Genomic DNA, 113641 nt, shown 5'->3' on the forward strand with positions numbered 1-113641 from the left:
CTCCCGAGGCCGACCCTCGCCGCCCGCGCCGGACGGCCTCGGTGCGGGGCGGTTGCGGGTGGGCGGGGCGGGACCGTGGCGGTCGGGGGGCGGCGGCTCATGCCGGGGTCCTCCAGGCGAGCACGCGGCGGCGGCGCCGCGTGCGTCCGGTCGCGGGGCGGGGTGGGATGTCCTCGTCGGCGAGGATCGCCGCGGGGACGGAGCGGCCGAGCCACTCGGCGAGCGCCTCGTCGCCGACCGCGGCCAGGCCGCGGGACATGGTCGCGGAGCGGTCCAGCGGGCGGTGGGCGTCGCCGGCGACGAGGTGGGCGAGGCCCTCCTGCAACAGCACGCGTGCGGTGCGTTGGGCGGTCGCTCCGCGGCGGCCGGTCAGCGAGCCGGCCGTCAGCTGCGCGAGCGCGCCCGCCTCGACGAGCTCGCGCAGGCGGGACGGGTCGGCCTGCACGTCCGGGTTGCGCTCCGGGTGGGCGATGATCGGCACGAAGCCCGCGAGGCGCAGCAGGAACAGGGTCGTGCCGGCGTTCAGCGGCAGACCGGTGTAGGGCGGCTCGACGAGCAGGTAGCGCGAGCCGGCGATCGCGAACGGCGCGAGGTCGTCGGGCGGCAGCGCAGCGGCGACTTCGAGGCTCACCTCGCCGCCCCGGACCACGTCGATCGGCAGCGGCGGCAGCGCGCGCAGCCCGGCGTCCAGCTGCGAAGCCGTCGTCGGGTAGTCCGAGCGCACGTGCGGGGTGGCCGCGAGCACGCGGACGCCGTCGGCGCACGCCGCCCGCGCGATCGCGACGGCCTCCTCCGCGGACGCGGCGCCGTCGTCGAGCCCCGGCAGCACGTGCGAGTGCAGGTCAAGCACGGCGCACCAGCCCGCGGTAGGCAGCGAACACGAGCGCGCTGCTCAGCGCCCAATAGGTCACGGAATGGAACGCGTCGCCGCGGATCAGCGTGATCACGTACGGCAGCGTCACGGCCCACCAGAGCACGGGCCAGACGCTCGTCGCCGCCACGACGCGGCGGTACACGGCGGCCAGCACGAACCCCAGCGCGAAGCAGGCGGCCACGACGCCGCCGGGCCCGAAGTTCGCGTACGACTCCCCCAGCATCGACAGCGACGCCTCCGTTCCTGCACCCGCGGATTGGTAGTAGTACGCCGGATACAGCTCGCGGGTGAACCACGTGTTCCCGCCGCCGACCGGCTTGTCGGCCCACACGAAGCGCGGCACCGGGAACGTGAAGATCGGCAGGTAGGTGCGCCCGTACTGCCACTCCAGCCCGGTCGAACGCGCGCGCACGACCATCGCCAGCGCGTCGTAGGGCGTGGCGTCGCGCCCGCCGAGCGTCGTCTCCGGCAGCGTGCGCAGCTGGGCGGTCGTCAGCTCGACCACAGAACCGCCGGCGCCCTCGTAGGTCGAGTCGCGGGTGGCCACGCGCGCGCCCACGAAGAAGATCAACGCCGCGCCCACCACCCACACGAGCGTCCGCACCCGCAACGGCGCGCGCAGGTAGTGGAACAGCAGCACCATCGGCAGGAACGTGCCGATCAGCAACGCCGCCCGCCCGCCGGTCAGGAAGTCGCCGAACATCACGAGCACGAACGCGCCGCCGAGGATCATGCGCCACGCGCCCGCGCGCGGCGGCCGCCGCACCAGGAAGGCCGCCAGCAGGACAAGCGCGACGGCCTTCACCGGCAGCCCGATCTGCGCGAGATAGCCGCGGCCGAAGAACACCGACGCGCGCTCGGACAATGACGACACGTACGCGCCGAGCCCGCCCGTCTCGGCGATCAGCGTCCCGTAGCCCCACAGCTCCAGTGCGGCGCACACGGCCAGCGCGAGCAGCGCCGACCCACCGACCACGACGCGCCGGTCCAACGCGCTGATCCGCGCCGTCGTGGCCCGGAACGCCCCTCGGCCCACCGGATCGACGAAGTGGTAGGACGCGTGCCCGAGCGCCAGGCACGCGAGCCCCAGCAGCACCAGCCCGCACGCGCCCTGCATCGCCGCGTACAGCGGCCCGCTCACGAGCTCGTCGTCGATCCGCCGCGTCGGCCCGATCCGCCCCGAGGCCAGGATGTACGCCGGCCGCAACACGTACAGCACGCACAGGATCGCGCTGAGCACCACCAGCGGCGAGAGCGGATCGCGCGTGGTCGCGAACCCGTAGGCCGCGAGCGCCACGCAGGCGCCCGCGGTCGCGACGACGAGGAACGCGACGCCCGGATCGGGCACCGCGACCTGCGCCGTCAGCCACCCGGCCGCCACGGCCAGCGCCGCGCACGCGGCCAGGACCAGCGGCGCGCTGCTGACGCGGGCGGTCAACCGCGCAGACCCGCGAGCCGCCGCTCCGGCCGTACCGGCTCGCCGTAGCCGTATCCGTAGCCGTACCCGTCACCCGCGACCGACTCGTCGCCGGTGAGCACGAACCCGAGCTTGTCGGCCGGCATCGCGTCCGTCAGGCGCGCGAGCTCCTGCATCATCGGCCGCCGGATCAGGTTCATGCGCGCGGCGACGAGCACCGCGTCGGCCTGCGTGGAGAGCGTCATGCCGTCGCTGACCTTGAGCACCGGCGGCGTGTCCAGCAGCACGAGATCGGCGCGCTCCCGCAGCTCGCGCAGGATGCTCGCCAGCCGGCGCCCGCCGACGAACTCGCCGACGTCCGGCGGCAGCGCGCCCGCGGTCAGCACGCCCAGCGAGCCGACCGGCTCGTCCGCGCCGTACTCGACCCCCAGCGGCACCGGGACGATCGCGTCGTCGAGCCCGTGCTCACCCAGCGCGACCTCGGTCACGCCGGGCCGGCCGGCGGCGTCGAAGAAGCGCGCCAACGTGGAACGGCGGAAGTCGAGGTCCACCAGGACCACGCGCTTTCCCGACCGCGCCAACGCCACCGCCAGGTTCGCGATGATCGTCGACTTGCCCTCGCCCTGGACGGCGGACGTGACCATGATGGTCCGCGCGCCGCGGTCCAGGTTGAGGAACTCGACGTTGGACCGCAGCAACCGCAGCGGCTCGGCGGCGGCGCCGTTCGGGTACTCCATCATCACGAGCTTGTGCGACTCGCGCAGCCGCCGCGGGGGTTCGGGCAGGCGCGCCACCAACGGCAGCCCGAGGACCTCCGTGAGCTCCTCGGCCGAGCGCACGCGCGTGTCCAGCGCCTCGCGCAGGAACGCAAAGGCAAGCCCGAGCGCGAGGCCCAGCGCGATCCCGAGCGGCAGGTTGCGCAGCGGCCGCGGCGCGACCAGCGCCGCCTCGTCCGCCCGGCGCGCGACGCTCACGTTGGAGCCCTGCAGCGCCTGGATCGTCGACAGCTGCTCGTCCTTGGCCACGAGCTCGTCGTACAGCTCGCCGCGCGGCTCGTCGAGCTGCTCCACCCGCCCGCGGATGCCGCGCCGGGCGATCTCGAGCGCGCCGTTGTCGAGCGTCCGCCGGTAGGCGACGAACGACTCGGCCCACGCGGTCGCGAGCGCGACCGTCGCCGGCTCGTCGACGTCGGTCACGCGGAACTCGAGCAGGTCGGCGTTCGGCAGCACCGTGATCTGCGTGCGGTCCAGCAGCTCGCGCGGGGTCATCCCGGTCTCGCGGGACCGCTGCAGCACCAGCGCGGCGACCTCGGGCGAGCGCGCGAGCTCGGCCTGCGTCTGCGCGATCCGCTGGAAGTCGTTGCCGATCTGCTGATCGCCCAGGCCGGACAGCAGGTTGGCCAGGTTCTGGCGGCCGAGCAGCACCTGCGACGCCGCCTGGTAGGTCTTCTCCTGCAGCAGCGAGTAGCCGAGCGCGGCGGCCGTGACGAGCACCACGGTCGCCACGATCACCCACTTGCGGCGGACCACGACGTGCAGGTAGTCCCGAAGGCTCTTGTGGTCCATCGGTTACCTCCGAGCGACGACGAAGTAGTGCGTGGCCAGGTTGTCGAGGCCGCGGTCGGCCGCGAAGCTCTCGTAGGCGAGGTACGCCCGCTGCACCAGCGCCGAGAAGTGGAAGTAGACGGCGCCGCGGTAGTGCGGCTCGATCGACACCTCGCTCCAGCCCGCGAACAGCGGCCGCAGCGCACTCGCGTGGCAGCGGTCGTAGTAGGCGGGGAAGACGGGATGCAGGCCGTCGGACGGGCGCCGCATGACCTTGGAGACCACCGCGTGGCCGACCCGGTCCGGCAGCACCCGGTTGACGATGCCGAACGCCGAGTAGCCGCCGCTGAAGAGCGCGAGGAACTCGCCGCCGGGCTTCAGGTAGGAGTAGACGTTGTCGAGCGCGCGGCCGAGCGGTTTGACGTGCTCGAGCACCTGCCAGGAGACGGCCAGGTCGACCGTTCCGGCCAGCGACGGCACGCGCCGGCTGAGGTCCGCGACGACGTGCTCCTGGTAGGCGCCGTCCGGGGCGCGGAGCAGCTCGTCCTCGGAGATGTCGAGCCCCACCCAGCGCGTGTCGGCGCGCTCGCCGGCCGGGAGGCTGGGGTGGCGGCCGGCGCCGATGTCGAGCACGGTCGCGCCGGGGCGCAGCCGCTCGCGGATCGCGTCCTGGAACATGGGTCGCCAGGCGGTGGCGTAGCGGGGCGGGAGCGGGACGCGGGCCTCGCGCTCGCTGACGGGCAGCACAGTGGAGCTCACGGGGGCACGGTTGCCCAAACCCGGCCCGGGTGGGCGCGTTGATCCCTGATCGGCACGGTCGCTGGCGGAACGGGGATGGCGGGCGCGGACCCGGCGGAGCGCGGGCAGGGTGGGGCGCCATGGGGACAGTGATCGTGACCGGGTCGGGCGGGCTGATCGGCTCCGAGGCCGTACGCCACTTCATCGAGACGGGCTTCGACGTGATCGGGCTCGAGAACGACATGCGCGCGCAGTTCTTCGGGGACGAGGCGTCGACGTCGAGCACCACGCAGCGCCTCGTCGACCGCTACGACGAGTTCCGCCACGTCGCGCTGGACATCCGCGACCGTGACGGCATCGACCGCGTCGTGCGCGAGGCGCCGGATCTGGCCGCGATCGTCCACACCGCGGCGCAGCCCTCACACGACTGGGCGGCGAGCGACCCGCACACCGACTTCGGCGTCAACGCGCTCGGCACGCTGAACCTGCTGCAGGCCGCGCGCGACCACGCGCCCGACACGCCGTTCATCTTCATGTCGACGAACAAGGTCTACGGCGACCGCCCGAACTTCCTGCCGCTGATCGAGACCGACACGCGGCTCGAGCTGCCGGAGGATCACGAGTGGCACCGTGGCATCGACACGACGATGTCGATCGACACGTGCCTGCACTCGCTGTTCGGTGTGAGCAAGGCCGCGGCGGACCTGATGGTGCAGGAGTACGGGCGCTACTTCGGCATGCCGACCGTGTGCTTCCGCGGCGGCTGCCTGACCGGCCCGTCGCACCGCGGCGCACGCCTGCACGGCTTCCTGTCCTACCTGATGCGCTGCACGATGACCGGCGAGCCGTACACGGTCTACGGCTACGGCGGCAAGCAGGTGCGCGACAACCTGCACTCGCGTGACGTGGTCGCGGCGTTCGAGCGCTTCCGTGCGGCGCCGCGCTCGGCCGCCGTCTACAACCTCGGCGGCGGGCGGGCCTCGAACGTCTCCATGCTCGAAGCGATCGCGCTGTGCGAACAGATCGCGGGGCGCCCGCTCAACTACGCGCTCTCCGACGACGCCCGTGCCGGCGACCACCGCTGGTGGATCAGCGACGTCAGCGCGTTCGAGCGCGACTACCCCGGCTGGAAGGTCACGGTCGGCGTGCGCGACATCCTCGAGGAGATCCACGCGGTCAACGCCGCCGAGTGGGCGGTGCCCGCCTAGCGGCGCGGGCGGGCGGTGTACGTTCGTCCGGCGCGCACGATCACGTTGCGGCCGCGGACCTTGTCGCGCACGAGCACGCTGCCCTGCGTCACGCGCGTGAGCGTCCCGCGGCAGGAGTCCTGGACGAGCCAGCGGGTGCCGCGGACGGTCGCCGCGCTGTACTTGCCGCTGGTGCGGAACGCGCCCTTGCCGTCGCCCCACAGCTTGCGTGACTTGGCCTTCTTCTGCGCGGCGCTGCCGCGCCGCCCGCAGGAAGCGAGCGGCTCGTTGAGCGTGAAGTTCACGACGTTGCCGCTCTGGCTGATGCGGAACATCCCGTCGAAGAGGCGGACGGTCTCCACCGGGCCGCCCCGGCGGGGGACGGCGCGCAGGACCACGGAGCCGCGCCTGGCGTCGATGGTCGCGCCGAACGGGACGTCGTCGAGTGCCGTGAGGGCGACGAAGCGCGAGCTGCCGGGCAACCGGACCCGCACCGTGCCGGTCGGGCTGACGACCACGCTGCGGTTGAACTGCGGCTGCGGATCGGGCGGCGGCTGGGTGGGTGGCGGCGGCAGTGGGGGCGGCGGCGGCGCTTGAGCGACCGGGATGGCCGAGACGTGGATCTGGGGGCCGTTCTCCCACACGGCGACCCCGACATGATCCGCGGCGGCGGCCACGCGCATGCTGCCCGGCTGCACGCTGAAGCCCGTGTCCGCGAGGACGGTCGCCGCGCCGGGCACGCCGTTGTCGGACACGACGTGGACGGCGTGATAGCCCGCGGCGTCCAGCGTCGGGTAGACGGCGTGCAGGCGGCCGGCGGGGTCGCCGGCCAGGTGGGACTCGCTCGAGTCGCCCGGCCCGAGGTTGACCGGCGCGCCGAACCCGGCGCCGGTGAAGCGCCGGAGGACCATGGTGCCGGCCGCGTCGCCGGCCAGCATGGTCAGCCCGAACGGGCCGCCCGCGAGCCGGGGGTAGGTGGCGTAGCCGATCTCCACGGGCTCGGACCAGTTGGCGGCCACGTTGATGTCGCCCGTGCCGAGGTAGCGGCGGAAGCGGACCTGGTCGCCGAGCGCGGTGCCGAACACCGTCACCGGGTTGGCGCCGTCCAGCCCGACCGCGCCGTAGTAGGGCCGCTCGGCGTCGAGCGTCGCGATCGGCGTTGCGCTGCCGCCGCTCAGCGGCACGTTCTGGAACAGCCCGCCGCGGCCGTCCGCGTCAGTCACGACCGACACCGTGTCGCCCGGCCCGTCGGCGGACTCGTGGATCGGGACGTTGCCGCCGACGACGCGCGCGGTGAAGCTCGCGCCGCCGTCCGTGGACACGTACTGCGTGATGCCGACCGCCTGGCCGGTCCGCCACACCAGGACCGACACGCGCCCGCCGAGCAGCGACACGTGCGGGCGGCTGGTGGAGATCGTCCCCGGCGTGATCGGGAGCGTCAGCGCGACGTCGCAGGCGGTCGCCCCGCGCGGCAGCCGGCAGAACTGCGGCGTGTCCTGCGCGTCCGCGCCGTTCCAGGCGATGTACGCGGTGCCGGCGCTGTCCACGGCGACGGCGGGCGTGTCTCCGGTGCCGACCGCGAACGGCGCGGCGCTCGCGCCGCCCGCCAGCGCGAAGAAGGCGAGGACGGCGACGACGGCGATGCGCACAGGGCGACCCTCGCAGACGAGGGCCGCCCGGTGCAACCCCTCCTACCCCAGGACGTGGCTCAGCTCGCCCGAACGGATCAGCTCCACCACGGCCGCGATGTCGCGGTCCATGCGGCGGTCCCGGTCCAGCGGGGCGACCCGCGCGCGGATCAGCGCGTGCGCCTCGCGGACCTTCGGGCTGGCCTGCTCGATCCCGCGCAGGTCCAGGGCCTGCGCGAGCGCGATCAAGTGGATCGCTGCGATGTGCTGGGCGATCTCCACGATCGAGCGCGCGTCACGCGCGCTGATCGTCCCCATGGAGACCTTGTCCTGGTTGTGGGCCTCGGTCGAGCGGCTGTGGATGCTCGCCGGGTTGCACAGCTTCATCGCCTCGGCGGTCAGCGCCGAGCACGAGAGCTGCATGCCTTTGAAGCCGTGATGGAGCCCGGCCTCGAAGTCGTCGGGGGCGAAGTAGGGGATCAGGTTCGGCGTCAGGCCGGCGTTGAACTTCTCGTCCACCACCAACTCGAGCTGGCGGTCCATCAGGTCGCACAGGTTGGCCAGCGCGATCTTGAGCGCGTCCATGCCCTGGGCCATGTGGCTGCCGTAGAAGTTGCCGCCGCTCTGGACGCGGCCGGCGCCGACGTCGAACAGCGGGTTGTCGTCGGACGAGTTGATCTCGATCTCGATCCAGCGGTCCACCCACTCGAGCGTGTCGCGCAGCGCGCCCGTGATGTGCGGCGCGCAGCGGATCGAGTACTTGTCCTGGACGGAACGTGTGAGCTCGCGGAAGCCGGCGCCGTCGAGCGGGACGATCTCCTCGGCGTCGTGCGTGAGCTCGGAACCGCCGAGCAGGGAGCGGATGTTCGTCGCGCTCTCGATGATCCCGGGGTGCGGCTTGGCCTCGAACAGGAAGGCGTTGAAGTGGCCGTGGTTGCCCAGCAGCGCCTGGCTGGCCATCGCCGTGCACAGGTCCACCGTGAAGGCGAGCTCGCGCGCGTCGGCGGCGGCCAGCACAGCGAAGCCGGACATGAACGACGTGCCGTTGGTGAGCGCGAGCCCTTCCTTGGCTTCGAGCTCGAGCGGCTCGAGGCCGAGCTCGGCGAGCACGTCGGACGCCTCGCGGGTGGCGCCCTCGTACGCCACCTCGGTCTCGCCCACGAGCGCGCGGCCGACATAGGACAGCGGCACGAGGTCACCGGACGCGCCGCACGACCCCCGCTCGGGGATCAGCGGCAGGATGTCGTGGTTGAGCAGCGTCAGCAGCTGCTCGATCAGCTCGCGGCGGACGCCCGAGTTGCCCTTGGCCAGGCAGTTGGCGCGGAACAGCATCGTGAGCCGCGTCACTTCGGGCGAGGCGACCGGCCCCGTCCCGGCGCCGAGGAAGCGCAGCATGTTCTGCTGCAGCTGGGCGGCCTTCTCCGGCGCGATCTGACGATGCGCGCTGTCGCCGAACCCCGTGGTCACGCCGTAGATCGGGATCTCGCGGGCGATCAGGTCCCCTTTGAGCGCGCGCGCTGCTTCGACGCGGCGCGTGGCCGCGGTCGACAGCGTCGCGCGGCCGCCATGACGGGCGAACCGCACGGCGTCGGCGATCGTGAGCGAGCCGCCATCGAGGTCGATGTGCACGCCCGTGTCCTGATGCAGCAGGTCCGTCATTTGTGGCAACGGTAACGCGCTGTGCGGACCTTGCAACAAAGTTGGGCGTTCTGCCTGAAACTGCGCAGACGCAACCGTTTGGCACTACGCAACATGACCAGATCTGCGGCTCGACCCCGGGCGTGTGTGGCGGTCGAACCTCGGTGAACCGGGTCCGGCGCGGGTAGCCTCGATCTCATGTTCGTTGGTCTGGTCAAAGATCCCGGTGCAGGGTGGGGGCTGCCCGACGAACCCGCTGAAGAGCCGCGTCGGCGCAAGCCGGCGCTGTCGCTCATCCCGTGGCGTCCGCTGGTCTGGATCGCCGCGTTCGTGTTGGCCTTCGCTGTCAGCCGCACGGTCGGCGGCCCGGCGGGATACGCGTTGATGCTGGTCGCGCTCGCGGCCGGCAGCCTGCTGCTCGACCGTCAGCTGGGCCCGGTGCCGCGCGGACTGCGCGAATACCAGTCCTGATCCGGTGTAGGCGCTCCGATCAGGAGGAGCGGCACTACACCATTCGTCGGCGTCTGGACGAACGTCGAGTTGCGTCCGGACCTTGTGGTCCCATTATCTGGCTATGACGCAGCACCGAATCCTCGTCGTCGATGACCGGCCGGACCTCGCGGTCACCCTCCGAATGCTCCTGGAGCGCGCGGGGCACGAGGTGCTCACGGCCGAGAACGGCCGCCAGGGGCTGCGGACGTTCTTCGAGGCGCGGCCCGACCTCGTCGTGCTCGACGTGATGATGCCCGAGCTCGACGGCTGGCAGACGCTGGAGCGCCTGCGTGATCTCAGCGACGTGCCCGTGCTCATGTTCAGTGGGACCAAGCCGGCGCCCGAGCAGCTCGAGCGGCTGCGCCCGGGGCGCGACGCGTTCCGCTCCAAGCCGTTCTTCGGCCAGGACCTCGTCGGCGTGGTCGGCGAGTTGCTCGAAGCCGCCTAAGCGGCGGCGACGAGCGTCTCGAAACGGCCGACGGCCTCGCGGATCACGTCCGCCAGCGGCCGCTCTTCGCCGGCGTCCAGCCATCGCTCCCACGCGACCCGGAACACCGCGATCCCGGTCTCGGCGGCGAGGCTCGCCTCGGGCTCGGGGACGCCGCGGCGCCGGAGTGCGGCGCCGAGCGCCGCGCTCAGCGTCGCCAGCTTGATCAGCTCGCGCTCCTGCAGCTCGGGGGTCGCCGTGATCAGCGCCTGGCGCCGCCGCGAGTGGGGCTGATCCTGGCCAAGCGGCTCGGCCGTGGCCTCGAGCGCGGCGATCACGGCCCGCATCGGCGGCGCGTCCGCGGGGACCGCCTCCGCGGCCGCGACCATCAGCTCCTCGAGCTGCAGCGAGCCGCCGAACAGCACCTCGCGCTTGTCGGCGAAGTGGCGGAAGAACGTGCGCGCGGTCAGCCCGGCGCGCTCGGCGATGTCCGCGACCGTCGTCTGCTCGTAGCCGCGCTCGGCGTACAGGTCCATCGCGGCGTCCCGGAGCCGTCCGCGGGCGTTCGGCTCCCAGCGGGCCATGCATGGGAGTGTAGTGATGACACAGCGTGACATCGCCGTGCTACGGTGATGACACGCTGTGACATCGAAGGAGGAAGACATGCGGTTCTTCGTCACCGGAGCGTCGGGCTGGATCGGCTCGGCCGTCGTCCCGGAGCTGCTGCAAGCCGGGCACGAGGTGGTGGGGCTGGCGCGCTCGGACGCGTCGGCGGAGCGGATCGCGGCGCTCGGCGCGGCCGTGCGCCGGGGTGGGCTGGACGACCTCGACGGCCTGGCCGCGGGCGCGGCCGAGTCCGACGGCGTCGTGCACCTCGGCTACAACCACGACTTCTCGCGCATGGCCGAGGCGGCGCAGACCGACCTCGCGGCGGTCACCGCGATGGGCGCGGCGCTGGAGGGCAGCGACCGGCCGCTGCTGATCGCGTCGGGCACGCTCGGGCTCGCCCCGGGCCGGGTCGCGACCGAGGCCGACGACGCCGACCCGGCCTCACACCCGCGGATCGCGACCGCGCAGGCGGCGCTGGCGATGGCCGAGCGCGGTGTGCGCTCGATCGTGGTGCGCTTCGCGCCGACCGTCCACGGCTCCGGCGACCCGGGCTTCGTCTCCGTCCTGGTCAAGACCGCGCTGGAGAGCGGGGTCTCCGGCTACGTCGGCGACGGCTCCAACCGCTGGCCCGCCGTGCACCGGCTCGACGCGGCGCGGCTCGTGCGGCTGGCGATGGAGGGCGCGCCGGCCGGCTCGGTCCTGCACGCGACGGCGGAGGACGGCGTGCCGGCGATCCAGATCGCCGAGGCGATCGGGCGCGCGCTCGGCCTCGAGACGGCGTCGGTGGCGCCGGAGCACTTCGACTGGCTGGGGCAGTTCTTCGCCGCCGACATCCCCGCGTCCAGTGCGCTGACGCGCGAGCGGCTGGCGTGGGAGCCGGCCGGACCGGGCCTGATCGAGGAGCTCGAAGCGGGTGTCTACAGCCCGCCGGAGACGCGCAGGATCGCGCCGGTCGTGTAGCTCGCGTCGGGGCTGAGCAGCCACGCGACCGCGCCGGCGATCTCCTCTGGCTCGCCGGCGCGGCCCAGCGGCGCCTTCGCCGCGATCCTGTTCGGCCGGTCAGGGTCGGCGTGGATCTCGGTCCAGATCGTGCCGGGCGCGACGCAGTTGACGCGGATGCCGTCCGGCCCGAGCTCCTTCGCCAGCCCGATCGTGATCGTGTCCACGGCGGCCTTGGAGGCGGCGTAGTGGACGTACTCGCCCGGGCTGCCGAGGGTGGCCGCGCCGGAGGAGAGGTTCACGATCGCGCCGCCGCGGCCCTGCATGTCGCGGATCGCGCGGCGCGCGCACAGCAGGACGCCGACGACGTTGACGGCGAAGACGCGCTCGACCGCCGCGACGTCCTCGAGGTCCGCCAGCCGGCCGACCGGCCCGACGATGCCCGCGTTGTTGACCAGCCCGGTGATCGGGCCGAGCTCGGCCGCGGCGTCGAACAGGCGCTCCACGTCGTCCGGGTCGGCGGTGTCCATCTCGACGGTGAGCGCGCGGGCGCCGGCCGCTTCGACGGCTTCCCTGACCTGCTGCGCACGTGCGGCGTTGGAGCGGTACCCGATGACGACGTCATGGCCCTCGCTCGCAAGCCGCGTGCAGATGGCGGCGCCGATGCCGCGTCCGCCGCCGGTGACGACCGTGATGTTGCGCGTAACCCCCATAGCGGCCATCATCACGCACGCCCGCCGCCGCGACCTGATTCGAACGGGTACAAGGCGCGGATGACCCGCGCCCTCGCCGTGCTCACCGCGCTCGTGTTGGGCCTCGCCGCGCTGGCCGTGGCGTTCGTCGGCGTGTTCGTCGCCGCGGACGCCGCCGACCCGGCGAGCGAGCCGCAGCCCGCGGCCGTCGGGTTCGGCTTCGCGCTCGTCGAGGGCGTGCTGCTCGGGGCGGTGCTGGCGCTCGTGGTCTACGCCGTCGCCGGGCGATTCGCGGCCTGGGGATGGCTGGTCGCCGCGCCCGTGGCGGTCGCGCTGGGGCTCGCCGGGCTGCTCACGCTCGCGTGAAACCTGCCCGGAACCTGCACAGCGTCTGCGCAGCGGGTCGCGGGAACGCTGCTGGCCGTCGCGCTCGCCTCGACGGCCTACGCGGCGATCGGGCGCTGGCTGCGTTGGCGGTGGCTGGCCGTGATCCCGGTCGCCGGCGTCCTCGTCATGGGCGGGCTGCTGGGCGCCGCGCTGCTGGACGCGACGCCCCCGCGCGACGGATTCAGCTGGAGCAGCCCACCGCCGTCACCTTCGACCAGTCCCCCGCGCTGAGCGCGGCGGGCGGGATCCGGAACTGGATCGAGCCGCCGTCGCCGTACATGAAGTTGAGCTCGTCGTCATCGTCGAGGTGCAGGAGCAGGACGGTGCCCGCCGGCTCGGGCGGGTCGCTCTGGATGCCCGTGTAGAGCCCGCCGAACCAGTGCCAGCCCTCCGGCCACTGGTCGATCATGCGGTCGCACAGCTCCGAGTACGCCTCGTCCTGGGCGTCGTCGAGGCCGAGCTCCTCACGGGCCGTGTACCAGCTCGGCAGCTGCAGCAGCGGCCGGAACGCGAGCGCGCGCGACCCGATGCACGGACCGTCGGCCACGACCGGCTCCGCGCACGCGAACACGCGGATCGTCGTGCCCGGGCGATTGTGGTCCATCCACTCGAACCGGTCGAGGTCGGCGAAGAACAGCAGCCAGCCCGTCCCGCGGCCGGCCTCGGTGAGGTCGATCGCGGCCAGGAACGTGTGCCCGTCCGGCCACGCCTCACCGGGCGGGAGCAGCGCGGGCGCGCCGAAGTGCGAACGCCCGTCGCCCGGCACGAGCGCGAGCCCTTCCTCGGCCACGTCGTACGCCAGCTGCGCGTCCAGCCCGCTCGCGTCGAGCAGCGCGGCCAGCGCGTCCCGGTCCGTCATCGCCGCCTGCACCGGCTCGACCGAAACCGGGCCGCCGAGCGCGCGCCGGAACGCGTCGACGTCGGCGCCGCCCGTGTGACCGCTGAGGGCGTCGGCACCGTGGCTCGCGTCGACCACGGCGAGCCGGCCCGCGCCCGGCTCCAGCCGCTTCGCGAGCCGCAGCTGCACCTCGGCCAGCATGTCCCACGCCTCCGGGTGCTGGACCGACAGCAGCGCGCACGCGCGCAGCGCGTCGGTGTCGAGCCGGTCCTTGACGGACAGCTCCGCGACCAGCCCGCGCTCGACGCCCTGCCACAGGTTGCGTGCGGCGGTGTCGCCACGCTGCGCACGCCACGCCGCACCCGCGAGGTACGCGGTCGGCGGCAGCGCCGGACCGCGGACAGGCGTTACGACGTGCAGCAGGAACGGGTCCTCGATCGCGCTCTCGGCGGCGGCGTCGCGGAACGCCCGGTCGAGCGCCTCCGTGAGCGGCTCGACGAGCGCGCGCGCCGCGTCAAGCCCCGGCCACACGAGCGGCCCCGTCGCCGTCCAGTGGACCTCGACCGGGAACAGGCGGGCCGCCGCCGTCAGCCCGGCCTCGAAATCCCCCTCGGCGTTCGCGTGGACCCGGCGCACCTGCTGCACCGTGCCGTCGCGTCCGGTGAACGCCCGCCGCGCGACGTCGGTCCCGCCACCCTCCCAGCGCACCGCCTCGTCCGCGCGCACCGCCACGTCGCCGTCCCAGGTGATGCGCTGCACGCTCTCGCGGCGCCCGGACAGGTCGACGCTCACGATCGCGTCACGGCGGATCAGCTGCACCCGCGGGCCGAGCGGGAGCTGCGCGCGCTCGAGTACGGACCCGTCGGCTCGCCACTCCCAGGCGAACGAGGAGCTGCCCGAGGTCGCCGCCACGGGCCGGCCTTGCGCGTCGAACCCGATCTCGCCCGGGTCGGCGGGGACCATGTCGTGCGCGACGATCGGCAACGGCAGCAGCGCGGGATCGAACGGCCGCGTCGTGGCCACGGGTAACGGCGCGCCCGGCTCAGCGGCGTACTGCCGTCGGACCTCCTCCAGGTCCTGGTCCCAGCTCATCGTCGTAGTCCTCCCTGACCGCCTCGAAGTAGGAGGCGCAAGTTCTACACCGCCACTGGGCCGTGATGATCTGCCCGCCCCACTGGGCGACGCGTTCGACGTCGGCCGAGTCGCAGAACGGGCAGGTCACGCTTGCCACCGGCGGCGGTCGGCGTCCCAGCCTTCCCAGGTCAGCTCGGGCAGCTCGATGGCCACGCCCTCGGCGGCCAGCAGGTCGACCAGCCACGCACGCACCAGCTCGCGCTGCGCGGGGCCGTCGCGCGTGACCTCGCCGGTCTGCAGCGCGGCCGTGAGCTCGGCGTCGTCGTCCGGGCCGAGCCAGCGCCCGGCGTGCTCCCACGTCTCCCGCAGCCGTGCGACGAACGCGTCCCGGTCCTCGCCGCGGCACAGGCGTCGTGCCCACGCCTCGCCGTGCGCGCGGTGTGAGCCCTCCTCCTGCAGGATCTTGCGGGCGCGCGCGGCCATCGGCTCCAGCGAGGAGTCCACGCACGAGGCGACGAACGTCGTCAGCACGCCGTCCACGAGCAGGTTCGCGGCGATGAACGCGTTCCAGTCGGGCAGCTCGTCGTCGAGCAGCGCGAGCCGCTTGTCGCCCCCGAAGCCGTCCTCGTTGGCGTCCACGCCCAACCCCTTCAGCACGGGGTACGTCGAGCGCGAGTGGCCGAGCTCGTCCTGCGCCATCGCGGCCGCCGCGACCGCGCTCTCGAGCGTCGGGGCGCTCACCGCCCACTCCGCGTAGCGCCGGCCCAGCGCCGCCTTGTTGTCGGCCAGCGAGGCCACCAGCGTCTTCATGGCTTGATCGCCTCCCGGATCGCCTCGCGCGGCACGATGATCATGTGGATCCACGGCTGCTCGTCGTAGATCGAGCGCGCCGACACGAGCGCGAGGTCCTCGTCGGACTCGGTCACGGTCCCCACGTGGTGCAGCGGGTCCTCGTAGGCCTTGCGGGCGAAGACCTCCCAGATCACGCGACGATCCCCAGCTCGCGCATGCGCCCGCGGGCCTCCTCGCGGATCATCTTGCGCGTCCACACCGGGTTCCAGACGACCTCGATGTCGACTCGCTCCACGTCCGGCTCCCGCAGCAGGCGCTCGCGGATGTCGTCCTGGATGAAGTCCATCGCGGGGCAGCCCATCGCGGTGAACGTGAGCTTGAGGTCCACGACGCCGGCGTCATAGGAGATCGCCACGATCAGGCCCATGTGCACGACCGAGATCGGGATCTCCGGATCCTCGACCTCCGTCAGTGCCTCCCACAGCCGGGCCTCGACCGTCATCCCCGGTAGCCCTTCTGCAGCCTGGCGACGTACGTCTCGTTCATCGGCCCGCGCGCCTTCCAGCGCACGAGCACGTCGTCCCAGGAGATCTCCGTGCCGCCCCAGGCCTTCTTCTCGGAGTCGAACTGCTGCGGGAACGGGCAGTCGATGACGTAGCGCTGCGTCTGTTCGTCGAAGTGGGCCGGGACGTGCAGCCCGACCTCCTCCACGAACGGCACGACGTGCCCCATCCAGTCCTGACGCAGCTCGTCGTTGGACTTGCCCTTGAAGCCGTACTCGAGCTGGATGCCGTGCTTCTTGCGCTCGTCCGGCAGCCCGAACCACTCGAGCGTGAGGATGAACATCCAGTCCAGCGACGCCTGCAGCTTGACCTTGTGGTCCGGGTCGGCGGCGAACTTCTTCACCCACGTCCGCCCGTGGCGCAGGTGGAACGTCTCCTCCTTGTCCACCTTGGCCAGCGCGCGCTTCCACGGCCCGAACGTGGAGGACTGGTGCACGTCGCTCAACAACACGAACCCGGCCTGGTCGTACAGCGCGTTGGCCAGCACGAGCTCGTACCAGGAGTCCAGCGGGACGTCGAACGCGTACGGGTACTTGAAGGCGTTCGGCTCGCGCTCGTAGATCAGCGCCGGCATGTCCACGCCGAGGTCGCCGAGCAGGCGGTAGCCGATGTGCGCGTGCGCGAGCTCGTCCTGGATGATCGAGACCGCCGAGCCGAAGTTGTTCAGCGCGGGCGCGTGCGCGGCCGCGCGCAGGTAGGCCGGGGCGGACACGAGCTCGGTGTCGGCCGACACGGTGAGGATCCGGCGGATGCCCTTCAGGTACTCGGGCGACATGTGCTGCAGCCCTTCGACCAGCTTGCCGGCGGCGAGATGCGCGCGCACCTCGTCCTCGGTTCGTGGCGCCAGCTCCTCCACGGCTCCTCCAACGTGAGACATCATGTTGACGGGCGAGAGCGTATCGTCTAACTTGAGCCGGGTCAATGACCAGTCTCGAAATCGTCAACCCCGGAACGGGTGAGCCGGTCGCGTCCGTCCCGGCCGCCACCCCCGAGGACGTCGACCGCGCGGTGCGGGCCGCGCACACGGCGCAGCGCGAGTGGGGTCGGCTGGCGTACGGCGAACGCGGGAAGCACCTGCACGCGCTGGCGCAGACGTTCGAGGCGCACGTCGACGAACTCGTCCCGATCCTCGTCGCCGAGCAGGGCAAGACGATCCGTGAGGCCAAGATCGAGCTGCACAAGGCCGCGGACACGCTCGAGCACTACGCGGGCCTCTCCCGTCAGGTGCGCGCGGTCTCGATCCACAACGTGGACTCCGGTGTCGACGCGCGCGTCCTGCGCCGTCCACTCGGCGTCGTGGCCGCGATCGTCCCGTGGAACTTCCCGACGACGCTGCTGTGCAACAAGCTCGGCCCCGCGCTGCTGTGCGGCAACACGGTCGTGGCCAAGCCCGCCGACAGCACCCCGCTGACGACGCTGCGTCTACAGGAGCTGTTCGCCGAGGCGGGCCTGCCCGAGGGTGTCTTCCAGGTGCTGCCGGGGACGGGAGCCGTGACCGGCGAGGCGCTCGTCACGCACCCGCTCGTGCGCAAGGTCGCCTTCACCGGCTCGACGCCCGTGGGGGAGCGGGTGAGCGCGCTGGCGGCGGTCGGCTCCAAGCGCGTCACGCTCGAGCTGGGCGGAAGCGACCCGATGATCATCTGCGACGACGCCGACCTCAAGGCCGCCGCGTCCGCCGCCGCCATGGGCCGCTTCTACAACTGCGGGCAGGCGTGCCTGGCGATCAAGCGCCTGTACGTGTTCGAGGCCGTGGCGGACGAGATCATCGAGGCGGTCGCGGCCAAGGCCAAGCGGCTGCGGCTCGGCGTGGGGGACGACCCGAACGCGCAGATGGGGCCGCTCCACAGCTTCAAGCAGCGCGACCAGCTCGAGCGCCAGATCGCCGAAAGCGGGGGAGAGATCGTCGCGGGCGGCGGGCGGCCGGACGGCCTGGACTCGGGGTGGTTCCACGAGCCCACCGTGGTGGTGGAGCCGGGCAAGGACTCGCCGATGGCCGTCGAGGAGGTGTTCGGCCCCGCGCTCCCGATCTGGCGGGTGCGCGACATGGACGAGGCGATCGAGCTGGCCAACGCGTCGCCCTTCGGACTCGGGTCCAGCGTGTGGACGAGCGACCTCAACCGCGCCGAGCGAGCCGCGGCGGAGCTCGACTGTGGCTACACGTGGATCAACTCGCGCACGAAGGTCTACGACGAGCTGCCGTTCGGCGGGCTCAAGGCCTCGGGCTACGGGAAGGAGCACGGCTCGGAGGCGCTCGACTACTACACCGACCAGAAATCGGTAGTGGTTCGACGGGCCTGAGGGCACGCGGGCTGTATGTTCGGCCCTGAGGTAGGAAACAGGAGGGAGAGAGATGACGATCGTCCAGCCGGCGCTCGCCCCGCCGCGGATCAAGACCCGCACCGAACCCGACGGCAGCCTCGTCCTGCGGTCGGAGATCGAGCTCGAGCCGTCCGAGGCCAGCCTGGGACTGCTGCTGCGGCACTGGGCGCGTGAGGCCCCTGACCGCGTATTCCTCGCTGAACGCGGGCCGGACGGCGAGTGGATCGAGCTGACGTGGGGCGAGGCCGGCCGCAAGGCCAACGGTGTGGCCCAGGCGCTGCTCGACCGCGACCTCGGTCCTACGCGGCCGCTCATGATCCTGTCCGGCAACGGGATCGACCACGCGCTGCTGACCTTGGGCGCGTTCCTGGCCGGCGTGCCGGTCGTGCCCGTCTCGCCGGCGTACTCGTTGATGAGCCAGGACTTCGGCAAGGTCAAGCACATCGCGGCGCTGGTGAAGCCGGGGCTCGTGTACGCGGCCGCCGCCGGGCCGTTCGAGGGCGTGTTGAGCGCGGTCGACTTCGGCGGGGCCGAGCTCGTGCTCGCGGGCGGGAACGGTGCGACGCATTTCTCCGACCTCGTCGAGACGGCGCCGACGATGGCCGTCGAGGACGCGCTGCGCGCGGTCGGGCCCGACAGCGTGGCCAAGATCCTGTTCACGTCGGGCTCGACGGCGATGCCCAAGGGCGTGATCAACACGCACGGGATGTTGTGCGCCAACCAGCAGTCGCTGGCGCAGATCTGGCCCTTCACGCGCGACACGCCGCCCGTGCTCGTGGACTGGCTGCCGTGGAACCACACGTTCGGCGGCAACCACAACTTCAACCTCATCCTCAAGCGCGGCGGGACGCTCTACATCGACGCCGGCCGCCCGGCGCCGCCGCTGATCCCGATCACGGTCAAGAACCTCACGGAGATCGCGCCGACGATCTACTTCAACGTGCCCGCGGGCTACGGCGCGCTGCTGCCGTTCCTGGAGCGCGACGAGGCGTTGCGCGCGAAGTTCTTCGAGCGCCTGGACCTGATCTTCTACGCCGCCGCTGCGCTGCCGCAGGACCTGTGGACGCGGCTCGAGAATGTCGCGCGCGAGGCCCGCGGCGAGCCGGTGATGATGACCTCGTCGTGGGGGCTGACCGAGACGTCGCCGCTGGCGACCGCGGCGCACTTCCCGATCGACCGCGCGGGCGTGATCGGCGTGCCGGTGCCGGGCGTCGAGATCAAGCTCACGCCGGTCGAGGACAAGCTCGAGATGCGCGTGAAGGGCCCGAACGTCACGCCGGGCTACCTTGGGCAGCCGGACCTGACCGCGAAGGCGTTCGACGCGGACGGCTGGTACCGCACCGGCGACGCGGGCAAGCTCGAGGACCCTGAGGACGCGAACAAGGGGCTCGTGTTCGACGGGCGCGTGGTCGAGGACTTCAAGCTGATGACGGGCACGTTCGTGTCGGTCGGCAACCTGCGCGTGAAGGCGCTGGCGGCCGCTTCGCCGCTGCTGATGGACGCGGTCGTGTGCGGCGAGGGACGCGACTACGTCGGGCTGCTGGCGTGGCTGAACCTGGGTGCCGCGCGCGAGATCGCGGGGCAGCCCGACGGCGAGCTCGAGGCGCTGGTCGAGTCCGAGCGCGTCCACGCGTTCGTGCGCGAGCGGATGCAGGCCTACAACGCCGAGCACCCGGGGTCCTCGACTCGGGTGCAGCGCGTCGTGCTGCTGGCCGAGCCGCCGTCGCTGGACGCCAACGAGATCACCGACAAGGGCTACGTCAACCAGCGCGCCGCGCTGCAGCGCCGCCACGCGTTCGTGGACGGGCTGTTCGCCGAGAAGCCGACGGCCGAGGTGATCGTCTGCCCGTAGGCATGCCGCCCGTCGGCGGTGAACAGGTCGCCGAGGAGGACTGCCTCGACGGCGTCCTCGGCTTCCAGGTGGTGTCGATCGGCGACGGGGAGGCGGTGGCCCGCTTCCCGGTCGCCGACCGCGTGCGCCAGCGCTTCGGGCTCGTCCACGGCGGCGCCTACGCGGCGCTGGCGGAGATGATCGCGACCGAGGCGACGGTCGCGATCGTCCACCCGGACGGGTTCGCCGCGATGGGGTCGTCCAACGACACGAGCTTCCTCAAGCCCGCGCGCGGTGAGTGGATCACCGCGCGCGCCCGCGCCCGCCACCGGGGGCGCACGACGTGGGTGTGGGAGGTCGACCACACCGACGGCGAGGACCGGCTCGTGGCGGTGAGCCGCGTGACCATCGCGGTGCGGCCCCGCTAGCGCGGCTTGGTCAGCAGGCCGCTCACGCGCGCCGTCACGGCATCCGGAAGGAACCGGCTCACGAGGTGGGTCGCCTTGGTCAGCGTCGAAGCCGCGACGACCGTCTCGCGCCCCGCCATCAGCGCCTCGAACGCCTGCTGGGCCACCTCGGACGGCTCGTCCTTGGGCATGTCGCCCCCGAGGATCGTCGTCTCCTGGCCGGCCTTGGCGAAGATCGGCGTGTCGGTGGCGCCCGGCTCGAGCACGGTCACGGACACCCCGTGGTCGCGCAGCTCGTGGCGGAGGCTGATCCCGAACGAGCGCGCGAACGCCTTGCTCGCGTTGTAGGCCGCCTGGTGTGGACCGGGGAAGGCTTCGACGATCGAGGCCGTGATCAGCACGCGTCCGCGCCCCGCGGCCGCCATCTCGGCGGTCAGCAGGCGGGCGAGGTGCACGAGCGAGCGGCAGTTGAGATCGACGAGCTCGAGCTCGCGGTCGAGATCGTCGCTGCGGGCCGTGATGCCGGCGTTGAGTGCGAGCGCCGTGACGTGCCGGTGGCGCACGCGCGCGTGCAGTTCCTCGACGCCCGCAGGCGTAGCGAGATCGACCTGCACGCCCTCGGCACCGAGCGCGTCGGCGACGGCGCGCAGGCCGTCGTCCTCGGCCGCCACCACGAGCTCGAACCCGTGGCGCGAGAACTCCCTTGCCAGCTCCAACCCGATACCGCTCGAGGCGCCGGTCACGACCGCCAGCGGGCGGTGTGGTTCCGTCATATGAACCGCGTTACCCATTTGCTGCACGTATGTGACTCGACCGTCGTCGGGTAGGGCCTCAACCAATGTCGCGTGTGATCGAGTCGGGAGCGGGGCACTGATGTACGGCGACTGCCGGACCGAGGAGATCGACGCGCCGCCGCAGGCGTGCTTCGACGCGCTCACGGATTTCGAGGCGCTGCCGACGTGGCAGGGCGCTGTGAAGTCGGTGCGCGTGCTCGAGCGGGACGCGACCGGGAGGGCCCGCGTGGTCGAGTTCGAGGTCGACGCGAAGGTCAAGCGCGTCAAGTACCGGCTGCGCCAGGTCTACGACGAGCCGCACCGGATCGGCTCGGAGTACGCAGGCGGCGACTTCCGCGACATGACCGGTGAGTGGCGCTTCGTCGACCTCGGCGACGGCCGCACCCGCGCCGAGCTCGACCTCAACATCGACCCGGGCCGCTTCGTGCCCGGCCCGATCCGATCCGCGATCGCCGACGCGGTCATGCGCCGGTCGCTCGCGGACCTCAAGCGCCACCTCAGTCGCTGAGCGGCTTGGTCTCCAGGCGGTGGACGGCCGGACCCTGCAGGACGGTGCCGTCGACCGCGTAGCGCGAGCCGTGGCACGGGCAGTCCCACGACGTCTCGGCGGTGTTGAAGTTGACCTGGCAGCCGAGGTGGGTGCACACGGGGGAGACGGCGTAGAGCTTGCCTTCGGGGTCGCGGTAGCCGGCGACGCGCTCGCCGTTGTGGCGCACGATGTCGCCCTCGCCCGGAGCCAGCGACTCGAGCGGGCGCCGGCCCCGGTGCCGGACGCGGTCGGCGACGAAGCGCGCGCCGGTCACCGCGTTGTCCTTGATCAGCCTTGGGCCGCCGACGCGCACGTTGAAGCGGTTCGGGTCGAAGAGCGCGGCGTAGGGGTTCTCGCGCCCGAGCACGAGATCGGCGAGCAGCTGCGCGGCCGCGGTCCCGCCCGTCATGCCCCACTTGGCGAAGCCGGTGGCCATCAGCACGCGCTCCTCGAACGGGGTCATGTGGCCGACGAACGGCAGGCCGTCGATGGTCACGTTGTCCTGCGAGGACCAGCGGTGGTCGACGGACCGCACGCGCCAGTGCTCGCGCGCGAACGCCTCCAGCGCGGCGTAGCGCTCTTCGGTGTCCCCACCCGTGCCGGTGCGGTGGCCCTCGCCGCCGACCAGCAGCTTGTCGTCGACGACGCGCACGGAGCGGGTCGGCGAGTCACCCGAGATGAATATGCCGTCGGGCAGCTCGCCCTCGATGTCGCACACGATCGCGTACGAGCGCATCGGGTGCGCGCGCGCGAACGCGAGCGAGCGATCCGGGAACGGGAAGTGGGTCGCGACGATCGTGTGCTCGGCGCTGATGTTGCCGCCGGGCGTGCGCACGAACTCGCCGACCTGGATCGCGTGCGTGTGCTCGTAGACCTCGGGCAGGTCGCGCACGAGCCCGTACAGGTACTTGAGCGGGTGGAACTCGGCCTGGTCGTCGAAGCGCACCGCGGCGGCGACCGGGAGCGGCAGCGGGACCTCGCTCACGAGGGTCGCGGGCAGGCCCGCACCGGCTGCGGCCCGCGTCTCGTCGATCACCTTCTGGCGCTCGGAGTCGGAGGTCACGTACGCGTAGGACGCGCGGCGCCGGAAGTCGGAGTGCTCGCCGGCGTGCGCGGCGACCCACTCCAGCGCGGCCTCGTTCGCGCCCCCGTACGCGGCCGCCGCCTGCGGCCCGTGCTGGTCGCGCAGCTGCGCGTAGATCAACCCGTGCTGGGAGGAGACCTTGGCCGTGGTGTGCCCGGTCACGCCGTGCCCGACCCGGTTGGCGTCGATCAGCACGACCCGCGCGCCCGCCTCCTGCAGCAGCCACGCGGCCGTGACGCCGACGATGCCGCCGCCGATGACCGCGACGTCCGCGCTGACGTCGCCATCCAGGCGCCCGAACGACGGCGCCGGCTCCTCGAGCCAGATCGAGCCCTTCATTCGGCCTCCCGCAGCGCGAGGTCCTCGAGCCGCATCAGCGTCTCCGCGTTGCGCACGCGCGTCGCGAGCTGCACCAGCGGGATGTACTTGAGGGGGGTGTAGATCTGATCCGGGTCCTCGATGATCCGCACGCGCGTGCCGCCGTCCACCGGCTCCAGCTCCAGCTCGATCGACGCGGTGCCGAGCGGCCGCCCCTTCGCCCGCAGCTTCAGCCGCCGCCCCGGCTCAGCCTCCAGGACCTCGGTGTGGTCGCTGAGCGTCAGCGGACCGAAACCGATCGTGTGGTGCAGCTTGGTCCCGACCGCCGGGAAGTCGGCGTCGGCGTCACGGATGTACTTCGAGCCCACGACCCAATAGCCGTAGGACCCGGCCCGGGCCAGCACCGCCCAGACGGCCGCGGGCGGAACCGGCATGAAGCGCTCGTTCTTGGCCACGAGACCTCACTCCCCCCTCACGCGCGACACGAACCTCGCCGTCACCGACGTGACGCCGCGTCCGCGCCAGCTCGCGCGCCCGGGCAGCACCCAGGCATGGCCGACGATCACCCGACACGCATGCGCGCGCTCGCGCGAACGAGCGGCCGCGGCGAGTAGGTTTGCAGCGTGGAACGGATCACGTCCTGGCGCGAGTTCGACGACGCGGTGGCGGCGGCGGCGTCGGCCGGGTCCGACGAGCGGGTGCACTCCTCGCTGGTGTTCCGGGGGTTGGCGCGCTCGCGCTATTCGAACCTCCCGAGCCTCGCCCGCCTGGGTGAGAACTCCGCCCGCCTCGAGCGGCACCTGATCCGCAACTTCCGCAAGTACGCGCACCGCGAGCGGCCCGGTCCGACGCTGTGGGACTGGTTGTCGCTCGCCCAGCACCACGGGCTGCCGACGCGGCTGCTGGACTGGACGTTCTCACCGTTCGTGGCCGCGCACTTCGCCACCGCCTCGCACCCCGAGGAGGACGGCGTCGTGTGGGCCGTGGACTGCGCGGCGGCCCACGAACGGCTGCCGGTGCCGCTGCAGTCCGCGCTGCACCAAGAAGGCGCGACGGTCTTCACCACCGAGCTGCTGGCCGCGCACGCCCCGACGCTCGACGCGCTCGACCACTTCAACGAGACCGAGCCGTTCGTGCTCTTCTTCGAGCCGCCTTCGCTGGACGACCGGATCGTCAACCAGTCCGCGGTGCTGTCGACGATGTCTGACCCGTGCAGCGGCATGGACGAGTGGCTGGACGCCAACGAGGACCTCCACCACGCGTGGCGGCTGACGCCCGAGGCGAAGGCCGACATCCGTGAGCGCCTGGATCAGGCCAACATCACCGAGCGCGTGCTGATGCCCGGCCTCGACGGCCTGGCCGCGTGGCTGCGCCGCTACTACGGCCCGTCCCTGCGCACGTCGTCCGACGGCCAGGAAGAGGGCGCCGCGATGGCCGGGTGAGAACTAGTCGCGCGCCTGCAGCAGGGCCTGCTGCAGGGAGGTGAACAGCCGCCGCGTCGAGGCGATCTCGTTGCGGTTCGCGCCGGCCTGGACCAGCGTGCGCACCGACACCTGGCCGAAGCGCTCCAGGAACGCGTGCCGCTCGAGCAGGCTGGCCGCGTGCGACTGGGCGCGCCGCATCAGCGCGTCCGACGCTTGCAGCACGGGCGTGTAACGGCCGGTTTCGCAGCTCGCCTCGAGCGTGTCCAGCCACTCCTCCAGGTCGCTCTTGGCGCCCTCGGACGAGAACCAGCCGGGCGGGCCCTCGCGATACACGGCCGCGGCCGCGGCGGCGGCCATCTTGCTCCCGTGCGCGCTCACCTGCTGGCGCAGCACCGGCAGCGGCTCTTGGGGCGGATCGACCGGGCGCACGTTCGGGCGCACGCCCCGCTCGGCCGCGAGCTTGCGGACGGCCTCGATCGGGAAGCGCCGGTGCCCGCCTGCCGTGCGCACGACGGTGATGCGCCCCTCGTCGGCCCAGCGCCGAAGCCGCGAAGGAGAGATGGCGAGCGTCGCCGCGGCCGCCTGCAGCGTCATCGGCGCGCCGTCGACGAGCGGCGCGGGCTCGGGGCGTCCGGTGGCCGGGCTCGGGAACTCCTCGAGGATCGCGACGACCTCGTCCAGCCGCTCGAGCAACGCGTCCACGACGGCCGGGTCGAGCTGGTGACCGCGCTCGTCGCGCAGGATCTCCGCCGCCGCGTCGACCGTACCCGCCGGGCGGTACGGACGGTCGGTGGTGAGCGCGTCGAAGGTGTCGGCGACCGCGACGACCCGTGCTGCGAGCGGGATCTCCTCGCCCGCCAGGCTGCGTGGGTAGCCCTTGCCGTCCCAGCGCTCGTGGTGCGCCAGGGCGATCTCGGCCGCGGTCTCCAGCGGCTCCACGCCGGCGCCGGCGAGCAGCGCGCAGCCCAGCTCCGCGTGCTCCTCCATCTCCCGCCGCTCGTCGGCGGTGAGCGAGCCCGGCTTGTTGACGATCGCGTCCGGCACGCCGGCCATCCCGACGTCGTGCAGGCGGCTGGCGACCCGCAGCACATCCACGTCCAGGTCAAGCGCTTCGGCCAGAAGCGCGCTGTACGCGCTCACGCGCTGCAAGTGCGAGCTGCTCGCCATGCTGCGAGCCGTCAACGTACTCCTCGTGTCGGTGGGCTGTCGGGGGGTGTAGAGGTCAGGCATTTCAGCGCGGTCATCGCTTCGGTACCGGGAGGATAGAACGCTGCACCGGGTCGCAAAGTTGCAGTAGCTCGCAAACTTGCGTCGAATTGCGCTCACCGGGTAATATCCGGACTGTGTCGTCCCCCGGGCTACGTGAGCGAAAGAAGGACCGGACACGCGCCACCATCACCCGCGTGGCGCTCGAGCTCTTCGCGCGTGACGGCTTCCACGCCACGACGATTCCCGACATCGCGGAGGCGGCGGACGTTGCGCCGCGCACGGTTTCGACGTATTTCCCGAGCAAAGAGGGGATCGTGTTCGAGGAGTACGAGACAGCAATCGAACGGTTCAGGAGGCGTTTGAGTCAGCGCGCGGACACCGAGCGGGTGCTCGACGTGCTCCGCTCCTGGCTGCACGACGAAGAACAGACCCAGCACGGCCCGACGCGCGGCCTCGTGCTGCGTCCCGATCAGGACGGCGACGACTTTGCGCGCCTGCGGGAGACGGCGATCGCCGCCGATCCCGACCTGTGGGCGCTGCAGCGGCGGTACCTGCTGCCGATGGTCCGGCTCGTGGCCGAGGGCGTCGCCGCCGACCTCGGCGTCGACCCCCAGTCCTTGCAGGCGCAGGTGGCGGGGGAGAGCGCCGTCGCGGTGCTGCTCGCCGTCAACGCCCGCGCGGCGCGCAACGGCTCCGCGGCCACGGCGGAGTTCGAGGTCGCGTCCGAGTTCCTGCGCGCCGGCCTCGACACGGTCAGACCTAGAGACGCCCACCGGCGGCGCGGGGAAGGGGCGATGTCCGCCGCACATCGCCCCCCAATGGAGGCTTAACGGCGTTCGAACGCCGCGTCGAACGCGACGTCTGACGGCGCGAAGTCCGTCCGGCGCACGAACGCGAGCGCGTCCGGCGCGCCCCAGTCGCGGTCCATGCCCGAGTCCTCCCACTCGATCGAGAGCGGGCCCTGGTAGCCGATCCGGTTCAGGGTGCGGAACAGCGCCTCGAAGTCGACGTCGCCGTGGCCGGGGGAGACGAAGTCCCAGCCGCGCGCCTCCTCGCCGAAGTTCAGGTGGCCGCCGAGGATCGAGCGGCGCCCGTCCAGGCGCTTGATCGAGTCCTTGACGTGCACGTGGTAGATCCGGTCGGCGAACTCGGTGACGAACGCCGAGCTGTCGAGGAATTGGTGCGCGAAGTGGCTCGGATCGAAGTTGATCCCGAAGCCGGGGCGGTTGTCGAGCGCGTCCAGCGTCTTGCGGGTGGTGACGAAGTCGTACGCGATCTCGGTCGGATGGACCTCGAGCGCGAAGCGGACGCCCTCGGCGTCGAAGACGTCGATGATCGGCGCCCACTGCTCGGCGAACTGCTCGTAGCCGCGCTCGATCTCGGCGAAGTCGTTGGGCGGGAACGAGTAGAGCATGTGCCAGATCGGCGAGCCGGTGAAGCCCGTGACGACGTCCACGCCCAGCTTGGCCGCGGCCCGCGCGGTGTCCTTCATCTTCTCGGCGGCGCGCTGCTGCACGCCCTTGGGGTCGCCGTCGCCCCAGACGTCCGGCGGCACGACGGCCTGGTGGCGGCTGTCGATCGGGTCGCTGACCGCCTGCCCGAGGAGGTGATTGGCGATCGCCCACACGTTGAGGCCGTTGCGCTCGAGGATCTCGCGCCGGCCCTTGACGTAGCTGTCGTCGGCGAGCGCCTGGTCGACGTCGAAGTGGTCGCCCCAGCAGGCGATCTCGATGCCGTCGAAGCCCCAGTTGCCCAGCTTCTTTGCGAGCGTCTCGAACGGCAGATCGGCCCACTGGCCGCTGATCAGAGTGACGGGTCTAGCCATGTGGGGCGCAAGGATATGGCCCGCGCTCGCGCGCGGGCCGATCTCAGGCCGTGGCTAAGGCGTGTAGTTGACGACGAGCTGGATCGCGCCGCTCGCGGTGGTGGTCCCATACGCATACGCGCTGGGCTTGAACAGCTCGAACCCGTAGTTCGCCAGCGCCCCGCTGTGCCAGTCCTGGACCAGGTCGGTCAGGTCGAACAGCGCCGTGGTGGAGTCGCACCCGGACTCGAGGAAGACCGTCGAGGGCAGCCACGTCGAGATGCCGCCGTTCCACGACGTCGTGCCGCCGTCGGGAGAGGCCCAGGTCGGCGTGGTGCTCAGCCAGTCCGCGCCCTGCCCGATCCCCCACAGGTTGAGGCCGCAGGCGGTCCCGCCCGGGAGCCCGAGCTTCGGCAGCCGCAGCGTCGCGGACGTGACCGTCGCCGTCGCCGGCACGTTGCCCGCAACGTCGAACCGGTAGAGCCCACGGAACTCCTGATAGTGCGAGACGCCCGACAACGCCAGCCCGCAGCCGCTCGCGCCGTCGACGTTCTCGATCCAACACGCATGCAGGTCGGTTGGGCCGGAGAGCGTCACGGTGGCCGCGCTCGCCGAAGCGGCAGCGGTGGCGCCGACGACCACGCTCGCGGCGAGCGCCAGCAGCGCGCGTCGCGTGCTCATTCGTAGCTCACGAACAGTTGCGGGATCGCGCCCCAGTTGTTGCTGACGGCGAACTGCGTGCCGTCGCCGTTGACCAGTGACCAGCCGAGGTTGTACTCGGGGTTGGCCGCCAGATCGCCCACCGGCCCGGTCAGGTCGAAGATGACGCCGCTCTCGTCGCAGGTGCTGGCGTAGTGCGAGATGTGGCTCCACGTGGAAGAGCCGCCGTCCCACAGGGTCGTGCCGTCGGGCGTGGTCCAGGTCGGCGTCTGGGTCAGCCAGTCCGCGGACTGCGCGCGCAGATGGAGCCCGCTGCCGCAGACGTCCTCCTCGTCGTAGCCACCGAGCGGCAGCTTCAGGTAGGCGTCGGTCACGAGCGCGGTGTCCGGCACGTACGCGGCGATGTCGAACCACAGCAGGCCGCGGAACTCGTACGCACCCGACTGGCCGATGTAGGCCGAGTTGCAGTCCTCGAACTCCGTGACGCCGTTCGACGCGACCCAGCAGTTACGTGAGTCACTGCCCGAGATCTCGACGGTCTGCGCGGCTGCGGGTGCGGCCGCGCCCAGGGTCACCAGCACCGTCGCAGCGAACGTCCGCAGCGCGCGTCGCGCCGCTCCATGGTCCGGCATAGGCCTCCTCCTGTCGCGTCGCCGCCCGGGTCGGACGGCGCTCGGCCGGGAAGCTAAAGGAAACCGGCAGAGCGATGTGCCGAATTCAACGCGGTTGTAGTAGCCAGAACAATCCGGATTCAGCGAGAACGGCGCCGGCCCACCGCGCGGCGCCCGGCGCGCCGCACGGGAGTAGGGTCCGGACATGCGGATCGCCATCGCGGGTGGAGGACCCGGCGGGCTGTATCTCTCGATCCTGCTCAAGCGGCTGGATCCGTCGCACGAGGTCGTCGTGCACGAGCGCAACGCGCCCGACGACACGTTCGGCTTCGGCGTCGTGTTCAGCGACGAGACGCTGGCCGCGTTCGAGGCCGCCGACCCGGAGTCCTACGCGGAGATCGCGGCGGCGTTCGTGCGCTGGAGCGAGATCGACGTCCACTACCGCGGCGAGGTCGTGACCAGCGGCGGGCACGGGTTCAGCGCGATGGGCCGCAAGGACCTGCTCGGCATCCTGCAGCGGCGGGCGGCGGGGCTCGGCGTCGAGCTGCACTTCCGGTCCGAGGTCGCGGAGCTCGAAGGCGACCTCGTCGTGGCGGCGGACGGCGTGAACAGCACGCTGCGCGCCGCGTACGGCTTCGAGCCCCGGCTCGACCGCCGCCGCGCGACCTACGCCTGGTTCGGCACCGACCACGTCTTTGACGCCTTCACGTTCATCATCGCCGAGACGCCGCGCGGCGTCGTGCAGGTGCACGCGTACCCGTACTCCGACACGCGTTCCACGTTCATCGTCGAGAGCACCGGCGTCCAGCTCGACCGGGCGCAGTGCGAGGACCTCTTCGGCTACCGGCTGATCGAGAACCGCACGCGCTGGATCAACTTCGTCACCGTGCGCAACCCGTTCTGGCGGCGCGAGCACGTCGTCCTGCTCGGGGACGCCGCGCACACCGCGCACTTCTCGATCGGGTCGGGCACCAAGCTCGCGATGGAGGACGCGATCTCGCTCGCGTGGGCCGTGCGCGAGGGTGACATCGACGCCTACGAGGCCGAGCGCCGGCCGATCGTGGAGTCCACGCAGCGCGCGGCGCAGGGGTCGCTGGAGTGGTTCGAGGGGATCGGGCGCTACGTGCACCAGGAGCCGCGCCTGTTCGCGTTCAACCTCCTCACGCGCTCGCGCCGGATCACCTACGGCGAGCTCCGTAAGCGCGACCCGGACTTCGTGGCCTCGGTCGCGGCGGACCCGCCGATGTTCACGCCGTTCACGCTGCGCGGGTTGACGTTGCGCAACCGCGTGGTCGTCTCGCCGATGGACATGTACAGCTCCGTGGACGGCACCCCGGGCGACTTCCACCTCGTGCACCTGGGGGCGCGGGCGCTCGGCGGCGCCGGGCTCGTGATGACGGAGATGATCTGCACGTCGGCCGCGGGGCGGATCACGCCGGGGTGCGGCGGCCTGTACGCCGAGGAGCACACCGCGGCGTGGAAGCGCATCGTCGACTTCGTGCACACGCACTCGCGCTCGGCGATCGGCTGCCAGCTCGGGCATTCGGGCCGCAAGGGCTCGACGAAGCTGATGTGGGAGGGCGACAACGAGCCGCTCGACGAAGGCAACTGGCCGCTGATCGCGCCGTCGCCGATCCCGTGGGACGACGCGCACCAGACGCCGCGCGAGATGACGCGCGCGGACATGGACGACGTGCGCGACCAGTTCGTCGCGGCGACGCGGCGGGCCGCGGCCGCCGGCTTCGACCTGCTCGAGCTGCACATGGCGCACGGCTACCTGCTCTCCAGCTTCCTCTCGCCGAGGACCAACGTGCGCGAGGACGAGTACGGGACCGACCGCGCGAAGTTCCCGCTCGAGGTGCTCGCCGCGTGCCGCGCCGTGTGGGATGGGCCGCTTTCGGTACGCATCAGCGCGACGGACTGGGTGGACGGCGGCTTCGACGGCGACGCCGCGGTCGCGTTCGCGCGCCGGCTGCAGGCCGCGGGCTGCGACATCGTCGACGTCTCGACCGGCCAGGTCGTGCCCGACCAGCAGCCCGCCTACGGGCGCTCGTACCAGACGCCCTACGCCGACCGCATCCGCAACGAGGTGGGCATGCCGGTCATCGCCGTGGGCGCGATCTCCAGCTACGACGACGTGAACACGATCATCCTCGCCGGCCGCGCCGACCTGTGCGCGCTCGCGCGCCCGCATCTGTGGGACCCGCACTGGACATTGCACGCGGCCGCCGAGCAAGGAGTGGAGATGGAGTGGATCCCGCAGTACCGGTCCGGCGCGCGCGAGCCGCAGACGGGCAAGGACGTGCGGCGGATGCCGCTGCGGCGCTTCGACGAGGTGCACGCGTGAGGCGGGTGGTGGTCACCGGCGGCAAGCGCGGGATCGGCGCCGCGATCTCGGCCGCGTTCGCCGGCGACGAGGTGCTCGCGCTCGGCAGCGCGGACATGGACGTGACCGACGAGGCGGCGGTCGCTTCGGTGCTCGGCGAGCTCGAGGTCGACGTGCTGGTCAACAACGCCGGCGTGTCCTCCAGCGCACCCGTGCACCGGACGACGCTCGAGGAGTGGGAGCGTCAGCTGCGCGTGAACGCGACCGGCGCGTTCCTGTGTTCGCGCGCCGTCCTGCCGGGGATGCGCGAGCGCGACCGCGGGCGGATCGTGACCGTGGCGAGCGTCGCTTCGGTGCACGGCTCGCGCTACACGAGCGGCTACACGGCGTCCAAGCACGCGGTGCTGGGGTTCACGCGCGCGCTCGCGAGCGAGGTGGCGGGCACGGGCGTGACCGCGAACTGCGTCTGCCCCGCCTACGTGCGATCTGGCATGACGGACACCACGATCGCGAACATCGAGGCGCGCACGGGCAAGGACGGGGAGGCGGCGCTGACCGCGATGACGCCGCTGGGGCGGCTGATCGAGCCGGAGGAGGTCGCGTTCGCGGTGCGGTTCTTCGCAGCCGACGAGGCGGGCGCGATCAACGGCCAGAGCCTGCTGATCGACGGAGGCGGCGTGCATGGCTGAGTTCGGCTGGGAGGTCCGCGACGGCGTCGGGTTCGTCACGCTCGTCGGCGCCGAGCGCAAGAACCCGCTGACGTTCGCGTCCTACGCGGCGCTGCGCGACCACTTCCGCGCGCTCGCGTACGACCAGGAGGTGCGCGCCGTCGTGATCGCGGGGGAGGCGGGCAACTTCTGCAGCGGCGGCGACGTGCGCGACATCATCGGCCCGCTGACCGAGATGGACATGCCCGGGCTGCTGCGCTTCACGCGCATGACAGGGGACCTGGTGAAGGCGATCAAGGGCTGCGGCCGGCCGGTGATCGCGGCGGTCGACGGCGTGTGCGTGGGCGCCGGCGCGATGATCGCGACGGCGAGCGACCTGCGGTTCGGGTCGCCGCGCGCGAAGGTCGCGTTCCTGTTCACGCGCGTGGGGCTCGCGGGCTGCGACATGGGCGCGTGCGCGATGCTGCCGCGGATCGTCGGCCAGGGGAGGGCCGCCGAGCTGCTCTACACCGGCCGCTCGATGGGCGCCGAGGAGGCCGAGCGCTGGGGCTTCTTCAATCGCGTCACCGAGGACGTCGAGGCCGCGGCCGCCGAGCTCGCGGCGTCGTTGGCCGCGGGCCCGGGCTTCGCACACGCCATGACCAAGACGATGCTCGACCACGAGTGGGACCTGTCGCTGCCGGCCGCGATCGAGGCCGAGGCGCAGGCCCAGGCCATCTGCATGCAGACGCAGGACTTCGAGCGGGCGTACCGCGCCTTCCTGGCCAAGGAGCGGCCGGTGTTCGAGGGCAACTGACGTGCTCGACTGGCCGTTCTTCGAGGACCGCCACCGCGCGTTCGCCCGCTGGGCCCGCGAGCAGGTGCCGCACGTCCCGGAGACCGACGCTGTCGACGCCCGCTGCCGCGCGCTCGTGCACGAGCTCGAGCCGTGGCTACCGCACACGGTCGCGGCGCCCCTCGACGTGCGCACGCTGTGTCTCGCGCGCGAGACGCTCGCCTACCACGACGCGCTCGCGGACTTCGCGTTCGCCATGCAGGGGCTCGGGGCCGGCCCGATCACGCTGTTCGGCGACGACGCGCTGCGCGAGCGCTACCTGCCGGGCGTCGCCGCGGGGAAGCGGATCGCCGCGTTCGCGCTCTCGGAGCCCGAGGCCGGCTCGGACGTCGCGGCGATGACGACCCGCGCGGAGGGGAACCGCGTCACCGGCACCAAGACGTGGATCTCCAACGGCGGGATCGCGGACTTCTACACGGTCTTCGCGCGCGCGAGCGAGGGCATCAGCGCGTACGTCGTCGACGCCGAGCACGTCGAGGTCGTCGAGCGCATCGACGTGATCGCGCCGCACCCGCTCGCGACGCTGCGCTTCGACGGCGCGCCCGCGACGCCGATCGGGGCACCCGGGAAAGGGATGCGGATCGCGCTCGGCACGCTCGACGTGTTCCGCTCGACGGTTGGTGCCGCGGCGCTCGGCTTCGCCCGCCGCGCGCTCGACGAGGCGCTCGCGCGCGTCAAGGAGCGCCGGCTGTTCGGCGCGCCGATGGCCGAGCTCCCGCTCGTGCAGGCCAAGCTCGCCGACATGGCGCTCGGCGTCGACGCCAGCGCCCTGCTCGTCTATCGCGCAGCCTGGACCAAGGACACCGGCGCCGAGCGCGTCACCCGCGAGGCCGCGATGGCCAAGCTCCACGCCACCGAGACCGCCCAGCGGGTCATCGACGCCGCCGTGCAGGTCTTCGGCGCCTTCGGGGTCACGTCCGGTCAGGTCGTGGAGCGCCTGTACCGCGAGATCCGCGCGCTGCGGATCTATGAGGGCGCGTCCGAGGTCCAGCAACTCATCATCGCCCGGGAGGTGTTACGTGGACACGTTCGCCCGTGAAGGGCTGCCGCCGCGCGAGCGGTGGCCCGACCTGCTGCTGCTCGACTACCCACCACGCCTGAACGCGGCCGAGGAGCTGCTCAAGCACGAGGGCACCGCGATCGCCAATGGCTGGTCCTATGCGGAGCTGGCCGAGCGCGCGGACGCGATCGCGGGCGCGCTCCACATCGAGCCGGGCGCGCGTGTGCTGCTGCATTCGCCCAACACACCGGAGGCGATCGCGGCGTGGCTCGGCATCCTGCTCGCGGGCGGGATCGTCGTCGCCACGATGCCGCTGCTGCGCGCGCGGGAGATCGACAAGGTCGTCGCCAAGGCGCGGGTCGACAAGGCGGTCGTCGCCCGCGAGCTGGCCGCGGAGGTCAACGTCAAGGAGAGGTTGATCCTCGAGGACCTGCCGACCCAGGGCTGGTTCGACGCGTGCGACACGGCCGCCGACGATGTCGCGATCATCGCCTTCACGAGCGGGACCACGGGCGAGCCGAAAGGCTGCGTGCACTTTCACCGCGACCTGCTCGCGTGCTGCGACACGTTCGCCGCCCGCGTGCTGGACCCGCAACCGTCGGACGTGTTCAGCGGCTCGCCGCCGATCGCGTTCACGTTCGGGCTCGGCGCGTCACTGCTGTTCCCGCTGCGCTTCGGCGCGGCCACCGCACCCACCTCTCCGCCGCAGCTGCTCGAGACGCTGCACACGCAGCGGGTGACGACGCTGTTCACCGCGCCGACGGCCTACCGCGCGCTGCTGCGCGAGCCGCTGCCGGACTCGCTGCACACGTGCGTGTCCGCGGGCGAGCCGCTCCCCGCCGGCGTGTCCGACGCGTGGCTGGAGAAGACCGGCATCCGGATCGTCGACGGGATCGGCTCCACCGAGATGCTGCACATCTTCATCGCCTCGCCGGCGAGCGAGGCGAAGGCCGGCTCATGCGGGCGGCCCGTGCCCGGCTATGAGGCGCGGATCGTCGACGACGCGATGCGCACGCTGCCGCCGGGCGAGGTGGGCCGGCTCGCCGTGCGCGGCCCGACCGGTTGCCGGTACCTCGACGATCCGCGTCAGACCGCGTACGTGCGTGACGGCTGGAACCTCACCGGCGACGCGTTCTCGATGGACGCCGACGGCTACTTCTGGTTCCAGGCGCGCACGGACGACATGATCATCAGCGCCGGGTACAACATCTCCGGCTTCGAGGTCGAGGCGGCGCTGCTCGAGCATCCGTCCGTGAAGGAGTGCGCGGTCGTCGGCGTGCCCGACGAGCAGCGCGGGCACGTCGTCAAGGCGTGGGTCGTCCCGGCCGCGCCGGTCGAGGTCGGCGCGCTGCAGGACTTCGTCAAGGCGCGGATCGCGCCCTACAAGTACCCGCGCCGCGTCGAGTTCCTGGACGCGCTCCCGCGCACGCCCACGGGCAAGGTGCAGCGCAACGTCCTGCGGGAGCGCGGATGAGGCGCCTGCAACCGCCGGGGTGGCCCCAGCCGCGCGGCTACGCCAACGGCATCGAGGCGTCCGGCCGGCTCGTATTCGTCGCGGGACAGATCGGTTGGGACGAGACGGGAACGCTCGTGTCCGACGCCCTTCCCGCACAGGTCGGGCAGGCGCTGCGCAACGTCCTCGCTGTGCTCGCGGAAGCGGGCGCCGGACCCGAGCACGTGGTCCGCTTGACGTGGTTCGTCACCTCTCGCAACGAATATGTAGCCTCGTTGAAGGCGATCGGCGTCGAGTACCGCGACGTGATGGGACGTCATTTTCCGGTCATGGCCGTCGTCGAGGTCAGCGGTCTCGTAGAGTCCGACGCGAAGGTCGAGATCGAGGCCACGGCGGTCGTCTGAGCCGCGTCCGCCGGAATCGTTGGACGAACATCTGAAATCAATCGACGAAAGTGCGGGTCACCGGTCGATCGAAGTGGGTTGACTTCCGACCGCCGTCCGTCATAGGGTGTGAGCCTCCGGTCCAGGGTTTCGAGGGGGAGAGACGGTCGAGGGATGAGGAAGTCGGTCCTGCCATGGCTGGCGTGCGTAATCGTGGCGTTGATCGCCATTCCAGCGTTCGCGTCAGGCGCCGCGGTGCGCAACGCGCCCGTGCCTACGAGTGCACCTCAACCGCCGGCCGCCGCGCCGACGGTCACCTTCAAGACCTCCGCGGCTGAGACGGGCTTCACGGCGGCCGCCGCACCCGAGGCCGACCAGGCCTTCCTCGTCCGCGACAACTTCTTCCAGGACGCGTCCGGTGACGACCCCCAGGACAACCGGGTCACGATCAACGCTGGTGAGAAGGTCAGCTTCGCGCAGCTGCAGGCGGGCATGCCGCACAACGTCGCGTTCAGCAACGCGCAGCCCACGTCGTGCACCCAGCTGACGGGCAACCCGATCGACACCAACACCTCGCCCCCGATGCCCGACCTGGCGACCAACGAGGACTGGACCGGCGAGTGCCGGTTCAACACCGGCGGCACCTACAACTTCTTCTGCACCCAGCACGAGGGCATGGAGGGCACGATCGAGGTCGAAGGGGGCACGGCGACGCCGACCCCGACGGTCACGGTCACGCCGACCCAGACGCCGAGCGGGCGTCCGCACATCGTCGCCAAGGACGCGCCGTTCAGGTTCGAGCAGGCCGCCGGCGGGGCCCCCAGCGTCACGATCAAGGTCGGTCAGACGGTCGACTTCAGCTATCCGGCGAGCCCGACGCCCAACGTCCACAACGTCGACTTCCGGCGCGACCTGACCAAGCCGACGAACGGTCCGCAGCCGACCTGCGTGCAGACCGCCGGCATCGGTCCGTATCCCGCGCCGCCGCTGCCGCAGTTCTCGCTGCCACCCGGATGGGCGGGCAACTGCACGTTCAACGAGGCGGGCCGGTTCACGTTCGTCTGCGCCGCGCACCCGGTGGAGATGCAGGGCGTGGTCGTGGTCGAGACCGACCAACCGACCGAGCCACCGGACACGACGATCACCGGCGGCCCCACCGGGTCGACGACGCAGACGTCGCACAACTTCACCTTCACGTCGGACAAGCCGGCCGCGACGTTCGAGTGCAAGCTCGACCGCCCGGGCACGCCCGGCACCTACGCCGCGTGCACCACGCCGGCCGCGTTCACCACGACCACCGACGGCGCGTACACGTTCACGGTCCGCGCGGTGCTCAACGGAACCCCCGACCCCTCGCCCGCGACACGAAGTTTCACGGTGGACAGACAACCACCGGACACCTCGATAAACAGCGGGCCGAGCGGGACCGTCACCACGACGTCCAACGCGTTCCAGTTCGCCGGCAACGAAACGGGCGTGACGTTCGAGTGCCGCCTGGACACGCCGGCCGGCAACGGCTCCTTCGCCGCGTGCACGTCGCCGCAGAGCTATACGACGACGGCCAACGGCGCCTACACGTTCCACGTCCGCGCGCGTGACGCCGCGGGCAACGTCGACCCCGAGCCCGCCACCCGCACGTTCACCGTGGACACCGCGGCGCCGGACACGACGATCACGAGCGGCCCTACGGGCACGACCAACAACGCGTCACCGTCCTTCGGCTTCACCGCCGAGACCGGCGCGACGTTCGAGTGCCGCCTCGACGGTCCGGGCTCGACGGTCGGGACGTGGGTGGCCTGCACGTCGCCGCGCGCGGTCGGTCCGCTGACCGACGGCACCTACACGTTCAACGTGCGCGCCCGCGACCTCGCGGGCAACACGGACGCCTCGCCCGCGACGCGCACGTTCACGGTCGAGACGGCGGCGCCCGACACGAACATCACGGGCGGGCCGACCGGCACGACCAACAGCACGTCGGCGTCGTTCACGTTCACCTCGACCAAGCCCAACTCGACCTTCGAGTGCCGCCTGGACACGCCGGCGGGCAACGGCACCTTCGCCGCGTGCACGTCGCCGCAGACGTACACGACGACCGCCAACGGCGCCTACACGTTCCACGTGCGCGCCATCGACGGCGCGGGCAACCCGGACGCCTCCCCGGCGACCCGGACGTTCACGGTCGACACGAGCGCCCCGGACACGACGATCGACTCCGGCCCGACCGGCACGATCACCAACAACTCGCCGCAGTTCACCTTCTCCAGCTCGGAGACCGGCTCGACGTTCGAGTGCCGCCTCGACGGGCCGGGCGCGACGCCCGGCACGTGGCAGACCTGCACGTCGCCGCGCATCCTCGGCTCGCTGGCCGACGGCGCGTACACGTTCAACGTGCGCGCGACCGACGGCGCCGGCAACGTCGACGCGACGCCCGCGACGCGGACGTTCACGGTCGACGCGGCGGCCCCGGACACGACGATCGACTCCGGCCCGACCGGCACGATCACGAACGCCTCGCCGCAGTTCGCGTTCTCGAGCTCGGAGACCGGCTCGACGTTCGAGTGCCGCCTGGACGGCCCCGGCTCGGCGACGGGCACCTACCAGTCCTGCACCTCGCCGCGCACGCTCGGCCCGCTGGCCGACGGCACCTACACGTTCCTGGTGCGGGCGGTCGACGCCGCCGGCAACGCCGACGGCACGCCCGCCTCGCGGACGTTCACGGTCGACGCGACGGTGCCGAACACGACGATCGACTCCGGTCCGACCGGCACGATCACCAACGCGTCGCCGCAGTTCACGTTCTCCTCGAGCGAGCCGGGCTCGAGCTTCGAGTGCCGCCTGGACGGCCCGGGCTCGACGACGGGCACCTACCAGTCCTGCACCTCGCCGCGCACGCTCGGCCCGCTGGCCGACGGCACCTACACGTTCTCCGTCCGCGCCCTCGACGCGGCCGGGAACACGGACGCGACGCCCGCCACGCGGACGTTCACGGTCGAGACCTCGCTGCCGGACACGTCGATCACCGGCGGTCCCGTGGGCACCACGAGCAACGCGTCGCCGTCCTTCACGTTCACGTCCACCAAGCCGGGCTCGACCTTCGAGTGCCGCCTGGACGGCCCGGGCTCGGCGACCGGCACGTTCGCCGCCTGCACGTCGCCGCACGCGGTCGGCCCGCTGGCCGACGGCAGCTACACGCTGCAGGTCCGCGCGCGTGACGGCGCCGGCAACCTGGACCCGACGCCGGCCACGCGCCAGTTCACGGTCGACACCGCCGCGCCGAACACGACGATCGACTCCGGCCCGACCGGCACGATCAACACGACCTCGGCGAGCTTCACGTTCTCGGGGTCCGAGCCGGGCTCCACGTTCGAGTGCAAGCTCGACACGGGCGAGTTCACCGCCTGCACGTCGCCGCAGGCCTACACGGACCTGGCGGTCGGCGAGCACACGTTCTCGGTCCGCGCCAAGGACGCGGCCGGCAACGTCGACGCGACGCCCGCCACGCGCACGTTCACGGTGGACGCGGCGGCGCCGGACACGACGATCGACTCCGGCCCGACCGGCACGATCAACGGGACCTCGGCCACGTTCACGTTCTCGGGCTCCGAGCCGGGCTCCACGTTCGAGTGCAAGCTCGACCGCCCCGGCACGCCGGGCACCTACGCGGCCTGCACCTCGCCGCAGGCCTACACGGGCCTGGCGGCCGGCGAGCACACGTTCTCGGTCCGCGCCAAGGATGCGGCCGGCAACGTCGACGCGACGCCCGCCACGCGGACGTTCACGGTGGACACGGCCGCGCCGGACACGACCATCACGGGCGGCCCGACGGGCGCGACGAACAACGGCTCGCCGCAGTTCACCTTCGAGTCCTCCAAGCCGGGCTCGACGTTCGAGTGCCGCCTGGACGGCCCGGGCTCGGCCACCGGCACCTGGGTGGCCTGCACGTCGCCGCGGGCGGTCGGTCCGCTGGCGGACGGCGCGTATACGTTCAACGTCCGTGCCAAGGACGCGGCGGGCAACGTCGACGACTCGCCGGCGACCCGCCAGTTCACGGTCGACACGGCCGCGCCGGACACGACGATCGACTCCGGCCCGACCCACACGGAGACGACGTCCGCGTCGTTCACGTTCTCCAGCACGGAGGCCGGCGCGACGTTCGAGTGCAAGCTCGACCGCCCGGGCACGCCGGGCACGTTCGCCGCCTGCACCTCGCCGCAGAACTACACGGGCCTCGCGAACGGCGAGTACACGTTCTCGGTCCGCGCGAAGGATGCCGCGGGCAACGTGGACCCGACGCCCGCGACCCGGACGTTCACGGCCGACATCAGCGGGCCGGACACGACCATCACCGGCGGTCCGACCGGCACGATCACCAACGCCTCGCCGCAGTTCACGTTCGAGGCCTCGCGACCGAACTCGTCGTTCGAGTGCCGCCTGGACGGCCCCGGCACGGCGACCGGCACGTACGCGGCCTGCACCTCGCCGCGCACGCTCGGCCCGCTCGCCGACGGCGAGTACACGTTCCGCGTCCGCGCCAAGAACGCCAGCGGGACCGTGGACGAGACGCCGGCGACGCGGACGTTCACGGTGGACACGACGGCGCCGAACACGACGATCGAGTCCGGGCCGACCGGCACGGTCAGCTCGACCACGGCGACGTTCACGTTCTCCGGCTCCGAGACCGGCTCGACGTTCGAGTGCAAGCTCGACGGGGGTGAGTTCACCGCCTGCACGTCGCCGCAGACCTACACCGGGCTGGCGGCCGGCGAGCACACGTTCTCGGTTCGCGCCAGGGACGCGGCCGGCCACGTCGACGCGACGCCCGCGACGCGGACGTTCACCGTCGACACGACCGCGCCGGACACGACGGTCGAAGGCCCGACGGGCACGATCACGACCCCGTCGGCGTCCTTCACGTTCACCTCGACGAAGCCCAACTCGACGTTCGAGTGCAAGCTCGACCGTCCCTCGGGCGCCGGCACCTACGCCGCATGCACGTCGCCGCAGGCCTACACCGGCCTCGCGAACGGCGCGTACACGTTCTCCGTCCGCGCCAAGGACGCGGCCGGCAACGTCGACGCCACGCCCGCCACGCGCACCTTCACGGTGCAGGTGGCGGCGCCGGACACGACCATCACGGGCGGCCCGACCGGCACGATCAGCGAGACCACGCAGACGTTCACCTTCAGCGGTGACGCCGGCGTGACGTTCGAGTGCCGCCTGGACACGCCGGCCGGCCAGGGCGAGTTCTCGGCCTGCACGTCGCCGAAGACCTACACCGCGTCCACCTCCGGCAACTACACGTTCTGGGTGCGGGCGAAGGACGCGAACGGCACGGTCGACCCGACGCCCGCGAGCCGGACCTTCACCCTGCAGGCCGGGACCCCGACGGAGACGTCGGTGGACGCCGAGGTGTCCGGCATCGTGCCCACCGTCCTGGGCCTGACGCTCAACGGCCCGGCGGCCTTCCCGCCGTTCATCCCGGGCGTCGGCACGACCTACGAGGCGACGCTCGGCGCGACGATCACGAGTTCCGCCGACAAGGCCGAGCTCGCGGTGGTCGACCGAACCGGCGTGCAGCCCGGGCGGCTGGTCAACGGCACTTACGTGCTGACCGATCCGCTGCAGGTGCGGGCGCTGCGAGCCGGCCAGGACAACCCGCTGTGGAACCCGGTCAGCGCCACCCCGGTGCGCCTGCTCGCGTACCCCGCCTACATCGCCTCCGACCAGGTCACGATCGCGTTCCGCCAGACCGTGAGAAACAACGAGGCGCTGCTCGCCGGCGAGTACACCAAGACCCTGACGTTCACGCTCTCCTCGACTCAGCCATGATCACCGCCTTGCACAAGACAGCTGGACGGCGCGCGATGCTCCGCGTCGCCCTGGCCACCGTGGCGACGTGCCTTCTCGGCGCGGCGCCCGCGGCGGCCGACGCGGGCAAGGTGCTCGTGTTCACCGGCACCGCCGGTACGACCAACGGCGCCACCGCACCCGCGGCGGCGGCGATCCAGTCGCTGGCGACCGCCAACGGCTTCAGCGTCGACGTGACCAACGCCGCCACGGCGTTCACGCCGGAGGGCCTCGCGCAGTACCGCGCGGTCACGTTCGTGCACTCCGCCGGCGACGTCCTCAACGTCGATCAGCAGGAGGCGCTGCGGACGTACGTCGAAGGCGGCGGCGGCTTCGTCGGCATCGGCGAGACGGCCAAGCTCGAGGAGGGTGAGGCGTTCTTCGACACGCTCATCGGCCTGACCGGGGCCGAGCGCACCGCGGGCGTCGACACGACCTCGCAGGACGTGGAGTTCCTGGACCGCGTGCACCCCGCCACGCGCGGCAACGCGCTGGTGTGGGAGGACCACACGGACGCGTACTACAAGTGGACGGCGAACCCCACCGGCAAGGTGCACACCGTCGCGCGCGTGCGCTTCGGCGCGCTGCCGGACGGGACCTCGGTCACCAACGACGCCGTCACCCGCTTCGCGGGCGGCGAGAACCGCATCCAGCCCCAGCAAGAGCGCGCGGTCTCCTGGTGCCGCGACGTCGGCCAGGGCCGCTCGTTCTACACGGCCCTCGGCGGCACCGCCGCGGCCTATCAGCAGAACGCGGTCACCCGCCAGCTGCTCGGCGCCATCCAGTGGGCGGCGGGCATGTCGCGCGGCAACTGCAAGGCGACGATCGACGCCAACTACACCGCGACGCGCGTGACGCCGCCGAACCCGGCGGGCCTGACCTCCTACACGGGTGAGATCGACGCGCTCGCGATGGCGAAGGACGGCCGCGTCTTCTACGCCGGCCGCGCGAGCTGCTTCGCCGGCATGCCGCAGGTCGTCGACTGGCAGGCGGCGGACGTCGGCAAGGGCTGCGGCACCATCCACGTCTTCGATCCCAACGTCGCCGGCAGCGACGACCAGAACCCGGCCAAGATCGCCAAGGTCGCCGAGCTGACGGTCTTCGGCGCGCGCGGGGAGGGCTCCGAGCACGGCGTCCTCGGCCTCGCCGTCGACCCCGAGTTCACGACGGGCCGTCCGTACCTCTACGTCCAGTACCACCCGTACTACAAGGGCGAGGGCGGCGCGGCCACCAACGATCCCGCCAAGCAGCTCGGCCCCGGCCTGGACCGCAAGGCGCTCATGGGCGAGCGGCGCGTGTCGCGCTTCACCTACGACCCCGCGACCAAGGCGATCGTGCCCGGGTCCGAGAAGGTCATCTTCCACTGGATGACGCAGGTCTACTCGTGCTGCCGGGTCGGCGGCTCGATGGACTTCGACTCCGACGGCAACCTGTACATCGGCACCGGCGACACGATCTCGGGCGCCGCCAACGCGTACCGCGGCGGCTACACCAACGACCACCCGAACTACACGGTCCCGGTCGACGGCCAGCCGCGCGCCAACCACGACGAGACGCCCGGCGGCGGCGAGCTCTCCTTCGCCGACGCGCGCCAGACCGCGGCCAACACCAACGCCTACGAGGGCAAGCTGCTGCGAATCAAGCCGCTGGCGAGCCCCGGCAGCGTCCCCGGCAACGGCACCACGTACACGATCCCGGGCGAGGACGCTCCGAACGGCCCGAACCTGTTCGCGCCGACGAGCGACGCGGTCAAGAACCGCCTGGCCAAGCCGGAGGTGTTCGCGATGGGCATCTCCGACCTGCGCTCGCTGGACATCGACACCGAGACGGACAAGATCTCCGCCGCATGGTCGGGCACCGAACAGCAGGCCAACTCGGTCGTGTGGGGTCCGGCGAAGACCGAGACCGCCGCGAAGATCACCGGCGCCGGCAACTACGGCTGGCCCTACTGCGCGGCCGGCAACCGCTTCAGCTACCGCTCGACGCTCGGCGCGATCGGCGGCGGGGGCGCGGCCAACCTCGGCCGGGTCGACACGCCGCGCGGCACGATCGCCGGCGGTGAGAACGAAGGCCAGGGCGCGTTCTGGGACTGCTCGAAGGCGCTTCCGAACGACTCTCGGTTCAACACCGGCCTCTCCGACATCCCCGCGCCGAAGGCCGCGAACGTCTGGTACGGCCCGCAGGGCGGTTGCTACGACTTCGCGCGTCAGGCCAACGGCGTGCCGGTCTACAACGACACGAACACGAGCATCGGCGCCGACACCGCGCGGCACTGCCCGTGGGCGCTCGGCGGCGGCCAGTCGATCGTGACCGGCGGCACCTACCGGCGCCCCGCGCAGGCCAAGGCCGGCGCCTGGCCCGCCTACTGGGAAGGCCGCTGGTTCCTCGCGGACTTCGCCGGCTCGGGCAACGTGCGCCACGCGCTGCTGATGGACCCGGAGACCGAGGACGAGGGCGGCCAGCCCGTCTCCGCGGACTCCCTGTACGGGATCATCCCGGCGAGCCTGCTCGGCGCGCACCGCCTGATCGACCTCGACTTCGGGGCCGACGGTGCGCTGTACGTCGCGGCCGCCTCCGGCAGCCGCCTCGGCCTGGGCAGCCAGACCGGCGTGTGGCGCTTCAGCTACACCGGCGGCACCGACACGCCCGGTCCGGACCCGGTCTGCGCGGTCCGCCCCAACAGCTCGACCGTCGACTGCAACGTGGGCCGCTCCGGCGGTGTCAGCTACGAGTGGACGTTCTCGGACGGCGGCACCGCGACCGGCACCAACGTCAGCTACGCGTTCCGCCGCGACGGGACCCAGCAGGCGACGCTGACGGTCGTCTACGCCGACGGCGAGCGCGTGAACAAGACGATCGACGTCGAGATCCCGCCGCTGCCCAGCGACGAGGAAGACATCGACATCATCGCCGAGGTGCCGCTGACGCTCGGGCTCACGCTCGGGACGCCGGCCACGTTCGAGCCGATGATCCCGGGTGTCGCCGCGACCTACACGGCGACAACGACGGCCAAGGTGCTCTCGACCGCCGGTGACGCCGCGCTGAGCATCGTCGACCGCTCCACGGTCTCGCCCGGCCACTTGGTCAACGGGCCGGCCGTGATGCCGCAGGCGTTGCGGGCCCGCGCCACCACCCCGGAGAGACCCGACGGGGCCTACCGCGCGATCTCCGGCACGCCGCTGAACGTATTCAGCTGGACGGGGCCGGTGGCCAACGAAACGGTGACGCTGGGCTTCCAGCAACCCGTCGCGACGACCGACGCCCTGCGCGGCGGCAAGTACGCGAAGACCCTGACGTTCACGCTCTCCACCACCACGCCATGAAGCGATCACTGCCCTGGATCCTCTGCGCGCTGATCGCGCTCATCGCCGCGCCGGCCTTCGCGCTCGGCACTGCCGCCGACCCGGTTCAGACGGCCGACATGGTCGTCTCCGACAGTGGCTTTCGTGACTCCGGCTCCACCGACCCGGAGGACCGGACCGTCGACATCCTCGCCGGCGGCCGCGTGAACTTCAGCTACCCCGCCGGCACCGGCGAGTACAACGTGGTCTGGGACCGCGGCAGCCTCGTCCCGGACACCTGCGAGCAGACGGCCGGCCCGAACTGGGGTCACGGCACCACGCTCCCGTGGTGGACGCAGGGCCCGGGCTGGGCCGGACACTGCACGTTCTCCAAGCCGGGGACCTACACGTTCCACTCGGGCGTGGACCCGAACGGCTTCAAGGGCACCGTCGTCGTGCACGGGGACGCGACCCCGACGCCGACGGTCACCGTCACCCCGACGGTCACGGCCGCGCCGACCACGGGCAAGATCAGCGCCCGCGACACGGCGAGCCCGGCCCGCAACTGGTTCCAGGACGCGTCGAGCTCGAACACCAACGACAACTCGGTGACGATCCAGGCCGGCGGGAAGGTCACGTTCGACTACCCGACGGGGACGAACGTCCACAACGTCGACTTCCGCGAGGCGCTCAAGCCGACGAGCTGCATCAAGACCAAGTCGTCGCCGCAGATCCCGGTCCCGGACGCCGACCAGGTGTCCCCGATGCCGGACTTCGCGCAGACGCCCGGCTGGGAGGGCGAGTGCACGTTCACGACCCCCGGCACGTACTCCTTCGTGTGCGGTTCGCACCCGGTGGAGATGACGGGCACGGTCGTGGTCGTCCCGGCCACGGGTGAGCCGACGCCGACGCCGACGGCCACGGCGACCCAGACGCCCACGCAGACGCCGACCGCGACCCCGACGACCGAGCCGACACGACCGGGCATCGTCGCGCGCGACACCGCGGAGCCGTTCAAGAACTGGTTCCAGGACGCGGCGAGCTCGGACCCGGCCGACAACTCGGTCACGGTCGCTCCGGGCAGCACGGTGGACTTCAGCTTCCCCGTGGGCGCCGGCACGAACGTGCACAACGTCGTCTTCGCGCAGGCACCGACCTCGTGCGTGCAGAAGACCGGCCTCGTCGTCGGCCCGGCCCCGCCACTGCCGCAGTTCGCGCAGCCGGCGGGCTGGTCGGGTGAATGCAAGTTCGACACGCCCGGCACATACACGTTCATCTGCTCCACGCACCCGGCGGAGATGACGGGCAGCGTGGTCGTGAGTTCCGGGGAGGAGCCGACCCCCACGCCGACGGCGACGCCTGAGCCGCCGCGCGACACGGTCCCGGCCAAGGTGCCCAAGCCTTGGGCGGCGATCGACAAGCCCAAGCACGCGCAGATGACCGTGGCGCGGTTCCTCGAGGGCAAGCTCACCATCACGGCGCGCTGCGTGTCCGCGGGCACGGGCGAGCTGACGATGAACGTCGGCAACCAGCTGGCCGCGAAGCGCCTGCGGGTGAAGGTCCGCCAGCAGAGCACGTTCGAGATCTCGGCCGCTGCCGCGACGTGCAACCAGTTCGGGCGCTTCACGGTCCGGCTGAAACCGAACGCGCAGGCGCGAAAAGCGCTCAAGAACTACACGAAGTCCCTGCCGGTGACGCTCACGCTCACGCTCGCCGGGCCGATCGGGACGACCACCACGACACGGACGATCACCTTGAAGGGCACGAAGGTCAAGAAGGGGCGCGTGTGATGGACTTCGAACGCGACGGCATCACGCGCCGCTCGGCGATGTACTACGGGGCTTCAAGCCTCGCGCTGGTGTGCTCGTTCGACTTCGACAAGCGGGCTCGCGCCGCGCGCGGCAAGACCAGCGCCGCGCTGCGCTCCGCCGCGTCGGGGCCGTTCGAGCCGTTCCAGCGGGACGTCCCGATCCCGGCGGTCGCCCGGCCCGTGCGCTCGAGCAAGAAGCTCGAGGAGTACGTGATGGACATGCAGCCCGGCATGGCGGAGATCCTGCCCGGGTACGAGACGCCGATCCTCGGCTACAACGGCAGCTTCCCCGGCCCGACGGTCCGGGCGCGCCGCGGGCGTGAGGTGCAGATCCTCCAGCGCAACCGCACCAACCGCTCGCTCAACGTGCACCTGCACGGCGGCGTGACGATGCCGCAGTACGACGGGCATCCGCACGACGCGATCCCGGCGGGTGAGGAGCGGCTGTACAAGTATCCGAACGTCGCCCACTCCTCGACGCTCTGGTACCACGATCACGCGCACGGCGAGACGGCGCAGACGCTGTTCGCCGGGCTCGCGGCGTTCTACCTGCTCGACGATCCCGACGACAACCACCTGGATCTGCCGCAGGGCGACTTCGACGTCCCGCTGATGATCACGGACCGCTCGTTCAACAAGGACGGGTCCTTCCGCTACCGGCTGGACCTGGACCGCGGCTTCCGCGGCGACACGATCCTCGTCAACGGCGCGGTCGCGCCGCGGATGAAGGTCGAGCGGCGTCTGTACCGGCTGCGGTTCCTGAACGCGTCCAACGCGCGCGCCTACAACCTGGTGCTCGGCAACGACCGGGACATGATCCAGATCGGCTCCGACGGCGGCCTGCTGCCGGCGCCGGTCAAGCGCAAGATCATCCCGATGGAGCCCGCCGAGCGCGTGGACGTGATCGTCGACTTCCGCCAGTTCGGCGTCGGCTCGAAGGTCATCCTCCACAACCAGGGCGGCGAGCCGTCGACGAGCGCCGTCATGCGCTTCGACGTCGTGCGCGGCACCGCCGAGGAGGCGCGGATCCCGAAGCTGATGCGCGAGGACGACGAGCTGCCCGAGCCCAACGCGGAGCGTTCGTGGCCGTTGACGTTCCAGGGCCTGGCCGGCGGCGCGTCGGTGTGGCAGATCGGCGGCGGCGGGTTCAGCGAGATGCGGATCGACTGCCGCCCGCGGCAGGGCTCGACCGAGCTGTGGACGTGGCGCAACCTGTCCAACCGCACGCACCCGATGCACATCCACGGCTACCACTTCAAGATCGTCAGCATGAACGGCAAGACGCCGCATCCGGCCGATCAGGGGTGGAAGGACACGGTGGCGGTCTATCCGAACGAGACCGTGGTCGTGATGCCGTACTTCGACTACTTCCCCGGAAGGTACGTCTTCCACTGTCACGCCGCCGAGCACGGCGACATGTCGATGATGGGGCAGATGGAGGTCGTGGCATGAGGCTTCGTCTGCTCGTGGCCACGCTGCTGGCCTTCGCCCTGATGCCGGCCGCGACCGCGAACGCCGCGGTCGAGCGGTTCATCCAGGCCTACGACTCGCCGACGTACAAGTCGGTGTTCTGGCCGAAGACGATCCCGGCGCAGGTCGGGGATACCGTCACGTGGCGGCTGACCCAGCCGGGGAACCCGCGCGCGGCCACCCACGACGTGTGGGTCGTTCCGCCCGGCACGTCCGCGCCGGGCACGCGGCTCGGCATCTCTTTCGAGACCCCGACGGTCAGCCAGGTCGTGGACGCTCCGGGTTCCTGGTTCTTCTACTGCTCGATCCATGCCGGGCTCACGCCGGAAGGCATGAACGGCACGGTCGAGGTGGGAACGACGGACCCCGGTCCGCCGGTCGATCCGGGCAAGCCGTGGGAGACGGGCGAGGAGCCGCCGGACCCCAACGCGCTGCCCAACGACACGACCGCACCGACGGCGTGGGAGGAGGGCGACAACGTCCCGCCGACGCTCAAGCTCGTGCGGGCGACCGCGACCGACACGGGCGCCCGCGCGCGGGTCACGGTCGAGGAGCCGGTCACCGTCACGGCGCGGCTCAAGAAGGGCAAGAAGATCGTCGCGACCAAACGCGTCGTGGTGAGCGAGCCGGGGACGTTGAACGTCAACGTGAACCTGCCCGCGCGTTTGCGGGACAAGGCCGCTCGGTACCGACTCCAGGTATGGGCGACCGACGGCGTGGATCTTGACTCGAAGGTCGCCGCCGCCTGGATCGACTTCAAGCCGTAGGTGTTGAACGGCCGCGGGCTCCGGCCCGCGGCCGTCGACATCACCATCCGCGATCTCGAGGCCACGGACTGGAGTGGCACCCATGGGCGGCGCTCGACAGGCTCCAGCCATGCGCACGGAGATCACGGTCGACGGCACCCGCATCAGCTTCTTGAGCGCGGGTGAGGGCCCGCTCCTCCTGCTGCTGCACGGCACGTATTGGAGCCGGGTGTGGGAGCCCGTGCTGGACACGCTCGCCGGGCACGGGCTGCGCGCCGTGGCGGTCGACCTGCCGGGCGCCGGGCGCTCCGGCGGGCAGCTGACGCTCGAGACCGGCGCGGTCCCGGCGCTCGCCACGTGGGTCGAGCGCTTCGCCGACGCGCTCGAGGCCGGTGACGAGCTGCTGGTCGCGGGGCACGACATCGGCGGCGCGGTCACCCAGCATCTGGCCGTCCATGGCGGGCGGGCGGTGCCGCGCTTCGCGCTCGTGAACTCCGTCACCTACGACTCGTGGCCCGTGCCCGGCGTCAAGCGCTTCCGCGACCCGGAGGTGGCCGCGGCGGTGAGCGTCGAGGAGTTGCTGTCGTGGCGCGAGACGGCGATCACGGCCGCGATCGCGCGCCCGTTCGCGGACGGCGAGCTCGACGACTACCTGTCCCCGTGGCGTGACGAGCGGCGTGCGCGGTCCTGGCTCGCCCTGGCCGGCGCGGCGGACTCGAAATACACCGAGGCGCTGATGCCCGCGCTGCGCGAGTCCGAGGCGCCGAAGCGGCTCGTGTGGGGCGAGGACGACGCGTTCCAGCCGGTCAGCTACGCCGAGCGCTTCGCCGCGGAGGTCCCGGCCTGCGAGCTCGTCCGCATCCCGCGCGCCGGCCACATCCCGATGGAGAACGACCCGCACGCCGTCGGCGACGCGCTCGGCCGCTTCTTCAGCGCCCGATCTCCGTCCTGACGTCCAGCAGCTCCGGGAAGAACGTGAGGTCCAGCGCCGCACGCAGGAACCCCACGCCGGACGACCCGCCCGTCCCACGCTTGTAGCCGATGATCCGCTGGACGGTCTTCATGTGCCGGAAGCGCCACAGCTGGAAGCTCTCCTCGACGTCCACGAGCTCCTCGCACAGCTCGTAGGCCTCCCAGTCGCGCTTGGGCGCGTCGTAGATCGCCTTGAACACGGGGATCAGGTCCTCGCGCCGCCGGTGCGGCTCGGAGAAGTCCCGCGTCAGCAGATCCGCCGGCACCGGGTAGTCGCGCCGCGCGAGGTGGCCGAGGAACGCGTCGTACAGCGACGGCGCCTCGAGCACCGCCGCCAGCCGCGCGAGGTCCTCGTCGGAGTGCCGGAAGACCGCGAGCATCTGCCGGTTCTTGTTGCCGAGCTGGAACTCGATGATCCGGTACTGCAACGACTGGAACCCGCTCGCGTCCCCGAGCACACCGCGGAACTTCACGTACTCGGACGGCGTCAGCGTCGCGAGCACGCCCCACTGCTCGAACAGCTGGCGTTGGATCTGCTTGACGCGCGCGAGCCCTTTCTGCGCCGGCCCGAGGTCGTCGATCGCGAGCGCGCTCAGCACCGCGTCCAGCTCGTGGATGATCAGCCGCATCCACAGCTCGCTCGTCTGGTGCTGGATGATGAACAGCAGCTCGTCGTGGTGCTCGGGCTGCGACAGCGGGTGCTGTGCGTCCAACAGCCGTTCCAGGTGCAGATAGCCGGCGTACGTCTGGCGCCCGCGCAGGTCGCGCGTCACGCCCTCCTCGACGTCGCGCAGGTTCTCGCTCACAGCGCCTCCAGCTCCTCGCGGATGTAGTCGAGCAGCGTGTCCACGTCCGGCATCTGGTCGCGGTCGGCGACGATCCCGAAGTCCATGTGGCCCATGTACGACATGACGGTGATGTTGAGGCCCATGCCGTCCAGGATCACCGAGACCGGGTAGTTCGCCACCAGCTTCGCGCCCGCCATGTAGAGCGGGAACTGCGGGCCGGGCACGTTGGAGATGACGAGGTTCCAGGCCGACCGCCCGGGCCGCGACGTCGAGTACGCGAACGTCAGCCGCGCCGCGCGCGCGAAGACGGCCGGCGGGATGAAGTTGTTCGCGTCGCGCAGCAGCATCGCGGGCAGCGCGCCGCGGCGCTCCTTCATGTCCGCCAGCGCTTCGTGCGTCCGTTGCAGCCGCTCCACCGGGTCGGCGATGTCGGTGTACAGCGGCGCCGCCATCAGCAGGATCCGGTTGCCGAACGTGCCGAACTCGTCGCCCGTGCGGACGCTGACCGGCACCTGTGCCACCAGCGGCGCCTCCGGCAGGTCGTCGTGCGCGATCAGCCACCGCCGCACCGCGCCCGCGCACACGCTCACCACGACGTCGTTGACCGTGGTCTGATGCTTGTCCTTGGCGGCCTTGACCGCGTCCAGCTCGATCTGCCCGAACGCGAACCGCCGGTGCGGCGAGATGCGCCCGCTGAACTTGGTCTTCGGCGCCACCAGCTCGGGCCGGTCGACGCCGTCGCGCAGGAGCATCGCCGCCACGCGCGAGACCGTCCCCATCCCGGGGAGGACGCCGAACGCGGTCTGGTCCAGGTTCGGGATCGCCTTCGGGATCGCGCGCAGCATCCGCAGCGGGTAGCGCGGCACGCCCAGCAGCCCGAGCCCGAGCATCTGCAGCGTCGAGGGCGACGGGTCCGCCAGGTCCTCCTCGGGCGGCTCCACCTCGCGCCCCTCGGGCGTCAGATCCAGCAGCAGGGCCATGATCTCGGCGCCGGATAGCCCGTCGATCACGGCGTGATGGATCTTGGTGAGCACGGCCACGAGCCCCGACTCGTGGCCCTCGATCACGTACAGCTCCCACAACGGCCGCGCGCGGTCCAGCGGCCGCGCCATGATCCGCGCCACCTGGTCGGCGAGCTGCTGATCGGTGCCCGGCGACGCGAGCGCCATCTCGCGCACGTGATAGCCGAGGTCGATCTCGGCCTCCTCCACCCAGTACGGATGGTCGAGCCCGAGCGGCACCTCCGCCAGCCGCCAGCGCAGCGGCGGAAGCTGTGCGCCGCGCTCGGAAATCAGCTGCGTGACCTCTCCGCACCCGAACGACCCGCCCGGCGCGGTGGACGGATCGAGCATCGCCAGGCTCCCCACGTGGCCCGTCTGACGCGCGTTCTCCAGTGCCAGGAACTGTGCGTCGAGGGACGTGAGCTGCCGCATGCGCGCACCCTAGCGCTGCACGTGTAATCGTTCGCCGCGTGAGCCCTTCCGCCGGAAGCCGTCCAGGCGCCTCGCAGCTCGTCGATCTCGACGAGCTGATCGCCGCGTACCACCGTCCACCGTCCGGCCCGGTCGCCTTCGGGACGTCCGGCCATCGCGGCACGTCCCTCAAGGGCACGTTCACCGAAGCGCACGTGAAGGCCATCAGCGAGGCGATCGCGCGCCACCGAAAAGCGGAGGGGATCACCGGGCCGCTGTTCGTCGCGCGCGACACGCACGCGCTCTCGGAGCCCGCGTTCCACACGGCGATCAGCGTCTTCAGCGCGCACGGCCTGGACGTGCGCGTCGACGCCGACGGCGGCTACACGCCCACGCCCGCGCTCAGCCACGCGATCCTCACGCACCCCGGCAGTGACGGCATCGTGCTCACGCCGAGCCACAACCCGCCCGAGGACGGCGGCTACAAGTACAACCCGCCGTCGGGCGGCCCGGCCGGCACGGACATCACCAAGCAGATCGAGCGGATCGCGAACGAGCTGCTCGAGGCCGAGGTCGAGACGGCCGATCCGCAGACGACGCCGCACGACTATGTGTCCGCGTACGTCGACGACCTGCCGAACGTCATCGACATCGACGCCATCCGTGAGGCGAACGTGCACATCGGCGTGGAACCGCTCGGCGGCGCGTCGGTCGCGTACTTCAAGGCGATCGCGGAGCGCCACCAGCTCAACCTCGAGGTGGTCAACGAGGAGGTCGACCCGACGTTCCGCTTCGTCCCGCTCGACCACGACGGCAAGATCCGGATGGACTGCTCGAGCCCGTACGTGATGAGCGGGCTGATCGAGTACCGGGACCGCTTCGACGTGGCCGTCGCCTGCGACCCGGACGCCGACCGCCACGGGATCGTCACGCCCACCTCCGGCCTGATGAACCCGAACCACTATCTCGCGGTCGCGATCCACTACCTGTTCGGTGGCGCGCGCGACTGGGGGCAGGACGTCGGGATCGGCAAGACCCTGGTGTCCAGCACGATGATCGACCTCGTCGCGCGCGAGCTCGGCCGCACGCTCGTCGAGGTGCCGGTCGGCTTCAAGTGGTTCGTCGACGGCCTGATCGACGGCACGCTCGGGTTCGGCGGCGAGGAGAGCGCCGGCGCCTCGTTCTTGCGCAGGGACGGCACGCCCTGGTCCACCGACAAGGACGGTCTGCTGCTCGCGCTGCTGGCAGCGGAGATCACGGCCACGACCGGCAAGGACCCGGGGCAGCACTACACCGAGCTCACCGAGCGCCACGGCGCGCCCGCCTACAAGCGGGTGGACTCGCCGATCGACGCCGAGCGCAAGGAGAAGCTGCTCGCGCTGAACCCGGAGGACATCAGCGCCACGGAGCTGGCAGGGGATCCCATCGCGGCCAAGCTCACGCGCGCCCCCGGCAACGATGCCCCGATCGGCGGCGTGAAGGTCGTCACCGAGAGTGGCTGGTTCGCGGCGCGCCCATCGGGTACCGAGGACATCTACAAGCTGTACGCGGAGAGCCTGAAGGGCGAAGACCACTTGCAGCAGATCATCGAAGAGGCACGGGGGATCCTCGGATGAGCAAAGTCCTGACCATGGTGCTGGCCGGCGGCGAGGGCAAACGACTCGCGCCGCTGACCGCCGACCGTGCCAAGCCCGCCGTGCCGTTCGGCGGCAACTATCGGCTGATCGACTTCGCGCTCTCGAACCTCGTCAACGCGAACTTCCATCAGATCGTGGTGCTGACGCAGTACAAGAGCCACTCGCTCGACCGGCACGTCACCACCACGTGGCGTCTGTCGCCGCTGCTGGGCAACTACGTCACGCCGGTGCCGGCGCAGATGCGGCTCGGGCCGCGCTGGTTCGTCGGCAGCGCGGACGCGATCTATCAGAACTACAACCTGATCGCCGACGAGCGCCCGGAGCACATCATCGTCTTCGGCGCCGACCACATCTACCGCATGGATCCGCGCCAGATGCTCGAGCAGCACATCGCCTCGGGCAAGGGCGTGACCGTCGCGGCGCTGCGCGCGCCGATCGAGCAGGCCGACCAGTTCGGCGTGATCGAGACCGCCGCGAACGGGCGCGACATCGCGCGCTTCCGCGAGAAGCCCAAGGACGCCGTCGGGCTGCCGGACTCGCCCGACGAGGTCTTCGCCTCGATGGGCAACTACATCTTCTCGACCGAGGCGCTGATCAACACCGTGTCCGCGGACGCCGCCGACGAGACGTCCAAGCACGACATCGGCGGCAACATCATCCCGGCGCTGGTCGAGCAGGGCGACGCGCAGGTCTACGACTTCTCGACCAACGAGGTTCCCGGCGCGACCGAGCGCGACCGCGGCTACTGGCGCGACGTCGGCACCATCGACGCCTACTACGACGCGCACATGGACCTGATCTCGGTCCACCCGATCTTCAACATGTACAACCACGACTGGCCCATCCACACGTGGCCGGGGATCACGCAGCCCGCGAAGTTCGTGTTCGACGAGGAGAACCGGCGCGGCCAGGCGATCGACTCGATGGTCTGCGCCGGCGTGGTGATCAGCGGCGGCACCGTGCGCCGCTCGATCCTGTCGCCGCTCGCGCACGTGCACTCCTACTCGCTCGTGGAGGACTCGATCGTCATGCACGAGACGGAGATCGCGCGCAACGCGGTCGTCCGGCGCGCGATCCTCGACAAGAACGTCTACGTCGGCGAGGGCGTGGAGATCGGCGTCGATCCGGCCAAGGACGCCGAGCGCTTCCACGTGTCCGCGGGCGGCATCGTGGTCGTGCCGAAGGGCATGCGGGTCACGGAATGAGGGTGGCGCTGATGACCCGCGAGTACCCGCCGGAGGTCTACGGCGGAGCGGGCGTGCACGTCGAGTACCTGGCGCGCGAGCTGCGCGCGTTCGAGGACGTCACCGTGCACGCGTGGGGCGTGGGGGACGTGTCGCACGCGGCCTGGGAAGCGCTGTCGGGCGACGCGCCGGAGCTCGCGGCGCTGCGGTCGCTGTCGATCGACCTGACGATGGCCGCGAAGGCCCAGGGCGCCGAGCTCGCGCACACGCACACCTGGTACGCGCAGTACGGCGGCCATCTCGCGAAGCTCGTGTGGGGCATCCCGCACGTCGCGACCGTGCACTCGCTCGAGCCGCTGCGGCCGTGGAAGGAGGAGCAGCTCGGCGGCGGCTACCGCCTGTCGTCGTACGCCGAGAAGACCGCGCTCGAGCACGCGGACGCGGTGATCGCGGTGTCCAACGGCACGCGCGGCGACATCCTGCGCGTGTACCCGGACATCGACCCGGATCGCGTGCACGTGATCTACAACGGGATCGACACCGACGAGTACCAGCCCGACACCGGCACCGACGTGCTGGAGAAGTACGGCATCGACCCGGGCAAGCCGTCCGTCGTGTTCGTCGGCCGGATCACGCGCCAGAAGGGCGTCGTCTACCTGCTGGAAGCGGTCAAGCAGTTCGCGCCGGATGCGCAGCTCGTGCTCTGCGCGGGCTCGCCCGACACGCCGGAGCTCGGCGCCGAGATCGCGCGCCGCGTGGAGGAGCTCAAGGCCACGCGGGAGGGCGTGTTCTGGATCCAGGAGATGATCCCGAAGCCCGAGGTCATCCAGCTGCTCAGCCAGGCGACCGTGTTCGCCTGCCCGTCGATCTACGAGCCGCTGGGGATCGTCAACCTCGAGGCGATGGCGTGCGAGGCCGCGGTCGTGGCCACCGCGACGGGCGGGATCGTCGAAGTCGTCGTGGACGACGAGACCGGCTTCCTGGTCCCGATCGAGCCCGGCGAAGACGGCACGGGCGCGCCGCGCGATCCGGCCAAGTTCGCCGCGGACTTCGCCGAGCGCGTCAACACGCTGATCGCGGATCCGGAGCGCGCGAAGGCGATGGGGCGGGCCGGCCGCCAGCGGGCGATCGAGTCCTTCTCCTGGCCCGCGATCGCCCAGCAGACCTCGGAGCTCTACCGCTCGCTTGCTTGACGCCGTGACGTTCGGCGAGGCGCTCGCCACGTTCGTCGCCCTGGACGAGGGCGACCTGGCGAGCGTGAGCCGCTACGAGCGCATCCTCGCGGGCGCGGAGGTCAACGTGGCGATCGGGCTCGCGCGGCTCGGGCATACGGCCGGCTACGTGACCCGGGTGGGGGACGACCCGTTCGGGCGCTTCGTGCGCGCGGCGATCGCCGACGCGGGCGTGGACGCGTCGATGATCGAGACCGACCGCGACGCGCCGACCGCGTTCCAGCTGAAGGCGCACGCCGGTGGGGGCGACCCGGAGACGCACTATTTCCGGCGCGGCTCGTCCGGCACGCGGCTGGCCCCTTCGCCCGCGACCGACGCCTACGTGCGCGCCGCGCGCCACCTGCACGTGACCGGCATCCCGCTCGCGCTCTCCGACACGGCACGCGCGTTCGCCGCCCGCGCGGTGGAGGTCGCGACGGGGACGATCTCGTTCGACCCGAACCTGCGGCCGGTCCTCTGGGGCAGCGAGGCGGAGATGGTGCGCGAGATCAACGGGCTCGCCACCCGCTCGCACTGGGTCCTGCCGGGCCTGACCGAGGGCGAGCTCCTGACCGGCGCACCCGACGCCGCCGGCATCGCGGCCTTCTACCTCGAGCGCGGCGTCCAGCTGGTGGCGGTCAAGTGCGGCGCGCGCGGTGCGGAGCTGTTCACCGCCGACGGCGCGCACCACACGGCGGGCGCGTTCGACGTGGACACCGTCGACACGGTCGGCGCGGGCGACGGCTTCGCCGCGGGCCTGATCTCCGCCGGCCTCGACGGCCTCGACCCGGCGGCGGCGCTCCAGCGCGCCGCGGCGGTGGGCGCGCTGGCCACGACGAGTGCGGGCGACTCCGACGGCCTCCCGACCCGCGCCGAGCTCGACGCCTTCATCGCCCGAGCGTGCGCATGAAGCCGTCCGAGGCCCCGCGGGCCTGGGCGACCAGCGCGCGGACGTCGGCGAGGCCGGCCCGCAGCTCAGGGTCCCCGTACGTGACGGGCATCATCGAGTCCTGGAGCTCGATCAGGCGCTCCTCGCCCTCCGCGATCGCCTCGATGGCGCGCTCGAGGTAGACCCGCGGGTCACGCACGTGCGTGCCCGGGGAGGGCTCGGTCCACGTGCGGGTGGGCAGCGAGCGGCGTTCCGCGAACGCGTTGTAGGTGCGCTGTGCGCGGCCGTAGGCCTTCTGGACGGGGCCGAAGAGGTCGTCCTCGAGCCGGTCCTGGCTGCGCTCGTCCAGCAGCTCGTAGGCCTCGCCGAGCGTGGTGAGCGCCAGCCCGAGCTCGTCGATGCCCTCCGAGAGGGCGTCGAGCAGGTCTTGGCGGGCGTCGGCGTCGCTCATCAGTCGGGCTCCCGGTTGCGCGTCGACCACCATTCCTCGCCGTAGTCGATGAACAGCTCCTCGCCGGCCTTCACGGGCCGGAGCGTCTGGAACATGATCACCCGCGGCGCTTCCTGGATGTACTCGCAGTTCGGCTCGGAGGAGTGGTTGTAGAGCATGCCGTAGCCGAGCAGGAGGATCACATCGTCCTCGTTCTCGTTGGAGCCGAAGACGTAGTCGCCGAGCTGGCCGACGACCTCGTCACCGGGCAGCTCGAGCGTCGGGCAGTGCTCGAGCGTCTCGCCCTCCGCGAAGTCGCGCGTGGCGAAGACGCCGCGCCCGTACGGCCCTTCCTTGATCTGCAGACCTTCCGGCATGTCGGCGGGTGACCTTAGCTCAGGCGGTACGGTCCCGGGGTGCTGCGCTTCATCAAGCGAGAACCATCCGCCGTGCTGCTGGGCGTCCAGCTCGCGGGCGTCCTCATCTACCCGTTCCTGGAGGGCGACGGCGTCAGCCGCGCCGTCTTCAGCGCGTTCGGGGTCGTCGTGCTCGCGCTCGTCGTGCTCGCCGTGCGCGCCTCGCCGACGTGGACCTGGTTCGCCCTCATGCTCGGGGTCCCCGCCACGATCCTGCTGATCATCCAGGCGGTGATGAATTCGGACGCGCTGTTCCCGTACAGCGCGGCGCTCGAGGCGGTCCTGTACTTCTACGCCACCTACGGCCTGATCCGGTACATGCTGGCCGACCACGAGATCACCCGCGACGAGCTGTTCGCGGTGGGTGCGACGTTCACGCTCGTGGCCTGGGGCTTCGCCTACGTGTTCGTCGTCTGGCAGGCGATCGAGCCCGGGAGCTTCACCGCGGCGGTGGACCCGGAGGCGGATCGCACCTGGATGGAGCTGCTGTTCCTGAGCTTCACCACGCTTTCCAGCACCGGGCTCAGCGACGTCGTGCCGATCGACCCGTTCGCCCGCGCGCTGGTGATGATCGAGCAGCTCGTCGGGGTTGCCTACATCGCGGTCGTCGTGTCGCGCCTCGTCGCGTTGACGGTGCCGCGCGCGCAATGACCGTCGAGGCGACGATCGACGGCGGCCTGTGGGCCGAGCGGCGCCGCTTCAACCGCGAAGTGCTGATCCCGGACGGCGAGCAGCGCATCCGCGAGGCCGGGACCTTCGACAACCTGCGCGCGGCCGCCGCCGGCGGCGGCGAGCACCGCGGGCTCGTCTACCAGGACTCCGACCTGCACAAGTGGGTGGAGGCGCTCGGGTGGGAGCTGCGCACCGCGCCGTCGCCCGCGCTGCAGCGCATGGCGGACGAGGTCACCGCGTTGCTGACCGCCGCGCAGGCGTCCGACGGCTACCTCGACACGGCGTTCCAGGTCACGGGCCACGAGCGCTACCGCAACCTCGCCGACGAGCACGAGATCTACTGCATGGGGCACCTGATCGAGGCCGGGCTCGCGCACGCGCCGCTGCTGGGAGTCGCCCGCCGCGCCGCCGACCACCTCGTGGCCACCTTCACCGACCGCTGGGGCGTGTGCGGGCACCCCGAGGCCGAGCTGGCGCTCGTCAAGCTCTACCGCGCGACGGGCGAGCGCGCGTACCTGGAGCTGGCGGCGCGCTTCGTCGACCGCCGCGGCCACCGCCGGCTGCCCGAGCGCTTCGGCTCCTCCACCTACCTCGTCGATCGCGTCCCGGTGCGTGAGCAGACCGAGGTGGAGGGCCACGCCGTCCGCCAGCTGTACCTCAACTGCGGCGCCACCGACGTGTTCGTGGAGACGGGCGAGCCGCTGGACCCGCTGCTCGCGGCGTGGACGGACATGGTCGAGCGCAAGCTCTACATCACCGGCGGCGTCGGATCCGACGGGGCGCACGAGGCGTTCGGGGCGCCGTTCGCGCTGGACCCGGCCACGGCCTACGTCGAGACATGCGCCGCGATCGCCTCCGTGTTCTGGAGCTGGCGGCTGCTGCAGGCCACGGGCGAGGCGCGCTTCGCGGACCTGATCGAACGCACGCTCCTGAACGCCGTGCTCGCCGGCGTCGCGCCCGACCGCTCCGATTACGCGTACGCGAACACGCTCCATGGCACTCCGGACCGGCGCCCCTGGTACGCCTGCGCGTGCTGCCCGCCGAATCTGATGCGGCTGCTCGCCTCGCTGCACACGTACCTCGCGACCGAGGACGACGGCGTGCTCACGCTGCACCAGTACGCGACGGGCACCGTCGGCGGCGTCCGGGTCCGCACGGACTACCCGTGGGAGGGCCGGATCGAGATCGAGGCCGACCGTCCGGTGCGTCTGCGCGTGCCCGGCTGGAGCGCACGCTCGCGGCTCGACGGCGCGCCCGTCGCGCCCGGCTACGTCGTCGCCGGGCCCGGCGCCCACACCCTGGAGCTCGACCTGCGCCTGCGCGTCGTCGAGCCGGACCCGCGAGTGAGCTCGATCCGCGAGTGCGTCGCGTTCGAACGCGGACCGCTGGTCCTGTGCCTGCAGGACGAGGCGCTGGTGCCGTACGCGTTCGCCGAGCGCGCCCTGCGCGTCTGGATTCCTCAGAAGGTCAGCCGGCAGAGCGTGTGGGCGGCGTCTTCGCCCTCCACCGCGAGCGCGCCCACGTAGCCGCCGCTCAGCTCCAGGTCAGTGAGCGTGTAACCCTCGACCGCGGTCGTGTCGAACCGCTCCGGCGCCCACCCGAGACCGCCGCCGATCGCCTTCGCCCACGCCTCCTTGCGGCACCAGATCTGCAGGTGACCGTGGCCGCTCGCGTGCTCGCCGGGCGACAGCGTCCGCTCGATCGCCGCGACATTGCGGCCGGGCCGCTCGACGTCCACGCCCACTTCGAGGTCCTCGGAGAGCGCGATCAGCGCCAGCTCCCCCGAATGGCTCAAATTGAAGCGCAGCGGCGTCCCGGGCACGCACGGCTTGCCGTGCTCGGCGGTGTGGAAGTGGATCTCCTCGGGCGTGCAGCCGAGCCGCGCGCACAGCAGGATCCGCAACGCGGCGCGCGAGACGGTCCAGCGAGCGCCCTGTTCCGGGCGGATGAGCCGATCCGCGCGGGCCCGTTCGTCTGCGGACAGCAGGCCGCGAAGCCGCGCCACGAGCGGCTCGTCCTGTCCCAGCCCGACCATCCACACCTCGACATTGCGCAGGTGTATTAGACTACGCCCGTCAGTTGGCAAGGATGCTTGACAACGAGGGGGAAGGGCGCCTGGCACCGCGGGCGTCGACTCCTGTTCCCACAAAGTCCTCGGGCCGCAGGCCCACGAGTCGGAGCAGTCAATGAGACGACGCATTTTGCTTGTTCCCGTCGCGGCGCTGGCGGCGGTAGTCGCCACGAGCCCGGCGGCCGCGATGGAGGGCAACGGCTGGTCGTGCATCAGCCCGTTCGCCAACTTCACCAACGGCGCGTACCCGGATGATCCGCCCGCCAAGGACCACATCCTGGACTCGTTGGCGATCTCGGTGACGCGCACCGACTCATCGCCGTTGACGGCGGTCCCGGGCCAGAAGGTTGCCCTCAACGACCTGCGGCTCGACCTCGACTTCAAGGACACGCGTCCGGCCGAGCAGATGTACCGCCGCACCGGTGCTGTCGCCTCCAGCTTCAGCGGCATCCCGTACGAGCAGACCGAGGACACCAACCGCACCTTCTCGCTGCGCACGAACCCGGCCGACAACAAGAGCTACTGGTCCTACAACACCGGGACCAACGCCGCGCCGAAGTGGGAGTACTCACCCGAGCAGCTGGTCGAGACCGCCGGCCAGCCGCCGAAGGTCCGCGCGGCCGACGTCGACGCCAAGACGACGTGGACGTACGCCACGCCCACGCTCTCGCTCGAGCACCGCTACATCTCGCACACGGGCAACAGCCAGTTCCCGCTCGACGCGTGGGTGACGATCGCCGCCTCCAACACCGTCGAGGGCGTCCAGACGATCCCGGTCAAGGGCTACTGGACCGTCAACATCAAGGACGCCACGCCGGGCGCGCCGGGCAACAAGGCCGGCTACAACGACGGCCCGGTCACGGCCACCGTCCCGCCGGTCTCGCTGAACCTCGCGACCACCCGCTGGACCCCGACGGGCGCCGGCGCCGTGGAGTTCACGGTCGCGCCGCCGCGCAACATGGGCGTCGTCCAGATCGAGTCCAAGGGCTACGACGTGGTCGGCTACAACACGCCGCTCAACGTCCGCCCGTTCGGCAGCGTCTACGTGCGCGCGCAGTCCGAGTCCTACGGCTCGAGCAACGACTGCATCCCGGGCCAGATCTCGCTGGTCCCCAACTCGGGTGTCGGCACCGGTGGCCTGTTCTTCGGTGACGCCGATCCGACCGTCCCGGACCCCGCGCTGGGTGACCCGGCGACACCCGGCAAGTACGCCTCGCGCTCGAACGTGAACAACGCCGTCGGCGTGCGTGGCCGCTTCGCGTTCGCCTACACGCCGCTGCCCGCGATCGCCACGGCCCCGCTGCCGGCACCGGCGCCGATCCCGCAGCCCGCCCCGATCGTGGGCAAGGCCGCCGAGATCACGGCCCCGAGCACGCTCAAGCCGTCGAAGGCCGGTTCGGTCAAGCTGTCGCTGCGCAACCCGAACACCGCCGTCACGCGCTACAAGCTGACGGCCAAGACCGTCAGCAAGTACAAGGTCGGCAAGACCAAGAAGGTCGTCACGGTGGCGGCCGGCAAGACCGTGTCGCTCAAGCCGGGCGCGTCGGACGTGAGCTTCCCGCTCAGCAAGGCGGCCAAGTCGCTGCTCGCCAAGCACAAGTCGCTCAAGGTCAAGGTCACGCTCGCGCCCGTGGGTGGCGGCTCCACCGTCACGAAGACGATCACGCTCAAGCGCTCCTAGTCGTATGCGTCGGGCAGTTGCGCTCCTCTGCTTCGCCGGTGCCCTCGCGGCACCGGCCACTGCAGCCGCTTTTCCGAACACGACGTTCGAGAACCAGTGTCAGTACTTCGATCCGTTCTGGCGTCCGGTGCCTCTGGTGTTCGGCGGGCAACTCACGACTGGCTCAGGGACCGAGCTACCCCCGGGAGCGCAGCTTTCGGTTGGAGACACGGTGCAGCTGGAAGGCGGCACCGTGTCGGCGCTCCTGCCGTCCTGGATGGCGGAGTTCGCCTACACGAACAACATGATCCCGCTCGGTGACGGGTCGCTCGACGTGCGGGCGTGGCTCGCGCTGGAGGCAACCAACACCGCGGAGGGCGTCAAGTCGCCGATCGTGCTCGACACCGTCGCGCGCAGCCACGTCGAGCTCGGGCCGAGCGGCGTGGTCGACGAGTCCCGGTCGTGGATCGGGGTCGAGAACGCGCAGCTGCCGGCGCTGAAGTGGACGGCGACCGGCGGCGAGGTGGCGGTCCGCCAGGCGGTCGCCGAGAGCCTGGGCCCCGTCACGCTCGACGACGGCCGCACGCGTCGCCCGCGCGGGAGCCTGTTCGTCGACGCGCGGCTTCCCATCGGCGACGGCGGGTCCGCGCACCTGTACATGGACTGCCTGCAGGGCAAGCAGGTACGGGACGGCGAGACGCACACGGACGAGCTCCCGGGCACGTTCGGGACCTTCTCCGTGCCGGGCTTCGCCGGCAAGGTCGGCGACACGTCGCTGCCGGAGCCGGTCGACGCCGACCTGCTCACCAACGCCGGGCCGCCCCGTGCCGGCGCCGGCCAGGCGGCCGTGCTGTCCTCGAGCTCGTTGCGGCTGCGGCTCACCGACGCGCAGCGGGACCTGTGGTTCGGCAACGCGACGGACATCACGGTGTCCGGAACCCTCCGGCTTGCCGGTGCGCGCAGCGCCGAGGGCACGCAGGAGGTCGAGGTCGAGCGGACGGCGACCGTGCCGGCCGACGGTGCGGTCACGCTCACGCTGCCGCTCCCGAACTCCACCTGGACGCCGACGGGGACCGACGGCGTGGACGTCCGGGGCGCGCGCACGCTCGCGCTCGACGCGACGGCGGGTGGCGTCACCAAGCAGCTCACGCTCACGCGGATCACCGAGGGTGAGCCGTATCCGTTCGCGCGCATCCTGCGTCCGGGCGCTCCGCCCGCGAGCGTGACGCCGACGCCGACCGCCACGCCGACCCCGGTGGCGACCGCCGCGCCCGTGGTCACGCCGACGCCGACGCCGACGCCAACGCCGAAGGCCGGTGTGGCGGGCGTCGCGTCCAAGTCGCTGAAGGTCAAGTCCAACCGCGTGTCGGCTTCGCTGTCGTGCACGGGGCAGACCACCTGCCGTGGCACCGTGCAGCTGCGCAGCGCGACCAAGGTGAAGAAGAAGTTCGTCACCTTGAGCAAGTCCGTGAAGTACACGGTCGCCGCCGGTAAGAAGGCGACGGTGCGGCTCACGCTCTCGAGCGCGGGCAAGAAGTTCGTGCGCTCCAAGAAGCGCGTGTCGGTGGTGCTGGACGTCAAGCCCGCCTCGGGCAAGACGGTCTCGAAGAAGCTGACGCTCTCGCGCTAGGCGTTGCTGGTCAGTGCCCGCCGCTCATCGTCGCTGAGCAGCGGGCACCCCCAGCACTTGGCCTTGGGGATGCGGTAGTACAGACAGCAGCCCGAGCGCACGTGCACCGTCAGCGCGTACCCGGGCAGCTCGAGCGTCCGCAGGTCGATGTCCGGGTACGCCGCGCGCGCCAGCTCGCAGCCGCGCGCCTCCTCGCCGCGGGTCTGCGCGACGTGGATCAGCGCCGCGGCGACGCGGTCGTCCACGCCGCGCCAGAGCGCCTTCGCGGGGCGCCGCGTGCGCTCGGAGGCGGCGCTCACCAGCGGCGCCAGGTGGGCCTCGACCAGCGCGTCCAGCGCCGTGGTGGTCTCGCGGTCCTCGAGGACCAGCGTGCCGATCCCGTCCGGCGCGGGGTCGGGGTCGACCCAGAGGCGCGTGTTCTCAGGGCTCAGGTCGGGCAGCGGCCGGCCGTCGAGCAGCGCGTGCGCGGCGGGCAGCGCGATCCACCAGCTGAGGACCTCGACGATGCGCTGGCCCTGGATGTCGGGCCGGTCGGTGTCGAGCTGGCGCCCCACGATCGCGAGGGCGTCGGGCAGGCGCGGGCCGGCGACCTCGGCCGAGGACAGCCAACCGGGCTCGGGGCGCGCGCCGACGTGCAGGGCCTGCGCCGATCCCGTCGCCACTTAAGCTCGGATGCTCGGGGTGGGGCGGAAGGGCTGCATACCTTCAGTTCAAGCGTGCGCTGAGCTGCTTGAACCGCAGCTCGGCGTCCTCGGTGTCCTCGAACGGCAACGTGCAGCGCATGCGCGCCACGTGCAGGGCGCGCCCGAGGTCGCCGAAGCGCTCGTAGCGCGGCTGCAGCGTGTCCAGCAGCTCGGCGGCGACCTGATGGCCGCAGCGCCACTGCAGGAGGCCGAGGTCGTCGGCGTCCACGAGCCGGCCCGTCGCGGGGTCGAGCACGAGCGCCTCCGTCAGCCGCTGGTGGGCGACGAAGTGGCCGGCGGTGCCGGCGACGATGCCGACCGGGAGGCCGGCGCGGCGGCCGAGCTCGGCGAGCACGACCGCGACGAGGATCGGATGCCCGTGGCCGCGCTCGAGCACGCGGTCCAGCAGCAGCGCATCGGGCCCTTCGCCACGCACGGCGCGCAGCGGCGCTTCGCCGAGCGCGCGCAGCTGGTCCTCGGCGGTGGGCTCGAGCTCGATCGGCGTGGCGGCGAGCAGCGCGTCGTAGGCGCGCTCGACCCGCTCGGGGTTCAGGTCACCCAGCTCCCACGCCATCGAGGCGGCGAGCGCGGCGGGCGGCGGGCACGACACTGAGGCGTGCAGGCGGAAGGGCAGGGTGCTCGCCCTCCGCACGGCCGTGTTCCTGTCGCTGCTGCTCACTTGCCCAGCCCTCCGGGTGACCTGTGGAGGCCCTCGGGGCGAGGGCCGCTCTTAGGGGACCCTAACAAATTCCGACGCGGTGGATCGGATTACGCTTAGATGTGCGTGACCAACCTGCTTGCCATCGGTCGGCAAGGGGTCTTGACGTGTCGCTGATCGCCAGTCCTTACACACCTGTTGCAGCCCACGGCGCCTCCGCGGCGAGCCTCGCGGCGCGCCTGGCCGCCGGTGACGTGCGCGCGGTGGTGACCTTCGCAGGTCAGGGCGTGGATGTCTTAGACGAGTTGTCAACGCTCGTCGCGCAGCGGCCGGAGCTGTTGAGCGGCGTGGAGCTCGCGAGCGACGTGCTGGCGGAGGTCGCGAGGTCCGACCTCGGGCTGGCGAGCGGCGCCTACCGGCACGGGACCGATGTGGCCGCCTGGGTGATGGATCCGGACGGCGCGCCGCCCCTGTCCTACCTACGCGGGGCGGCGGTCGCGTACCCGCTGTCGCTGGTCGCGCAGGCGCTGCTGTGGCGGGCCGTGTTCGCGGACGCGCTGGAGCCGGCGGTCGGCTCGGTGCTGGGCTTCGCCGGACACTCGCAGGGCCTGCTCGCCGCCGCGCTGGTGGCTGAGGCGCCGGGCGGCGTGATCGACGACGCGCTGCTCGCGCGCCATCTCCGGAGCGCGGCCGTGCAAGGGCTGGCGATGTCGGCGGCGGCGGTCGGGCGCTCGCCGATGGCGGCCGTGGACGGGGTGACGCTGGAGCGGCTGGAGCCGTTGCTGACGGGCGAGGTGTCCGTCGCGCTGGTCAACACGCGGACCCGGATCGTGCTCGCCGGCCCGCCCACGGACCTCGAGGCCGTGCGCGCTCGCTTGGCCGCGTGCGCCGCGGACGAGGCCGCGGCGCGGCGCGAGGGCCAGCTCGGCGGTGCGCCGCTGCGCTTCGAGTGGACGCCGCTGGCGGTCGACGTGCCGTTCCATTCCCCGGCGTTGGACGATGCGCTGGCGGGTTTCGAGCCGCTGGGGGTGGGCGAGCGCTGGGCTCCGGTGCTCGGCGCGGACGACCTGGCGCGCGCGCAGTTCGTCGATCCGGTCCGGTGGGACCGGGTCGCGGGCGAGATCCGTGCGCTGGGCGCGGACTGGGTGCTCGACTTCGGGCCCGGGACCGCGGTCGCGCGCATGACGGCCGAGAACCTGCGCGGCAGCGGCGTGCGCGTGCTCGCGCTGGCCTCGCCCGAGGGGCGGCGCGTGCTGACGTCGCCGGGCGCGGCGCCGGCCGGGCGGGACGTGACGTACGCGGACTTCGCCCCGGGTGTGGTGAACGGGCACCTGGACACCAAGTACACGCGGGCGACCGGGCGCCCGCCGGTGATCCTGGCCGGGATGACGCCGACGACGGTCGACGCGGGGATCGTCGCCGCCGCCGCCAACGCGGGGTACATGGCCGAGCTCGCCGGCGGCGGGCAACCGGACCGGCGGACGTTCGACCTGCGCGTGGAGGAGCTCGCGGGGCTGCTCGAGCCGGGGCGCGAGGTCGTCTTCAACACGCTGCTGCTGGACCGGCACCTGTGGGAGCTGCACGTCTCCCGGGACGCGCTGCTGCTCGGGGCACGGCGGGCGGGCGCCCCGTTCGCGGGGTTGACCGTGTCGGCGGGCATCCCGGACGTCGACGAGGCGATCGCGCTGCTGGACGAGCTGGCCGCGGTCGGCATGCGCGTGAACGCGTTCAAGCCGGGCACCGCCGAGCAGGTCCGGCAGCTGCTGGCGATCGCGGACGCGGCGCCGCATCACACGATCGCCGCGCACCTGGAGGGCGGGCGCGCGGGCGGGCACCACTCGTGGGAGGACCTCGAGGAGCTGCTGCTGGAGACCTACCACGAGCTGCGCCGGCGGCCGAACGTGCTCGTGTGCGCGGGCGGCGGGATCGGCACGCCGGCGCGCGCGGCGGAGCTGCTGCACGGCACCTGGGCGCTCGTGCACGGCGTGGACGCGATGCCCGTCGACGCCGTCCTGATCGGGACGGCGGCGATGGCGTGCCTGGAGGCGACCGCTTCCCCGCAGGTCAAAGCGGCGCTGGTCGCGGCCGGCGGGTCGGCGGAGTGGGTGCCGCGGCGCGGTGTCGACGGGGGCGTCACGTCGGCCCGGTCGAACCTGAACGCCGACATCCACCTGCTCGACAACGCGGCCTCGCGCGCGGGCCATCTGCTCGAGTCGGTGGCAGGGGACGAGGCCGCGGTGCTCGCGCGGCGTTCCGAGATCGCCGACGCGCTGTCGCGGACCGCGAAGCCGTACTTCGGCGAGCTGGCGGAGATGACCTACGGGGACGTGCTGGCGCGCTTCCGCGAGCTGTGCGCGATCGGGCGCGGGCGCCGCTACGACGACGGCGAGTGGGGACACCCGTCGTGGCGGGCGCGCTACGAGGCGCTGCTGGCGCGGTTCGCCGCGCGGCTGGCGCCGGAGGAGCGCGGCCCGGTGGCGGCCGTCGTGGACGAGGCGGTCGCGGCGCGCACGCTGCTGCATCCCGCCGACGCGCAGTTCTTCCTGGAGGTCTGCGATCGGCCGGGCAAGCCCGTGCCGTTCGTGCCGGTGCTGGACGCCGAGGTGCGCCGCTGGTACATGGCGGACGGGCTCTGGCAGGCGCAGGACGACCGGCTCGGTGTGGACGAGGTGTTCGTCATCCCCGGTCCCGAGGCCGTCGCGGGCATCGAGCGCGTGGACGAGCCGGTGGCGGAGCTGCTCGCTCGCTTCGAGGCCGAGGCGGTCGCGCGCGTCAGGTCGGCGCCGGTGGCGCGGCCGCGGCTGGCCGACCCGGGCCCGGCGCCCGAGCCGCTCGCGTCGCTGCGCGCGGACGGCGTCGTCGGCGAGCTGCTCGCCGTGCAGTGCGTCGTGACCGAGGACGGCCGTACGCTGCCCAACCCGCTGTGGCGGCTGGTCGCGCCCGGCGACGCGATCGACCAGCTCGGCGACGTGATCACCGTCCGCCCCGCCGACGCGCCGTTCGAGAGCGTCGTGATCGAGCCGGCCGCCGGCAGCCGCCCCGCCGGCGCGAGCGACGAGCCGGCGCGCGGCGAGGTGGTCGGCACGCGCGCTCCCGGCGCGGGGGAGCCCGCGCGCGGTGAGGTCGTCGTCACGGCGGGCGCGCTCGCCCTGCGCTTCGCGGTGCGTGACGGCGCCGTCTTCGAGGTCGAAGGCGAAGCCGCGCGCGCGGCGTTCGCGGTGTCCGCGCTGGACCCGGGCTCCTCCTGGTCGTGCCCGGCCGAGCTGCCGCGCGCCTACCGCGCCGCGACCGGCGCCGCGCACGACGGCGTGCCGCTGGACCTGGCGTGGACGCTGGCCTGGCCCGCCGTGTGCGACCTGCTGGCGACGCCCGAGCTGGCCGCGCGCTTCCACGAGCTCGTGCACGCGACGCACGCGGTGGAGCCGGGGGAGGCCTGGCCGCCGCGGCCCGGGGAGAGCGGCCCGTGCTCGGCCTGGCTGGTCGAGCTGTCCGATCCGGCCGGCGCGCCGACCCGGCTGCGCTGCCGCGCCCGGGTCGAGAGCGAGCGCGGGCTCGTCGCGACCGTCGACGCCGAGCTCGCAATCCTCGGCGACGCCGCCGCGACCGACGTCGAGCTGCGCCGCCACGACTTCCACAATGTCGAGCTCACGCTGCGCGAGGCCGGCGACGCCGACTTCCTGGCCGAACAGCCCTGGTTGGAGCTCCGCGACGAGCTGCGCGCCGGCGACGTCCTGCACGTGCGCGCCGAGACGACGCTCGAAGTGCCACGCGGCGGCGAGCCGCGCTGGACCGCGACGGGCACCGTCGCGCGCGCCGGCGAGGAGATCGGCACCATCACCGAGTGCTCGATTCGTCAACCCCTGGTTGACCAATCGACCACTCGCGGCACCAACCCCGTCGCGGCCGTGCTCGACCTGCTCGCCACGCCTGGGCCCGAGCGGCACGCTCGTCCCGGCGCCCTGCTGGCCACGGCCGAGGACGTGGCGCCGACCTCGATGGAGGCGTTCGCACGGGTGGGCGGGGATCGCAACCCGCTGCACCGGTCGGTGCTGGCCGCGCGGCTCGCCGGGCTCAAGCGGCCGATCGTGCACGGCGCGTGGACGGCCGCGCGGGCGTCGGCGTTCGTCGTGGATGAGCTGTGCGACGGCGACGCGCAACGCCTGCGCGAGTGGCGGATCGGCTTCCTGGCGCCGGTGCCGCTCGGCGCGGTGCTGGACTTCGAGGCCTCGCGTGCCGCAATCGTCGACGGGCGCCGCGTCCTGCAGGTGCGCGTGCGCGCCAACGAGGTGGACGTCGCGCTCGGCGAGGCCGTGCTCGACGCGCCGCCGACCGCGCTCGTCTTCCCGGGACAGGGCATCCAGCGGACCGGGCTCGGCGCGGAGGGGCGCGCGCGCTCGCGGGCCGCCCGCGCCGTGTGGACGCGCGCCGACGCGCACACCCGCGCCGCGCTCGGGTTCTCCCTGCTCGAGGTCGTCGAGGACAACCCGCGCGAGCTGCGGCTCGCGGACGGGCACGTCGCGCGGCACCCCGAAGGCGTGCTGTTCCGGACCGAGTTCACGCAGACGGCGCTGATCGCGCTCGCCGCCGCGCAGCTCGAGGAGCTGCGGGCCGAGGGCGCGCTCGGCGCTCCGCACGTCGCCGCCGGCCACAGCGTCGGCGAGTTCGCCGCGCTGTACGCGCTCGGCGCGATCGAGCTGGAGGCCGCGCTGACGCTCGTCTGGCACCGCGGGCTCGCGATGCAGAACCACGTCCCCCGCGCGGCCGACGGCTCGTCGCCGTACCGGCTCGCGGTGGTCAAGTCGACCGACGGGCTCGGCGAGGACGTCGAGATCGTCAACCTCAACGCGCCGGACCGCCAGTACGCGATCGTCGGCACCGCGGACGCGATCGCCGCGCTCGGCCGCGCCGCGCGCGTGGTCCCGGGCATCGACATCCCGTTCCACTCGAGCGTGCTGCGCGGCGCCGTGGACGAGCTGCGCCCGCACGTCGCGGCGGCCGGCATCGACGCGTCCAAGCTCGTCGGCCGCTGGGTCCCGAACGTCCTCGCCCGCCCGCTGGAGCCCGGCGACGACGTGGTCGAGCTGCTCGCCCAGCAGCTCGCGTCGCCCGTGCGCTGGATCGAGTGCCAACAGGCGCTCGCCGGCCTCGCGGACCGCTTCCTCGAGCTCGCGCCGCCGCACGCCGCCGTGCTCACCGGCCTTGCGCGCATGACCGTGCCCGGCGTGACGCTCCTGCACGCCGAGCACGACCGCGACCTCGTCCTGGACCGAGCGGAGGCGTCCGCGCCGGTGACCGACAAGCCCGTCGACGCGGGCGACGCGCTCGAGTTCGTGCTCGCCCTGCAGGCGCGGGTGCGGCTGGACCAGCTCGATCCCTCGGAGTCGGTGGACGAGCTCTTCCAGGGCGTGTCCTCGCGGCGCAACCAGGTGCTGATCGACCTCGGGCGCGAGTTCGGGCTCTCGGGCGCCGAGGGCGTGCAGCGCCAGACGATCGGCGAGCTCGTCAAGACCCTGCGCGAGCAGGGCGCGGGGTACCGGTTCCCGGGCCCGTACCTGAAGGAGGCGCTCGCCACCGGCCTGACCCGCGCGGGCGTGCAGCGCACCGACCTCGGCCTGCCGCCCGGGCTCACCGACCACGTCTTCGCCCGCGTCGCGCTGGACACGCGGCCCGGCCCGTCCGCGCGCGGCGGCGACCTCGCGCGCCTGCCGGCCGGCCCGGACCTGCTCGACCGTGCGCGCGAGCTGACCTCGGCGGACCTGAAGCTTCCGCTCGCGCGGGCCGCGGCACCCGAGGTGGCGGCCGCGCCGGTCGCCGTCGCGAATCCCGCGCTCGAGGACGCGCTGCTGGACTCCGCGCGCACGCTCGCGGACGCGCTTGGCCGCCCGTTGCCGCCGCCCGGTGAGCCGCTGCCCGACGCCGACCCGGACCAGGCCCGGCTGGCGATCCTCGACGCCGAGCTCGGCCCGGAGCGGGCGCAGGAGATCGCGCCGCGCTTCGACGCCCGCCGCCACGTGCGCTTCACCTCCGCCTGGGCGAGCGCGCGCTGGGACCTCGTCACCGCCTACCACGACGCGCTCGCCGGCCGCCTCGACGCCGCCGGCCTGGGCGCGGAGATCGACCGGATCGCGGCGCACGGGGGAGAGCGGGCCGTCGCCGAGACCGCCGCGTACCTCTCCCGCCACGTGCCGGAGCTCACGCGCGTCACGGCATCGGACACGTGGACGGCGCTGCCGCTCGCCGGCGTCCGCCCGACGGTCACGCTCGACGAGACCGGCGTCCCGCACACGGGCACAGCACCCGACGACACGCGGCCGATCGACCTCCTCAAGGACATGCCGGACGAGCTCGTGCCCGAGCTCGCCGTCTCGCTGAAGGCCTCCCCGGACCTGCGCCACGAGACGGCGCTGATCACGGGCGCGGCACCGAACTCGATCGGCGCCGAGCTCGCGAAGCGGCTGCTCCGCGGCGGCGCGAAGGTCGTCATCGCCACCAGCACGCTCACGCCCGAGCGGCGGCGCTTCTACCGCGAGCTGTACCGGACGAGCGCCGGCCCGCGCGCCGAGCTGCACGTCGTGCCCGCGAACCTCGCCTCGTTCGCCGACGTCGACGCCCTCGCGGCCTGGCTGCGCCACCCGGGCGGCGGCCGCCGCGGCCGCGACGACCTCCGGGGCGAGCCGCTCACCCCGACGGCCCTCGCGCCCTTCCCCGCGCTCTCCGCCACCGCCGAGGCGGGCGGGGGCGGCGGCGCGTTCGAGACCGCGTTCCGCGTGCAGCTGCTCGGCGTCCAGCGCCTGATCGGCGCCGTCCGCCCGCGCACGGTCCTGCTGCCGCTCTCGCCCAACCACGGCGCGTTCGGCTCCGACGGCCCGTACGGCGAGACCAAGGCCGCGCTCGAAGTGCTGACGAGGCGCGCGCAGGCCGAGCCGTGGGGCGCGCACACCACCTTCATCGCGCCGAAGATCGGCTGGGTCCGCGGCACCAACCTCATGCGCGGCAACGACGCGATCGCGCCGCTGGTGGAGGAGCGCCTGAACGTGCGCACGTTCGCCACCGACGAGATGGCGTGGCTGCTCACGGGCCTGCTGGTCACCAACCGCGCGGGCGCGATCGACCTGACCGGCGGCCTGGGCGCCATCGACGACCTGCGCGGCGCGCTGCAGCCGCTCGCCGACGAGCTGCGCGACCGCTCGGCCCGCGCCGCCCGCGCCCACACGCTCCGCCGGACGCTGCACCCGCCCACGCCCGCGGACCAGCTCGAAGCGCTGCCCAGCCCCGGCACCGACACCGCACCGCCCACGCCGGGCGAGGCGCCGCCGCACGACCTGCGCCCGCAGGACATGGTCGTGATCGTCGGCACGGGTGAGCTCGGCCCGGGCGGGACCGGCCGCAGCCGCTTCGCCCTCGAGCTCGGAGAGATCGACTCGCCGGGCGTCGTCGCGGAGCTGGCGTGGCTGACCGGGCTCGTCGGCTACGAGCTCGAGCACTACCGCGGCCGCTGGATCGACACCGCCACCAAGGAAGAGGTGCGCGAGGAGGACCTGGCGGCGCGCTACGCCGACGCGGTCGCCGAGCGCATCGGCGTCCGCGCGCTGGAGTCCGACGGCACGATCGAGGCCGACGGCCACACCGTGCTCGCGCCGGTGACCCTGGAGCAGCCGGTCACGTTCACGGTCGACTCGGAGGCCGAGGCCCGCACCTACCCGAACGCGACCGTCCGCCGCGACGGCGACCGCTTCCTCGTCACGATCCGCGGCCAGATCCGCGTCCCGCGCATCGTCGCCCAGACGCGGCGCGTCGCGGGCCAACTGCCGACCGGCCTCGACCTCGCCCGCCTCGGCGTCCCGAACGACCTGATCGCGACCGCCGATCGCATGGCGCTCGTCAACCTCGCCGCCACGGTCGAGGCCTTCGCGGACGCGGGCCTCGAACCCCAGGAGCTGCTCGACCACGTCCACCCGGCGAACGTCGCCAACACGCAGGGCGCGGGCATGGGCGGGATGGCGTCGCTGCGCCGGCTGCTGCTCGACCACCTGCTCGACCAGGAGCGCCAGAACGACCGCGTCCAGGAGTCGCTCGGCAACGTTGTCGCCGCGCACGCGGTGCAGACCTACCTCGGCTCCTACGGGCCGATGATCCACCCCGTCGGCGCGTGCGCCACCGCGGCCGTCAGCCTCGAGGTGGCCTACGACAAGATCACGAGCGGCAAGGCGCTCGCGGTGCTCGCCGGCGGCTTCGACGACCTCACGCCCGAGGGCATGATCGGCTTCGCCGACATGGGCGCAACCGCCGCCTCGGACGAACTGGAGGCGATGGACCTCGAGCCGCGCGAGGCCTCCCGCGCCAACGACACGCGCCGCGCCGGCTTCGTCGAGGCGCAGGGTGGCGGCGCCCAGCTGGTCGTCCGCGGCGACGTCGCGCTCGCGCTCGGCCTGCCGGTGCGCGGCGTGCTGGCCTACGCGGGCTCGTTCGCCGACGGCCTGCACACGTCCATCCCCGCCGCGGGCCTCGGCGCGCTCGCGGCCGCGCAGCCGCTGAACGCCGCCCTCGTCCGCCACGGCCTCACCGCCGACGACCTCGGCGTCGTCTCCAAGCACGACACCTCGACGGACATGAACGACCCGAACGAGGCCGACCTCCACGACCGCCTGCAGACGGCACTGCAACGCACTCCCGGCAATCCGCTGCTCGTCGTCTCCCAGAAGACGGTCACGGGCCACGCGAAGGGCGGCGCGGCGGCCTGGCAGCTGGACGGCGTCCTGCGCATGCTCGAGACCGGCCGCGTTCCGGGCAACCGCAACTTGGAGAGCGTCGATCCGCTGCTCGAGGGCAACCGGCACCTGGCGCTCGGCGATCGCCCGATCGATCTTGCCGTGCCGCTGCGGGCCGCGTTGATCGCGTCGCTCGGCTTCGGCCACGTCTCCGCGATCCTCGCCGTCGCGCACCCCGACACGTTCCACGCGGCGGTCCCGCAGGACCAGCGCGAGGACTACCTGCAGCGCGCGGGCCGCCGGCGTGCCGAGGGCGTCCGCCGGCGGCTCGAGATGCGCCTCGGCCGGCCGCCGCTCGTCCGTCGCCCGCGCGCGCTCGACCGCGACGCCGAAGCCGCGCTCCTGCTCGACCGATGACGGTCGGCGTCGACCTCGTCCACGTCCCGGGCTTCGCGCAGCAGCTCGAGGACACGGCGTCCGGCTTCGTCGACCACACCTTCACGCCGCGCGAGCGCCGCTCGCGCGAGCCGCACCGGCTGGCCGCCCGCTTCGCCGCCAAGGAAGCGTTCCTGAAGGCGTGGTCGGGCTCGCGGGCGCATCAGCCGCCGCTGCTCGGCAGCGTCGACCTGCGCGAGATCGAAGTGGTCGACGACGGCTACGGCCGTCCCGCGCTCGCCCTGCACGGCACGCTCGCGCAGACCGTCGGCCCGTGCAGCACGAGCCTCAGCCTGAGCCACGACGGCGACGCCGCGATCGCCGTCGTGCTGTTTCAGTCCGGCACGTAGTGACGCTTGTGGTCGGCCGGGTCGACCCAGACGCGCATGACCCGATCCGAGCCCGGGTCGATGAAGCGCTCCTTGGTCGGCACCCAGGTCGGCTGCGCGGCGTCCGCCTCGCCGTGGCGACGGCCCCACCGCCGCTTGCGCGCCGCGGCCTCCGAGGGGAGCGGCGGCAGATCGGCCAGCGCTTCCGTGAGCGCGCCGCCGAACGTGAGGTCCAGCCGCCGGTCGAGCTCTGACGCGTCCAGCCGGTCCGCCGCGTAGTGGCGGCCGAGGACGGTCGCGACGCGGTCCTGCTCAGGCGTCGGCACGCTCGACCACGACCGCCGTCCCGTAGGCGACGACTTCCGTGAGCCCGTTGCCCATCTCCGACGAGTCGAAGCGCATCGCGACGATCCCGGTCGCGCCGAGCAGCTTCGCGTTGGCGACGAGCCGGTCGACCGCGTGCCGGCGAGCGTCCTCGAGCAGGTCCGTGTACTGCGTGACCTCGCCGCGCTTGAGCGACTTGAAGCCCGCGGCGACGTTCCGGGTCAGCCCCATGCTGCGCACGACCAGTCCGAAGGTGACGCCGAGGTTCTCGACGATCCGGAAGCCGGGCAGCTCCATCGCGGTGGTGATCGGCAGCTCGACGGAGAGGCTCATTGGTTGCGAGCCTATCGGGATGAGCTTCGACGAGGACATCGCGCTCGACGCGGACGGGAACGGGGTGATCGCCGCGGGCTGGGAGACCGCGCGCGGTCCACACGGCGGCTACGTGATGGCGCTGCTCGCGCACGCCATGGAGCGCGCGGCCGGCCGCCAACCGCGTTCGCTGACCGTGCACTTCCTGCGTCCGCCCGCGGTCGGGCCGGTGCACGCGAGCGCGACGGTGGAACGCGCCGGACGGGGCATGAGCACCGTCACCGGCCGGCTCGAACAGGACGGCAAGCCGGTCGCGCTCGGCCTCGGTGCGTTCGCCGACGCCTATGGCGGGCCCGAGGTGGGCGAGGTGCCGATGCCCGACGTCCCGCCGCCGTCGCCCGACCAGCCGCCGTTGCCCGGGGCGCCGCCGTTCACGGACCAGCTGATCTTCCAGCCGCGCTTCGGCGCCGCGCCGTTCAGCGGCGCGGACACGTCGGTCGTCGGCGGTTGGATCGGCTTCACCGGCGGACGCCCCCTGGACGGTCCGGCCATGTGCGTGATGGCCGACGGCTTCTACCCCGCGATCTGGCCGCGACTCACCGAACTGCATCCCGCGCCGACGATCGACCTCACGGTGCACTTCCGCGCGCCGCTGCCCTACACGGGCCCGCTGCTCGCGCGCTTCAGCTCCAAGCTCGCCCGCGACGGCTACTTCGAGGAGGATGGCGAGCTGTGGACGGCGGACGGCACGTTGGTCGCGCAGTCACGCCAGCTCGCGTTGTTGCTGGCGGCGTGAACTTCTCGCCCTACAAGTCCCCTAGTAGGGCGTAGATGGCTCTGACACTCGACACCGATCCGGCAGCGGTGGACGCCGCCGACCTCGCGGGTCCGCCGCAGCGCTTCCACGCCGTGGTGGACCGGCACTTCGACGCGGTCGCCGCCTTCCTGGCCCGCCGCGTCGGCCCGGACACGGCGCAGGACCTCACGCAGGAGGTCTTCGTGACCGCGTTCCGCAAGCGCGCGAAGTTCAAGGCCGAGTACGGCAGCGCGCGCCCGTGGCTGTTCGGCATCGCCAACAAGGCCGTGGCGAGCCACCGCCGTGAGGAGCGCCGCCAGCTCGAGCTGCTGCAGCGCGCCGTGGCGCTCCCCGAGCCGGTCCTCGCCCCGGCCGACGGCTTGGACCCGGAGCTCTACGCCGGGCTCACGGCGCTCGCGCGCCGTGACCGCGACGCGCTCCTGCTGCACGCCTGGGGCGAGCTCTCCTACGACGAGATCGCCCACGCCCTCGACGTGCCCGTCGGCACCGTCCGCTCGCGCATCCACCGCGCCCGCCGTCAACTCACCGCCCACCTCGGAGGCGCCCGATGATCGACACCATGACCGACGAGCAGCTCGCCGAGACCCGCGCGCGCACGCACGAGCGCATCAACGACGAGATCGTCGCGCCGCCGTCGAGGCGTCGTCGCCGGCTGCCCGCGCTCGGCCTGACCGCCGCCGTGGCGGGGGCCGCGGCCGTCGCCGCCGTCGCGCTCGCGCCGACGAGCGTCCCGACGGCCACCCGGCCGGAGGTCGCGACCGCCGCGACCGTGCTGCGCGGCCTCGAACCCCAGCCGCTCCCGAAGCTCGGGCCGGGTGAGTTCTACGCCGTCCGGGTCGTCCAGCGCCAGGCCGAGAACCCGGCCGAGGCGCTCGACTCGCGCTACTGGACGGACGCGAACGGCAAGGTGTTCGAGCGGGTGCTCTATCAGGGCGACGTCAAGCGCGAGGGCGTGCTCGGCCAGGTCGACGCACGGAACGGCGTGCTAACCCCGGCCGGCGAGGGCTCGTACCCGAGGCTCCCGGAGGACGTGAAGGACGTGCCCGAGGATCTCCGCCGGATGGCGCGGACGTTCGGCCTCGAGCGCGACAAGGACGCCGAGCCGACCACGCGCAGCTACGTCCTGGCCGCCTCGGAGCTGGTGTTCGATCCCCGCGGGACCTCGCCCGAGGTGCTCCGCGCCGTGTGGGAGGTCCTGTCCGGGCTGCCGGGGATGAAGCTCGTCGGCGACGTCAAGGACCCGCTGGGCCGGCCCGGCAAGGCCGTCGAAGCCGACGGCGACCCGGTCAACCACGAGGGCGTCGGCGTCCGGCTGATCGTCAACCCCGACTCCGGCCGGCCGCTCGCCTTCATTCACTACCGCCGCAAGGACGGGGTCGTCAAGCCGTGGCTGGAGACGTTCCGCACCGAGGGCGTCACCAAGGACGCCGACACCCTGCCCTAACCCCAGGTGCGCTTGGGGGCGTCCGCCTCGAAGCGCCACAGCGCGATTCCCGCGAAGGCGGCGGTGAACGCGGCGAGCACGGCCAGCGGGCCGAGCACGTCGGTCACTCCGCCGCCTTCCAGGATCGCGGTCTGGTAGCCCTCCATCGCCCAGTAGACGGGCGAGACGGGCGCGACCGGCTGCACCCACTCAGGCAGCGAGTCGACGGGCACGAAGCCGCCGCCGAGCCCGCCCAGCGCCATCGCCCCGAGGTTGGTCACGGCGTTGACCTGTTGGATGGTCGAGAGCGCGGCGGCGGCCGCGAGCCCGGCGACCAGGACGAGCAGCGCGAACAGCGCGGCGATCACCACGACGGCCAGCCACGAGCCGCTCACCTCCAGGTCCAGGAACAGCACCCCGAAGCCGAACAGCACGACGTGCTGGGCGGCGACGAGCAGGCCCGGCACGGCGAGCTTGCCCGCGAGCAGACGGCGGCCGGAAAGGCCCGCGGCGCGCAGCCGCGGCCAGGTGCGCCAGCCGTGCTCGCGGAAGATCGCGAAGCCCACGACCGCGATCCCGAACGACGCGAACACGCACGCCATGCCCGGCACGGTCTGCGCGGAGCCGGGCGCGCCGGCGAAGCCGTTGCTGGCGAGCGTGGACCGCATCGCATCGCTGAGCAGCGTCATCAGCACCAGCGGCATGCCGACGAGCACCGCCGCGGGCACGGGGTCGTGGCGCAGCAGGCGCAGCTCGTTGCGGATCACGAGGGCCACCCCGGCCGGGCGGCGAGGTCGCGGGCGCGGGACGGGGGCGGCGCGGCCCTCACTCCGCCGACCTCCGGCCCGTGAGCGCGAGGTAGGCGGCTTCCAGCGACGGCCGGATCACCTCGGCACGGACGACGTCGTCGCCGAGTCCGTGCAGCGACGTGCCCGCGCGGCGCACGGTGCGTCCGTCCGTGTAGGTGATCTCCACGACCGACTCGGCGTGGGCCGCGACCAGCTCGGAGACCGACCCGGTGGCGATGATCCGGCCCGCCTCGAGCAGCGCCACGCCCGCGTCGAGCTCCTCGACCTCGGGCAGGTAGTGCGTCGTGTAGACGACCGCGGCGCCGTCGCTCGCCAGCTCGAGCACCGCGCGCAGGATGGCGCTGCGCGTCTGCGTGTCCGCGCCCGCCGTCGGCTCGTCGAGCAGCACCAGCCGCGGCCGGTGGACGACCGCGAGCGCCGTGTGCAGGCGCCGCTGCTCGCCGCCGCTCAACGTGCCGGCCGCGCGGTCGGCCAGCTCGGTGAGGACGAACGGCGCCAGCAGCCGCTCCGCCCGCCGCCGCGACACGCCGTGGAGCTCCGCGAACGCCCACAGGTTCTCGCGCACGGTCAGCGACGGGTAGATGCCGATGTCCTGCGGTGCCAGCCCGGGGCGACCGCGCACGGACACGCTTCCCGCGTCGGCCTTCAGCAGCCCCGCCGCGATCGAGACGAGCGTCGACTTGCCCGCGCCGTTGGGGCCGAGCAACGCGACGACCTCGCCGGCTCCGACCTCGAAGTCCACGCCGTCCAGCGCGGTCCGCTCGCCGTAGCGCTTGACCACGCCGGCGAGCGCGAGGCTCACGCGGAGACCCGGCGGCGCCGGGCGGAGAGCCGCTCGAAGTCCGAGCGCTCGCAGACCATGAACGCCGCGCGCTTGTCCGGCAGGTCGATCTCCTGCTGCTTGCGGAAGCCCAGGAACGCGAGCAGCGAGAGGAAGTTGTGGTTGCGGACGTCCGGCTCGCCGACGATCCGTAGCACGCCCGGGCGCTTGAACAGGAAGCGCACGACGGCACGCCCGATCGCGACGGAGTAGCGGCCGAGGTGCTCCTCGTCGCCGATCAGCACGTGCGCGCCGATGTCGCCCGGCAGGATCGGGGCGTGGGCGCCCAACACGTCCCGTGCGGGGTCGTAGACCTCGATGTAGCCGACGGCCATGTCGTCCACGTAGCCGAGCAACGGCGAACGCGCCGGGTCCTCGTTCTGGCGCACGAGGTAGTCGCGGATCCAGTCCGTCGGCCAGTCCATCGCCCAGAACGGCACCACGTGCGGCTTGTGCATCCACGTGTGCAGCAGTTCGGTGTCGTACTCGGGCAGCGCAGGGCGCGCCCACAGCTTGCGGTCGAGCGCGGGTTCGTACTCGGTGTGGACGGCGAGCTCGGAGTGCGAGTTCATGGCGCGAGCGGGTTCTCGATCCAGCCGACCGCCGCGGCAACCGGGCGCGAGGCGGCGTCGGTGTAGCCGCGCTCGAGCATCCGCACGCGGTTCAGGCACAGCTTCACGAACGCGGGCGCCTCCATGTCGAACAGCGCGAAGCGGTCCTCGAGCTCCGGGAAGCGCGCCTGGTAGCGGGCGACGGCGCGCTCGCCCAGCGCCCAGAACGCCGACTCCGCGAAGCCGAGCCGGTCCTCGAGGATCTCCGCCAGGTAGCGATGCACGCACACCAGCAGGCCGCCCTGGATCCACTGCACGAGGATCGCGGCCTCGACGCCGTCGCCGAGCGCCGCGCGCACGTCGGCGGGCATGTCGGCCAGCTCGGGCAAGGGATCTGACGAGACCATCATGTCGTCCACGAAGTCCTTCACGACCAGCCGCGCGGGCGCGTCGTCGCGCAGCACGAGCATGCAGTTCTGCGCGTGCGGGGAGAAGGCGGCGCCGTAGCAGTAGAGCATGTGCAACAGCGGCGGAAGCGTGACCTCGTGCAGGCGCGCGACCCACTCCTCGACGGTGAGGCCCGAGCGCGCGATCAGCGGCTCGACGAACGCGACGCCGTGCGGGTCCGTGTGCAGCAACGCGGCCAGGCTGATCGCGCGCTCGCCCTCGTGCAGATACGTGTCCACCGACTCGCGCCAGATCGCGCCGAGCAGCTCCGTGTGCTGGTACGGCACGTCCGCGACCGCCTCGAACGCGGGGTGCGCGACGCTCACCGACGCGACCTCGCCGAGCAGGATCACGCCCGTCTCGCGCAGGAACGCGTCGCTCAGCACGCGCTCCTGCAGCCAGGCCGAGAGCGCCGGCGCGGCGAGCGTGCGGTCCCGCGGGAGGCCGCGCCACACCGACGTGTTCAGGATCGAGAGCGAGAGCTTGAGGTGGTGGCGGCCGGGCGCGTCGGCGTCCGCGAGCGTGCGGATCGACTGCTGCGGCAGCCAGCGGCCGTCGCGCTCGCCGAGGAAGCGGATGCGCCCGCGCGCGATGTCGCCCGCGTAGAGCTGCTGGATCCGGTGGTCCCACTGCCACGGGTGCACCGGCACCAGCTCGGAGAGGGGTTGGCCGCGCCAGTCGGCGTCCTCGACCGCGAGCCAGTAGATCGGGACCGCGCGGCGCGCCTCGGGCGCGTAGCGGCGCAGGTCGCCCGCGCCGAAGCCGACCCGGCCCTTGCTCGCGACGATCCACGGATGCCCGCGCAGCTCGCCCTCGAGCTCGAGCGGGTCGAGGTCGATCAGGTCGGCGGCGGGCGCGCCGCGTTCGAGCTGGTGGGCGTCGGAGACCAGCGTGGACGCGATCTCGCCGATCAGCCCCGCGGTGGTCGAGGGGTCCACGCCGAGCAGCGGCGCGCCGATCGCGATCACCATGTCGGCGTCCGGCAGCGGGATCTCCACACCCTCGTGCGTCGCCCGCAGCGAGGCCGGGTCCACACGCGCGTGGCCCATCGAGCGCCGGCGCGCGGCGTAGTGCAGCGCGTAGTCACCCAGCGTCAGCGTCCACTCGTCGCCGCGCACCTCCGGCTGCAGCAGCTCTTCGAACTCGAGCTCGGTGAGCAGCTTCGCGATCAGCTCGCGGTTCGCGCGCTCCCAGCTCATGCGGCGGCGACGCCGAAGGTCTGGAACACGTTGCGCTCGCGCACGGCGTACACCTCGCGGCCGAGCAGCGCGTTGACGATCACGGCGTTGCGGTGTGCGCCGAGGCCGAGGTCGGGCGCGCCGACGCCGTGCGTGTGCAGCTCGCCGTTCTGCACGAACAGGGTGGAGGGCGAGCCGTCCGCGAGCCGCAGCCGGTAGTCGATCTCCACCACGGGCCGGCCCGCCGTGTCGCGCGCGAGCAGGTGGCCGGGGACCGGGATCGGCGCGGGCTCGTAGCCCGTCGCGAGGATCGTCACGTCGGCTTGGTGCGTGAAGTCGACGCCCTGGTCGAGCTGGCGGAAGCTCAGGCGGCGCCCTTCGACCCCGCGCAGCTCGCAGCGCGCCGAGTAGCGCACGTCCGGCTCGCCGTCGATGCTGCGGCGGTACAGCAGGTCGTAGATGCGCTCGCTGGTCTCGGCCGAGATGCCCTTGTAGAGCAGGTCCTGGTTGGCGCGCAGCGCGTCGCGCTTCTCCTGGGGCAGCGCGTGGAAGTACGCCGTGTACTCGGGCGAGAAGTGCTCGAGGCCGAGCTTGGAGTACTCCATCGGGAGAAAGCCCGGGCTGCGCGTGAACCAGTCGAGCCGGCCGTGGCCGTGCTCGAGCAGGTCGGCGAAGATCTCCGCCGCCGACTGGCCCGAGCCGATCACCGCGACCGACCCGGCGTTCAGCGCGCGGTCGCGCACGCCGAGGTAGCCGGACGAGTGCGTGAGGCCCTTGGCGAACCCGGGGAGCGAAGGCACGCAGCCGACGCCGAGCACGACGTGCTTGGCGCGGTGCTCGACGCCGCGGGCCCACACGCTCCATCCACCTGCGCTCGGCCGGATGGCGTCCACGCGGTGGCCGAAGCGCACGGCGCCCAGCTGCTCGGACACCCAGCGGCAGTAGGCCTCGAACTCGCGCCGCAGCACGTGGAAGTGCTCGCGGAAGTAGAAGCGGTACAGCCGGCCCTGCTCGTGCAGGTAGCTCAGGAACGAGTAGCGGCTCGTGGGGTCGGCGAGCGTGACCAGATCGGCCAGGAACGGGACCTGGATCTCGGCGTCCGGGAGCATCAGGCCCGGGTGCCAGACGAAGCTGTCCTTGTCGTCGAAGAAGACGGCGTCGACGTCCTCGAGCGGGTCCAGCAGCGCCGCGAGGCCCAGGTTGAACGGGCCGAGGCCCACGCCGATCACGTCATGCATCAGTCCCACACCACCAGCGCCGCGCGCTTGTGCGGCAGGTCGATTTCGCCGCGGATCTCGCCGCCGAGCGCCTGGCAGAACGCGAGCATGCGGCCGTTGCGGGCGTCGGGCTCGCACACGGTGCGGCCGTGGTGGCCCTCGACCAGCTGGCGGACGAGCGCGCGCGGGACGCCCGTCCCGGCGTAGGCCTCGGCCACGAGCAGGTGCAGGCCGCGGTCGTCGGGGTGGGCGGCGTAATGGCGGGCGAGCTCGTCCTCGACCGCCCAGTAGGTCTCCACGTACGCGAACGGCTCGCCGTCGGCGTAGGCGACGTGCGGCGTGACGTGGCCGAGGCCGTCCAGGTAGGTGCGCACGTCGTCGACCTCGCCCCACCACTGTGCGACACGCGGCTCACGCATCCACCGCTGCAGCAGCTCGTGGTGGGACTCCGTGACCTCCACCAGCTCGATCGTGGGCGTGAGCGGGTTGGGAATCGTGACGTAGACGGACTGGGTGCTGATGTCCCCGACCAGCTCGTCCATGTCGTGCAGGCGCGTGCGCAGGTTGGCCTTGCACGGCCACGTGGCGTCGTCGAGCAGGCGGTCCAGCAGGGAGTGCGGATAGCGGCCGCCGGCCTTGCGCTCGCGGGCGAGCGTGTCGCGCAGGTCGCCGAGCAGGAGGGGCTCATCGATCCCGCCGCCCGCCCCGAGCGCGTCGATGACGCCGAGTGCGTTGTTGAGGAACGGGTAGTAGACGAGCCGCTCGTCGGCCAGCGCCTCGGAGAAGATCGACTCGGTCGCCTCGCCGTGCTGGGGGAGGACCGCGCAGATGTCCGCGTGCGCGGCCTCGCGGTGGAAGTAGCCCTGGCTGTCGCGGATCAGCGCGTGCTCGGGCATCCCGTCGGCGGCGAGGCGCAGGAGCGTGTTCTGCTGATGCGGCTCGTACGTGAGGCCGACGTCCAGGTAGAGCCGCACGAGGCTCACGATCACGGTCTGCAGGTAGGCCTGGAACCACTCGCGCTCACGGCCCGCCGCCAGGTTGGCCAGGCGCGAGCGGCCGCCGAACGGGTGGTCCTGGCAGAGCACGGTGAGCGCCGAGACGTCGCCTTCGAACGCGTTCTCCCGGAACAGGACCGAGAAGCCGTCGTGGTCGGGCACCTGCAGGTACGCGGGGTCGTGGACCACGGTCAGGTGCGGCGCCGCGGCGCGCGCCTGTTCGCCGACGATCGTCCCGTCCAACCGCTTGGCCTCGACCGCGCGGCGCAGCTCCTTCGGCAGCGTCACGCGCATCGAGTTGGTCACGCGCGCGTGCAGGCTGAACTTGAGCTGGTACGGCCACTGCGCGTTGTAGACGGTGCGGACGCTGCTCGTGGGGGTGACGGGCGCGCCCTGCGGACCGAGGTCGATCACGGCGCCGGTGGTGAACAGCGTCGACGCGGCGCGGGCGAGGAAGCCGGCCTCCCACGGGTGGGCGGGGATCAGGATCCGGCCGGGCGGCGCGCTCTCGCCGAGCAGCTGCTCCGCGAGCTGTGGTGCGGGCGTGCCCGTGGCGCTGTCGTGGACGACGAGCCGGGACTCGACCGACAGCCAGTGCAGCGGGAAGTGCGGCTGCAGCTCGGGCGCGTACTGGGCGAGCCGGCCGCTCAGTCCCTTCGGCGTCGGGTGCAGCGGGTGGCCGAGGACGAGCGCCTGATCTGAGTCGATGAACGACAGCGGCTCAGGCGCGAACAAGCGGTCGAGATCCGGCGTGCGCGCCTCCACGTACCCACGGACGCACTCCAGGCTCGCCTCCACCCGGTCCAGCAGCGCCTGCGCCGACGTGCCGGGGTCCAGCTGGAGGGAGATGCGCCGCGCCAGCTCGGTCGGCGTGACCGGCACGGGGCCGAAGCGGTGGTGCAGCGTGCGCGAACGGTACAGCAGCTCCGCCTCGACGCCGAGGTCGTTGAACACGGCGCGGTCCTCACGGAACGTCGCCGTGCCGCCCTCACGCAAGTAGCAGTTCAGGAGCGTCGTGGTGGCCGCCAGAGCAGCGGCATCCTGGCGAGGCGGAGCAAGCAACCCGCCAGATCCTAGTAAAGGTGCCTTGACGTCTCAAGAATCGTCGCTGCGGCGGACATACAGCCCGCGCGCGGCGCGATCGGCGATGAACTGCTCGCCGTCCCCCGAGATGAGGATCTTGCGGTGGCCCGCAGCCGGCTGGATGTCCCGCACCTCGACCTTCGCGCCCGGCTGCAGCCCCTCGGCCGCGAACCAGGACAACAGCCCGCCGTCCTGCTCGGTCAGCCGCACGATCTCGCCTGTGTCACCCGCCGCCAGGTCGGCCAGGCTGACCAGCTCACGGCTCTCCTCGCGGTCCTGCTGCGGCGCGACCGGCCAGCCGTGCGGGCAGCGCTCGGGGTAGCCGAGCTTGGCGTGCAGCCGTTCCACCATGTCGTCGGTGAACCCGGCCGCGACCCGCGACGCGTGCTCGTGCGCCTCGGCGGGGTCGTACTCGAGCATGTCCGTGAGGAAGCGCTCGACGATCCGGTTGCGCCGGATGACCCCCTCGGCCCGCTCCGTGCCGGCCTCGGTGAGCACCAGCTCGCGGCCGGTGCCCTTCTCCAGCAGGCCCTCGGCGGTGAGGCGCTTGAGCATCTCGCCGACCGCCGTCCGCGACACTCCGAGCGCGTCGGCGACGCGCGCCGCGATCGCCGCCGGAGGCTTCGCCGGCTCGTACACGCCAATGGGCGAGACGAGCAGGTGGATCGCCTCCAGGTAGTCGTCGATCGAGTGTCCGTGGGGCTTGCTCATCCTGCACAAGCATAGTGCTCGGAATCTGACCTCACCAAACTTGGCAGCCCTTGTTAGGGTGGGTTGACGACATGCGACGGTTCCTGACCATCTTCGCGGTCACTGCGCTCTTGCTGGTGGCTGCCGCACCTGCCTCTGCCGGCACATTGAGCACGCAGAACTCGTGCAAGTGGAGCTACGACAACACGTGGCGCCACCTCAACGTCGACCTCTCGGGCGTCGCGAGCCCGAACCCGGTCGCGCCGGGTTCCGGCGTCAACCTGACGCAGACCTCGGTGCACGTCCGCATCCCCGACTACTTGATCCAGTACGGGCACAGCCTCCAGATCCTCAAGGCGGGCGCCAACGAGATCCGCGCCAAGGCGTGGCTCGCCGTCGAGGGCCCGGGCAGCCCCCAGAACGTGATGGTGCACCAGCTCGAGACCGTGGCCCGGTTCACGATCACCGAGGACGCGAACGGCCAGTTCGTCTCGACGACGCCGGTTGACGTGACCATCCCGATCCCCGACACCGTGTGGACCGTCGGCACCGCGCCGCTCGGCTTCCGGCAGGCCGGCCCCGGGACGCTGCTGGGCATCCCCGGCGGCACGGGCGGCGCCGTCCTTGACGCGCTCGGCAGCGCGTTCATCCGCATGGAGCTGGGCGCGCTGGCGATGACCGCCGACTGCTATCCGGCGACCGGTGAAGGCGAAGTCCAGCCACCGGCCACGGCGGCCGGTGCGTTCGAGACCGCCGCGGTCGACCCGAACGCCGGGAAGATCGCCGCGCCGAAGGCCAACCCCGCCGTCACGGTCCGCGGCTCGTCGCTGAAGGCGTCCGGCCGGCGCGTGAAGGTGCAGCTCTCCTGCACGGCCGCCGACTGCAACGGCGCATTGACGCTGAAGGCCGGCTCCAAGACGCTCGCGACCAAGAAGACCTACGCGGTCAAGTCGGGCGCGAAGAAGACCGTCACGCTGACGCTGTCGAAGGCCGCGCAGCGCTCGCTCAAGGACAAGAAGTCGCTGAAGGTGACGGTGCGTGTCACCGCCACCGGCGGCAAGACCATCACGAAGAAGTTCACGCTGCGATGAAGACGTTCCTGCTGGCTCTGTGCCTTGCCCTGCTCCTGCCCGCGACCGCGGAGGCCGCGGCCAAGCGCGTGGTCGCGATCGAGTGGGACACCGTCGAGAACCTGCACATGCTCGGGATGGCGCCGGTCGGTGCCGCCGACATGAAGGGCTATGACACCTGGGTCGCCGCGCCGCGGCCGAAGGGGATGACCGACGTCGGGTCGCGGCAGTCGCCGTCGCTGGAGCGGATCGCCGCGCTGCGGCCGGACCTGATCGTCGTGCCGGACTACCGGTCGACGAAGAACCTCGCGCAGCTGAAGAAGATCGCGCCCGTGCTGGTCACGCACCCGTACCCGGCGAGCGGCAGCCAGCTCAGCGGCATGGTCAGCGACTTCCGGCGGCTGGCCGCGGCGGTCGGGCGCAAGGAACGCGGCGAGCGCGTCCTGCAGGAGCTGAGCAACACGCTCGCGCGGGCCAAGGCGAAGCTGCGCTCGCGCGCCGGCCAGCGCGTCGCGATCGCGACGCCGGGCGGCACGTCCAGCGCGCCCGCGATCCGCATGTTCACCCCGAACTCCCAGACCGCCGACGTGGTGCGCCGGCTCGGCCTCAAGGACGGCTGGAGCGGCACCGCCCGCTACGGCTTCTCGACGGTCGGCCTCGAGGCCCTCTCGCGCGTGAGCTCGAGCGGCTGGATCGCGTTCGTGTACCCGCCGCAGTTCCAGCGCCAGGTGTCCGGCATCACCAAGACCTCCGCGTACAAGCGCCTCCCGGTGGTGAAGGCCAACCACGTGCGCACGCTCAGCGGCACCACGTGGCTGTTCGGCGGGCCGCGCTCGACGATGCTGTTCGCCGACCGCCTGGCCGCGTCGCTGACGAAGTGATGGCGCCACGCGAGGGTTCGATTTCCCACGCTATGAGTGGAAAAGTGATCACTCGCGCGGCGTGTGGGTCGCCGCGGCCCGTCGCGCGGCCTCGCCGCGCATGACCCGCCGCGCGGCCGCGTTCGCCGCGGCCGGCGTCGCGCTCGCCCTGCTCGCCGGGCTGCTGGACATCGCGCAGGGCCAGGGCGACGTCCCGCTCGGCGACGTGTGGGGCGCCCTCTTCAACCGCGGCGACTCGCTCCATGACGCGCTGGTGTGGGACATTCGGCTGCCGCGCGCGGCGGCGGGGATCGTCGCCGGCTTCGCGCTCGCGGGCGCCGCGGTGGTCCTGCAGGCGCTCACGCGCAACCCGCTCGCCGAGCCGGCTACGCTCGGCCTGACCGCGGGCGGCGCCCTCGCGGTCACGCTCGTCGCGGCCTTCGCGAGCCTCGCGCCCGGCGCGCCGACGATCGCGGTCGCCTTCGTCGGCGTCCTCGGCGGGACGCTGCTGATCGGCACGATGGCCGCGGCCGGCGGCGGGGGCGTGCGGCTCATCCTCGCCGGCATGGCCGTCGGGCTCGCGCTGGCGGCGGGGACCGCGGCGGTCCGGCTCGCGCGCGAGACCGAGACCAGCGGCCTGTTCCTGTGGGGCGCGGGCAGCCTGCTGCAGAACGGCTGGGGACCGCTGCAGGCCGGTGTGCTGATCGGCACGCCCGCGCTGCTCGGCGTCCTGGCGCTCACGCGCGCGCTCGACGTCGCGGTCCTGGGGGAGAGCACGGCCCGCGCGCTCGGCCTGCGCACCGGCGTCACCCAGCTGGCCGCGGTCACGCTCGCCGCCGTCCTCACCGCGGTCGCCGTCGGCCTCACCGGGCCGATCGCGTTCGTCGGCATCCTCGCCGGCGGGCTCGCCCGCGCGGCGCGCCCGCGCGGCCACCTCGGCGCGCTCGCCGTCGCGCTGCCGTGGGGCGCCGCGATCCTGCTCGCCGCCGACGTCGCGGGCCGCGCCATCACCGGCCTGGACACCGAGACCCCGGCGGGCGTCGTGTGCGCGCTGATCGGCGCGCCCGTGCTCGTGCTGGTCGCGCGGCGGCTGCGCGGCGAGGTCGGCAGCGCGCTGGAGACCCGCGCCAGCGCCGCGCGCTGGCGCCCGAAGGCGGCGCTGGTCGCCCTCGCGGTCCTCCCGCTGGCGATCGTCGGCAGCCTGTGCCTCGGGGAGATCCGGATCGGCCCGGGAGAGGTGCTCTCGAGCCTCTTCGGCACCGGCTCGCCGCTGGGCGAGATCGCGCTCGAGTCCCGGGCGCCACGGCTGGCGGTCGCACTGCTCGGCGGCGCCTGTCTCGCCGCCTCCGGCACGGTGCTGCAGGCCGCGGTCCGCAACCCGTTCGCGGGCCCGGAGCTGGCGGGCGTGGTGGGCGGCGCTTCCGTCGGCGCGTTCCTGGTCCTGCTCGTGTTCCCCGACGCCCCGACGCTCGTGCTGCCGTTCGCGGCCTTCGCCGGAGCGCTGCTCGCGATGGCGCTCGTGCTCGCGCTGGCGGGCGGCAGCTCGCCCACGCGGCTCGCGCTCGTCGGCCTGGCGATCACCGCCGCGTGCAGCGCCGTCACGATGCTGATGCTCCTGCACGCGCAGCCCGCCGCCGCGACCGCGATCACGTGGCTCACCGGCTCCACCTACGCCGCCTCCTGGAGCGACTTCCGCTTGCTCGCCGTGCCCGCGCTCGTCCTGCTGCCGCTCGTGATCCTCGCCATCCGCCGCCTCGATGTCCTGATGCTCGACGACGACCTCTCGCGCGCGCTCGGCCTGCAGACCAGCCGCACGCGCGCCGCGCTGCTCGCGGCCGGCGCCGCGCTCGGCGCCGCGTCCGTGGCCGTCTGCGGGGCGATCGCGTTCGTCGGCCTGCTCGCGCCGCACGCCGCGCGGCTGCTCGCGGGCGGCAACCACCGCCGGGCGCTGCCGATGGCCATGACGCTCGGCGCGCTTCTGCTCGGGCTAGCGGATACCGTCGGGCGCACCGTGTTCGCCCCGACCGAGATCCCGAGTGGCCTGATCGTGTCCCTGATCGGCGCGCCGTACCTGGCGATCCTGCTGTGGCGGAGCCGCACCGCGTGAGCCTGCGCGCCGAGCAGCTGACCGTCGGCTACGGCGAGCGCGACGTCCTGCAGGGCGTCGACGTCCCGCTCCCGTCCGGCCAGATCACGGCGATCGTCGGCGCGAACGCGTGCGGGAAGTCGACGCTGCTCAGAACCTTCGCCCGCCTGCTCAAGCCCACCGCGGGCACCGTCCTGCTCGACGGCGCCGAGATCCACACGCTGCCGACGCGGGAGGTCGCGCAGCGCCTCGGCTTCCTGCCGCAGAGCCCGGTCCCGCCCGAGGGCCTCACGGTCGAGGACCTCGTGCACCGCGGCCGCTTCCCGCACCAGAAGCTCGGGCGGCGGACCAGCGCCGAGGATCGCGCGAAGGTCGACTGGGCGCTGACCGCCACCGGCGTCGAGGACCTCCGCGCCCGCCCGCTCGACCAGCTCAGCGGCGGCCAGCGCCAGCGCGCCTGGATCGCGATGGCGCTCGCCCAGGACACGCCGACGCTGCTGCTCGACGAGCCCACGACCTACCTCGACCTCGCACACCAGCTCGAGGTCCTGGACTTGCTCGTCGACCTCAACGAGCAGGGCCGCACGATCGGGATCGTCCTGCACGACCTCAATCACGCCTGCCGTTACGCGCACCACTTGGTGGCGATGAAAAGCGGACGCGTCTATGCCGCGGGCGCGCCAGGCGAGATCGTCGACGAGACGCTGGTCAAGCAGGTCTTCGGCCTGGATTCGCGCGTGATCCCGGACCCCGTGACCGGCACGCCGATGTGCGTCCCGATCGGGCGAACGGTGTCCAAACTGCGCGAGCCCGCGTAGAACTAAGGGCATGCGCACGGACGCTGAGCTGCTGTCGAGCTCCGACCCCGGGGCCTTCCGCGAGTTCTACGAGCGCCACGTCACCGCCGTCGCGGCGTACCTGGGTCGCCGCACACGGCACCCGGACGTGGTGTTCGACCTGCTCGCGGAGACGTTCGCGCGCGCGTACGAGCACCGCCGCCAGCAGGACCCGCGCAAGGGCCCGGCGATCGCCTGGCTGCTCAGCACCGCGCGCTACGTGCTCGCGGACGCCGAGCGCCGAGGTCAGGTCCCGGACGCCGCGCGTACGCGCCTGCAGCTCGGCCCGTTCGCGCTCGACGGGGCGGCGCTCGCGGCCGTCGGCGAGCGCAGCCGCACCGACCTCGCGGAGGCGCTCAAGGCGCTCCCGGAGTCCCAGCGCATCGCGGTCTACCGGCGCGTCCTCGGCGACGACGAGTACCAGCCGGCGCCCGCCGCGATCTCCGTCTCGGCCCAGCTCAAGGGCGAGGAGCCGCGCCGCGCCCGCGACCCGTTCGACGAGCTCGGCGAGCGCTTCTTCCTGGCTGCGGGCGGCCGCCTGCCGCGCTCGCGCCGCCGGACGGTCGTGCTCCTCACCGCCGCCGTCCTGCTGTTCGGGGTCGGCGTGGCCGCTGCGGCGATCCGCGTGTTCGGAGACGACGACGAGCGCCAGCGCCCACGGCCGACGGCCACGCCCACACCCACACCGACGCCGACCACGCCGGCCGACCCGCTCCCGCCGGTGCCGCCGACAGCGACGCCGCGCGCACCGCGCGCCCAGCCCGGCCCGGGCGGCACCGCGCCGATGCCGACCCAGCCGCCGGTGCAGCCGCCGCTGTCCACCGACATCGACCTCACGCCGGACCTGCGCGCCGGCCGCGTCGGCTGGTGCATCCGGCTCACCGAGCAGACGCTCGGCGGCGCCACCGTGACCACCGGCTGCAGCCCGGCGGGCCCGCCCGGCACGATGCTGATCGCCGCGGGCGGCGCCACCAGCAAGGGGTACGCCATCGTCGACCGCGCCGTGCGCGAGCTGCGCCTCAGCGACGGCCGGGTCATCACGCCCGACCGTGATCGCGGCCTGCCGACGCGCTGGCGCGCCGCCACGTGGGACATCGTCGGCGCCGCGCCCCGCTACACGCTGCACGATGTGACCGGGCGCGAGCTGCCCGCCCGCACGGGCGCGCCGCCCGCCCAGCTCGACGCCGACCGCGTCCCGGCCTCCGACCCGCCGTCGCGGCGGTGTGCGATCCGCACGCGGGAGGGCTCACGGCTGCGCGCCACGTCGGCGCGGCTGGTGCCCAGCGTCGCGCCGCTGGACATGCTGCGCCCGTCGTTCCTGAGCTGCGCCTCGACGACGTACCGGCTCAACGGGCGCCGGATGCTGGCCGCGGTGCTGCTCGACGCCGCCGACCCGGACAGGACCGCTCCGCGGATCCCGTCGACCGGCGAGCCGCTCACCGCGCGTCGCGAAGGCCCGGGCTGGCTCGTGGTCTACGGCGGATCAGAACGCCAGCGCGAGCGCGCACTGCGCGACCTGCGCGTGACGGGTCCCTAGGCGACCCGGAACCAGACGCGGGAGGCGCCGCTCTCGACGCCCCACGAGTCGGCGAGCCGGTCGACGAAGTGCAGGCCCCAGCCGCCGCGGACCGGCCGCGGGTCGGTCTTGCCGATCTTGGCGCCGGAACCCTCGTCGTGCACCTCGGTGCGCACGCCCTGTGCGTCCGAGCGAACGGTGAGCTGGATCCGGCCGCTGCCGTGACGGCAGGCGTTCGAGACCAGCTCCGACACCATCAGGTTCGCCGAGTTGCACCGTTCGGAGGGCAGTCCCGCGCAGTGCGCGGTGACGATGAGCCGGGCGATGCCGGCGGAGCTCGCCCCCCTTGGCAGCTCCAGCGTGGTGAGTCCTGACATCGGTCTCCTGCGAGCATACGCCGATGCGCGCGACTCCGCACGTTCTTGTTCTGAAGGAGACGTTCCAGATCGCCCGCGGTGCGGCCGACGAGGAGACCGTCGTCGTGGCCGAGCTCGAGCGCGACGGGATCACCGCGCGCGGCGAGGGCGCGCCGGTCGACTACTGGGGCGAGACACCCGAGACGATCGTCTCCGCGATCGAGGCCGAGGGCGAGGCGCTGCTCGGCGAGGACCTGTTCGCGGGCGAGGCGATCTCGCGCCGGCTGGAGGAGTGGGACGGGCCGCAGGGCGCGAAGATGGCGCTCGACGGCGTCGTGCACGACTGGGTCGGCAAGCGCCTCGGGCGCCCGGTCTGGCAGCTGCTCGGCGCGGAGCGCGTGACGCCGCCGACCTCCTACACGATCGGGATCGACACGGTCGAGGGCACGGCGGACCGCACGCGCCGGGCGACGGGCTACGAGGTGCTCAAGATCAAGGTCGGCGGTCCGGGCGACGTCGAGCGGCTGCGCGCCGTGCGGGCGGAGACGGACGCACGGCTGCGGATCGACGGCAACGAGGGCTGGGACCTGGAGACCGCGCGCTCGCTCACCCCGGAGCTGCTGGAGCTGGGCGTGGAGTTCGTCGAGCAGCCGTTCCCGGCCGACGACATCGAGGCCTTCATGGCCTACCGCGAGCTGGACCGGCGGTTGCCGGTGCTGATCGACGAGGGCTGCCGCGATCTGGGCTCGGTCGCGGGGATCGCCGAGTACGCCGACGGGATCGTGATCAAGCTCTCCAAGTGCGGCGGCATCCGCGAGGCGCTGCGGATGACCCACGCGGCGCGCGCGCTCGGGCTGAAGGTCATGCTGGGGTGCATGATCGAGTCCGAGCTGGGGATCGCCCAGGCCGCGCAGTTGGGGTCGCTGGTGGACTACGTCGACCTCGACGGGCACCTGCTGATCTCGTCGCGACCGTTCACCGGGCTGGGGTTGGCCGACGGCCGTCTGGTGCTGTCCGAGCGCCCGGGCCTCGGCGTGGAGCCGTCCGATGGCTGATCGTCTCGCGCTCTTCACCGGCGGCCAGTTCGCCGACTCCCACGCCAAGACGGCGCACGGCATCCTGCGCTACGGCTCGCGCGACGTGATCTGCGTGGTCGACTCCACCTCGGCCGGGTCGACCGCCGAGCAGGTCGTGCCCTACGCGCGCCGGCCGGTGCCGATCGTGCCGAGCGTGACCGAGGCCGCCCAGCTCGGCGCCAACGTGCTCGTGATCGGCGTGGCGCCGTTCGGCGGCGCGCTCACCGACGAGTGGCGGGCGGCGCTGCTGGAGGCGGTCGGGCTGGGCATGAGCCTGGAGGCCGGGTTGCATACGGTGCTGGCCGAGGATCCGGAGCTGTCGGCGGCCGCGGGCGCCGCGGGCGTCGAGCTGCGCGACCTGCGCGCCGCGCCGCCCGGGCTGTCGGTGCCGCCGGCGGAGCGGCCCGACGCGACGGTGGTGCACACCGTCGGCTCGGACTGTGCGATCGGGAAGATGTCGGTGACGCTCGAGCTCGACTCCGCCGCGCGGGCCCGGGGGATGCAGAGCGCGTTCGTCGCCACCGGGCAGACCGGCATCGCGATCTCGGGCTGGGGGATCGCCGTGGACCACGTGATCTCCGACTTCGTCGCGGGCGCGGCGTCGCGGCTCGTGCACGAGGGGGCGCAGCGGGCGCCGCTGCTGTTCGTCGAGGGCCAAGGGGCGCTCGGCCATCCGGCGTACTCGGGCGTGACGCTCGGCCTGCTGCACGGCTGCAAGCCGGACATCCTGATCCTGTGCCACCGCGCCGGCTCGACCGACATCGACGACTACCCCGGCGTCCCGATCCGGCCGCTCCCGGAGCTCGTGCAGATCTACGAGGCCGCGACGACGTGGGTGGATCACCCCGCGCGGGTACGTGCGGTGGCAGTGAACACGCGAGGCCTGGACGACGCCGCCGCGCAGGAGGAGCTCGTGCGCGTGACCGCCGAGACGGGGTTGCCCGCGAGCGACCCGGTGCGTTTCGGGGGTGACGTTCTGCTCGACGCGCTCGAGCTGCCGTGAGCGCCCCGGTCGCCGCCGACGTCCACATCGCGCTGCGCGACGGCTCCACCGCGCACGTGCGGCCCGTCGTGCCCGCGGACGCGCCCGCGCTGCGCACCTTCCTGCAGAACCTGAGCGAGAACTCGCGCTGGCTGCGGTTCTTCTCGCTCGGCGTGAACCTCGACAAGGCGGCCGAGCGCGCCGCGGCCGGGGACCGGCCCGAGGGCTACGGGCTCATTGTCACCACCGGGTCGGAGAAGCGGGTCGTCGCGCACGCCGTGTTCGAGCTCGAGCGGCCCGACCGCGCCGAGGTGGCGTTCGCGGTCGCCGACGAGATGCAGGGCCGCGGGCTGGCCACGGTGCTGCTGGCGCATCTGGCGCAGGTGGCGAGCGCGCGCGGCGTGACGACCTTCACCGCGACGGTCCTGCCCGAGAACCGGCGCATGATCAGCGTCTTCCGCGAGTCCGGGTTCCCGGTGGAGGTGCACGCCTCCCCGGACGGAATCGAGATCGTGTTCCCGACCGAGCTCGGCGCGGACGCGCGGCGGCGCTTCGAGGACCGCGACCGGGTCGCCGCGGTCGCCGCCGTGGAGCGGGTGCTGCGGCCGCGGTCGGTCGCGGTCGTGGGCGCGTCGCGGCGGCCCGACTCGTTCGGCGGCGCCACGTTCCGCCACATCCTGGGCAACGACTTCCGCGGCGAGCTGCATCCCGTGAACCCGAACGCCGAGTTCGTCGGCTCGCGGCGGGCGGTCTCGCGCGTGGAGGCGGGCGTCGACCTTGCGATCGTCGCCGTGCCCGCGGCCGCCGTGCCGGGCGTGGCGCGCGAGTGCGCGGAGGCCGGCGTGGCCGCGCTGGTGGTGATCACGGCGGGCTTCGCGGAGGCGGGCGCCGAGGGCGCGGCGCGGTTGGCCGAGCTGCTGGACGTGTGCCGGGCTTCCGGGATGCGGCTGGTGGGGCCGAACTGCATGGGCGTCGTGAACACGGCGCCCGACGTGTCCTTGACCGCGACGTTCGCGCGCGCGGACGTGCCCGCGGGGACGATCGGGTTCGTGTCGCAGAGCGGCGCGTTCGGCGCGGCCGCGATCGACGGCGCGTCGCGCCGCGGGATCGGGTTGAGCGCGTTCGTGTCGCTGGGCGACAAGGCCGACCTGTCGAGCAACGACTTCATGCAGTACTGGGAGCAGGACCCGTCGACCGAGGTCGTCGCCCTGTACCTGGAGTCGTTCGGCAACCCGCGCAAGTTCGGCCGGGTCGCCCGGCGGCTGGCGCGCGCGAAGCCCGTGCTGGCGGTCAAGGCCGGGCGCACGTCAGCGGGCGCGCGAGCGGCCTCGTCGCACACGGGCGCGCTGATCGCCGCCTCCGATTCCACCGTCGACGCGCTGTTCGCGAGCGCCGGCGTGATCCGCTGCGACGGGCTCGACGACCTGCTGGACGCCGCCGCCGTCCTGGCGGAGCAGCCGCTGCCGAGCGGCAGCGGCGTCGCGATCGTCGCCAACGCCCGCGGACCGCTGGTGGTGTGCGCCGACGCCTGCGCCGACGCCGGCCTGGAGGCGGCGACGCTCTCCGAGGCCACGCAGCGCGAGCTCGCCGAGCAGCTGCCGCCCGAGTCCGTCGTCGCCGGCCCCGTCCAGCTGGTCGCCGGCGCCAGCCCCGCGACGTTCGCCGCGGTCGCCGGCCGCGTCGCCGCCGACCCAGCGGTGGACGCCGTGATCGCGATCTTCGTCGAGCACATCGCCACCGGCGCCGACGACGTCGCCGCCGCGCTCGCCGCCCTGTCGCTGCCGATCCCGTTGCTCGCCGTCTTCATGACCCCGGGCAACCTCCCGGTCGTCCTGCGCGGCGGCGCGACCGGCCGTCGCGCCGCGGACGCGCCGCCGCTCGACCAAGGGCCGCCGAGCCCCGCCGCGCGCCTCGCGGCCGCCGCCCAGTCCGCGGTCGCCGAGGCGAAGACGCGCTGGTCAGCGGCCGCGCACGGGCTCACGCCCGCGGCCCGCGCCGCGGACTCGGCGTCCGGCCCGCCGGCCGGCCGCAAGATCCCGACCTTCCGCGCGCCCGAGCGAGCCGCGCACGCGCTCGGGCGCGCCGCGGCCTACGCGCGCTGGCGCGCCACGCCCGCGGCCGAGCCGCCCGCCCTCGACGATGTCGATGCCGACGCGGCGGCCGCGATCCTCGCCGGCGCGCTCGCCCGCGGCGGCGGGTGGCTCCGTCCGGACGAGGTCGAGGCACTGCTCGGCGCGTACGGGCTCGCGCTCGTCGAGCAGCGGCGCGTGTCGACGCCCGCGGCGGCCGCGAAGGCCGCGGCCGAGCTCGGCGGGGAAGTCGCGCTCAAGGGCATCGCTCCCGGCGTGGTCCACAAGGCGCAGGCCGGCGCCGTCCAGCTGAACCTGTCCGGGCCCACGGCCGTCAAGCGCGCGGCGAACGAGATCGCCGCGCAGCTCGACGCCGCCGGCACACCCGTCGCCGAGTTCCTCGTGCAGCGGATGGCCGACCCGGGCGTGGAGATGCTCGTGGGCGTGCTCACCGACGAGCGGTTCGGCCCCGTGGTCGCATGCGGCGCGGGCGGCGGCTTCGCCGAGGTGCTGGGGGACGTCCAGGTGCGGCTGGCCCCATTGGCGCGCGAGGACGCGCTCGACATGATCTCGCGCTTGCGCTCCCTCCCTTTGCTCTCCCGCGCGAACGCCGACATCGAGGCGCTCGCCGACATCGCCGTCCGCGTCGGCGCACTCGCCGACGCGCACCCCGCCATCGCTGAGCTCGACCTCAATCCCGTGATGGTCTCCGCCGAAGGCGCGCCCGTGGTCGATGCGCGCGTCCGCGTGGCGCCGCCCGCCGTCCAGCCCGTCTTCCCGGCGGTGGGGCGGTGAAGCGCATCGGCCTGCTCGGCGGGATGAGCTGGGAGTCGACGATCGAGTACTACCGGCTCGTCAACGAGCTCGTGGCCGAGCAGCTCGGCGGCCTGCACTCGGCGGACTGCATCCTGCGCAGCGTCGACTTCACCGAGATCGAGGTCCTCCAGCGCGAGAATCGCTGGGCGGAGGCGGGGGAGCGGCTCGCGCGCGAGGCGCAGGACCTCGAGGCCGCCGGCGCGGAGCTGCTCGTGCTGTGCACCAACACGATGCACAAGGTCGCGGCGGAGATCGAGCTCGCGATCACGATCCCGTTCGTCCACATCGGCGACACCACCGCGGAGGCGGTGCGCGGCGACGGCCTGGACCGCGTCGGCCTGCTCGCGACCGGCTACACGATGGAGCAGGACTTCTACGTCGGCCGCCTGCGCGACCAGCACGGGCTGGACGTGCTCGTCCCCGACAAGGCCGACCGCAAGATCGTGCACGACGTCATCTACGACGAGCTGTGCAAGGGGATCATCAACGACGGCTCACGCGACGAGTACCGGCGCATCATGGCCGACCTCGCCGACCGCGGCGCCCAGGGCCTGTTGCTCGGCTGTACGGAGATCGACCTGCTCGTCGGCGCAGAGGACTCGCCCGTGCCGGTCTACGACACGACGCGCCTGCACGCCGAGCGCGCGGTCACGCTGGCGCTGGCGCCGTGACCGGCTGAGCGCGCGGCGGCCGGATCACCGGGATCATCAGCGCGGCGAGCATCGCCAGGCCGGCGGCGACCGCCGCCACCACGAACGCCTCGGTGAAGGCCGACTCGGCGGGGATCGGCGTGTCGCCGATGGTCTGCGTGGTCAGCAGCGTCGCGACGAGCTGAGCGCCGAGCGCACCGCCGAGCGAGCGCATGATCGTGTTGATGCCGGTCGCGACGCCGACCTCCTCGCGCGGGACGGACTCCACCACGAGGTTGGCCATGGCCGAGAACGAGAAGCCGATGCCGATGCCGAGCAGCACGCCGCCGACGGCGATCTCCCACACCTCGGTGTGCGCGACGGCGTAGAAGCCGAACGCCACCGCGCCGATCCCCGCGCCGAGCACGAGCGGCAGGCGCGAGTTCGCGCGGATCGCGAGCCGGCCCGCCCACGGCCCGGCGACGAGCATGATCAGCGTGCTCGGCAGCATCAGCAGGCCGGCGCCGGTGACGGAGGCGCCGAAGCCGTAGCCCGTCGACTCGGGCGTCTGCGCGAGTTGCGGGATCAGCAGGAACGACGCGAACATGCTGAAGCCGATCAGCACCGCGGTGACGTTGGTCATGAACACGGGCCGGCGGCGCAGCACGCGCATGTCCACGAGCGGCTGGTGGACCTTGGTCTCCACCCAGACCCAGAACGCCGCCACGGCGAGGCCGCCGAGGATCAGGCCGAGGGTGCGCTCGTCGCCCCAGCCCCAGGCGTTGGCCCTCGAGAGGCCGTAGAGGAGGCTGGCCAGCGCGACGCTGAGCAGCGCGGCGCCGAGCCAGTCGACCCGCGAGTCCTTGCGCAGCTCCTCCTGCGGAACGTAGCGGTGGATCGCGAACGCCGCCGGCAGGGCCATCAGGCCGAGCCAGAACAGCCACGACGCGTCCAGCGCCTCGACGATCAGGCCCGCGATCACCAGGCCGACGCCGCCGCCGATGCCGAACGTGGCGCTGATCCCGCCGATCGCGGTCGCGACCCGCTCCGCCGGGAACGTCTCGCGGATGATCCCGAACGCGAGTGGGAAGATGCCGCCGCCGATGCCCTGGATCACGCGGCCGCTGATGAGCACACCGAGCGAGGGCGCGAGCGCGCAGACGGCGCTGCCGACCGCGAACGCCACCAGCACGGCGGTGAGCACACGGCCACGGCCGAAGAGGTCACCGAGCTTGCCGACGATCGGCGTCGCGACCGCGGCCGCGAGCAGATACCCCGTGAGGATCCACGCCGCCGAGGTCGGCGTGGCGCCGAACTCGCGCTGGATCTCCGGCAGAGCGGGAGACACGACCGTCTGCGAGAGCGCGAAGGCCATCCCCGCGAGCAGGAGCGACAGGAAGACGACGCGGGTGTGATCCTCGTGATGCGGCACGAGGAGAAGCTTAGGTGTCGAAATGGACGGCTCGGTCCGAACCCCCCGGACGGCGGGGGGTTCGAATCCGGGGCGCTAGGCGCGCTCGACGTAGCGCAGCGTCACGTGGCCGATCAGGACGACGTCGCCGTCCTTGAGCTCGGCCTCGGAGACGCGTACGCCATTGACCTGCACGCCGTTGAGGCTGCGGTCGTCGAGGATCACCGTCGTCTCGCCGCGCTTGGTGATCAGCGCGTGCCGGCGAGAGACCGAAGCATCGTCGAGCAGGATGTCCGCAGCCGGACTGCGCCCGATGTGCATGTTGTCCGTGGCCAGCAGGAACAGGAGGATGTCATCCCCGTCCTCCATGGCCAGGTAGCGGCCCGGAGCGATCCGCGGCAGCGTCAGCGACACGCGTCTGCGTTCCTGATCTTCAAGACGCGGCAGCGTGCCGGTCTCCTGCGTGGGCGCTTCGACGTGCGGCGGTTGGGGATCGGCGATGGCCACGGGCAAACCTCCGGGGACGGGCGTGGTCAGGGCCTTGCGGGACCCATTGTCGCCATGAGATCTCAAGAGCGAGCTAAATATTCTTAATCACCGATCGCATGGCCTGCGCCGATCGTTCGCGGCGGCTTCGCGATCGGCTCGCTATCCTTCCCGATCCCAGCTCGCGGCTGTGGTGAAATTGGTATACACGCTGGCTTCAGGTGCCAGTGGGCTTTACGCCCGTGGAGGTTCGAGTCCTCTCAGCCGCACTCCCGCTCACGGCGCCGTCGTCGCGAGCGTGAAGGTCAGGGTCTTCGCGTAGCTGCCGGTGCGCAACGCGTCACCTGAGCTGATGGACTGCTTGAAGTCGATCGTCGCGTCCGCGTTGCCGACGGGCCGGTCGTAGGCGACCAGCGGCAGGGGGAGTCGCCCCCAGCGGCTTGAACGTCGCGTCCACCGCCCCGGTCTGCGTCAGCGCGGACACGCCTCCCGACGTCTCCGAATGCGCGTGCGCGACGCCCGCCAGCAGCCCCAGCAGCACGAGCGCGGCAGCGATCACTTTCCGGTGGTCCGCATCGGGGCGCCCACCCTGAGCGCCGCCCGGGGCGCCCGTGTGATCGACGTGTGACCACTCCGTCCGGGAGCTCCGCCGGCAGGTTGCTACTCTGATCGCCGCAAGTCCTCGCGCCGCTATCGTCTAGGGGACTAGGACGCCGCCCTCTCACGGCGGAAACCGGGGTTCGAATCCCCGTAGCGGTACTGCGCAGAAGCCCGGCCTAGAGCCGGGTTTCGTCGTTCAGGGCACGAGGGCTCGCCGGCCTCGAGCGCTCGATCGCCGACGCGATCCGCCTCAGCGGATGATGGTCACGGGAACCCCTCGACCGATCCGCGCGGCGAGCCAGCGGATGGCGGCGTCGCTGAGTCGCACGCAGCCGTGGGAGACGGCGCTGCCGAGCGCGCCGGTGAGGTGGTTGATGCCGTGCAGCGCGATCTGCCCGGGACCGCCCTCGAACTCCTGGAACACGTTCGAGCGTGCGCTGGTGGCGAGGGCGTAGGGAGCGCCGGCGGCGGTCGAGGACAGCCGCACGGATTCCTCGACGAAGAACCGGCCGAGTGGCGTCGGCGTGGACGGCTTGCCGACGATCGCGCGGAACCGTCGCTGCGGGACTCCGTCCAGGTAGGCGGTGACGCGGCGCTGGGAACGGTCGACGCGCAGGTGCCAGGGCGTCGCGGTGCGCCGGGTGCCGTAGCTGCGGATCCAGCCGGTGTGGCCGTTGGGGCGCCCGGGAAGCATCACGCGCACCCAGCCCCGGGCCTGCCCCACGACGGGAAGGATCGTGCGCACGCGGGTCAGCGGCCGGCGGGCCGGGACCGATTCGATCACGCGCGCGTCCGCACGCGGAAGCGTGCGAGCGACGTGCGGCTGCATCAGCACGACCAGTGCCTGCTCGGCGGGCACGGCGGCGCTGACCGGTGTGGCGGACCCGCTCCAGGCCGCGATCAGCGCGACCCCTGCGAGCGCCGACTTCCCCCGGCGGTGGCCGGGGGAATGGGCGACGGTCATCCGGTGAAGCGCGACGGACCGAACGTCGGGCGCAGCGCGACCGCCGCGCACGCCCGGTAGCCGAGCGTCAGCGTCCGCGCCGGCGTGGCGTCCTTGAAGGTGACGCGGGCTGTGACCTTGTGGCGACCGGGAAGGCCGCGGACGAACAGGCGGAACGGGGAGCGGGTGGCGCCGCGCACGATCCGGCCGTCGAGGCGGTACACCACGCTCTTGATCTGGCGGCCGCGAAGCGTGGCGGTGAACCCGGCCGTGCACGCCGGCTGGCCGGACATGGCTCGCGGCGGGGTGCGCGTCCACACGGTGGTCCCGTTCCGTGCCAGTCTCGCTTCGCCCGCGGCGGGCGGCGCCGCCGGGGAGCCGGACCCGGAGCCGGTGTCGGAGCCGGGCACCGCCGGAGCGGCTGGCCCGGGCGCCGTCGAGGACTCGGGTGCCGTCGAGGACTCGGGCGGGGCCGCGGACGTCGTGGCGCACATCGAGGCGTCGATCACGTTGTTGATCAGGCTGATCTGGCCGTTTGATGCGAGCAGGCGTCCCTGAACCGTCGCGGCGTTGTTGAGCGAGATCGAGGCCGCGGCCATCAGGTTGCCCTGGAACGCGGTGCCGGTCCCGAGCGTGGCGCTCGTGCCGACCTGCCAGAAGACGTTGCACGGGGTGGCGGCGCCGACCAGGCTCACCCGGCTGACGGTCGCGGTCGTCAGCGCCGATGCGATCTGGAAGACGAACTGCGCGGCGGGGTCGTTCTGGGCGTCGAGCGTGAGCGTGCCGGTGAGCTGCGCCGAGGACGTGAAGCGGTACGCGCCGGGGGTGAGCACGAGCCCGCCCAGGTCGGTGCCCGAGAGGTCACTGGTCACGGCCTGTCCGGCGGCGACGCCGTAGGCGTTGGTGAGGTCCAGCTGTGCCTGGGCCGCGACGGCGTCGTTGGCGTGCACGGCTCCGTTGACCGTCGCGGCGCCGAAGCCCGTCAATGCGGTGCCGGGCGAGACGCCGAGCTCGCCGTTGAGCACGGAGGGCCCGGTGTTGGTCACCGCCGCCCCGGCGAGCGTGACGAACGGAGCCGCGGTGGCGAGGTCGACCGGCGCCGCGCTGGCGCCGGCGGGCACAGCGACGAACGCGCATCCGACGGCGAGCATGGTGCCCGCCCATCGGCGTCGGTTGGGATGGAGGGTGCTGAGCATGTGAGCCTTCCCGCGGGCGGGCTGCGCCGGCGATGTCTTCAGGGCCGGCACGCGATGACGTGCCGGTGGCGTTGCGAAGGGGGTTGTGCGGTCGTGTCTCACGGCTTCGCGCTCCGCGGCTGGTGGCCGCGGCTGAGGAGCTCGTCGAGCGCTCCCGCCGTGATCGTGCTGATGTGCGACAGGTCGAAGGTCAACTCGTGGCCGCTGGCCTCGGCGGACTGGACAGCGTCGTCGATGGCCTCGACGGCGGACAGGTCCAGGACGCCGGTCACGGTGACCTTGGTCCGCGCCAAGGCGGGGCAGGCGGCGCTGTCCACGCGGTGCCACGTCTCGACCTCACGGTGGCGAGGGGCGAGGATCACGGCTTCACGCCGAAGTCCGTCGTGAAGGTGGCGCCGACATCGGCGTCCCGCGGGATGCCGGATTGGATGCCGATGCCGAGCTCGCGAAAGCTCGACTTGAGGATGTTGGCCCGATGGCCGCTGGAACGCATCCAGGCGTCATGGACGCCGCGCACGGTGCCGAGCTCGCCGGTGCCCCAGCCGAGGTTCTCGCCGAGCGACCAGGCATCGTTACGCTGCGCGTAGCCGGCGCGCAGGATGCGGTCGACGAACGTCGCGCCGCTCGGCGTGGTGTGGGAGAAGTAGCTACGCCGGACCATGTCCGACGAGTGCTCGAGCGCGGCCTTGCGCAGCTTCGCGTTCTCACGCAGCGGCGTCAGGTCGTGCAGGGTGCGCTCGGCGTTGGTCACGCAGAGGAGCCCGCCGCGGATCGCGTCGGCGTTGCTCGTCGTGAGCGCGACGTCGAGGCTGGGGCACTGCGCCTTCGTGAGCGGAACGGCCGCGTGTGCGGTCGGGCAAACGAAGCCGAGGGCGACGATGGCCGCGCCGCAGCCCAACGAGCCGCGCAGCAGGGTGGAGTCGGACGAACGCATGGCGTCGTCTCCGATCTTCTAGCCGGGAGGAGGAAGGTGCACTGAGCGGTTCCCGTGGGCGGGCGAGCCGGTGCTCGTGGCGACCACAGTCGCGGAGTCGTCGTCAACCGACGTTCACCGCAGCGTGCAAAACCGCAGGACGCGGGCGGCGGACCGGCTGCGGCCCCGCCCGACATATGGCGCACCGCTCCTGGCGAGCACGCTGTATCGAACCCTGTCCTTGGGCCGGTGGGCGCGCTCGGTCGAGGCGCCTCAGCTCAATCGCTTCCAGCCGATGGCGGTTCTGCTGTGTCCGCCGTGGCCGTCTACTTCAACTCGATGCATGGTAGCGCGTTCAATCAGCAAACTCTGTTCTTTAGCGAATAATTGACAAAGTGCGCCTTACCAAATAAGGCCTGATCGATTACCCGAAAAGCCGGTGCCGCATGGTTCCCTGACCGAAAAGCGCAGTGTTACACGGCCTGTCGCCCGCGCGCCGCCGCGCGCGCCGGTCCTGGCGATCCGCGCCGCGGGGAGCGGCGCGCGGTCGCACCGGTTCGCTCCCTCGACGGCAACGATGACGGCGCCGGCGTCAACCCCGCTTTCGTCACCGTCAAACGCGACAGCGCCGCGCTCACGCTCAACGGCAGTCCGAGCACAGGCTCGTGTCAGATGTTCCCCGGCACGTTCGCACCGCTACCTCGTCTGCGACAACGTCGGCAACCAGACGACCTACACCTCGCTGACGATCGTCGAGCGCGACACGCGCTAGCGAGGGACGGCTCCGTTTGATCCAAACCGTCGCCTCACGGCCAAGGGGGACGCCGAACGCACGGGGTGACGGGATGGGCCGCGCGCCATGCGCTGCGCAACACGTCCTCATCGGCCGGGGTGAGCACGCGACGGTCACGGACGTCGTCGAGCAGACGGCACAGCACCTCCCCGGCCACTGCGGTGCCGATCACCCGTCTGAGCACCGGATCCCGAACGGTGGCCAACGCGACCACCTGGTTGCTGCCAGCCCAGGCCTGCCCGAGCGCGACCAGCCGGCCGTGCAGACGTGCCTCTTCGCGCAGGCACCCGAACGCTGCGCGCAGCTCGCCGTTGAACGCGACAGCGTCGCTCGGCGCTGAGAGTCGCACACGAGGGCTCTGCACCCGAACGATCGCCCGGCGCTGCTTCGGCGTGAGCCAGAGCGTCGCCTCCAAGGCGGCCAGCACGACGGCGCGGCGCGGACCGCCCCACTCAGGATCATCGATGCCAAGGAACACGCACACCCGCGCAAAGCGATCATCGGATGACGCCTTCTCGGCGAGGGGAACCACGCGGGGGGATTGGGTCAGGGTGAGCACGTCGTCTCCGAGTCGCAGGTGAACTCAGAAGTCACGCACCGCTGCCCGGCCCGAGAACGGGACGAACCCCAACGCAACTGCCCTCCGTCTCGCCAATGTACCCGACGCGAAGAGCGTGCACGCCCCCCCGGAGCGCAAGTTCCCCGAGTTTGCTGCCTTCACGCGGAGCCAGCGTGACGCCCATCCCTGCTGATCGGCTGCGCGGTCATCGGGCTCGGGGTCCGCCTCTGGCCCCGACGCCACCGGATCGATCGCGAACCCGAACGCCGGCCCCTGAGACCGGATCAGGCTTCGCCGAGCGCCTCGAGGCGTTGCGCCAGGCAGGCCGCGTAGTCGAGCACCGCCGCGTTGGCTTCCTGGCACGCGCCCAGTTCGCTCACCGCCTTGGCCAGCGCGTGCGAAGCGCGCAGGTTCAGGTACGCCGCCTCGAGAATGGTGTCGGAGATCTCCGCGGGGTCGAGCGGGTCGCGCGGCGCGCGACTCAGCGTCATGGCGACGCGGCGTCGCCGCTGCTCGCAGGGCTGGGGTTGCATGCTGGGGATCTATCCCGTGACACGTGCGGGTACTGATGCCCGTCCGTCATGTGACGGGAGCGTCGCCGCGCGCACACGCGCCAGCATGCTCGCGAGCGCCATTTTCGATCCGAGGATCCGGCATGCGGGGCGTGTTAGTCGCGGCAACACGTGGGCGTGCTGTCTTGGCTTGCGTGTGTCCGGCATTCAGGCAGAGAAGTCGTGGTGAGGCAGGCAAGGACGGGGCAGATCGACGAGGGGTGGCGTGGGACGACACGATCCGTGCGGGCGAGCGCATCCAGGTCACCGACACCGTGACGTTCGCGCCAGCCGAGGGTTGGGGGCTGGTGCGGGGATTTCGGACCATGGACGTCACCGCCGGCGGGGAGCGGTCGCTGCACGAGAGCGCGGTGATCAACGACGGCGTCACGTTCTTCGTCCAGACGAGGGATTGGACCGGGACGCCGCGGGCCGCTGCTCGACCAGGTCACCAAGATCACGACGACGCGGAGCGCCGGGAGGGCTTCCACGTGAGCACGCGTCCATGACGATCCAGGCCGGCGCGGGCCTGGACGGGGTGCTGGAGAGCTTCCGCCTCGCGGGCCTGATCGCCGCGTTCGTGGCCGGGCGGCAAGGGGATCGAGATCCAGGTGGTGGGGCCGACCGAGCAGTTGAACCAGCATGCGCGGGAGATCGGCCGGATGATCGCCGAGCTTCCACACCGAGGAGGCGGCACGATGACCGCGGTCCCGAGTCGCAGCTCGAGCGCCGCGCCACCGCGATCGAGACCTCCGGCTGGGGGCGCGCGCTCATCGGCATCCCGTCGCACGCGCTCTACACCGCGCTGCTCGCGGCCGGCCTGGTGTACCTGATCGGCACGCCCGCGCAGCTACGACGCATCATTGCGGGCGTCGTGCTCGTGCTCGCCGCGATACTCATCCACGGCATCTGGGACTCGGCCGCCGCACTCGGCGGCGGGCCACGAGTGCAAGCTCATGCGCGACCTCATGGCCCCCCGGAGGTCGCCGCCGGAACGATCACCGAGGGGAGCTCGACGCGCTCACGGGGCACCGGTCCGGGCGTCGCGCGGCCGTCGAGACCCGCGCCGACGGCGTCTCGCGCCGGCGTGAGAAGCACGTGCTGCGGGCCGCCCGCGATCTGGCGCATGATCTGGCGCGCGGCGACGAGGCGGAGATCGCGCACTCGCGCGCGGAGATCAAGCGCCTGCGCGCGGTAGCCCGCATTCAGTACGCGAATCCGATCGGAGCGCTAATCTTCACCTTGCAGGTTGGGCGGCGCTCTTGGACGGGGAGCCGCCCGGCGGGCACATCCACGCGCGGCACGCGAGACGCCGGGATCCGGAGCGTCGTCGGTCGCCGGTCCATCACGACCGAACGCGAGTGTGCTTGTGACCTGCTTCACCTCCACCCAGACGACAGCCGACCGCCCTGTGCCGGGCGCGCGCCGTACGCCGCGCGCGATCGAGACGGACCTCACCCGGAGGGCCGCGCGGCGGCCGCTGTTGAGCCTGGATCCCGATCTGGGTCAGTGGCTCGGCCCGGACGAGCTGACGGCCGCGCGTCGCGGGCTCGTGGTGCGCGTGGCCGTCGTGGGCGTCGGCGAATGGGATCTGAGCCGGATCAACGACGCGCATCCCGGCCACGTCGGGTTGTTGCTGCTCGACGGAGTGGTCGCCCGCGAGGTGACGCTCGGCGCGAGCGTCTGCGCCGAGTTGCTCGGCGCCGGGGACATCGTGCGACCGTGGAACGTGGACGAGCGGCCGGGGATCCTGGAGACGGCGGTTCACTGGAACGTGCTCGCCCCGGTGCGCATCGCGCTCCTGGATCGCCTCGTCGCGGCACGGCTGAGCCAGTACCCGGGGATCAACGCCGCCCTGATCGATCGGCTCAGCGCCCGCTCGCAGCGGCTCGCCGTCATGCAGGCCATCGCGCACCTCAATCGCGTGCAGGATCGTTTGGAGGCGCTGCTGTGGCACCTCGCCGAGCGTTGGGGACGCGTCAGCACCGACGGCGTGGTGGTCGCGCTGGCGCTCTCGCATCGCGCTCTGGGCCAGCTGGTCGGCGCCCAACGGCCGACGGTCTCCACGGCGCTCGGGAGCCTCGCGCGGCGCGGCCGCGTGACGCGCCGGACGGACGGGACGTGGCTTCTGCACCACGCGGCGTGGCCGGCGGAGGCACGTGCCGCCGTCTGCGTGCGTCAACGCCGGCGGCTGACTCCGAGCCACGAAGCGGGCTCATCACCGATGGCCGCGCTCATTGCCGATGCCGAGCCGTCTCCCGCGCCGGTGGCGCCCGTCGCCGTGGACGACGTCTGGACCGCCATCGAGGCGCTGTACGAGCGGTCACGCGGGCGGGAGGAGAGCCTCGAAGAGCTCCGCGTGGAGATCGCCGCTCTGCGCCGCCACGCGCTCGCCGCCGCCGCGCGCACACGGTTCGAGCCGGCAACGGTCGGCGCGGCGACAACGACTTCGCTCCGCTGATCGGCGTGCGGCTCCATCGTCGAGAACTGGCAAGCGTCGACGGTGAGGTGACGTTGCGACGCTCGGCACGGCTGGACTTCGGGCAGCTGATCGCGGCCGTCGAGAACGCGCCGCCGGTGGCTGCGGTCGACGTGGTCGGCGCGCAACTGTCCCAGGCCGTCGCGGCCAAGAGGGTGTCGTTCCTGATCGCCGACTTCAGCGGTCAGGCCTTGATCCGGCTCGGCCACGCGGCGCATCCGACGACGGTGCGGACCCAGGGTCGCGAGACCGCCGAACGGGTGGATCTGACCGGCAGCCCGCAGGGCCGGGCGCTCGCCACCCAGGCCGTTCAAATCGAGGACGGCACGAGCCACACGCGCGTATGCGCTCCGGTGACCAACCGCGGAGAAGCCATCGGCGTGCTGGAGGTGTGCCTGCTCGGGGCGCCTGACGAGCAGACCGTGGCCGACATCGCCCTCGCCGCGCACGCGCTCGCGTACGTCGTGATCGCGAATCGTCGCTTCACCGACCTCTTCGTCTGGGGGCAGCGCTCGGTGCCGCTGTCCCTGGCCGCCGAGATCCAGCATCGCCTGCTGCCCGGCGCATACACGTGCGAGGGCGGGCAGTTCACGCTTGCGGCCTGGCTGGAGCCCGCCGGCAACGTGGGCGGTGACACGTTCGACTTCGCCCTCGAGCGCGACACGCTGCACCTGTCGATGACCGACGCGATGGGGCATGAGGTCGACGCCGCGGTGCTGGCGACGGTGCTCGTCGGGGGACTGCGCAACGCGCGCCGCGCCGGCCTCGGGCTGACCGAGCAAGCGAGCCGCGCCAACACGCAGCTCGCGACGTTCTCGGACCACGGCGGCTTCGTCACGGGCCAACTCGCCCGCGTGGACCTGGGGTCGCAGACTGCGACCATCGTCAACGCCGGCCACCCTCCGCCGTTTCGACTCCGTGACGGTCGCGTGGAGCGCCTGCGGCTCGCGGCCGACCCGCCGTTCGGGATCCTCGCCGGCTACGACTACCAGGTGCAGACACTGCCGCTGCAGGCCGGCGATCGCATCCTCTTCGTCACCGACGGCATGTTGGAGCGCAACGCGGAGACCGTCGACATCGCGGCGGTGCTCGAGGCGACGCGCGCGATGCACCCGCGCGAAGCCGTGCGACAGCTGTCCGAGACGCTCCTCCAGGCCACCGGCGGCACGCTCGGCGACGACGCGACGACGCTGTGCTTCGACTGGCACGGCGGGGCGTCCCAGCAGCGGACGACGAGCTCCGGCGCCGACTCGTGAGCGAGCCGGCGGGAGGCGGCGTTTCAGCCCCGTCCGGCCGCGGTCGGATCGGGGCGGGATGTCATCGGCGGGCGTCGTCGACGTCGACGCGCTCGGAGCGCACCGTGTCGGTGACGGTCTCCTCGGTGGTCGTGACGTCCTTGTCGAGGCGGACGCGCTCCTTGGGAACGGTCTTCTTGTCGACGACGGCCTCCTCGGCGTGCAGGACGACCTCGTGCTCTTCCTCGGAGAGGTCGGGACCGTCGAGCGCGTCACCGCGGTTGGCGTCGGTGATCGGCTCGCGCTCGACGCGGACCTCTTCGCGCCGGACCGGGACCGTCTCGGTGACCTGGTCCTCGACGATGTACTTCTTCAGGCGCACGCGGCCGGCTTCGCGCTCGGTCGTGCCGACACGCAGCTCCTCTTCGGACCGCGTCATGGCGTCGTCGGTGTTCGGGCCGCTGGTGTCCTGGCCGGGACCGCCGCGCTCACCGGTGGCCAGGGGCTGGCCCTGACGTGAGGAGCCGGCCTCGTCGCGCCCGTAGTGGCGGTAGAGGGCGTCCTCCTCCTGCGGGGACAGCGCACCGTCGGGCTCGATCTTCGGGGCGTCCTTGACGGTCGCCTTCTCGAACGGCACGCGAATGCCGTTTCCGTCGGCGCCATCGGTCGCTCCCTGGATCGGGACGAACGACTGCTTGTTGCCGAACATCCCGGTCGTCACGAGGGCCCACTCGGGCTCGTTGGTGTCGGCGTCGAGGTAGATCTCCTCGATCTTGCCGATCTTCTCGTCGTGGGCGTCGATCAGGGTCTGTCCGCGCCAGCTGAGAACGTCGCTCGGGGTAGTGGCCATGGTGGCCTCCTTCTGATTGAAAGTCACGCCTGGCCGACCTTGTCGACCTTGCGATGGAAGTGGGTACCGGCCTTGCCGCCCGCGAGCGCGGCGACCAGCGTGCCGATCACGACGGCGGCGAGGGCGATCAGCCCGCCGGTGGTCAGCGAGCCTTCGTCGACCGGGATGCGCGGCAGGTTGAGCTGGGAGAGCACGTTGTACTCGGCGCCCAGCAGCGCGCCGGCGGCGGCGAGCGCGATCGTCACGATCAAGCCGATCAGCCACACGCCGATGCCCTGGCGCGGGCCGTTGAAGCGCGCCATGCGGCCCGCGACGTAGCCGCCGCAGTAGTACGCGATGAGCAAGATGACCAGCAGCGCGACGCCGCCGGCGATCCCGATCGTGGTCGCGTTGTCGGTCGCATCGGCGGTGTCGGCCTGCGTGGGGCCGACGGCCGCGCCGGTGGCGGCCAGCAGCGCGGTCAGCAACGTGGCGATGCCGACGGCGACCAGCCAGCCGAAGGCGTCCGCGCCCCAGGAGAAGCCACCGAACTCGTCGCGCTGACGCTGAAGGACGTCGCTGCGTGTGGGCGTCTCGCTTTGGCCGTCGGACGGCGCGTCGCCGGCCTTGACGGCGGCGGGGGAGCTCGACATGGAAGTCCCTTCTCTCAGACGAAGACCGAAGCGAAGCGTCGCAGTGGTCCGCGTCGCCCTAAGAGATTGTCCTCAGGCTCCGCAAGTGAAACGAACTTCGCGTCATTTCTGACACAAAACGACTCAACTGAGACACAAGTCGCGTTTGAGTGTTCCGGTTCGGGGAGACGACCACCCCATGCGCTCCGACGCCGCCCAGAACGCTGAGCGCGTCCTGCGCAGCGCCAGCGCGCTGCTGCGGACCGTGCCCGAAGCCAGCCTCGAGGAGATCGCCGCCGCGGCGCAGGTCTCGCGCGCCACCGTCTACCGCCACTTCGGCTCACGGGCCGGGCTCGTCGAGGCGGCCCGCCGGCGCGCGGACGCGCAGCCGCCCAGCGTGGACGCCGAGGAGCTCCCGCCGCTCGACGTCACCGACGTGCTCAACAAGGTGCCGCCGCAGTTACTGGGCGACCAGGTCGTCTCCGAGGCCCGGCGCCTGGCCGGCGTCACGTCGGCCGCGCTGTACCTGATCGACATCGAGGGCGCCCACCTGGTGCGCCTGGCCGGCTCAGAGGAGTTCCCCGCCACGCTCGACGTGCCGTTGGCGGTCGGGCCGGAGCTGCCTCGCGACGCGCTGCCGGCCCTGCGCGCGCAGGTCGAGCGCGAGCTGGCGGGCAGCGTCCTGGCCCCGCTCTCACTGCGCGGCCGGACGCTCGGCGTCCTACTGGCCGTCGACGCCCCGGAGCCGGCGCTCGCCGCTCTCGCCCGCCACGCGGCCGTCGCGCTGGCCGTCGCGGACGCGTACACCGACGTCTTCGACAGCGCGCGCCGGCGCCGCGAGACCACGCCCGCCGCGGAGATCCAGCAGCACCTGCTCCCGCCGCGGATCGCACGCCTCACCGGGGCGATCGTCGCCGGCAACGTGATCCCGGGGTACGCGACCGGCGGCGACTGGTTCGACTACGCCGAGAACCGTGACGGGGTGTGGCTCGGCGTCGCCGACAGCGCGGGCCACGGCACCACCGCGGCCGCGCTCGCGGCCGTCGTCCTCGGCGCGTTCCGGGCCAAGCGCAAGGTGACGGGCGAGCTGGGGGCCGTGCTGCGCGCGATGCGGCACGCGATCGCGGAGGTGGCGGTCGACGGCGCGTGCGTGGACGCGACGATCGCCCGCTGGCATGGACCGTCCAACACGTTCACCTGGATCACGTGCGGCGACCCGCGGCCGCTGCTGATCGACGAGCACGGTGCCGTCACCGAGCTGGCCTGCCCGGACTACGACAGCCTCGGGCGCGGAGCGGCCGACCGCGACCTCGAGGCCACCCGCCACCGGCTGCTGCCGGGCCAGCGACTGGTGCTCGTCTCCGACGGCGTGCTCGCTCGCCGCACGCGCGACGGCGGCGTGTTCGGCATCGAGGGGATCCGTGCGCTCGCGCGCCGGACGCCGGCCGCCACGGCTCCCGAGACGGTCCGAGCGCTCGAGGACGCGCTCACCGCGAGCTCCGAGGACGGGTTCCAGGACGACGCGACGACCGTCGTGCTCGCACCGACCAGCCCGGGGTGAGCTGGAAGCGACGCGCCGTGGGTAGAGCCTAGCCACAACGTCCCTAGGAGGACACATGGCACGGCAAGGCGCAGGCGGCAACATGGGCGGCATCGGCCTCGGGGGCATCCTGGTGATCGTCGGCATCGTCGTGGCGATCGTGTGGAGCGTGCTGATCGGGCTGATCATTGCGCTCATCGGCCTCGTCGCCTTCGGCGGCTTCGCGAAGGGCAAGTGGTACTAGCCGCTCAGCGGCGTCGCGCGCGGGTTCCGACCACCGCCGCCGTGAGCGCGATGATGGCGACGGCGGCGGCCGCGACGGTCGCGGAGAGCCCGGGGATCAAAGCCGGAACCACCACGATCGGGATCGCGGCCGCCGGCCACGGGAACGCCGTCCGCCAGCGGTGATCGGCGCCCGCGACGATGATCGCGGCACCCGCGAAGAACAGTGCGACGCCGGCGCCCAGCGCCCATCCGCCCGCGGACGGCAGCGGCGCATCGGGATGCAGCACCAGATCCTCCAGCCCGATGCCCGCGATGGCGATCCCCAGCGTCAGGGGGAGATGGCCGTAGATGAACAGGTCGTGGCGTTCACCCTCGTGGTCCGCCGACGACGGGTGCGCTTCGCGCTCCTGCAGGTCCTCCGCGCTGCTGGCGGCGCCGACGTCGAAGTAGTTCCACCACAGCGCGGCCGTGAGCGCGAACCCGAGCACGGCGACGCCGACCGCGGCGCCGGCCCACTTCGCGTCGTGCACGCCGGTGACGGTCGCGCCGACCGCTTCGCCCAGGACGAGGATCACGAGCAGGCCGAAGCGCTCCGGGAGATGCTCGAGGTGAAGCGGGACGTCGTTGGCGTGCCGGGTCGCGAGCAGCGGCGCGGCGACGTCGAGGAGCACGGCGACACCCCACAGCACATAGCGGCCCGTGCCGGTGAGGGCGATCGAGACCGCCCACAGCGCCGCGCTGAGCGTGGCGGCCGCGAGGTAGACGCCGATCGTGCCACGCGCGGGTTGCACGTGACGCCAGGCTCTGAGGTAGAGCAGCACGAGCATGATCCGGGCCACGAGGAAGCTCGCCGCGAAGGCCCAGCCCAGCGACCCGGTGGCCTCGGTGGCGCTGGCGGCGCAGCCGGCGATCGCGAGCGTCGCGACCAGCTTGATGACGCGAAAGACGACGTCGTCGGTGTCGAAGCGGTTCGCGTAGAGCGTGAACCCGACCCAGGAGAACCAGATGGTCGCGAACAGGCCGGCGAAGACGCCCGTGCCGTGCCAGGTGAGATCGTCGACGAACGCCGTCGCCAGCTCGGCGACCACGAGCACGTAGGCCAGGTCGAAGAAGAGCTCCAGCCGGCTCGCGGTCCGGCCCTCGCCCGTGTGCAACGCCGGCGGGCGGATGAGCGGTGCGCGTCGCTCGCCCTCGACGTGGCCGTCGGCGGTCATGTACCGCCGCGCCTGATTTCGTCGCCGTGGTTCAAGACGGGGCTAGGTCGCGGGGCCGCCGGGCACGATCCAGCCCGCGAAGGCCGCGAAGTGGCTCGCCGCGGCGACGACGACCAGCCCGTGGAAGACCTCGTGGAAGCCGAACACCGCCGGCCACGGATCCGGGCGCCTCACGGCGTAGACGGCGGCGCCGACGATGTAGAGCGCGGCGCCCGCGGCTAGCAGCAGCAGCGGGACGGTCGGCAGCTGCTCGGGCAGGCGCGGAATGGCGGCGAGCGCGGCCCAGCCGACGAGCACGTAGCTGGCGGCGACGAGCGCGCGCGGCGCGTCGATCCACGCCAGGCTGAGGGCGATGCCGCCCAGCGCGCCGGTCCACGCGCAGGCGAGCACGAACGTCTGCAGGCGGCCGTCGAGGACGAGCACGGCCAGCGGAGTGGTGGACGCGGCGATGAAGACGTGGATCGTGCTGTGGTCCAGCCGCCGCAGGATGGGCCGCCAGCGGGGGTCCCAGCGCCAGCGGTGGTAGAGGGCGCTGACGGCGAACAGCGCGCACAGCGCCGTGCCGTAGACCGCGCACGCCGTGCGGGCGGCGCCGGAAGGTGCCAGCGCCATGAGGACACCCGCCGCGATCAGGGCGCAC

101 protein-coding genes and 2 tRNA genes (1 of these 103 cut by a window edge) are annotated in these 113641 nt (G+C 72.5%); 53 read left to right on the forward strand and 50 right to left on the reverse strand.

The annotated features are described in order from the left end of the window. Positions 1-97: 97 nt before the first annotated feature. The 4 genes from OJ962_RS03300 to OJ962_RS03315 are packed head-to-tail and all read right to left on the reverse strand — an operon-like array spanning position 98 to position 4594. On the reverse strand, positions 98-850 hold the full coding sequence (locus OJ962_RS03300) for a tyrosine-protein phosphatase (RefSeq protein WP_202952114.1): 753 nt from the start codon (positions 848-850) through the stop codon (positions 98-100). Next, a complete protein-coding gene (locus OJ962_RS03305) occupies positions 843-2312 on the reverse strand; it encodes an O-antigen polymerase (protein ID WP_202952115.1) in 1470 nt (489 codons plus the stop codon). Before OJ962_RS03305 ends, OJ962_RS03300 begins: the two co-directional genes overlap by 8 nt. Beyond that, positions 2309-3856 (reverse strand): polysaccharide biosynthesis tyrosine autokinase, encoded by a 1548-nt coding sequence (locus tag OJ962_RS03310; protein WP_202952116.1) that lies wholly within the window; start codon positions 3854-3856, stop codon positions 2309-2311. Before OJ962_RS03310 ends, OJ962_RS03305 begins: the two co-directional genes overlap by 4 nt. A gap of 3 nt (positions 3857-3859) precedes the next feature. Next, positions 3860-4594: a class I SAM-dependent methyltransferase gene (locus OJ962_RS03315; RefSeq protein WP_202952117.1), complete on the reverse strand. Its 735-nt coding sequence runs from the start codon at positions 4592-4594 to the stop codon at positions 3860-3862. Positions 4595-4713: 119 nt separating this feature from the next. On the opposite strand from OJ962_RS03315, the gene OJ962_RS03320 reads away from it, so the two are divergent. Beyond that, positions 4714-5781, forward strand: a complete 1068-nt coding sequence (locus OJ962_RS03320; protein WP_202952118.1) for an NAD-dependent epimerase/dehydratase family protein — start codon at positions 4714-4716, stop codon at positions 5779-5781. On the opposite strand, the gene OJ962_RS03325 is transcribed toward OJ962_RS03320, so the two are convergent. Next, positions 5778-7409 carry a hypothetical protein gene (locus OJ962_RS03325; RefSeq protein ID WP_202952119.1) on the reverse strand — a complete coding sequence of 544 codons (1632 nt, stop codon included), beginning with the start codon at positions 7407-7409 and terminating at the stop codon, positions 5778-5780. The genes OJ962_RS03320 and OJ962_RS03325 overlap by 4 nt on opposite strands. Positions 7410-7451: 42 nt before the next feature. Further along, on the reverse strand, positions 7452-9047 hold the full coding sequence (locus OJ962_RS03330; RefSeq protein ID WP_202952120.1) for an HAL/PAL/TAL family ammonia-lyase: 1596 nt from the start codon (positions 9045-9047) through the stop codon (positions 7452-7454). Positions 9048-9224: 177 nt separating this feature from the next. On the opposite strand from OJ962_RS03330, the gene OJ962_RS03335 reads away from it, so the two are divergent. Both OJ962_RS03335 and OJ962_RS03340 read left to right on the forward strand, forming a co-directional pair. Continuing rightward, a complete protein-coding gene (locus tag OJ962_RS03335; RefSeq protein WP_202952121.1) occupies positions 9225-9497 on the forward strand; it encodes a hypothetical protein in 273 nt (90 codons plus the stop codon). A gap of 103 nt (positions 9498-9600) precedes the next feature. Continuing rightward, the gene (locus tag OJ962_RS03340) at positions 9601-9966 is read left to right on the forward strand and encodes a response regulator transcription factor (RefSeq protein WP_202952122.1); all 366 of its coding nucleotides are present in this window, start codon (positions 9601-9603) and stop codon (positions 9964-9966) included. Here OJ962_RS03340 and OJ962_RS03345 read toward each other — a convergent pair. Continuing rightward, positions 9963-10529 carry a TetR/AcrR family transcriptional regulator gene (locus OJ962_RS03345; protein WP_202952123.1) on the reverse strand — a complete coding sequence of 189 codons (567 nt, stop codon included), beginning with the start codon at positions 10527-10529 and terminating at the stop codon, positions 9963-9965. The genes OJ962_RS03340 and OJ962_RS03345 overlap by 4 nt on opposite strands. A gap of 79 nt (positions 10530-10608) precedes the next feature. On the opposite strand from OJ962_RS03345, the gene OJ962_RS03350 reads away from it, so the two are divergent. Continuing rightward, the gene (locus tag OJ962_RS03350) at positions 10609-11514 is read left to right on the forward strand and encodes an SDR family oxidoreductase (RefSeq protein ID WP_202952124.1); all 906 of its coding nucleotides are present in this window, start codon (positions 10609-10611) and stop codon (positions 11512-11514) included. Here the strand turns inward: OJ962_RS03350 and OJ962_RS03355 are convergent. Beyond that, a complete protein-coding gene (locus OJ962_RS03355; protein WP_202952125.1) occupies positions 11472-12206 on the reverse strand; it encodes an SDR family oxidoreductase in 735 nt (244 codons plus the stop codon). The genes OJ962_RS03350 and OJ962_RS03355 overlap by 43 nt on opposite strands. Before the next feature lie 60 nt (positions 12207-12266). Here OJ962_RS03355 and OJ962_RS03360 point away from each other — a divergent pair, with 60 nt between their 5' ends. Further along, positions 12267-12551: a hypothetical protein gene (locus OJ962_RS03360; protein WP_202952126.1), complete on the forward strand. Its 285-nt coding sequence runs from the start codon at positions 12267-12269 to the stop codon at positions 12549-12551. A 202-nt stretch (positions 12552-12753) separates the two neighbouring features. On the opposite strand, the gene OJ962_RS03365 is transcribed toward OJ962_RS03360, so the two are convergent. Genes OJ962_RS03365 through OJ962_RS03385 form a run of 6 tightly spaced genes read right to left on the reverse strand, consistent with a single transcriptional unit; the run spans position 12754 to position 16695 of the window. Beyond that, entirely contained in the window at positions 12754-14502 is a 1749-nt protein-coding gene (locus OJ962_RS03365; RefSeq protein ID WP_202952127.1) for a DUF1963 domain-containing protein, read from the reverse strand. Beyond that, entirely contained in the window at positions 14453-14728 is a 276-nt protein-coding gene (locus OJ962_RS34565; protein WP_456115349.1) for a PaaD-like zinc ribbon domain-containing protein, read from the reverse strand. The genes OJ962_RS03365 and OJ962_RS34565 overlap by 50 nt, the downstream gene beginning before the upstream one ends. Then, positions 14629-15294, reverse strand: a complete 666-nt coding sequence (locus OJ962_RS03370) for a Phenylacetic acid catabolic protein (protein ID WP_202952129.1) — start codon at positions 15292-15294, stop codon at positions 14629-14631. The genes OJ962_RS34565 and OJ962_RS03370 overlap by 100 nt, the downstream gene beginning before the upstream one ends. Next, positions 15291-15470, reverse strand: coding sequence for a hypothetical protein (locus OJ962_RS03375; RefSeq protein ID WP_202952130.1), 180 nt, complete (start codon positions 15468-15470; stop codon positions 15291-15293). The genes OJ962_RS03370 and OJ962_RS03375 overlap by 4 nt, the downstream gene beginning before the upstream one ends. Next, positions 15467-15778, reverse strand: coding sequence for a metal-sulfur cluster assembly factor (locus OJ962_RS03380; RefSeq protein ID WP_202952131.1), 312 nt, complete (start codon positions 15776-15778; stop codon positions 15467-15469). The genes OJ962_RS03375 and OJ962_RS03380 overlap by 4 nt, the downstream gene beginning before the upstream one ends. Continuing rightward, a complete protein-coding gene (locus OJ962_RS03385) occupies positions 15775-16695 on the reverse strand; it encodes a Phenylacetic acid catabolic protein (protein WP_270006180.1) in 921 nt (306 codons plus the stop codon). The genes OJ962_RS03380 and OJ962_RS03385 overlap by 4 nt, the downstream gene beginning before the upstream one ends. A gap of 65 nt (positions 16696-16760) precedes the next feature. Between OJ962_RS03385 and OJ962_RS03390 the strand changes: the two genes are divergently transcribed. From OJ962_RS03390 to OJ962_RS03400, 3 genes are read left to right on the forward strand one after another with little or no spacing between them, the layout of a single operon-like run. Continuing rightward, entirely contained in the window at positions 16761-18137 is a 1377-nt protein-coding gene (locus tag OJ962_RS03390) for an aldehyde dehydrogenase family protein (protein ID WP_202952133.1), read from the forward strand. 52 nt (positions 18138-18189) lie between these two features. Next, positions 18190-20010, forward strand: coding sequence for a feruloyl-CoA synthase (locus OJ962_RS03395; RefSeq protein WP_202952134.1), 1821 nt, complete (start codon positions 18190-18192; stop codon positions 20008-20010). A gap of 2 nt (positions 20011-20012) precedes the next feature. Further along, positions 20013-20417 (forward strand): PaaI family thioesterase, encoded by a 405-nt coding sequence (locus tag OJ962_RS03400; RefSeq protein WP_202952135.1) that lies wholly within the window; start codon positions 20013-20015, stop codon positions 20415-20417. Here OJ962_RS03400 and OJ962_RS03405 read toward each other — a convergent pair. After that, on the reverse strand, positions 20414-21169 hold the full coding sequence (locus tag OJ962_RS03405; RefSeq protein ID WP_202952136.1) for an SDR family NAD(P)-dependent oxidoreductase: 756 nt from the start codon (positions 21167-21169) through the stop codon (positions 20414-20416). The genes OJ962_RS03400 and OJ962_RS03405 overlap by 4 nt on opposite strands. Positions 21170-21269: 100 nt before the next feature. Here OJ962_RS03405 and OJ962_RS03410 point away from each other — a divergent pair, with 100 nt between their 5' ends. Continuing rightward, positions 21270-21698, forward strand: a complete 429-nt coding sequence (locus OJ962_RS03410; protein ID WP_202952137.1) for a type II toxin-antitoxin system RatA family toxin — start codon at positions 21270-21272, stop codon at positions 21696-21698. On the opposite strand, the gene OJ962_RS03415 is transcribed toward OJ962_RS03410, so the two are convergent. Both OJ962_RS03415 and OJ962_RS03420 read right to left on the reverse strand, forming a co-directional pair. Further along, positions 21688-23142 (reverse strand): FAD-dependent oxidoreductase, encoded by a 1455-nt coding sequence (locus tag OJ962_RS03415; protein WP_202952138.1) that lies wholly within the window; start codon positions 23140-23142, stop codon positions 21688-21690. The genes OJ962_RS03410 and OJ962_RS03415 overlap by 11 nt on opposite strands. Then, complete coding sequence (locus OJ962_RS03420) at positions 23139-23576, reverse strand: SRPBCC family protein (RefSeq protein WP_202952139.1); 438 nt, start codon at positions 23574-23576, stop codon at positions 23139-23141. Before OJ962_RS03420 ends, OJ962_RS03415 begins: the two co-directional genes overlap by 4 nt. A 168-nt stretch (positions 23577-23744) precedes the next feature. Here OJ962_RS03420 and OJ962_RS03425 point away from each other — a divergent pair, with 168 nt between their 5' ends. Then, entirely contained in the window at positions 23745-24563 is an 819-nt protein-coding gene (locus OJ962_RS03425) for an FRG domain-containing protein (protein ID WP_202952140.1), read from the forward strand. 3 nt (positions 24564-24566) lie between these two features. Here OJ962_RS03425 and OJ962_RS03430 read toward each other — a convergent pair whose 3' ends face one another. Beyond that, the gene (locus OJ962_RS03430; RefSeq protein ID WP_407697486.1) at positions 24567-25775 is read right to left on the reverse strand and encodes an HD domain-containing phosphohydrolase; all 1209 of its coding nucleotides are present in this window, start codon (positions 25773-25775) and stop codon (positions 24567-24569) included. A 173-nt stretch (positions 25776-25948) separates the two neighbouring features. Here OJ962_RS03430 and OJ962_RS03435 point away from each other — a divergent pair, with 173 nt between their 5' ends. Further along, entirely contained in the window at positions 25949-26584 is a 636-nt protein-coding gene (locus OJ962_RS03435; RefSeq protein WP_202952142.1) for a TetR/AcrR family transcriptional regulator, read from the forward strand. On the opposite strand, the gene OJ962_RS03440 is transcribed toward OJ962_RS03435, so the two are convergent. The 3 genes from OJ962_RS03440 to OJ962_RS03450 are packed head-to-tail and all read right to left on the reverse strand — an operon-like array spanning position 26581 to position 28850. After that, the gene (locus tag OJ962_RS03440) at positions 26581-27579 is read right to left on the reverse strand and encodes a sugar phosphate isomerase/epimerase family protein (protein ID WP_202952143.1); all 999 of its coding nucleotides are present in this window, start codon (positions 27577-27579) and stop codon (positions 26581-26583) included. The two genes, OJ962_RS03435 and OJ962_RS03440, sit on opposite strands and share 4 nt — an antisense overlap. Before the next feature lie 54 nt (positions 27580-27633). After that, positions 27634-28239, reverse strand: coding sequence for a DNRLRE domain-containing protein (locus tag OJ962_RS03445; protein WP_202952144.1), 606 nt, complete (start codon positions 28237-28239; stop codon positions 27634-27636). Continuing rightward, on the reverse strand, positions 28236-28850 hold the full coding sequence (locus tag OJ962_RS03450; RefSeq protein WP_202952145.1) for a DNRLRE domain-containing protein: 615 nt from the start codon (positions 28848-28850) through the stop codon (positions 28236-28238). The genes OJ962_RS03445 and OJ962_RS03450 overlap by 4 nt, the downstream gene beginning before the upstream one ends. A gap of 184 nt (positions 28851-29034) precedes the next feature. On the opposite strand from OJ962_RS03450, the gene OJ962_RS03455 reads away from it, so the two are divergent. From OJ962_RS03455 to OJ962_RS03510, 12 genes are all read left to right on the forward strand, one after another. Then, on the forward strand, positions 29035-31176 hold the full coding sequence (locus OJ962_RS03455; protein WP_202952146.1) for an oxidoreductase: 2142 nt from the start codon (positions 29035-29037) through the stop codon (positions 31174-31176). After that, a complete protein-coding gene (locus OJ962_RS03460) occupies positions 31173-31844 on the forward strand; it encodes an SDR family NAD(P)-dependent oxidoreductase (protein WP_270006182.1) in 672 nt (223 codons plus the stop codon). The genes OJ962_RS03455 and OJ962_RS03460 overlap by 4 nt, the downstream gene beginning before the upstream one ends. Further along, positions 31837-32619 carry an enoyl-CoA hydratase family protein gene (locus OJ962_RS03465; protein WP_202952148.1) on the forward strand — a complete coding sequence of 261 codons (783 nt, stop codon included), beginning with the start codon at positions 31837-31839 and terminating at the stop codon, positions 32617-32619. Before OJ962_RS03460 ends, OJ962_RS03465 begins: the two co-directional genes overlap by 8 nt. Before the next feature lies 1 nt (position 32620). Next, a complete protein-coding gene (locus tag OJ962_RS03470; protein ID WP_202952149.1) occupies positions 32621-33697 on the forward strand; it encodes an acyl-CoA dehydrogenase family protein in 1077 nt (358 codons plus the stop codon). Next, positions 33627-35132, forward strand: coding sequence for an AMP-binding protein (locus tag OJ962_RS03475; RefSeq protein ID WP_238930939.1), 1506 nt, complete (start codon positions 33627-33629; stop codon positions 35130-35132). The genes OJ962_RS03470 and OJ962_RS03475 overlap by 71 nt, the downstream gene beginning before the upstream one ends. Continuing rightward, positions 35129-35515, forward strand: a complete 387-nt coding sequence (locus OJ962_RS03480; protein ID WP_202952151.1) for a RidA family protein — start codon at positions 35129-35131, stop codon at positions 35513-35515. Before OJ962_RS03475 ends, OJ962_RS03480 begins: the two co-directional genes overlap by 4 nt. Before the next feature lie 153 nt (positions 35516-35668). After that, positions 35669-41323 (forward strand): Ig-like domain-containing protein, encoded by a 5655-nt coding sequence (locus OJ962_RS03485; protein WP_202952152.1) that lies wholly within the window; start codon positions 35669-35671, stop codon positions 41321-41323. A 35-nt stretch (positions 41324-41358) separates the two neighbouring features. Then, the gene (locus OJ962_RS03490) at positions 41359-44664 is read left to right on the forward strand and encodes a ThuA domain-containing protein (RefSeq protein ID WP_270006183.1); all 3306 of its coding nucleotides are present in this window, start codon (positions 41359-41361) and stop codon (positions 44662-44664) included. Next, the gene (locus OJ962_RS03495) at positions 44661-46412 is read left to right on the forward strand and encodes a plastocyanin/azurin family copper-binding protein (RefSeq protein WP_202952154.1); all 1752 of its coding nucleotides are present in this window, start codon (positions 44661-44663) and stop codon (positions 46410-46412) included. Before OJ962_RS03490 ends, OJ962_RS03495 begins: the two co-directional genes overlap by 4 nt. Further along, on the forward strand, positions 46412-47884 hold the full coding sequence (locus OJ962_RS03500; RefSeq protein ID WP_202952155.1) for a multicopper oxidase family protein: 1473 nt from the start codon (positions 46412-46414) through the stop codon (positions 47882-47884). Before OJ962_RS03495 ends, OJ962_RS03500 begins: the two co-directional genes overlap by 1 nt. Beyond that, positions 47881-48669, forward strand: coding sequence for a cupredoxin domain-containing protein (locus OJ962_RS03505; RefSeq protein WP_202952156.1), 789 nt, complete (start codon positions 47881-47883; stop codon positions 48667-48669). The genes OJ962_RS03500 and OJ962_RS03505 overlap by 4 nt, the downstream gene beginning before the upstream one ends. A 109-nt stretch (positions 48670-48778) precedes the next feature. Further along, positions 48779-49600: an alpha/beta fold hydrolase gene (locus tag OJ962_RS03510; RefSeq protein WP_202952157.1), complete on the forward strand. Its 822-nt coding sequence runs from the start codon at positions 48779-48781 to the stop codon at positions 49598-49600. Here the strand turns inward: OJ962_RS03510 and OJ962_RS03515 are convergent. Continuing rightward, positions 49578-50426: a tryptophan 2,3-dioxygenase gene (locus OJ962_RS03515; protein ID WP_202952158.1), complete on the reverse strand. Its 849-nt coding sequence runs from the start codon at positions 50424-50426 to the stop codon at positions 49578-49580. The two genes, OJ962_RS03510 and OJ962_RS03515, sit on opposite strands and share 23 nt — an antisense overlap. Continuing rightward, positions 50423-51841 carry a WS/DGAT/MGAT family O-acyltransferase gene (locus OJ962_RS03520; protein ID WP_202952159.1) on the reverse strand — a complete coding sequence of 473 codons (1419 nt, stop codon included), beginning with the start codon at positions 51839-51841 and terminating at the stop codon, positions 50423-50425. Before OJ962_RS03520 ends, OJ962_RS03515 begins: the two co-directional genes overlap by 4 nt. A gap of 38 nt (positions 51842-51879) precedes the next feature. Here OJ962_RS03520 and pgm point away from each other — a divergent pair, with 38 nt between their 5' ends. The 4 genes from pgm to OJ962_RS03540 are packed head-to-tail and all read left to right on the forward strand — an operon-like array spanning position 51880 to position 56762. Further along, complete coding sequence (gene pgm, locus OJ962_RS03525; protein ID WP_202952160.1) at positions 51880-53436, forward strand: phosphoglucomutase (alpha-D-glucose-1,6-bisphosphate-dependent); 1557 nt, start codon at positions 51880-51882, stop codon at positions 53434-53436. Beyond that, positions 53433-54662: a glucose-1-phosphate adenylyltransferase gene (glgC, locus tag OJ962_RS03530; protein WP_202952161.1), complete on the forward strand. Its 1230-nt coding sequence runs from the start codon at positions 53433-53435 to the stop codon at positions 54660-54662. The genes pgm and glgC overlap by 4 nt, the downstream gene beginning before the upstream one ends. Next, positions 54659-55834 (forward strand): glycogen synthase, encoded by a 1176-nt coding sequence (gene glgA / locus OJ962_RS03535; protein WP_202952162.1) that lies wholly within the window; start codon positions 54659-54661, stop codon positions 55832-55834. Before glgC ends, glgA begins: the two co-directional genes overlap by 4 nt. Then, positions 55827-56762, forward strand: coding sequence for a sugar kinase (locus tag OJ962_RS03540; RefSeq protein ID WP_202952163.1), 936 nt, complete (start codon positions 55827-55829; stop codon positions 56760-56762). The genes glgA and OJ962_RS03540 overlap by 8 nt, the downstream gene beginning before the upstream one ends. Here the strand turns inward: OJ962_RS03540 and OJ962_RS03545 are convergent. Both OJ962_RS03545 and OJ962_RS03550 read right to left on the reverse strand, forming a co-directional pair. Next, the gene (locus tag OJ962_RS03545; protein WP_202952164.1) at positions 56740-57192 is read right to left on the reverse strand and encodes a hypothetical protein; all 453 of its coding nucleotides are present in this window, start codon (positions 57190-57192) and stop codon (positions 56740-56742) included. The two genes, OJ962_RS03540 and OJ962_RS03545, sit on opposite strands and share 23 nt — an antisense overlap. Then, positions 57192-57548, reverse strand: coding sequence for an SET domain-containing protein-lysine N-methyltransferase (locus OJ962_RS03550; protein WP_202952165.1), 357 nt, complete (start codon positions 57546-57548; stop codon positions 57192-57194). Before OJ962_RS03550 ends, OJ962_RS03545 begins: the two co-directional genes overlap by 1 nt. Before the next feature lie 39 nt (positions 57549-57587). Here OJ962_RS03550 and OJ962_RS03555 point away from each other — a divergent pair, with 39 nt between their 5' ends. Beyond that, positions 57588-58238, forward strand: a complete 651-nt coding sequence (locus tag OJ962_RS03555; protein WP_202952166.1) for a potassium channel family protein — start codon at positions 57588-57590, stop codon at positions 58236-58238. Continuing rightward, entirely contained in the window at positions 58235-59785 is a 1551-nt protein-coding gene (locus tag OJ962_RS03560; RefSeq protein WP_202952167.1) for a glycoside hydrolase family 127 protein, read from the forward strand. The genes OJ962_RS03555 and OJ962_RS03560 overlap by 4 nt, the downstream gene beginning before the upstream one ends. Here the strand turns inward: OJ962_RS03560 and OJ962_RS03565 are convergent. After that, complete coding sequence (locus tag OJ962_RS03565) at positions 59719-60294, reverse strand: 4'-phosphopantetheinyl transferase family protein (RefSeq protein WP_202952168.1); 576 nt, start codon at positions 60292-60294, stop codon at positions 59719-59721. The two genes, OJ962_RS03560 and OJ962_RS03565, sit on opposite strands and share 67 nt — an antisense overlap. Positions 60295-60460: 166 nt before the next feature. On the opposite strand from OJ962_RS03565, the gene OJ962_RS03570 reads away from it, so the two are divergent. Both OJ962_RS03570 and OJ962_RS03575 read left to right on the forward strand, forming a co-directional pair. Then, positions 60461-62011 (forward strand): hypothetical protein, encoded by a 1551-nt coding sequence (locus tag OJ962_RS03570; protein ID WP_202952169.1) that lies wholly within the window; start codon positions 60461-60463, stop codon positions 62009-62011. A 211-nt stretch (positions 62012-62222) separates the two neighbouring features. Further along, positions 62223-63620, forward strand: a complete 1398-nt coding sequence (locus tag OJ962_RS03575) for a hypothetical protein (RefSeq protein ID WP_202952170.1) — start codon at positions 62223-62225, stop codon at positions 63618-63620. Here OJ962_RS03575 and OJ962_RS03580 read toward each other — a convergent pair. Beyond that, positions 63617-64282 carry a hypothetical protein gene (locus OJ962_RS03580; protein ID WP_202952171.1) on the reverse strand — a complete coding sequence of 222 codons (666 nt, stop codon included), beginning with the start codon at positions 64280-64282 and terminating at the stop codon, positions 63617-63619. The genes OJ962_RS03575 and OJ962_RS03580 overlap by 4 nt on opposite strands. Before the next feature lie 43 nt (positions 64283-64325). After that, entirely contained in the window at positions 64326-64955 is a 630-nt protein-coding gene (locus OJ962_RS03585) for a transglutaminase family protein (RefSeq protein ID WP_270006184.1), read from the reverse strand. 311 nt (positions 64956-65266) lie between these two features. On the opposite strand from OJ962_RS03585, the gene OJ962_RS03590 reads away from it, so the two are divergent. Together OJ962_RS03590 and acpS are read left to right on the forward strand one after the other, a co-directional pair. Next, positions 65267-74086, forward strand: coding sequence for a polyketide synthase (locus OJ962_RS03590; protein WP_322101325.1), 8820 nt, complete (start codon positions 65267-65269; stop codon positions 74084-74086). After that, complete coding sequence (acpS, locus tag OJ962_RS03595; protein WP_202952174.1) at positions 74083-74454, forward strand: holo-ACP synthase AcpS; 372 nt, start codon at positions 74083-74085, stop codon at positions 74452-74454. Before OJ962_RS03590 ends, acpS begins: the two co-directional genes overlap by 4 nt. Here the strand turns inward: acpS and OJ962_RS03600 are convergent. Further along, entirely contained in the window at positions 74439-74759 is a 321-nt protein-coding gene (locus OJ962_RS03600) for a DUF1707 domain-containing protein (RefSeq protein WP_202952175.1), read from the reverse strand. The two genes, acpS and OJ962_RS03600, sit on opposite strands and share 16 nt — an antisense overlap. Continuing rightward, on the reverse strand, positions 74746-75090 hold the full coding sequence (locus tag OJ962_RS03605) for a YbjQ family protein (protein ID WP_202952176.1): 345 nt from the start codon (positions 75088-75090) through the stop codon (positions 74746-74748). Before OJ962_RS03605 ends, OJ962_RS03600 begins: the two co-directional genes overlap by 14 nt. Before the next feature lie 19 nt (positions 75091-75109). Between OJ962_RS03605 and OJ962_RS03610 the strand changes: the two genes are divergently transcribed. From OJ962_RS03610 to OJ962_RS03620, 3 genes are read left to right on the forward strand one after another with little or no spacing between them, the layout of a single operon-like run. Next, the gene (locus OJ962_RS03610; protein WP_202952177.1) at positions 75110-75865 is read left to right on the forward strand and encodes a thioesterase family protein; all 756 of its coding nucleotides are present in this window, start codon (positions 75110-75112) and stop codon (positions 75863-75865) included. Between the two features lie 35 nt (positions 75866-75900). Continuing rightward, positions 75901-76437 carry an RNA polymerase sigma factor gene (locus OJ962_RS03615; RefSeq protein ID WP_202952178.1) on the forward strand — a complete coding sequence of 179 codons (537 nt, stop codon included), beginning with the start codon at positions 75901-75903 and terminating at the stop codon, positions 76435-76437. Continuing rightward, the gene (locus OJ962_RS03620; RefSeq protein WP_202952179.1) at positions 76434-77330 is read left to right on the forward strand and encodes a hypothetical protein; all 897 of its coding nucleotides are present in this window, start codon (positions 76434-76436) and stop codon (positions 77328-77330) included. Before OJ962_RS03615 ends, OJ962_RS03620 begins: the two co-directional genes overlap by 4 nt. On the opposite strand, the gene OJ962_RS03625 is transcribed toward OJ962_RS03620, so the two are convergent. The 7 genes from OJ962_RS03625 to OJ962_RS03655 are packed head-to-tail and all read right to left on the reverse strand — an operon-like array spanning position 77327 to position 85120. Beyond that, entirely contained in the window at positions 77327-78085 is a 759-nt protein-coding gene (locus tag OJ962_RS03625) for an ABC transporter permease (protein ID WP_202952180.1), read from the reverse strand. The two genes, OJ962_RS03620 and OJ962_RS03625, sit on opposite strands and share 4 nt — an antisense overlap. Before the next feature lie 49 nt (positions 78086-78134). Next, a complete protein-coding gene (locus tag OJ962_RS03630) occupies positions 78135-78920 on the reverse strand; it encodes an ABC transporter ATP-binding protein (protein WP_202952181.1) in 786 nt (261 codons plus the stop codon). Next, a complete protein-coding gene (locus tag OJ962_RS03635; RefSeq protein WP_202952182.1) occupies positions 78917-79510 on the reverse strand; it encodes a GNAT family N-acetyltransferase in 594 nt (197 codons plus the stop codon). Before OJ962_RS03635 ends, OJ962_RS03630 begins: the two co-directional genes overlap by 4 nt. Continuing rightward, on the reverse strand, positions 79507-81135 hold the full coding sequence (locus tag OJ962_RS03640) for an IucA/IucC family protein (protein WP_202952183.1): 1629 nt from the start codon (positions 81133-81135) through the stop codon (positions 79507-79509). The genes OJ962_RS03635 and OJ962_RS03640 overlap by 4 nt, the downstream gene beginning before the upstream one ends. Beyond that, positions 81132-82352 (reverse strand): lysine N(6)-hydroxylase/L-ornithine N(5)-oxygenase family protein, encoded by a 1221-nt coding sequence (locus OJ962_RS03645; protein WP_238931044.1) that lies wholly within the window; start codon positions 82350-82352, stop codon positions 81132-81134. Before OJ962_RS03645 ends, OJ962_RS03640 begins: the two co-directional genes overlap by 4 nt. Next, positions 82352-84388: a GNAT family N-acetyltransferase gene (locus tag OJ962_RS03650; RefSeq protein WP_202952185.1), complete on the reverse strand. Its 2037-nt coding sequence runs from the start codon at positions 84386-84388 to the stop codon at positions 82352-82354. Before OJ962_RS03650 ends, OJ962_RS03645 begins: the two co-directional genes overlap by 1 nt. A 33-nt stretch (positions 84389-84421) precedes the next feature. Further along, positions 84422-85120, reverse strand: a complete 699-nt coding sequence (locus OJ962_RS03655; RefSeq protein ID WP_202952186.1) for a metal-dependent transcriptional regulator — start codon at positions 85118-85120, stop codon at positions 84422-84424. 71 nt (positions 85121-85191) lie between these two features. Between OJ962_RS03655 and OJ962_RS03660 the strand changes: the two genes are divergently transcribed. From OJ962_RS03660 to OJ962_RS03680, 5 genes are all read left to right on the forward strand, one after another. After that, positions 85192-86190 (forward strand): hypothetical protein, encoded by a 999-nt coding sequence (locus tag OJ962_RS03660; protein WP_202952187.1) that lies wholly within the window; start codon positions 85192-85194, stop codon positions 86188-86190. Beyond that, entirely contained in the window at positions 86187-87050 is an 864-nt protein-coding gene (locus OJ962_RS03665; RefSeq protein WP_202952188.1) for an ABC transporter substrate-binding protein, read from the forward strand. The genes OJ962_RS03660 and OJ962_RS03665 overlap by 4 nt, the downstream gene beginning before the upstream one ends. Before the next feature lie 100 nt (positions 87051-87150). Next, positions 87151-89136, forward strand: a complete 1986-nt coding sequence (locus OJ962_RS03670) for an iron ABC transporter permease (protein ID WP_238931045.1) — start codon at positions 87151-87153, stop codon at positions 89134-89136. Then, positions 89133-89933 (forward strand): ABC transporter ATP-binding protein, encoded by an 801-nt coding sequence (locus OJ962_RS03675; RefSeq protein WP_202952190.1) that lies wholly within the window; start codon positions 89133-89135, stop codon positions 89931-89933. The genes OJ962_RS03670 and OJ962_RS03675 overlap by 4 nt, the downstream gene beginning before the upstream one ends. A gap of 10 nt (positions 89934-89943) precedes the next feature. Beyond that, the gene (locus OJ962_RS03680) at positions 89944-91488 is read left to right on the forward strand and encodes an RNA polymerase sigma factor (protein ID WP_202952191.1); all 1545 of its coding nucleotides are present in this window, start codon (positions 89944-89946) and stop codon (positions 91486-91488) included. Here OJ962_RS03680 and OJ962_RS03685 read toward each other — a convergent pair. Then, a complete protein-coding gene (locus tag OJ962_RS03685; RefSeq protein WP_202952192.1) occupies positions 91485-91844 on the reverse strand; it encodes an ATP-binding protein in 360 nt (119 codons plus the stop codon). The two genes, OJ962_RS03680 and OJ962_RS03685, sit on opposite strands and share 4 nt — an antisense overlap. A 23-nt stretch (positions 91845-91867) precedes the next feature. On the opposite strand from OJ962_RS03685, the gene OJ962_RS03690 reads away from it, so the two are divergent. From OJ962_RS03690 to OJ962_RS03705, 4 genes are read left to right on the forward strand one after another with little or no spacing between them, the layout of a single operon-like run. Further along, entirely contained in the window at positions 91868-92878 is a 1011-nt protein-coding gene (locus OJ962_RS03690) for a dipeptide epimerase (protein ID WP_202952193.1), read from the forward strand. Beyond that, positions 92871-93902 (forward strand): DUF1611 domain-containing protein, encoded by a 1032-nt coding sequence (locus tag OJ962_RS03695; RefSeq protein ID WP_202952194.1) that lies wholly within the window; start codon positions 92871-92873, stop codon positions 93900-93902. The genes OJ962_RS03690 and OJ962_RS03695 overlap by 8 nt, the downstream gene beginning before the upstream one ends. After that, entirely contained in the window at positions 93899-96745 is a 2847-nt protein-coding gene (locus OJ962_RS03700; RefSeq protein ID WP_202952195.1) for a bifunctional acetate--CoA ligase family protein/GNAT family N-acetyltransferase, read from the forward strand. Before OJ962_RS03695 ends, OJ962_RS03700 begins: the two co-directional genes overlap by 4 nt. Beyond that, positions 96742-97437: an aspartate/glutamate racemase family protein gene (locus OJ962_RS03705; protein ID WP_202952196.1), complete on the forward strand. Its 696-nt coding sequence runs from the start codon at positions 96742-96744 to the stop codon at positions 97435-97437. The genes OJ962_RS03700 and OJ962_RS03705 overlap by 4 nt, the downstream gene beginning before the upstream one ends. Here the strand turns inward: OJ962_RS03705 and OJ962_RS03710 are convergent. Together OJ962_RS03710 and OJ962_RS03715 are read right to left on the reverse strand one after the other, a co-directional pair. After that, entirely contained in the window at positions 97415-98827 is a 1413-nt protein-coding gene (locus tag OJ962_RS03710) for an MFS transporter (RefSeq protein ID WP_202952197.1), read from the reverse strand. The genes OJ962_RS03705 and OJ962_RS03710 overlap by 23 nt on opposite strands. Positions 98828-98902: 75 nt before the next feature. Further along, on the reverse strand, positions 98903-99313 hold the full coding sequence (locus OJ962_RS03715) for an FHA domain-containing protein (RefSeq protein ID WP_202952198.1): 411 nt from the start codon (positions 99311-99313) through the stop codon (positions 98903-98905). Positions 99314-99476: 163 nt separating this feature from the next. On the opposite strand from OJ962_RS03715, the gene OJ962_RS03720 reads away from it, so the two are divergent. Together OJ962_RS03720 and OJ962_RS03725 are read left to right on the forward strand one after the other, a co-directional pair. Beyond that, positions 99477-99561: transfer RNA gene (locus OJ962_RS03720), tRNA-Leu, on the forward strand. A gap of 417 nt (positions 99562-99978) precedes the next feature. Continuing rightward, positions 99979-100051 (forward strand) — tRNA-Glu (locus OJ962_RS03725). Positions 100052-100142: 91 nt separating this feature from the next. On the opposite strand, the gene OJ962_RS03730 is transcribed toward OJ962_RS03725, so the two are convergent. From OJ962_RS03730 to OJ962_RS03755, 6 genes are all read right to left on the reverse strand, one after another. Further along, complete coding sequence (locus tag OJ962_RS03730; protein WP_202952199.1) at positions 100143-100856, reverse strand: L,D-transpeptidase; 714 nt, start codon at positions 100854-100856, stop codon at positions 100143-100145. Beyond that, positions 100853-101986: an ice-binding family protein gene (locus OJ962_RS03735; protein ID WP_202952200.1), complete on the reverse strand. Its 1134-nt coding sequence runs from the start codon at positions 101984-101986 to the stop codon at positions 100853-100855. Before OJ962_RS03735 ends, OJ962_RS03730 begins: the two co-directional genes overlap by 4 nt. Before the next feature lie 143 nt (positions 101987-102129). Beyond that, positions 102130-102393 carry a hypothetical protein gene (locus OJ962_RS03740; RefSeq protein WP_202952201.1) on the reverse strand — a complete coding sequence of 88 codons (264 nt, stop codon included), beginning with the start codon at positions 102391-102393 and terminating at the stop codon, positions 102130-102132. Continuing rightward, on the reverse strand, positions 102390-102965 hold the full coding sequence (locus tag OJ962_RS03745) for a CAP domain-containing protein (RefSeq protein WP_202952202.1): 576 nt from the start codon (positions 102963-102965) through the stop codon (positions 102390-102392). The genes OJ962_RS03740 and OJ962_RS03745 overlap by 4 nt, the downstream gene beginning before the upstream one ends. 785 nt (positions 102966-103750) lie before the next feature. Continuing rightward, positions 103751-104296, reverse strand: a complete 546-nt coding sequence (locus tag OJ962_RS03750) for a hypothetical protein (protein WP_270006185.1) — start codon at positions 104294-104296, stop codon at positions 103751-103753. Between the two features lie 284 nt (positions 104297-104580). After that, entirely contained in the window at positions 104581-104787 is a 207-nt protein-coding gene (locus OJ962_RS03755; protein WP_270006186.1) for a hypothetical protein, read from the reverse strand. 281 nt (positions 104788-105068) lie between these two features. Here OJ962_RS03755 and OJ962_RS03760 point away from each other — a divergent pair, with 281 nt between their 5' ends. The 4 genes from OJ962_RS03760 to OJ962_RS03775 all read left to right on the forward strand — a co-directional run bounded on the left by OJ962_RS03760 (position 105069) and on the right by OJ962_RS03775 (position 108582). Further along, a complete protein-coding gene (locus OJ962_RS03760; protein WP_202952205.1) occupies positions 105069-105356 on the forward strand; it encodes a hypothetical protein in 288 nt (95 codons plus the stop codon). Continuing rightward, positions 105353-106045, forward strand: coding sequence for a PrsW family glutamic-type intramembrane protease (locus OJ962_RS03765; protein ID WP_202952206.1), 693 nt, complete (start codon positions 105353-105355; stop codon positions 106043-106045). The genes OJ962_RS03760 and OJ962_RS03765 overlap by 4 nt, the downstream gene beginning before the upstream one ends. Before the next feature lie 285 nt (positions 106046-106330). Further along, positions 106331-107308, forward strand: a complete 978-nt coding sequence (locus tag OJ962_RS03770) for a Crp/Fnr family transcriptional regulator (RefSeq protein WP_270006187.1) — start codon at positions 106331-106333, stop codon at positions 107306-107308. Between the two features lie 5 nt (positions 107309-107313). After that, positions 107314-108582 carry a PP2C family protein-serine/threonine phosphatase gene (locus OJ962_RS03775; RefSeq protein ID WP_202952208.1) on the forward strand — a complete coding sequence of 423 codons (1269 nt, stop codon included), beginning with the start codon at positions 107314-107316 and terminating at the stop codon, positions 108580-108582. 61 nt (positions 108583-108643) lie between these two features. Here the strand turns inward: OJ962_RS03775 and OJ962_RS03780 are convergent, their stop codons facing one another. Beyond that, positions 108644-109411 (reverse strand): DUF2382 domain-containing protein, encoded by a 768-nt coding sequence (locus OJ962_RS03780; protein ID WP_202952209.1) that lies wholly within the window; start codon positions 109409-109411, stop codon positions 108644-108646. Positions 109412-109434: 23 nt separating this feature from the next. Further along, positions 109435-110043 carry a hypothetical protein gene (locus OJ962_RS03785; RefSeq protein WP_202952210.1) on the reverse strand — a complete coding sequence of 203 codons (609 nt, stop codon included), beginning with the start codon at positions 110041-110043 and terminating at the stop codon, positions 109435-109437. A gap of 178 nt (positions 110044-110221) precedes the next feature. Between OJ962_RS03785 and OJ962_RS03790 the strand changes: the two genes are divergently transcribed. Beyond that, a complete protein-coding gene (locus OJ962_RS03790) occupies positions 110222-111583 on the forward strand; it encodes a PP2C family protein-serine/threonine phosphatase (protein ID WP_202952211.1) in 1362 nt (453 codons plus the stop codon). A gap of 55 nt (positions 111584-111638) precedes the next feature. Continuing rightward, on the forward strand, positions 111639-111806 hold the full coding sequence (locus tag OJ962_RS03795) for a hypothetical protein (protein WP_202952212.1): 168 nt from the start codon (positions 111639-111641) through the stop codon (positions 111804-111806). A gap of 4 nt (positions 111807-111810) precedes the next feature. On the opposite strand, the gene OJ962_RS03800 is transcribed toward OJ962_RS03795, so the two are convergent. Beyond that, positions 111811-113001, reverse strand: coding sequence for a low temperature requirement protein A (locus OJ962_RS03800; RefSeq protein ID WP_202952213.1), 1191 nt, complete (start codon positions 112999-113001; stop codon positions 111811-111813). A gap of 42 nt (positions 113002-113043) precedes the next feature. Beyond that, positions 113044-113641, reverse strand: partial view of a PAQR family membrane homeostasis protein TrhA gene (gene trhA / locus OJ962_RS03805; RefSeq protein WP_202952214.1) — the 3' portion only. It continues 74 nt past the right edge of the window; 598 of the gene's 672 nt are visible here — the last part of the coding sequence; its start codon lies beyond the right edge, outside the window — the gene reads right to left on this strand; its stop codon occupies positions 113044-113046.

The sequence above is a fragment of the Solirubrobacter deserti genome (assembly GCF_027587175.1).
GTDB classification, from domain to species: Bacteria; Actinomycetota; Thermoleophilia; order Solirubrobacterales; family Solirubrobacteraceae; genus Solirubrobacter; species Solirubrobacter deserti.

What these genes read in the sequence shown, in the direction of transcription:
- OJ962_RS03310 (WP_202952116.1), bottom strand. Translation starts at nt 3,856, where the DNA reads ATGGACCACAAGAGCCTTCGGGACTACCTGCACGTCGTGGTCCGCCGC.
- OJ962_RS03320 (WP_202952118.1), top strand. Translation starts at nt 4,714, where the DNA reads ATGGGGACAGTGATCGTGACCGGGTCGGGCGGGCTGATCGGCTCCGAG.
- OJ962_RS03330 (WP_202952120.1), bottom strand. Translation starts at nt 9,047, where the DNA reads ATGACGGACCTGCTGCATCAGGACACGGGCGTGCACATCGACCTCGAT.
- OJ962_RS03335 (WP_202952121.1), top strand. Translation starts at nt 9,225, where the DNA reads ATGTTCGTTGGTCTGGTCAAAGATCCCGGTGCAGGGTGGGGGCTGCCC.
- OJ962_RS03340 (WP_202952122.1), top strand. Translation starts at nt 9,601, where the DNA reads ATGACGCAGCACCGAATCCTCGTCGTCGATGACCGGCCGGACCTCGCG.
- OJ962_RS03345 (WP_202952123.1), bottom strand. Translation starts at nt 10,529, where the DNA reads ATGGCCCGCTGGGAGCCGAACGCCCGCGGACGGCTCCGGGACGCCGCG.
- OJ962_RS03350 (WP_202952124.1), top strand. Translation starts at nt 10,609, where the DNA reads ATGCGGTTCTTCGTCACCGGAGCGTCGGGCTGGATCGGCTCGGCCGTC.
- OJ962_RS03355 (WP_202952125.1), bottom strand. Translation starts at nt 12,206, where the DNA reads ATGGGGGTTACGCGCAACATCACGGTCGTCACCGGCGGCGGACGCGGC.
- OJ962_RS03360 (WP_202952126.1), top strand. Translation starts at nt 12,267, where the DNA reads ATGACCCGCGCCCTCGCCGTGCTCACCGCGCTCGTGTTGGGCCTCGCC.
- OJ962_RS03365 (WP_202952127.1), bottom strand. Translation starts at nt 14,502, where the DNA reads ATGAGCTGGGACCAGGACCTGGAGGAGGTCCGACGGCAGTACGCCGCT.
- OJ962_RS03370 (WP_202952129.1), bottom strand. Translation starts at nt 15,294, where the DNA reads ATGAAGACGCTGGTGGCCTCGCTGGCCGACAACAAGGCGGCGCTGGGC.
- OJ962_RS03380 (WP_202952131.1), bottom strand. Translation starts at nt 15,778, where the DNA reads ATGACGGTCGAGGCCCGGCTGTGGGAGGCACTGACGGAGGTCGAGGAT.
- OJ962_RS03390 (WP_202952133.1), top strand. Translation starts at nt 16,761, where the DNA reads ATGACCAGTCTCGAAATCGTCAACCCCGGAACGGGTGAGCCGGTCGCG.
- OJ962_RS03395 (WP_202952134.1), top strand. Translation starts at nt 18,190, where the DNA reads ATGACGATCGTCCAGCCGGCGCTCGCCCCGCCGCGGATCAAGACCCGC.
- OJ962_RS03400 (WP_202952135.1), top strand. Translation starts at nt 20,013, where the DNA reads ATGCCGCCCGTCGGCGGTGAACAGGTCGCCGAGGAGGACTGCCTCGAC.
- OJ962_RS03405 (WP_202952136.1), bottom strand. Translation starts at nt 21,169, where the DNA reads ATGACGGAACCACACCGCCCGCTGGCGGTCGTGACCGGCGCCTCGAGC.
- OJ962_RS03410 (WP_202952137.1), top strand. Translation starts at nt 21,270, where the DNA reads ATGTACGGCGACTGCCGGACCGAGGAGATCGACGCGCCGCCGCAGGCG.
- OJ962_RS03415 (WP_202952138.1), bottom strand. Translation starts at nt 23,142, where the DNA reads ATGAAGGGCTCGATCTGGCTCGAGGAGCCGGCGCCGTCGTTCGGGCGC.
- OJ962_RS03430 (WP_407697486.1), bottom strand. Translation starts at nt 25,775, where the DNA reads ATGCCTGACCTCTACACCCCCCGACAGCCCACCGACACGAGGAGTACG.
- OJ962_RS03440 (WP_202952143.1), bottom strand. Translation starts at nt 27,579, where the DNA reads ATGGCTAGACCCGTCACTCTGATCAGCGGCCAGTGGGCCGATCTGCCG.
- OJ962_RS03445 (WP_202952144.1), bottom strand. Translation starts at nt 28,239, where the DNA reads ATGAGCACGCGACGCGCGCTGCTGGCGCTCGCCGCGAGCGTGGTCGTC.
- OJ962_RS03450 (WP_202952145.1), bottom strand. Translation starts at nt 28,850, where the DNA reads ATGCCGGACCATGGAGCGGCGCGACGCGCGCTGCGGACGTTCGCTGCG.
- OJ962_RS03455 (WP_202952146.1), top strand. Translation starts at nt 29,035, where the DNA reads ATGCGGATCGCCATCGCGGGTGGAGGACCCGGCGGGCTGTATCTCTCG.
- OJ962_RS03465 (WP_202952148.1), top strand. Translation starts at nt 31,837, where the DNA reads ATGGCTGAGTTCGGCTGGGAGGTCCGCGACGGCGTCGGGTTCGTCACG.
- OJ962_RS03475 (WP_238930939.1), top strand. Translation starts at nt 33,627, where the DNA reads ATGAGGGCGCGTCCGAGGTCCAGCAACTCATCATCGCCCGGGAGGTGT.
- OJ962_RS03480 (WP_202952151.1), top strand. Translation starts at nt 35,129, where the DNA reads ATGAGGCGCCTGCAACCGCCGGGGTGGCCCCAGCCGCGCGGCTACGCC.
- OJ962_RS03485 (WP_202952152.1), top strand. Translation starts at nt 35,669, where the DNA reads ATGAGGAAGTCGGTCCTGCCATGGCTGGCGTGCGTAATCGTGGCGTTG.
- OJ962_RS03490 (WP_270006183.1), top strand. Translation starts at nt 41,359, where the DNA reads ATGCTCCGCGTCGCCCTGGCCACCGTGGCGACGTGCCTTCTCGGCGCG.
- OJ962_RS03495 (WP_202952154.1), top strand. Translation starts at nt 44,661, where the DNA reads ATGAAGCGATCACTGCCCTGGATCCTCTGCGCGCTGATCGCGCTCATC.
- OJ962_RS03500 (WP_202952155.1), top strand. Translation starts at nt 46,412, where the DNA reads ATGGACTTCGAACGCGACGGCATCACGCGCCGCTCGGCGATGTACTAC.
- OJ962_RS03505 (WP_202952156.1), top strand. Translation starts at nt 47,881, where the DNA reads ATGAGGCTTCGTCTGCTCGTGGCCACGCTGCTGGCCTTCGCCCTGATG.
- OJ962_RS03510 (WP_202952157.1), top strand. Translation starts at nt 48,779, where the DNA reads ATGCGCACGGAGATCACGGTCGACGGCACCCGCATCAGCTTCTTGAGC.
- OJ962_RS03520 (WP_202952159.1), bottom strand. Translation starts at nt 51,841, where the DNA reads ATGCGGCAGCTCACGTCCCTCGACGCACAGTTCCTGGCACTGGAGAAC.
- glgC (WP_202952161.1), top strand. Translation starts at nt 53,433, where the DNA reads ATGAGCAAAGTCCTGACCATGGTGCTGGCCGGCGGCGAGGGCAAACGA.
- glgA (WP_202952162.1), top strand. Translation starts at nt 54,659, where the DNA reads ATGAGGGTGGCGCTGATGACCCGCGAGTACCCGCCGGAGGTCTACGGC.
- OJ962_RS03545 (WP_202952164.1), bottom strand. Translation starts at nt 57,192, where the DNA reads ATGAGCGACGCCGACGCCCGCCAAGACCTGCTCGACGCCCTCTCGGAG.
- OJ962_RS03550 (WP_202952165.1), bottom strand. Translation starts at nt 57,548, where the DNA reads ATGCCGGAAGGTCTGCAGATCAAGGAAGGGCCGTACGGGCGCGGCGTC.
- OJ962_RS03560 (WP_202952167.1), top strand. Translation starts at nt 58,235, where the DNA reads ATGACCGTCGAGGCGACGATCGACGGCGGCCTGTGGGCCGAGCGGCGC.
- OJ962_RS03565 (WP_202952168.1), bottom strand. Translation starts at nt 60,294, where the DNA reads ATGGTCGGGCTGGGACAGGACGAGCCGCTCGTGGCGCGGCTTCGCGGC.
- acpS (WP_202952174.1), top strand. Translation starts at nt 74,083, where the DNA reads ATGACGGTCGGCGTCGACCTCGTCCACGTCCCGGGCTTCGCGCAGCAG.
- OJ962_RS03605 (WP_202952176.1), bottom strand. Translation starts at nt 75,090, where the DNA reads ATGAGCCTCTCCGTCGAGCTGCCGATCACCACCGCGATGGAGCTGCCC.
- OJ962_RS03610 (WP_202952177.1), top strand. Translation starts at nt 75,110, where the DNA reads ATGAGCTTCGACGAGGACATCGCGCTCGACGCGGACGGGAACGGGGTG.
- OJ962_RS03615 (WP_202952178.1), top strand. Translation starts at nt 75,901, where the DNA reads ATGGCTCTGACACTCGACACCGATCCGGCAGCGGTGGACGCCGCCGAC.
- OJ962_RS03620 (WP_202952179.1), top strand. Translation starts at nt 76,434, where the DNA reads ATGATCGACACCATGACCGACGAGCAGCTCGCCGAGACCCGCGCGCGC.
- OJ962_RS03635 (WP_202952182.1), bottom strand. Translation starts at nt 79,510, where the DNA reads ATGAACTCGCACTCCGAGCTCGCCGTCCACACCGAGTACGAACCCGCG.
- OJ962_RS03640 (WP_202952183.1), bottom strand. Translation starts at nt 81,135, where the DNA reads ATGAGCTGGGAGCGCGCGAACCGCGAGCTGATCGCGAAGCTGCTCACC.
- OJ962_RS03645 (WP_238931044.1), bottom strand. Translation starts at nt 82,352, where the DNA reads ATGCATGACGTGATCGGCGTGGGCCTCGGCCCGTTCAACCTGGGCCTC.
- OJ962_RS03655 (WP_202952186.1), bottom strand. Translation starts at nt 85,120, where the DNA reads ATGAGCAAGCCCCACGGACACTCGATCGACGACTACCTGGAGGCGATC.
- OJ962_RS03660 (WP_202952187.1), top strand. Translation starts at nt 85,192, where the DNA reads ATGCGACGGTTCCTGACCATCTTCGCGGTCACTGCGCTCTTGCTGGTG.
- OJ962_RS03665 (WP_202952188.1), top strand. Translation starts at nt 86,187, where the DNA reads ATGAAGACGTTCCTGCTGGCTCTGTGCCTTGCCCTGCTCCTGCCCGCG.
- OJ962_RS03670 (WP_238931045.1), top strand. Translation starts at nt 87,151, where the DNA reads ATGACCCGCCGCGCGGCCGCGTTCGCCGCGGCCGGCGTCGCGCTCGCC.
- OJ962_RS03680 (WP_202952191.1), top strand. Translation starts at nt 89,944, where the DNA reads ATGCGCACGGACGCTGAGCTGCTGTCGAGCTCCGACCCCGGGGCCTTC.
- OJ962_RS03685 (WP_202952192.1), bottom strand. Translation starts at nt 91,844, where the DNA reads ATGTCAGGACTCACCACGCTGGAGCTGCCAAGGGGGGCGAGCTCCGCC.
- OJ962_RS03690 (WP_202952193.1), top strand. Translation starts at nt 91,868, where the DNA reads ATGCGCGCGACTCCGCACGTTCTTGTTCTGAAGGAGACGTTCCAGATC.
- OJ962_RS03695 (WP_202952194.1), top strand. Translation starts at nt 92,871, where the DNA reads ATGGCTGATCGTCTCGCGCTCTTCACCGGCGGCCAGTTCGCCGACTCC.
- OJ962_RS03730 (WP_202952199.1), bottom strand. Translation starts at nt 100,856, where the DNA reads ATGACCGTCGCCCATTCCCCCGGCCACCGCCGGGGGAAGTCGGCGCTC.
- OJ962_RS03735 (WP_202952200.1), bottom strand. Translation starts at nt 101,986, where the DNA reads ATGCTCGCCGTCGGATGCGCGTTCGTCGCTGTGCCCGCCGGCGCCAGC.
- OJ962_RS03745 (WP_202952202.1), bottom strand. Translation starts at nt 102,965, where the DNA reads ATGCGTTCGTCCGACTCCACCCTGCTGCGCGGCTCGTTGGGCTGCGGC.
- OJ962_RS03755 (WP_270006186.1), bottom strand. Translation starts at nt 104,787, where the DNA reads ATGACGCTGAGTCGCGCGCCGCGCGACCCGCTCGACCCCGCGGAGATC.
- OJ962_RS03765 (WP_202952206.1), top strand. Translation starts at nt 105,353, where the DNA reads ATGACGATCCAGGCCGGCGCGGGCCTGGACGGGGTGCTGGAGAGCTTC.
- OJ962_RS03780 (WP_202952209.1), bottom strand. Translation starts at nt 109,411, where the DNA reads ATGGCCACTACCCCGAGCGACGTTCTCAGCTGGCGCGGACAGACCCTG.
- OJ962_RS03785 (WP_202952210.1), bottom strand. Translation starts at nt 110,043, where the DNA reads ATGTCGAGCTCCCCCGCCGCCGTCAAGGCCGGCGACGCGCCGTCCGAC.
- OJ962_RS03790 (WP_202952211.1), top strand. Translation starts at nt 110,222, where the DNA reads ATGCGCTCCGACGCCGCCCAGAACGCTGAGCGCGTCCTGCGCAGCGCC.
- OJ962_RS03795 (WP_202952212.1), top strand. Translation starts at nt 111,639, where the DNA reads ATGGCACGGCAAGGCGCAGGCGGCAACATGGGCGGCATCGGCCTCGGG.
- OJ962_RS03800 (WP_202952213.1), bottom strand. Translation starts at nt 113,001, where the DNA reads ATGACCGCCGACGGCCACGTCGAGGGCGAGCGACGCGCACCGCTCATC.